Source organism: Neisseria sp. HMSC061B04 (assembly GCF_001836705.1).
Taxonomy (GTDB): domain Bacteria; phylum Pseudomonadota; class Gammaproteobacteria; order Burkholderiales; family Neisseriaceae; genus Neisseria.
Genome location: NZ_KV830205.1, coordinates 1 through 89,307 on the forward strand (window position 1 = coordinate 1; position 89,307 = coordinate 89,307).

At 50.2% G+C, this 89,307-nt stretch carries 74 protein-coding genes; 37 read left to right on the forward strand and 37 right to left on the reverse strand.

The features are described 5' to 3' along the window. Nucleotides 1–44: 44 nt before the first annotated feature. Both HMPREF2661_RS08140 and HMPREF2661_RS08145 read left to right on the forward strand, forming a co-directional pair. Nucleotides 45–1,331: a DUF4178 domain-containing protein gene (locus HMPREF2661_RS08140; RefSeq protein WP_283140442.1), complete on the forward strand. Its 1,287-nt coding sequence runs from the start codon at nucleotides 45–47 to the stop codon at nucleotides 1,329–1,331. Between the two features lie 67 nt (nucleotides 1,332–1,398). Next, nucleotides 1,399–3,003, forward strand: a complete 1,605-nt coding sequence (locus HMPREF2661_RS08145; protein WP_070823284.1) for an NAD(P)-binding protein — start codon at nucleotides 1,399–1,401, stop codon at nucleotides 3,001–3,003. A gap of 65 nt (nucleotides 3,004–3,068) precedes the next feature. Here the strand turns inward: HMPREF2661_RS08145 and HMPREF2661_RS08150 are convergent, their stop codons facing one another. Together HMPREF2661_RS08150 and edd are read right to left on the reverse strand one after the other, a co-directional pair. Continuing rightward, complete coding sequence (locus HMPREF2661_RS08150; RefSeq protein ID WP_003745733.1) at nucleotides 3,069–3,707, reverse strand: bifunctional 4-hydroxy-2-oxoglutarate aldolase/2-dehydro-3-deoxy-phosphogluconate aldolase; 639 nt, start codon at nucleotides 3,705–3,707, stop codon at nucleotides 3,069–3,071. 90 nt (nucleotides 3,708–3,797) lie between these two features. Next, nucleotides 3,798–5,633, reverse strand: a complete 1,836-nt coding sequence (gene edd, locus HMPREF2661_RS08155) for a phosphogluconate dehydratase (protein ID WP_070823286.1) — start codon at nucleotides 5,631–5,633, stop codon at nucleotides 3,798–3,800. A 481-nt stretch (nucleotides 5,634–6,114) separates the two neighbouring features. Between edd and zwf the strand changes: the two genes are divergently transcribed. From zwf to pgi, 5 genes are all read left to right on the forward strand, one after another. Beyond that, nucleotides 6,115–7,560 (forward strand): glucose-6-phosphate dehydrogenase, encoded by a 1,446-nt coding sequence (gene zwf / locus HMPREF2661_RS08160; protein WP_070823288.1) that lies wholly within the window; start codon nucleotides 6,115–6,117, stop codon nucleotides 7,558–7,560. A gap of 63 nt (nucleotides 7,561–7,623) precedes the next feature. Further along, the gene (gene pgl / locus HMPREF2661_RS08165) at nucleotides 7,624–8,319 is read left to right on the forward strand and encodes a 6-phosphogluconolactonase (protein WP_070823291.1); all 696 of its coding nucleotides are present in this window, start codon (nucleotides 7,624–7,626) and stop codon (nucleotides 8,317–8,319) included. Continuing rightward, entirely contained in the window at nucleotides 8,300–9,280 is a 981-nt protein-coding gene (locus HMPREF2661_RS08170; RefSeq protein ID WP_003745741.1) for a glucokinase, read from the forward strand. The genes pgl and HMPREF2661_RS08170 overlap by 20 nt, the downstream gene beginning before the upstream one ends. Before the next feature lie 76 nt (nucleotides 9,281–9,356). Further along, nucleotides 9,357–10,205 carry a DNA-binding transcriptional regulator HexR gene (gene hexR / locus HMPREF2661_RS08175; RefSeq protein ID WP_003745745.1) on the forward strand — a complete coding sequence of 283 codons (849 nt, stop codon included), beginning with the start codon at nucleotides 9,357–9,359 and terminating at the stop codon, nucleotides 10,203–10,205. A gap of 143 nt (nucleotides 10,206–10,348) precedes the next feature. Further along, complete coding sequence (gene pgi / locus HMPREF2661_RS08180; RefSeq protein WP_003745746.1) at nucleotides 10,349–11,992, forward strand: glucose-6-phosphate isomerase; 1,644 nt, start codon at nucleotides 10,349–10,351, stop codon at nucleotides 11,990–11,992. Between the two features lie 52 nt (nucleotides 11,993–12,044). Here the strand turns inward: pgi and HMPREF2661_RS08185 are convergent, their stop codons facing one another. The 7 genes from HMPREF2661_RS08185 to HMPREF2661_RS08215 form a co-directional block, all read right to left on the reverse strand. Continuing rightward, nucleotides 12,045–13,142, reverse strand: coding sequence for an NnrS family protein (locus tag HMPREF2661_RS08185; RefSeq protein WP_070823295.1), 1,098 nt, complete (start codon nucleotides 13,140–13,142; stop codon nucleotides 12,045–12,047). 188 nt (nucleotides 13,143–13,330) lie between these two features. After that, nucleotides 13,331–13,945: a CadD family cadmium resistance transporter gene (locus HMPREF2661_RS08190; protein ID WP_070823393.1), complete on the reverse strand. Its 615-nt coding sequence runs from the start codon at nucleotides 13,943–13,945 to the stop codon at nucleotides 13,331–13,333. Nucleotides 13,946–14,254: 309 nt separating this feature from the next. Next, complete coding sequence (locus HMPREF2661_RS08195) at nucleotides 14,255–14,947, reverse strand: ATP-binding cassette domain-containing protein (protein WP_199900472.1); 693 nt, start codon at nucleotides 14,945–14,947, stop codon at nucleotides 14,255–14,257. Continuing rightward, nucleotides 14,947–15,744 (reverse strand): ABC transporter permease, encoded by a 798-nt coding sequence (locus HMPREF2661_RS08200; protein ID WP_070823300.1) that lies wholly within the window; start codon nucleotides 15,742–15,744, stop codon nucleotides 14,947–14,949. Before HMPREF2661_RS08200 ends, HMPREF2661_RS08195 begins: the two co-directional genes overlap by 1 nt. Nucleotides 15,745–15,938: 194 nt before the next feature. After that, nucleotides 15,939–16,802 carry a hypothetical protein gene (locus tag HMPREF2661_RS11255; protein WP_083290059.1) on the reverse strand — a complete coding sequence of 288 codons (864 nt, stop codon included), beginning with the start codon at nucleotides 16,800–16,802 and terminating at the stop codon, nucleotides 15,939–15,941. Nucleotides 16,803–17,291: 489 nt separating this feature from the next. Then, on the reverse strand, nucleotides 17,292–18,269 hold the full coding sequence (locus tag HMPREF2661_RS08210) for an ABC transporter substrate-binding protein (protein ID WP_070823302.1): 978 nt from the start codon (nucleotides 18,267–18,269) through the stop codon (nucleotides 17,292–17,294). A 57-nt stretch (nucleotides 18,270–18,326) separates the two neighbouring features. Then, the gene (locus HMPREF2661_RS08215; RefSeq protein ID WP_070823305.1) at nucleotides 18,327–20,246 is read right to left on the reverse strand and encodes a TonB-dependent receptor; all 1,920 of its coding nucleotides are present in this window, start codon (nucleotides 20,244–20,246) and stop codon (nucleotides 18,327–18,329) included. 308 nt (nucleotides 20,247–20,554) lie between these two features. On the opposite strand from HMPREF2661_RS08215, the gene fumC reads away from it, so the two are divergent. Beyond that, entirely contained in the window at nucleotides 20,555–21,943 is a 1,389-nt protein-coding gene (gene fumC, locus HMPREF2661_RS08220; protein ID WP_070823307.1) for a class II fumarate hydratase, read from the forward strand. Nucleotides 21,944–21,993: 50 nt separating this feature from the next. On the opposite strand, the gene HMPREF2661_RS08225 is transcribed toward fumC, so the two are convergent. After that, nucleotides 21,994–22,518, reverse strand: a complete 525-nt coding sequence (locus HMPREF2661_RS08225; RefSeq protein ID WP_070823309.1) for a hypothetical protein — start codon at nucleotides 22,516–22,518, stop codon at nucleotides 21,994–21,996. Between the two features lie 168 nt (nucleotides 22,519–22,686). Next, nucleotides 22,687–24,066, reverse strand: a complete 1,380-nt coding sequence (gene argH / locus HMPREF2661_RS08230; protein WP_070823311.1) for an argininosuccinate lyase — start codon at nucleotides 24,064–24,066, stop codon at nucleotides 22,687–22,689. A gap of 93 nt (nucleotides 24,067–24,159) precedes the next feature. Here argH and HMPREF2661_RS08235 point away from each other — a divergent pair, with 93 nt between their 5' ends. Further along, nucleotides 24,160–25,197: a sensor histidine kinase gene (locus tag HMPREF2661_RS08235; RefSeq protein WP_070823313.1), complete on the forward strand. Its 1,038-nt coding sequence runs from the start codon at nucleotides 24,160–24,162 to the stop codon at nucleotides 25,195–25,197. Nucleotides 25,198–25,397: 200 nt separating this feature from the next. Continuing rightward, nucleotides 25,398–27,983 carry a bifunctional aconitate hydratase 2/2-methylisocitrate dehydratase gene (acnB, locus tag HMPREF2661_RS08240; RefSeq protein WP_070823315.1) on the forward strand — a complete coding sequence of 862 codons (2,586 nt, stop codon included), beginning with the start codon at nucleotides 25,398–25,400 and terminating at the stop codon, nucleotides 27,981–27,983. A gap of 182 nt (nucleotides 27,984–28,165) precedes the next feature. Here the strand turns inward: acnB and HMPREF2661_RS08245 are convergent, their stop codons facing one another. Continuing rightward, on the reverse strand, nucleotides 28,166–29,560 hold the full coding sequence (locus tag HMPREF2661_RS08245; RefSeq protein ID WP_141759995.1) for a DEAD/DEAH box helicase: 1,395 nt from the start codon (nucleotides 29,558–29,560) through the stop codon (nucleotides 28,166–28,168). A gap of 429 nt (nucleotides 29,561–29,989) precedes the next feature. Here HMPREF2661_RS08245 and HMPREF2661_RS08250 point away from each other — a divergent pair, with 429 nt between their 5' ends. Then, complete coding sequence (locus HMPREF2661_RS08250) at nucleotides 29,990–30,340, forward strand: hypothetical protein (RefSeq protein WP_049322112.1); 351 nt, start codon at nucleotides 29,990–29,992, stop codon at nucleotides 30,338–30,340. A gap of 190 nt (nucleotides 30,341–30,530) precedes the next feature. Here HMPREF2661_RS08250 and clpX read toward each other — a convergent pair whose 3' ends face one another. Beyond that, nucleotides 30,531–31,796, reverse strand: coding sequence for an ATP-dependent Clp protease ATP-binding subunit ClpX (gene clpX, locus HMPREF2661_RS08255; RefSeq protein WP_070823316.1), 1,266 nt, complete (start codon nucleotides 31,794–31,796; stop codon nucleotides 30,531–30,533). Between the two features lie 289 nt (nucleotides 31,797–32,085). On the opposite strand from clpX, the gene HMPREF2661_RS08260 reads away from it, so the two are divergent. Continuing rightward, entirely contained in the window at nucleotides 32,086–33,018 is a 933-nt protein-coding gene (locus tag HMPREF2661_RS08260; RefSeq protein ID WP_188211458.1) for a serine hydrolase, read from the forward strand. Between the two features lie 108 nt (nucleotides 33,019–33,126). Continuing rightward, on the forward strand, nucleotides 33,127–33,900 hold the full coding sequence (locus HMPREF2661_RS08265) for a M48 family metallopeptidase (protein WP_070823319.1): 774 nt from the start codon (nucleotides 33,127–33,129) through the stop codon (nucleotides 33,898–33,900). Between the two features lie 62 nt (nucleotides 33,901–33,962). Here HMPREF2661_RS08265 and HMPREF2661_RS08270 read toward each other — a convergent pair whose 3' ends face one another. Further along, nucleotides 33,963–34,463 carry a DMP19 family protein gene (locus HMPREF2661_RS08270; protein ID WP_084824323.1) on the reverse strand — a complete coding sequence of 167 codons (501 nt, stop codon included), beginning with the start codon at nucleotides 34,461–34,463 and terminating at the stop codon, nucleotides 33,963–33,965. Nucleotides 34,464–34,570: 107 nt separating this feature from the next. Between HMPREF2661_RS08270 and HMPREF2661_RS08275 the strand changes: the two genes are divergently transcribed. Further along, nucleotides 34,571–34,768, forward strand: a complete 198-nt coding sequence (locus tag HMPREF2661_RS08275; protein ID WP_070823321.1) for a zinc-finger domain-containing protein — start codon at nucleotides 34,571–34,573, stop codon at nucleotides 34,766–34,768. Between the two features lie 3 nt (nucleotides 34,769–34,771). Further along, nucleotides 34,772–35,128 (forward strand): hypothetical protein, encoded by a 357-nt coding sequence (locus HMPREF2661_RS08280; RefSeq protein ID WP_070823323.1) that lies wholly within the window; start codon nucleotides 34,772–34,774, stop codon nucleotides 35,126–35,128. A 6-nt stretch (nucleotides 35,129–35,134) separates the two neighbouring features. On the opposite strand, the gene mutY is transcribed toward HMPREF2661_RS08280, so the two are convergent. Continuing rightward, complete coding sequence (mutY, locus tag HMPREF2661_RS08285) at nucleotides 35,135–36,169, reverse strand: A/G-specific adenine glycosylase (protein WP_070823325.1); 1,035 nt, start codon at nucleotides 36,167–36,169, stop codon at nucleotides 35,135–35,137. A gap of 162 nt (nucleotides 36,170–36,331) precedes the next feature. On the opposite strand from mutY, the gene HMPREF2661_RS08290 reads away from it, so the two are divergent. Further along, the gene (locus HMPREF2661_RS08290) at nucleotides 36,332–37,372 is read left to right on the forward strand and encodes a zinc-dependent alcohol dehydrogenase family protein (RefSeq protein WP_070823327.1); all 1,041 of its coding nucleotides are present in this window, start codon (nucleotides 36,332–36,334) and stop codon (nucleotides 37,370–37,372) included. Nucleotides 37,373–37,441: 69 nt separating this feature from the next. Here the strand turns inward: HMPREF2661_RS08290 and trmA are convergent, their stop codons facing one another. The 7 genes from trmA to HMPREF2661_RS08325 all read right to left on the reverse strand — a co-directional run bounded on the left by trmA (nucleotide 37,442) and on the right by HMPREF2661_RS08325 (nucleotide 45,576). Further along, complete coding sequence (trmA, locus tag HMPREF2661_RS08295) at nucleotides 37,442–38,524, reverse strand: tRNA (uridine(54)-C5)-methyltransferase TrmA (RefSeq protein ID WP_070823329.1); 1,083 nt, start codon at nucleotides 38,522–38,524, stop codon at nucleotides 37,442–37,444. 117 nt (nucleotides 38,525–38,641) lie between these two features. After that, complete coding sequence (gene pta / locus HMPREF2661_RS08300) at nucleotides 38,642–40,144, reverse strand: phosphate acetyltransferase (RefSeq protein WP_070823331.1); 1,503 nt, start codon at nucleotides 40,142–40,144, stop codon at nucleotides 38,642–38,644. Nucleotides 40,145–40,293: 149 nt separating this feature from the next. Then, nucleotides 40,294–41,370: a peptide chain release factor 1 gene (gene prfA / locus HMPREF2661_RS08305; protein WP_009174477.1), complete on the reverse strand. Its 1,077-nt coding sequence runs from the start codon at nucleotides 41,368–41,370 to the stop codon at nucleotides 40,294–40,296. A gap of 156 nt (nucleotides 41,371–41,526) precedes the next feature. Beyond that, nucleotides 41,527–42,795 (reverse strand): Nramp family divalent metal transporter, encoded by a 1,269-nt coding sequence (locus HMPREF2661_RS08310; protein WP_070823333.1) that lies wholly within the window; start codon nucleotides 42,793–42,795, stop codon nucleotides 41,527–41,529. A gap of 287 nt (nucleotides 42,796–43,082) precedes the next feature. Beyond that, nucleotides 43,083–43,850 carry a TatD family hydrolase gene (locus tag HMPREF2661_RS08315; RefSeq protein ID WP_070823335.1) on the reverse strand — a complete coding sequence of 256 codons (768 nt, stop codon included), beginning with the start codon at nucleotides 43,848–43,850 and terminating at the stop codon, nucleotides 43,083–43,085. 13 nt (nucleotides 43,851–43,863) lie between these two features. Beyond that, nucleotides 43,864–44,847, reverse strand: coding sequence for an asparaginase (locus HMPREF2661_RS08320; RefSeq protein ID WP_070823337.1), 984 nt, complete (start codon nucleotides 44,845–44,847; stop codon nucleotides 43,864–43,866). Between the two features lie 66 nt (nucleotides 44,848–44,913). Next, a complete protein-coding gene (locus tag HMPREF2661_RS08325; protein WP_070823339.1) occupies nucleotides 44,914–45,576 on the reverse strand; it encodes a DedA family protein in 663 nt (220 codons plus the stop codon). Nucleotides 45,577–45,825: 249 nt separating this feature from the next. Between HMPREF2661_RS08325 and ubiD the strand changes: the two genes are divergently transcribed. Beyond that, a complete protein-coding gene (gene ubiD / locus HMPREF2661_RS08330) occupies nucleotides 45,826–47,304 on the forward strand; it encodes a 4-hydroxy-3-polyprenylbenzoate decarboxylase (protein WP_070823341.1) in 1,479 nt (492 codons plus the stop codon). A gap of 267 nt (nucleotides 47,305–47,571) precedes the next feature. Here ubiD and HMPREF2661_RS08340 read toward each other — a convergent pair whose 3' ends face one another. The 4 genes from HMPREF2661_RS08340 to nirK all read right to left on the reverse strand — a co-directional run bounded on the left by HMPREF2661_RS08340 (nucleotide 47,572) and on the right by nirK (nucleotide 52,419). Continuing rightward, nucleotides 47,572–49,665, reverse strand: coding sequence for an AsmA family protein (locus tag HMPREF2661_RS08340; protein WP_070823343.1), 2,094 nt, complete (start codon nucleotides 49,663–49,665; stop codon nucleotides 47,572–47,574). Nucleotides 49,666–49,841: 176 nt separating this feature from the next. Then, nucleotides 49,842–50,111, reverse strand: coding sequence for a 30S ribosomal protein S15 (rpsO, locus tag HMPREF2661_RS08345; protein WP_036491726.1), 270 nt, complete (start codon nucleotides 50,109–50,111; stop codon nucleotides 49,842–49,844). A 209-nt stretch (nucleotides 50,112–50,320) separates the two neighbouring features. After that, entirely contained in the window at nucleotides 50,321–51,076 is a 756-nt protein-coding gene (locus tag HMPREF2661_RS08350; protein WP_003745813.1) for a formylglycine-generating enzyme family protein, read from the reverse strand. A gap of 173 nt (nucleotides 51,077–51,249) precedes the next feature. Beyond that, nucleotides 51,250–52,419, reverse strand: coding sequence for a copper-containing nitrite reductase (gene nirK, locus HMPREF2661_RS08355; RefSeq protein ID WP_004519389.1), 1,170 nt, complete (start codon nucleotides 52,417–52,419; stop codon nucleotides 51,250–51,252). A 399-nt stretch (nucleotides 52,420–52,818) separates the two neighbouring features. Here nirK and HMPREF2661_RS08360 point away from each other — a divergent pair, with 399 nt between their 5' ends. The 3 genes from HMPREF2661_RS08360 to HMPREF2661_RS08370 all read left to right on the forward strand — a co-directional run bounded on the left by HMPREF2661_RS08360 (nucleotide 52,819) and on the right by HMPREF2661_RS08370 (nucleotide 57,032). Then, entirely contained in the window at nucleotides 52,819–55,074 is a 2,256-nt protein-coding gene (locus HMPREF2661_RS08360; RefSeq protein ID WP_070823345.1) for a nitric-oxide reductase large subunit, read from the forward strand. Between the two features lie 95 nt (nucleotides 55,075–55,169). Continuing rightward, a complete protein-coding gene (prmB, locus tag HMPREF2661_RS08365; protein ID WP_070823347.1) occupies nucleotides 55,170–56,069 on the forward strand; it encodes a 50S ribosomal protein L3 N(5)-glutamine methyltransferase in 900 nt (299 codons plus the stop codon). Nucleotides 56,070–56,294: 225 nt separating this feature from the next. Continuing rightward, nucleotides 56,295–57,032, forward strand: coding sequence for a toxin-antitoxin system YwqK family antitoxin (locus tag HMPREF2661_RS08370; RefSeq protein ID WP_049335445.1), 738 nt, complete (start codon nucleotides 56,295–56,297; stop codon nucleotides 57,030–57,032). Between the two features lie 49 nt (nucleotides 57,033–57,081). Here the strand turns inward: HMPREF2661_RS08370 and HMPREF2661_RS08375 are convergent, their stop codons facing one another. Then, entirely contained in the window at nucleotides 57,082–57,642 is a 561-nt protein-coding gene (locus HMPREF2661_RS08375; protein ID WP_003745823.1) for an adenine phosphoribosyltransferase, read from the reverse strand. A gap of 168 nt (nucleotides 57,643–57,810) precedes the next feature. On the opposite strand from HMPREF2661_RS08375, the gene gmk reads away from it, so the two are divergent. The 3 genes from gmk (at nucleotide 57,811) to HMPREF2661_RS08390 (ending at nucleotide 60,949) form a co-directional block, all read left to right on the forward strand. After that, nucleotides 57,811–58,428: a guanylate kinase gene (gmk, locus tag HMPREF2661_RS08380; protein WP_070823349.1), complete on the forward strand. Its 618-nt coding sequence runs from the start codon at nucleotides 57,811–57,813 to the stop codon at nucleotides 58,426–58,428. Between the two features lie 52 nt (nucleotides 58,429–58,480). Continuing rightward, a complete protein-coding gene (gene rpoZ / locus HMPREF2661_RS08385; RefSeq protein WP_003682294.1) occupies nucleotides 58,481–58,687 on the forward strand; it encodes a DNA-directed RNA polymerase subunit omega in 207 nt (68 codons plus the stop codon). A 105-nt stretch (nucleotides 58,688–58,792) separates the two neighbouring features. Then, nucleotides 58,793–60,949 carry a RelA/SpoT family protein gene (locus tag HMPREF2661_RS08390; protein ID WP_070823351.1) on the forward strand — a complete coding sequence of 719 codons (2,157 nt, stop codon included), beginning with the start codon at nucleotides 58,793–58,795 and terminating at the stop codon, nucleotides 60,947–60,949. Nucleotides 60,950–61,066: 117 nt separating this feature from the next. Here HMPREF2661_RS08390 and HMPREF2661_RS11620 read toward each other — a convergent pair whose 3' ends face one another. From HMPREF2661_RS11620 to HMPREF2661_RS08400, 3 genes are all read right to left on the reverse strand, one after another. Then, on the reverse strand, nucleotides 61,067–61,228 hold the full coding sequence (locus HMPREF2661_RS11620; RefSeq protein WP_003745829.1) for a hypothetical protein: 162 nt from the start codon (nucleotides 61,226–61,228) through the stop codon (nucleotides 61,067–61,069). A gap of 75 nt (nucleotides 61,229–61,303) precedes the next feature. Continuing rightward, entirely contained in the window at nucleotides 61,304–61,765 is a 462-nt protein-coding gene (gene recX / locus HMPREF2661_RS08395) for a recombination regulator RecX (protein WP_049322701.1), read from the reverse strand. A gap of 96 nt (nucleotides 61,766–61,861) precedes the next feature. Beyond that, entirely contained in the window at nucleotides 61,862–62,575 is a 714-nt protein-coding gene (locus tag HMPREF2661_RS08400) for a phosphoglycolate phosphatase (RefSeq protein ID WP_049322753.1), read from the reverse strand. A 421-nt stretch (nucleotides 62,576–62,996) separates the two neighbouring features. Between HMPREF2661_RS08400 and HMPREF2661_RS08405 the strand changes: the two genes are divergently transcribed. From HMPREF2661_RS08405 to HMPREF2661_RS08420, 4 genes are all read left to right on the forward strand, one after another. After that, complete coding sequence (locus tag HMPREF2661_RS08405) at nucleotides 62,997–64,262, forward strand: Glu/Leu/Phe/Val family dehydrogenase (protein ID WP_070823353.1); 1,266 nt, start codon at nucleotides 62,997–62,999, stop codon at nucleotides 64,260–64,262. 160 nt (nucleotides 64,263–64,422) lie between these two features. Further along, entirely contained in the window at nucleotides 64,423–65,238 is an 816-nt protein-coding gene (locus tag HMPREF2661_RS08410; protein ID WP_070607922.1) for an FKBP-type peptidyl-prolyl cis-trans isomerase, read from the forward strand. A gap of 97 nt (nucleotides 65,239–65,335) precedes the next feature. Further along, on the forward strand, nucleotides 65,336–65,962 hold the full coding sequence (gene purN, locus HMPREF2661_RS08415; protein WP_070823355.1) for a phosphoribosylglycinamide formyltransferase: 627 nt from the start codon (nucleotides 65,336–65,338) through the stop codon (nucleotides 65,960–65,962). A gap of 30 nt (nucleotides 65,963–65,992) precedes the next feature. Further along, complete coding sequence (locus tag HMPREF2661_RS08420; RefSeq protein ID WP_070823357.1) at nucleotides 65,993–66,661, forward strand: DUF3108 domain-containing protein; 669 nt, start codon at nucleotides 65,993–65,995, stop codon at nucleotides 66,659–66,661. A 57-nt stretch (nucleotides 66,662–66,718) separates the two neighbouring features. On the opposite strand, the gene HMPREF2661_RS08425 is transcribed toward HMPREF2661_RS08420, so the two are convergent. Continuing rightward, complete coding sequence (locus HMPREF2661_RS08425; protein WP_049322706.1) at nucleotides 66,719–68,212, reverse strand: Rne/Rng family ribonuclease; 1,494 nt, start codon at nucleotides 68,210–68,212, stop codon at nucleotides 66,719–66,721. A gap of 237 nt (nucleotides 68,213–68,449) precedes the next feature. Between HMPREF2661_RS08425 and grxC the strand changes: the two genes are divergently transcribed. The 3 genes from grxC (at nucleotide 68,450) to recG (ending at nucleotide 71,304) form a co-directional block, all read left to right on the forward strand. Then, on the forward strand, nucleotides 68,450–68,707 hold the full coding sequence (grxC, locus tag HMPREF2661_RS08430; RefSeq protein WP_003684090.1) for a glutaredoxin 3: 258 nt from the start codon (nucleotides 68,450–68,452) through the stop codon (nucleotides 68,705–68,707). A 21-nt stretch (nucleotides 68,708–68,728) separates the two neighbouring features. Further along, nucleotides 68,729–69,163: a protein-export chaperone SecB gene (gene secB / locus HMPREF2661_RS08435; protein WP_003745844.1), complete on the forward strand. Its 435-nt coding sequence runs from the start codon at nucleotides 68,729–68,731 to the stop codon at nucleotides 69,161–69,163. Between the two features lie 101 nt (nucleotides 69,164–69,264). Further along, nucleotides 69,265–71,304 carry an ATP-dependent DNA helicase RecG gene (gene recG, locus HMPREF2661_RS08440; protein WP_070823397.1) on the forward strand — a complete coding sequence of 680 codons (2,040 nt, stop codon included), beginning with the start codon at nucleotides 69,265–69,267 and terminating at the stop codon, nucleotides 71,302–71,304. Nucleotides 71,305–71,369: 65 nt separating this feature from the next. On the opposite strand, the gene gdhA is transcribed toward recG, so the two are convergent. Beyond that, entirely contained in the window at nucleotides 71,370–72,704 is a 1,335-nt protein-coding gene (gdhA, locus tag HMPREF2661_RS08445; RefSeq protein ID WP_049322707.1) for an NADP-specific glutamate dehydrogenase, read from the reverse strand. 413 nt (nucleotides 72,705–73,117) lie between these two features. On the opposite strand from gdhA, the gene HMPREF2661_RS08450 reads away from it, so the two are divergent. Next, entirely contained in the window at nucleotides 73,118–73,912 is a 795-nt protein-coding gene (locus HMPREF2661_RS08450; protein ID WP_036491762.1) for a thymidylate synthase, read from the forward strand. A gap of 134 nt (nucleotides 73,913–74,046) precedes the next feature. Continuing rightward, entirely contained in the window at nucleotides 74,047–77,532 is a 3,486-nt protein-coding gene (gene smc / locus HMPREF2661_RS08455; RefSeq protein WP_070823359.1) for a chromosome segregation protein SMC, read from the forward strand. Nucleotides 77,533–77,625: 93 nt separating this feature from the next. Here the strand turns inward: smc and HMPREF2661_RS08460 are convergent, their stop codons facing one another. The 3 genes from HMPREF2661_RS08460 to pmbA form a co-directional block, all read right to left on the reverse strand. Next, nucleotides 77,626–78,135 (reverse strand): cold-shock protein, encoded by a 510-nt coding sequence (locus tag HMPREF2661_RS08460; RefSeq protein ID WP_049322709.1) that lies wholly within the window; start codon nucleotides 78,133–78,135, stop codon nucleotides 77,626–77,628. 154 nt (nucleotides 78,136–78,289) lie between these two features. Beyond that, nucleotides 78,290–79,459, reverse strand: a complete 1,170-nt coding sequence (locus tag HMPREF2661_RS08465; protein ID WP_049322710.1) for a glycosyltransferase — start codon at nucleotides 79,457–79,459, stop codon at nucleotides 78,290–78,292. An 87-nt stretch (nucleotides 79,460–79,546) separates the two neighbouring features. Then, nucleotides 79,547–80,878 carry a metalloprotease PmbA gene (gene pmbA, locus HMPREF2661_RS08470; RefSeq protein WP_070823361.1) on the reverse strand — a complete coding sequence of 444 codons (1,332 nt, stop codon included), beginning with the start codon at nucleotides 80,876–80,878 and terminating at the stop codon, nucleotides 79,547–79,549. A gap of 124 nt (nucleotides 80,879–81,002) precedes the next feature. Here pmbA and yjgA point away from each other — a divergent pair, with 124 nt between their 5' ends. The 4 genes from yjgA to HMPREF2661_RS08490 all read left to right on the forward strand — a co-directional run bounded on the left by yjgA (nucleotide 81,003) and on the right by HMPREF2661_RS08490 (nucleotide 85,074). After that, entirely contained in the window at nucleotides 81,003–81,536 is a 534-nt protein-coding gene (yjgA, locus tag HMPREF2661_RS08475) for a ribosome biogenesis factor YjgA (protein WP_003745867.1), read from the forward strand. A gap of 71 nt (nucleotides 81,537–81,607) precedes the next feature. Further along, nucleotides 81,608–82,318, forward strand: a complete 711-nt coding sequence (locus HMPREF2661_RS08480; protein ID WP_070823363.1) for a hypothetical protein — start codon at nucleotides 81,608–81,610, stop codon at nucleotides 82,316–82,318. 102 nt (nucleotides 82,319–82,420) lie between these two features. Next, nucleotides 82,421–84,121, forward strand: a complete 1,701-nt coding sequence (gene recJ, locus HMPREF2661_RS08485) for a single-stranded-DNA-specific exonuclease RecJ (protein WP_070823365.1) — start codon at nucleotides 82,421–82,423, stop codon at nucleotides 84,119–84,121. A 17-nt stretch (nucleotides 84,122–84,138) separates the two neighbouring features. Beyond that, the gene (locus HMPREF2661_RS08490; RefSeq protein ID WP_049322715.1) at nucleotides 84,139–85,074 is read left to right on the forward strand and encodes a DMT family transporter; all 936 of its coding nucleotides are present in this window, start codon (nucleotides 84,139–84,141) and stop codon (nucleotides 85,072–85,074) included. A 94-nt stretch (nucleotides 85,075–85,168) separates the two neighbouring features. Here HMPREF2661_RS08490 and HMPREF2661_RS08495 read toward each other — a convergent pair whose 3' ends face one another. Next, the gene (locus HMPREF2661_RS08495; RefSeq protein ID WP_070823367.1) at nucleotides 85,169–86,650 is read right to left on the reverse strand and encodes an aldehyde dehydrogenase family protein; all 1,482 of its coding nucleotides are present in this window, start codon (nucleotides 86,648–86,650) and stop codon (nucleotides 85,169–85,171) included. A 340-nt stretch (nucleotides 86,651–86,990) separates the two neighbouring features. Between HMPREF2661_RS08495 and adhP the strand changes: the two genes are divergently transcribed. After that, nucleotides 86,991–88,034 (forward strand): alcohol dehydrogenase AdhP, encoded by a 1,044-nt coding sequence (gene adhP / locus HMPREF2661_RS08500; protein ID WP_084824324.1) that lies wholly within the window; start codon nucleotides 86,991–86,993, stop codon nucleotides 88,032–88,034. A gap of 70 nt (nucleotides 88,035–88,104) precedes the next feature. On the opposite strand, the gene HMPREF2661_RS08505 is transcribed toward adhP, so the two are convergent. Then, complete coding sequence (locus HMPREF2661_RS08505) at nucleotides 88,105–89,028, reverse strand: RluA family pseudouridine synthase (RefSeq protein WP_070823370.1); 924 nt, start codon at nucleotides 89,026–89,028, stop codon at nucleotides 88,105–88,107. Nucleotides 89,029–89,307: the final 279 nt, after the last annotated feature.

An 89,307-nucleotide genomic window follows, 5' to 3' on the forward strand; every position in this document is an offset into this window, starting at 1 on the left:
GTGGAATTTAGGGCTAATCTACGTCAGCCCCAAATTTTAAGTCGGTGAAAGCCGGATCCAGTTCGTTGATCTTTAATGGCCAAACCTTTATTGCGTCAGACGTCCGCACCATACATTACCGTAATACCGATGCGCAAGGCGAGTTGCCGTTTAACCTATCTGGGAATCAAGCGACAGGCGAGGTTTGCGACTGGCGACGCGGCAATTTGTTTTTGACCTTGGATTATTCGACTTTTCCAATGGACTCCTACTCCGGACGCATAGTCAGTTTGGACAGTTTGAGGCTGGAAAATAAGCGCAGTGATGATGAAATCCGTGAAAGTGCAGGCTGTCTGAAAGGAGAGATTCTTTCTGAAAACTGCCCGCATTGCGGCGCTCCTGTCCATTGGCCAAGTGGTGTTACTTCTTTCCTTTTGTGTCAGTCTTGCGGCAGCAGTTTGAACACGACAAAAGATACTGTTGTGTTGATGGAGGCAAATGCCCAAAGGAAAGAACAAGAAAACTTGTTTACACTTTCCATAGGTACGAAAGGCCGTCTGAACGATACAGAATATCTGATTATCGGGGCTGTAAGATTTGCCGAAATATCGTCCTATAACCAAAATCAGTCCGAATACTGGACGGAATATCTGCTTTATAACACTCAACAAGGGTTTGCCTGGCTGATTGAGTCTGGAAAACGCTGGCGGCTGTCAGAAACCTTACAAACATGGCCGGACTTTGATTCAAGTGGCAATCCTGCCGGTGAAATGTTGATTGATCATTACCGCGGGCAGGTCGAGGCAGCGGCTGGTGCTTTTTATTGGAAAGTCAAACAAGGCGATTTGCTTCATTACAAGGAATATAGCGGCAAGAAAAGTTATGGCCGGAATGTCATTCTGTGTTCCGAGCAGAGCAAGGATGAAATAGTCTGGAGTAAAAGCAGTCCTGTGTCTTACCGTCAAATGAGAAAGGCATTCGGCCTGTCTTTTGATACTAAGGAGATGCTCTCTTACTGGCTGAAGGGCGACAATAGAAATGTTGGGAGTAGAGATAATGTAGCCCGTATCATTGCTATGCTGATTCTTATCATCGTCAACCTTCCGGCCTGGCTGTCGCCGCATCTACGTAGTCCTGTCGGTATAGTGGTCAGTCTGTGTGCGTTGGTATGGATATGGGTTTCTGACAGATATAAAAACGATCGTGATTACGAAGAAGAACGGGTAGGGACGATTATTTTCTTTGCTTTCATCATTTTCCTTACCGTCTTGTTCAACTATGTCAAAGCTGAAGACAGCGACTCATCGCATTCCGGCAGCTCCTATCATGGTTATTCGGCAGGGCATAAATAACGTGAGATCTGTTTAACTTCGTTGTGCCGTTTTACTTTTATTTTTTCAGACGACCTTTTTATAAAACATGCTAACCCGCCGTCAATTTCTCAGCTATACCGCCGCGCTTGGCGCTGCTTCTGCTTTTTCTTGGCAGACTTACAAATACTTCAACCGCAAACCGTCGGTTTCTATTAACCGTGTCGGCTTGCCGCTGGGGCATTTGTTGCGCGATCGAAAATTGTTGCAAGCGCCGGCTCGTCGTTATGAGTGCAATACGTTGATACTCGGCGGCGGTGCGGCTGGGTTGGGGGCGTTGTGGTATTTGGCGAAGCATAATCACCGCGATGTATTGTTGGCAGAAGGGTTTGAACGCAATGGCAACAATGCCGCCTATACGTCTTCAGACGGCCTGAAAGCGCCGAGTGGTGCGCATTATTTGGCTTTGCCGTCGAAAGAAAGCGTGTATGTGCGCGAGATGCTGGCGGATTTCGGTATTTTGCAGTCAGACGGCAGCTTTAGGGAAACCGATTTGGTCTATGCGCCCGAATCGCGCCTCTTATATCAGGATAAATGGGTGGAACATTTATTGCCGAAAGAAGATGCGGATTCCAAACGGTTTTTTGATTTGATAGGCCGTCTGAAACAGGCTTACGGCAATGACGGTAAGAAAATTTTTGCCATTCCGATTGCGCTGTCATCGGTAGATGAGACATGGCGCAAACTTGATGATTTAACGTTCAAACAATGGCTTGAGCAAGAAGGTTACCACTCGCCCGAGCTTTTATGGTATCTCGATTATTGTTGCCGCGACGATTATGGACAAGGTATCGGGCAAGTGTCTGCCTTTGCCGGACTGCATTATTTTGCCGCCCGCAACAGCGCGGAAACCGTCCTTACCTGGCCCGAAGGTTTGGCACATCTTTCTGCAAACCTGCGCCGTCATGCCGGTTTGCAGGAAGGCTGGCAATGGCCGTCTGAAAACCGTATCCGTTTGGAGAAACCTGCTTCGGTTAATGCTTCTGCCGTCAAAGTCAAACCGCTTTCAGACGGCCGGATTGAAGTGTGGCTGCGTGATAATGCAAAAGAGGAAACCGTTGCCGTCACCGCGCAACACGTTATCTCCGCCATGCCGCTGATGGTTGCCGCCCGCATTATTGAATCTTCTGAACAATTTGGTCTGGACATCCCCGAATACGCGCCATGGCTGGTTTCTAATTTTGAACTGCACAGTTTTCCGAAAGAAAAAAACAACAGCGAACTTGCGTGGGACAACGTGGTTTACGGCAGCCAAGGGCTAGGCTATGTTGTTGCGACCAACCAGTTTATTCGGGTTGCCCGTCCTGAACGCACGATTTTTACCGCCTACGCCGCGCTCAACCACGATACGCCACAAGCCGTCCGCCGCCAGCTACTTGAAGCAAGTGACGAAGAGTTGCTCCAGCTTGCCGCCCAAGATCTGCTTACCGCTTACGGCGAAGGCTTTTGGCGGCACGTTTCCCATGTTGACATTACCGTTCGCGGGCATGGCATGAGCGTGCCGAAGCCCGGCTATTTAAGCGATGAGGCTTTATTAAAAATCAGAAACCGAAATGCTGGATTATTGTTTGCACACAGTGATTTAAGCAGCTATTCGGTATTTGAAGAGGCTTTGTATTGGGGTGTGGAAGCGGCACGGAAAGTGTTGGCTTAATTGATATAAAAAGGCCGTCTGAAATCATATTCAGACGGCCTTTTCTTTTTTAACCTATAACCTGATTAGGCTTTTGGTTTCAAAGCGGCAGCTTCGCGAGCCAGACGGGTGATGGTATCCCAGTCTTTGTTTTTGATGGCTTCTTTCGGAGTCAGCCATGAGCCGCCGACGCACAAGACATTAGGCAGTGCCAAGTATTCGGGAGCAGTTGCCAGGCTGATGCCGCCGGTCGGGCAGAAGCGCACGTCGGCGTAAGGGCCGTACAGGGCCTTGAGCATGGCTTTGCCACCGACGACTTCGGCAGGGAAGAGTTTGAGTGTATCGATGCCGTGTTCCAAAGCCAGTTGGACTTCGCCCGGAGTGGCAACGCCGGGAATCAGGGGGATGCCGCTGTTGTGGCTGGCTTTGGCGAGGGATTCGTGCAAACCCGGGCTGATAGCGAAAACCGCGCCTGCGTCTTCGACGGCTTTGAGCTGCTCGGGATTGGTTACCGTACCCGCGCCGACGATGGCGTTGGGCACTTCTTTGGCAATCAGACGGATGGCGTCGAGGCCGACAGGGGTGCGCAGGGTGATTTCGAGGGTGGGAATGCCACCTTCGACAAGGGCATGGGATAAATCGACGGCAGTACTCAAGTCGTCAATCGCCATTACCGGCACAACTGCGCCGGCAGTCAGAATTTCACGAGGGGTCAGTTTAGACATTTTAGGTCTCCGTTGGGGACTGTATCGTAATAGGGTCGTTAACATGGTTTCAGACGGCCTGTTTGTTTTAAGAGGCCGTCTGAAAAGGGTTTAGGCAAATTCGCCGCCGAAGCTCATGGCACCGGTTTCTGCGCTGCTGGTCATGCTGCGGAAGTTGGCGAAGAGTTCGCGGCCGCAGCCTTGTTGGTTGGCGCTCAAGTCGATGCGCTCGACTTCGCGGGCGTTCCATTCGGCTTCGTTAATCAGGACGTTGAGTTCGCCGCTAACGGAGTCAAAGCGGATCAGGTCGCCGGTACGGATTTTAGCGATGTTGCCACCCATCAGGGCTTCGGGGGTCATGTGGATGGAAGCTGGAACTTTGCCGGATGCGCCGGACATACGACCGTCGGTCAGCAGCGCCACTTTGAAGCCGCGGTCTTGCAGGATGCCCAAAGGTGGGGTCAGTTTGTGCAATTCGGGCATACCGTTGGCGCGCGGGCCTTGGTAGCGGACGACGCAGACGAAATCGCGTTCCAACTCGCCACGCTCGAACGCAGCCAAAACTTCGCGTTGGTCGTTGAACACGATGGCAGGCGCTTCGATAATACGGCAGCCTTCGCGCACGGCGGACACTTTAATCACGCCGCGTCCGATGTTGCCTTTCATCAGGCGCAGACCGCCGTCTGGGGAGAACGGGTTATCGGCTTTGCGCAGGATGTCTTCATTGCCGCTGGTTTCAGGGGCTTCGCGCCATTCGAGTTTGCCGTCGATGAGGAAAGGCTCTTTAGTGTAGTGGCGCATACCGTGTCCGACGACGGTATCGACATCGTCGTGCAATAAGCCTGCGTCCAGCAATTCGCGGATAACGAAAGGCAGGCCGCCTGCCGCGGTAAAGTGGTTCACGTCGGCTTTGCCGTTTGGATACACGCGGATTAGCAATGGGATGATGGAAGAAATTTCGTCGAAGTCGTCCCAGTTCAAAATCACGCCTGCGGCACGCGCCATGGCGACGAGGTGCATGGTGTGGTTAGTCGAGCCGCCGGTTGCCATCAGGCCGATCAGGGCGTTGATGAAGGATTTTTCGGTCAACATTTCGCCCAATGGTTTGATGGTGCCGTTTTTAATGCCGCGTGCGAGGTGTCCGGCAGCGTAGCGGGTCAGGGCTTCGCGCAGGTCGGTATATGGGTGGACAAAGGCGGCAGCAGGCAGGTGCACGCCCATCATTTCCATCATCATCTGGTTGGAGTTGGCGGTACCGTAGAAGGTACAAGTACCTGGGCTGTGGTAAGAGCCCATTTCGCTTTCAAGCAAGGCGTCGCGGCCGACTTTGCCTTCGGCAAAAAGTTGGCGGGTACGGGCTTTTTCTTTATTGCCGATACCGCTGGACATCGGGCCTGCAGGGACGAAGATGCCTGGGATATGGCCAAACGACAACGCACCAATCATCAAACCCGGTACGATTTTGTCACATACGCCCATAAACAGGCCGCCGTCAAACATTTGGTGCGACAGACCGATGGCGGTACTCATGGCAATCACGTCGCGGGAAAACAGCGACAATTCCATGCCTGCGTAGCCTTGCGTGATGCCGTCGCACATGGCGGGCGTGCCGCCGGCGACTTGGGCGGTCGCGCCGTTTTTTTGTGCTTCGTCTTTAATTTGGTCGGGGAAGTCTTTAAACGGCTGGTGTGCGGAAACCATGTCGTTATAGGCAGTGATGATGCCTAAGTTGGGGACGGTTTCCTGAAGCATTTCGATTTTGATGCTCTTAGGCATGGAGGCGTAGCCGTGTGCCAAGTTGCTGCAGCCGAGCTGGTTGCGCTCTAAGCGTCCCATCTGTTTGGCGCTGCGGATTTTCGCCAGATACTTTTCACGCGTCGGGCGGCTGCGCTCGATGATGCGCTCGGTAATTTCGGCGAGTTTCGGGTGAATAGGAGTGGGGTTCATGTGCGGTCTCCTGGCTAAACGATATGATAGGGATTTTGTTTGCGCGTTTCTGATTTTTGTATTGGGTATGTTTCAGACGGCCTTGAGCTGTGGGAATGAATAATAAGGGCCGTCTGAATATTTGAAGATTTCTCTTCGAAGCGTTCGCATATTATAGTACAAAATCTGTAATTTTGTTACAAAATAATTTGCTAAATGTAAGAAATTTGATTTAAATCGAGGTATGGTCAATTCGTAAAACGATGGGCTGTAAAAGTCATCAAACTTTTATGTTAAATCAAACAATTTGTAAAAATGAGAATAGACAAAATGTGTAGCCATGTGTAGTATTACTACTCATTAGCCCGCTTGTTTGAAATTTTGGTGCAGGCGATTGGTTTTTTACTGCTTATTGCTTAAAGGCTTTTGATTCTAATCGATTTTTATAGATGACGACAGTCCAAAAGTTTTGAAGCAAGCTTCCTCAACGAGAGATGAAACAATGAGTACACAGACAAATTTTGATTTGGTGTTGTTTGGCGCGACCGGCGATTTGGCAATGCGTAAACTTTTGCCTTGCCTGTATCAGGCGCATGTAGCCGGTTTGCTTCATCCCGAAGGTCGTATTTTGGGCGTAAGCCGCAGCGAATTGGATACCGCCGGCTTTTTGGCCAAAGTGGAAACGAACTCTAAAATCCATGTCAAACAAAACTTCTCAGAAGAAGCGTGGGCATCGTTTATCCAACGTCTCGAGTATTTGAAAGTCGATGTGACAAAGAAAGACGACTTTATTGCTTTGGGCGACTTGGTAAAAGCGCGCAAGAATACTGAAAATGTCGTGATCTACCTCTCAACTGCGCCGAAATTTTTTGCGCAAGCCTGTGAAAACCTTGCCGAAATCGGTTTGAATGCCGATAACGTGCGCGTGGTTTTGGAAAAACCGCTGGGTACAGACCTGGCCTCTTCCCAACAAATCAATACAGATGTGGCCCGTTATTTCAAAGAAGAACAAATCTACCGCATCGACCATTATTTGGGTAAAGAAAGCCTGCAAAACCTGCTGGCCCTGCGTTTTGCCAATGTGATGTTCGAGCCTTTGTGGAACAACAAATACATTGAAAGCGTACAGCTGACCATTGCCGAGCAGTTGGGCGTGGAAGAGCGCGGCGAGTTCTACGACATTACCGGCGCATTGCGCGATATGGTGCAAAACCACTTGATGCAAATGCTTTGTATGACCGCCATGGAAGCGCCCGCCAGCTTGGATGCCGATGCCGTGCGTGATGAAAAAGTGAAAGTCATCAAGGCTTTGAAACCGCTGACCATCGAATCCGTCAATGAAAATGTTATTCGCGGCCAATATGTTGCGTCAAACGGCATGAACGGCTATCTGGAAGAAGTCGATGTACCGAAAGACAGTTTCACTGAAACCTATGTCGCCATTAAAGCCGAAATCGAAAACGAACGTTGGAAAGGCGTACCTTTCTACCTGCGTACCGGCAAACGCATGGCAGGCAAAGTAGCGGAAATCGTGTTGAACTTCCGTCCGCTGCAAAACCATATTTTTGACAACAGCCAACCTGCGCCGAATCGTTTGGTTATTGAACTACAACCGACCGAATCCGTCCGCCTTTACACGCAAGTGAAAACCCCGGGTGCAGGCAATAAAGTGGAAGTAACGTCTTTGGGCGTGGATTTGGGCAAAGCCGTAGAAGGCCGCCGCGCTGAAGCTTATGAGCGTCTGTTGCTGGATGTGATTAACGGCAAACTCGCTTTGTTCAACCGCCGCGACGAACTCGAAGCCGCTTGGGAATATGTGATGCCGATTTTGGAAAACTGGGCGAACAATACAACGCCTCCGCATGCTTACGAAGCCCATTCTTGGGGTCCTGAAGCCGCGCGCGCGCTGTTGGCGCGCGACGGCAACAAGTGGCACGAAGAGCAATAATATTTCTTTCAGACGGCCTTGTTTTCTAACAAAAGGCCGTCTGAAACCATGAAAGGACGAAACATGTTTGTTTGGCACGAACAAGAAAACGCTGCAACTGCCGCGCAAGCTTTGGCCGATGCCGTTGCCACCGCACTGCAAACCACATTGAATGAGAAAGGCCATGCGGTTTTGGCCGTTTCCGGCGGTCGCTCGCCGATTGCGTTTTTCGAGGCTTTGTCGCAAAAAGATTTAAATTGGCAAAACATCGGCATTACTTTGGTGGACGAGCGTATTGTCCCGACCACGCATGCCGACAGCAATACGGGCCTGGTGCGCGAATATCTGCTCAAAAATAATGCGGCCGTTGCCACATGGATTCCGGTTGTTGAAGACGGAAAATCTGAAACTGAATTACAACCTGGAGTTGTCGTTGCTTACGCATTGAAACATTACAAACAACCTGACGTGCTGGTGTTGGGCATGGGTTCAGACGGGCATACGGCGTCGTTGTTCCCTCAAGCGCCTCAATTACAGGCTGCAATCAATGAAGCCGATGACCCGACATTGATTCATACTACGCCGGTTACCGCGCCGCATGAGCGCGTAAGCATGACTTTGGGTGCGATTGCCAAAACACCGAATGTGTTTTTGGCCATTCAAGGCGCAGAGAAAAAAGCAGTATTTGATAAAGCTGCCGCAAGAGCCGATACCGAATATCCGACCAGCCTAATTCTCAATCATCAAGGAATTAACTGCCATGTCTACTATGCACACTGAAGCTTATCCCCGCCTGGTCGCCGACATCGGCGGTACGAATGCCCGTTTTGCGCTTGAAACTGCCCCGCAAGTGATTGAGAAGGCTGAAGTTTTGCCATGCAAAGATTACGATACCGTCGTTGATGCCGCTAAAACTTATTTGGAACGCGCAGGCAGCCCGAAAGTTTTGCACGCCGCCTTTGCGATTGCCAATCCGATTTTGGGCGACTGGGTGCAAATGACCAACCACCACTGGGCGTTTTCCATCGAGACCACCCGTCAGGCTTTGGGTTTGGAAACCTTGATTCTGTTGAACGACTTTACCGCCCAAGCTTTGGCAGTGACCAAAACCGAAAAGAAAGACCTGGTACAAATCGGTGGGCAAAAGCCCATCGAATTTGCGCCTAAAGCCGTTATCGGCCCGGGTACAGGTTTGGGTGTCAGCGGTTTGGTGCACAGCGCCGCAGGCTGGGTGGCTTTGTCAGGCGAGGGGGGCCATACCAGTTTTCCGCCGTTTGACGATATGGAAGTATTGATTTGGCAATACGCTAAAAACAAATACGGTCATGTTTCCGCCGAGCGTTTCTTGAGCGGCGCAGGTTTGAGCCTGATTTACGAAGCATTGGCCAAACGCGACAACATCAAGCAATATCGTCTGAAGCCGTCTGAAATTACCGATAAGGCATTGAGCGGGACTTCTCCGCTTTGCCGTCAGACTTTGGATATTTTCTGCGCCATGCTGGGTACGGTTGCTTCCAATTTGGCTTTGTCATTGGGTGCGCGCGGCGGCGTGTATTTGTGCGGCGGCATTATCCCGCGCGTGTTGGATTACTTTAAAACGTCCCCGTTCCGCAGCCGCTTTGAAAATAAAGGCCGCTTTGAGGCTTATCTTGCCGCTATTCCCGTGTATGTCGTATTGAGCGAGTTTCCGGGCATCGTCGGCGCAGCGGCGGCATTAGACAATCATTTAAATAACGTTTAAACACACAAACGGCGGTGCAGGGCAGAGGTGGAGAAAACCCTTGTCCCGAACGTCAAAAAATCAAAGGGTAGAGTATATGTTAAGCAAAATCAGCGAATCATTGTCCAACCTCTCCGGCGCAGAACGCAAAGTTGCCGAATCTGCGCTGGCCGAGCCGAAATGGTTCGTTCATGCCGCTGTGGCGGAAATCGCCGAGCGTGCGTCCGTCAGTCAGCCGACAGTAATCCGTTTCTGCCGCAGCCTGGGTTACAAAGGCTTGCCTGAATTCAAACTTGCTTTGTCTGCCAGCATCGGCCACGAAGGCATGCCTTACGTTCATGAAGAATTAAACGCCGATGACAACATGGGCAGCGTGGTCGAAAAAGTATTGGGCAATGCCGCAGCCTCCCTCTTGGGCGAGCGCCGCTTTCTGAAAGAATCCGAGCTGGAAAATGCGATTGCCATTCTGATGCACGCGCGACGCGTTGAGTTTTATGGTGTCGGCAACTCCGGCATCGTAGCCCAAGACGCGCAACACAAATTTTTCCGCTTCGGCATGTCCACTGTTGCTTATGTCGATACGCATACCCAGTTGATGGCGGCTTCCGTATTGACCGAGCAGGATGTGCTGGTGGCGATTTCCAATACCGGCTCGTCTATCGAATTGCTGGACGCGGCCAGTATCGCCAAAGAAAACGGCGCATCCGTTATCGCGCTGACCCGCAATGATTCGCCGTTGGCCCAAATGGCCGACTGCGTATTGAGCATTGCCACTCAAGAAAATGCCGAGCTTTATACGCCTATGGTGTCCCGTCTTCTGCAATTGGCCGTTATCGACATTCTTGCCATCGGCTTGGCCTTACGCTTGGGCGATACCGCCAGCACGCAACTGCAAAAAAGTAAAAAAAGCATACACAACAAACACATCGAATACGATAAAGATTGATTCTTCACTGACATTTTCAGACGGCCTCGCCTCATATCCAGGCCGTCTGAAACCTCAAAAAACGGAAACCACCCCGTTCCCGTTTCAGACGACCTCACGGCCGTTTTCTCAACAAAACTGTCCATTATCCAGGAGAGCATCCGATGAAACACCTTCACGATTTACCGGCTTGGTCAAAATTATGGATACATTTTGACGAAACCAAAGAACAACATATGCGCGAAATGTTCGATCAAGATCCCGAACGTGCCGAGCGTTACTGGCTGCAAGTCGGCGGCCTGACTTTGGATTATTCCAAAAACCGCATCAACGACGAAACCATGGCACTGTTGTTCGAGCTGGCGCGTGAAGCAGGCGTACCGGAACGGATGCAACAAATGTTCCACGGTGAAAAAATCAATACGACGGAAAACCGCGCCGTACTCCACGTTGCCCTGCGTAACCGCACCAACGCCCCCATCGTCGTGGACGGCGAAGATGTGATGCCTAAAGTCAACCATGTCCTGCAACGCATGGGCGAATTTGCACACGAAGTCCGCAGCGGCAGCTGGTTGGGCTATACCAACCAAGTTATCACCGACGTTGTCAACATCGGTATCGGCGGCTCCGACCTCGGTCCGCTGATGATGTGTACCGCGCTCAAACAATTCGGCCATCCGCGTTTGAACATGCACTTCGTCTCCAATGTGGACGGCTCCCAACTGCGCGACGTATTGTCCAAGGTCCACCCCGAGACCACCCTCTTCATCATCGCCTCCAAAACCTTCACCACCCAAGAAACCCTGACCAACGCCCTGACCGCGCGTAAATGGTTCTTGGATCATGCAGGCGATGAAAGCGCGGTGGCCAAACACTTCGTTGCCGTATCGACCAACCAAAAAGCCGTTGCCGAATTCGGTATCGATACCGCCAATATGTTTGAATTTTGGGACTGGGTCGGCGGCCGTTACAGCCTCTGGTCAGCCATCGGCCTGCCGATTATGCTGTATCTCGGCGAAGAGAACTTCATCGAAATGCTCAACGGCGCGCACCTGATGGACCAACACTTCATCAACACGCCGCTAGAGCGCAACATGCCCGTCATCCTCGCCCTTATCGGCATCTGGTACATCAACTACTACGGCGGCGGCAGCCACGTTATCGCACCTTACGACCAACATCTCCACCGTCTGCCTAAATTCATCCAGCAGCTCGATATGGAGAGCAACGGCAAACAAGTTACCCTTGACGGTAAACCGGTCGGTTACGAAACTTCCCCGATTATTTGGGGCGAAACCGGTATCAACGGCCAGCACGCCTTCTTCCAACTGCTGCACCAAGGTACACACATCACGCCGATTGACCTGATTGCCTCGCTTGAAAAACGCAGCAATTTGCAAGGCCATCACGAAATCCTGTTGGCCAACGTTTTTGCCCAAGCCGAAGCCTTTATGCGCGGCAAAACCCCAGACGAAGTCCGCGCCGAACTTAAAGCCCAAGGTATGGAAGCAGAGCGCATCGAAGAGCTGGTTCCGCACAAAACCTTCTCAGGTAACCGCCCGACCAACCTCATCCTCATGGACAAAATCAACCCGCGCAATATGGGCAGCCTGATTGCCATGTACGAACACAAAACCTTCGTCCAAGGCATTATTTGGGGCATCAACAGCTTTGACCAATGGGGCGTAGAGCTCGGCAAACAATTGGCCAAAACCATTCTTGCCGAATTGAACGGCGAGACTGAAGTGCAAAAACACGACAGCTCGACTACACGTCTGATTAATCTTTATTTGAACGCCAACAAATAAAGCATTTAGTTAAATACCAAGGCCGTCTGAAACTTTCAGACGGCCTTTTGTTTTATTCCGGATCATCCGTAAACGCATTTTCCCGAAATATCGGTATAAATGTGAAAAGATACAGTACGAACACGACGATGGTCAGAATCGCAGGGACGGTGATGAAGAATATCGGGTTCACGTTCATCAAGAAAGCGCGCGAGACGGCGGCCATAAAGAGCAGGGGAACGGCAATGCGGCAGAGTTTGGGGTAGTCGAGTTTGGTAAAGCCGCTGTGCCACAGTCCGGCGGTCAGCCACACCATCATCACGCCGCCCATCATGCCGCCGATGGTAATCAGGTGCAGGGGAGCGGAGGAAGGCAGGTTTTGTAGTTTCGCCGCGCCCGCCCACAGATAGCCTGCGGCGGCAAAAAGCTGGAGCAGGTAATAGGTGCGGACGTAGTGTTTGCGCAGGAGTTCGTGATGGTGAAGCTCACGCAGTTTGGCAAGCAGGATGAAGCCGACGGCGAGCGCGGTAAAACCGGCGGTTTGCGCGGGCAGCCAAAGTTCGGCGGCGGCGTGCAGGAGTAGGAAGGTGATGGCGATATTTTTATAGACGACGTTGGGAATGAATACGGGGTCTTTCAGACGGCATTCTTTGAGGGCTTCCGCACCCAAGAGGACGCTGACGCGGACGGATACGAACATCACCGCCGCCATGTTCAGATGCACTTGCGCACGCAACAGGTTTAAATCGCCAGTTGCGGCATAGGCCGTCTGAAAAACGGTAAACGCGGCAAGCAGCATTAAGAGGGCAAAGTTGTCAGTGTTGCGGTCGAGCCAAATCAGCCAAGCGCAGAAAAGCAGCAACACCAGCCAATAGGCGGCGACGAAAAACGAAGCGGTTTGCGGCGCAAACGGCAGTATGGTGGATGCGGCGAGCAACAATGCCGCCATCAAAGTGGCGACAGGTTTCAGACGGCCTTGATAGCCCGTCCATTCGAGCATGGCGGCAGTCAGGAAGCCGCCGTATGCCGCAGGCAGCATGAGTTCTAAAAAGATTTGGCGGTGCAAAATGACGGCCCCGGGGCTGATGAAAAAGACCAACGCGCCGAGTATGGCAAGTACCGCCGCGCCGACGAAAAACGGCCGCATAGGGTGGGTGAAAAATTTATTCATGGCTTGGCTTGATTCTGCATGAAGATGCTTTCGGATATGGATTTATTGGGCGGACAGGGCTGTATCTTTTGCCAAAGAGGCAAGCCCGCGGCTTGCTTGCCCTCTCCCTAACCCTCTCCCCGTGGGAGAGGGTTAGGGAGAGGGCAACGAACCGCAAGGTTTGTCAGATACTCAAATGCCCGTATCATTCATATTATTGATATTATTGTTCGAATTGTATTATTTTCAATAATAATAAATAACCCTAAACCAATATAAATAACAGCCATTATCCAACGACTAAACTTCTCTATAATTTCACCAACACCTGAAATATTAGCCAATCTTTGTGCTGTATATACTAAAACAAAAATCAATATTAAAAATACAAGAAGAGTAACTAATAAGTCGACAAGATCTAAAGTCACAAAGTAAGGAACAAAAAGTCCAATATTATCTGCACCACAACTAGCAACTGTAACCAAAGCAACAATACCGACTAATTTTGACAACCCTTTTTCATCCAATTCTTTTTTAGCTCTTTTTTCGCCCTCACAATCGTCGTAAATAGCAACTTTAATACCTAAGTAAATCGGTATTAAACCTAATAAACCCAACACCCATTTTTCCGGAACATAATGCAAAACAAAAGCTAGAAATAAACTAACTAATATTAAAATTACAGAACCTAAATATTGTCCGATATAAATATCTCGATATTCTTTTCTAGTATTTGCTCTAGCAAAAAATATTAATAGTATTACCAACAAATCTACTGCTGTAGCAATATATAAAACAGCAGCAGTAATCACAGTCGAAAACATAAAGCACCTCATAATGAATCCCCTGCCCCCTTGGCACCACGGCTTTTTCAAAAACCGAATCGCGTTCGGATAACAGATTCGTATCTTTCGCTAAAGAGGCAAGCCTGCGGCTTGCTTACCCTCTCCCTAGCCATCTCCCACGGGGAGAGGGAATTGGGCTGTCGAGCCTGAACATTTTCAGGTTTACCTGACATCTGATTCCCAATTCTACGGCTCTCTGATTTTGAGAAACCTGATCCCCTTTCCCCGTGGGAGAGGGTTAGGGAGAGGGCAACGAACCGCAAGGTTTGTCAGAAATTTAAATTCCTATCACTCATAATAATGAATCCCCTGAAACTCTCTTGCCACCACGGTTTCTTCAAAAGCCGAATCGCGTTCGGACAACGGCGTGGGCAGGGTTATCACGTTTTGCACGTTCATGCCCTTAGTGGAAAGCAGCATGATTTCATGGCTCAGGCGCGCGGCTTCGAATCGGTCGTGCGTTACCAGCATACACGCCATGCCCTGCCGCTCGATTTTTTCCACCAGCATGGCAACCAAAATATCGCGTAAATCGCGGTCCAAACCTACAAACGGCTCGTCCAGCAAAGCAAGGTCGCAACCACACAGCAGCAGGCGCAAAAATGCTACCCGTTTCGCCATGCCGCCAGACAATTCGGTCGGATATTTGTTCAAATCGCCCGCAGTCAGCCCGACTTTCGCCGCCAGCGCGATGATTTCGCCTTCATCGGGTTTGTCCATAAAAATAGCGATATTCTGCATCGCGGTCAAGTTTTCCGGCAGGCGGTTTTCCTGAAACAGAAAACCCGTTTTGCGGAAAGTATTGCGTATCGTGCCCGATTTCGGCGTTTCCAAGCCCGCAATCAAACGCAAAACCGTCGTCTTGCCACAGCCGCTCGGCCCGAACAAAGCTTTCACTTCGCCATGTTGCAGGTTCAAACTGAAATCGCGCACGATGGGGTCGCGGAGAATTTCAAAACGCACGTTTTCAAGACAGAGCATCACCTTCTCCACGGCATAAACAAAATTTCCAAAGGCTTGGTAATCAGGTATTCAAACAGCGACACAAACACGATAACCAGCACCACATAAGCCATCACCGTCGAAGTCTCCAGCATCGCCCTCGCGTCTACAATCCGCGCGCCCACGCCTTCGCTCGCGCCCAAGAGTTCCGCCATAATCACCACCTTCACCCCCATCGCCACCGCCACGCCGATGCTGGAAATCACATAGCCCGTCAGATGCGGGATATACAGATAACGGATTTTTTTCAGACGGCCTAACTTATAAGCGTCAAACAATTCCTCATGCTGCCTGTTCACGCTCGCCATCCCGACCGCCGCACTCGCAAACGTCAGCGGCGCAACCAACACAATGATGGTAAACAACACGCTAGGATTGCCGAAACCGAACCAAAACAACGCCATCACCACCCAAATAATCGGCGGCATCGCCAACAAAATTGTAATCACAGGCTTGAGCAACGCCATCGCCGTCTTAAAACTGCCCGCCACCAGCCCCGCCGCCAATCCCGCCGCCAGTGCGACCGAAATGCCCACCACCGACCGCCACAGCGAAATCCCGATTTCGTTTTCCTGAAAATGTTTCAATAAATCCAAAGACTTTTGAAACACCTCCACCGGCGCAGGCAACATAAACTCACCGAACACGGCACTGCCCCACGCCCACAACGCCACCACCACCATCGCCACGCCCAGACCGGCAAAGCCGCTCCAAAGGTAGTCGATGATGTAAAACAGCGCAGGCTGAGGTTTACGGATTTTATCGGTTTTAATCATGGTATTAGTGTGGGTTGATGGGGATAGTTTGGGGACGATAGGTCGTCTGAAAAATGGTTGATTGGGTTAGATGGAACGCCGTAACCCAACGAAACAGCTTGATTGCCCAAAATAGTGTTTTCAGACGACCTTTGGTTGGGATTTCGGTGTTTTGATTGGGATACGGCGTTCCACCTAACCTACAGTTGCATATCCTATGGGATAATAATTTTCTTATCATAATTTTGATCTGCTAATTCCAATCCTTTTAGAATATCAGTCATTCCTTCATATTTAGACATATCAATTAAATATTTCAAACTAATCTCCCCAGAAAATATTTTGACTACTACATCAAAATAATTCAGTAATATTTTTTTTATTTCATTTGTAATATCATCATGCTGGATTAGAACCCCTGTAAAGTTAATATTTTTTAAAGCATTATCCAATTTCCACCAATCATTGTTTAAATCAAAATATAAAACAGGATAATGATATCTTTCTATAGAATTCAGTACATATTGGTAATTATGGCTAGTTTTTATTTGTAGTCCTGCTGGTTTTCCAAAGGAACTTTTTGATTTTACGCATAAAAGCTGACTATCAAGATTATCTTTTCGTACCCATATAATATCTCGCTGTGTATCCGAAGGGTTATACCAATTAGGATACAATTGCTGTGTTTTTTGAGCACCTGTCGCAACAGCAATAAAATTATCCATATCATTATTTAATCTTGACGCACCTTTAGCATACATACCCAATCGCCTATTAACTTCCTGATACTCATTGCAAAATTTAGTAACCAATATCTCAGCAATACTTCCCATAAGTCTTGTTGCATCACCATGAGAATTGCCTGTAAAAATTCTATTTAGAATTACCGACCCATCATTTTCACTTAATTTTATTGCAGATTCTTCTAATAAAATATCAATTAAACTATAACCAAATATTCTACATTTAATTTCATAATCATCAGAAAATGGCTTTGTGACATTTTTTTCATCAGTAACTATAACTTTTACAGTAGGTGGATATAGAAATTTCCCATAATTTAGCATTATAAAACTCATAAATTATTTCAAAAAGTTAATCTTTAATCATTAATTCTATTTCTTCCAAACACAACCCCAGCTACATACCCTACCAACCAATCCCTTTTTCCCAGCAAGCGTAGATTGTGTCATAACCCAACATTTCAGACAATTCAACGGTTTTGTCGGGTTTGGCAACTCAACCTACAGTTACCACTCGCCGTCATTCCCGCGCAGGCGGGAATCCAGAAGTTTGACGTTGCCGCAATTTTAAAACATTCCTGCAATATCAAAGACTGGATTCCCACCTGCGCGGGAATGACGGCTCTTTGTGTACTGTTCTAACTATTATCTGATAGGCCGTCTGAAAAGAGTAGATCGGATACTCGTATCCGACAGCCCCGTTTAGCCGAAATGTCGGATTCAAGAATCCGACCTGCGCTGCCGATAATGTCCTTATAGGCCGTCTGAAAATGACAAGTCAGATTTCATGGCTACTTCACTATTTTCAGACGACCTCTCCTCCTTTTAAGCCAAGAAGAACCCATTATCCGGCAGCTTGCCTCCCAAGAGTTTCGGGTTGAACTGCATCAGGATTTCGTAAAACTTCAAAATCTCGTTCTTCACTTCGCTGCCTTTGGTTACCGTCAGCCGTGCGCCGTCCAAGCCCATGACTAGTGCGGGTTCGGGGGCGGGAAGGTAGTTTTTGCCGATTTTCGCGGCGCTTTGGCGGTTGGCCAGTATCCAGTTGAGCGCGTTTTTCAAATCCTGATGGAAGAGGTCGAACTGCGCTTTGTGTGCGTGGAAATATTCTTCGTTGGCGATGATGCCTGCCATCGGAATCAGCGGTTTGGTGTCAAACGCCTGTCCCCATGCTTTCACCAAGTCAAATCCGCGCACGACGTTTACGCCCATGGTTTTGCCTTTGAGCATGCTGGCGGTTGCCATCGGTTCGGGCAGGATGGCAGCGTGGTAGTCTTTGCTTAAAAACAGCCCCACCGCTTCGGGCGGCGTGGCGGTGTAGGTGATGCCGACTTTGTGCGCGTCGATTTTCAGTTTTTTCAGCAAGGCTTGCAGCACGATGTCGGGCATGTCGTTTTTAAACGGCACGAGGATTTTTTTGCCGACCAAATCTTGCGGCGAGGCAATCGCACTGCCTTTACATATTAGCTGCGTGATGCCGTTAGTCAAAATATTGACCATGCCGACTTTCTGCCCTTGGTTGCGCAGGTTCACGCCGACATTGCTCGGACTCATCATTACTTTAAATTGTCCGCTTGCCACGCCTGCGCGCAGTTGGTCGGGCGAACGCCAGATTTTCAGCGACACGTCCGCCTGCTTCGCCAGCTTACCCTGCAACGCCGCTACAGCAATGGTAACGCTGGGCATTGCTGGTGCGCCGTACACGGTAAATTGTTCTTTACCGGCAGCCAACAATGAAGGCGAAACGCCTGCCGCTGCCAGAGCGGCGGTCATTTTTAAGAAATCGCGTCTTTTCATATCCATTTTTTATCTCCTAATTCTTAATAAGCCAGTGTAGGCATTCTTTCAGACGGCCTGATTTTAAAACGCCGCATGCAAACTCAACCAATATGTCCTGCCCGGTGCATACACTACGCTGGGCGACAGGGCGAGGACGTGGTCGCCGCTGATGTGTTCGGCGTATTTTTTGTTGAACACGTTGTTCACGCCCAAGCGTAAGCCGTATTTGTCTTTGATGTTTACGCCTGCGTACACGTCGGCAACGGTAAAGCCTTTGGCGGCTTCGCGTTTGTCTATACCCAAACCGCTTGCCGCGTCAAAATCGCCGCGCGTTTGTTTGGCGACAAAGCGTGTTGCGGCGCCGATGTTGTAGCTGCCGTGGGCAAAGTAGTTTTTATAGTCGGCTTGGACGGCGGCTTCAAACGGGCGGATTTGATAGAGCGGTCTGCCGTCGGTTTCATTGTGCCCGTAGTTGTAGGTAGCTTTGATGCCTGCCGCCCAATGCGGATTGAAGTTGTAACGTGCATAAGCCTGCGCGGTAAACAATCGTGCGTCCACGTTGCGTGTGATGATGCCGCCGCCTTTGGAAGCCGTGCCGCTTTGTCCGCGTGCGCGGTCAAAAATAATCAGGTCTTTGACTTTGTCCGCCACAAGTGTGCCGCCCACGTTCCAGCCTGCGCCTGCCAACGAGTTCATGTAGCCGTTGTAGTAGTCGTTGCGGCTGTCTGCGGTAAGCTTGATGCGGTTGTGTTTTTCGGTTTTCAGCAGGGGATTGCCTGCGATGGCGGCGGCTGGGTTTTGGTTCATCAGCGCGCCGTTCATGCGGTTTTGCACGATGGCGGCAAGTGAGTTGAAGCGTTCGGTGTTGTCGCCGATGCGTTCCAAATGTGCGAGGGAAACGCTGTATTTTTGCGTTTCAGACGGCGTGAAATCGTATTTGAGTTCGCCTGAGAAGGCATGGCGGCGCACTTTGCCGTTGAAGTCGTAGCCGTAATGGGTTTTCCAGATTTGTTGCGATGAGGCGAAGGCAAAGTTGCGGTTCATCGGATGGGCGGGTTGCGCCGTATTTTTGCGAACGTCCGCTTCGTTGATTTCGTAGCTTAAGCCCAAGCCCAGTTTGTGTCGGTCGTCAAACTTGTAAGACAAGGTATCGGCAATGCGCCAGCGGTCGAGGTGTACATCGGCGAAACGGTAGCCATTGAGGAAGTCGCGCATGGGAGTGTGGGCGTTGCGCTCGCCGTTTTGGCTGTCGTTGCGGTAGCTGACGGCGGCCGTGTTGTGGAATTTGCCGAAATCTGCGTCATGTTTGAGCGAGAAGTCGTACACTTTGCGGTCAAGCTCTACGAACACTTGCTGCGACGTGTTGTTTGGGCGCAGGGAGTAATTGTCGGCATGGCGTTTGAGTTTGATGACGCCTGCTTCCGCGCTGACCGTATTGCTCAAATCGGCATTGCCCCAACGCGCGTTGAGTTTGGCGATGTGGCGTTCGGTATCCAATGCGTCGTTGATGAACTGCGGCTGGCGGTCGTTGTTGATGTCGTCGTGTAGGTAGGTGAGGCGGTATTCCTGATTTTCAGACGGCACGAAACCGAGTACCAAAGCTTGATTAAAACGGCTGTATTTCCAATCGGTCTGGTTGCCATCGCCGTCTTTATAGCCGTTGGCCTTGGTGTGATTGAGGTTGGCTACGCCGTACACCTTTGCCCCGCGTGCTTGCGCGGTAACGGAGTTGTAAAAGCTTTTGCCGTAAAAGCCGCTGTTTGCCTTCAGCGGGCGGAAGGCTTGGTCTATGTTTTCGGTAACAAAGTAATAATCGCTGCGGTCGGTGCGGTCGAATTGGTTTTCGGGGAAATAGCCTTGTGCGGCGGTCGGTGCAATCGGTTTGGGAGGGGAGAAGGTTTTGACAGGCTGGATTTCATCAGGGTCTGCCAAGGTTTCGGCAAAACCGTTTGCAGCGGCAAAACTGCTCATTAACAGGTAAACCAAATGTTTTCGTTTCATCTCTATCTCCTGATAATCATTTTTATTCATTATGCTCTTGGAGAGAAACAAAGTAAAGAAACGATAAGGTATTTATTGTCGATAAACACCTAGCGCAAAATACAAATCGGTAAGGAGGAGAATTTTTAGAAGAGGGGAGCGGCGGTGCAGGTTGTATTTGCTCCGAAATCGGGTTTTGTCTACTATTAATATTTCAGGGTAATAAAGCAAAAGGCTGTCTGAAAACCCCTCTCTTTTCAGACGGCCTTTTGCTGGGTATAATAAATTTACGAATCATTATTATTTCTGTTTAAATGTAGGAGAAACGCATGAGTACCCGTACCGAACACGACACCATGGGCAATGTCGAAGTCCCGTCCGAAGCCTATTGGGGCGCGCAGACCCAGCGCAGCCGCAACAATTTCAAAATCGGCGGAGAAACCCTGCCGCAGCCGTTGATTTATGCTTTGGCGCTGGTAAAAAAAGCCGCAGCCGCCACCAATGTTTCCCTCGGCAGGATTAAGCCCGAACAGGCAGATTTGATTACGCAGGCGGCAGATGATGTGTTGAACGGCAAGCTTGACGGGCAGTTCCCATTGGTAGTGTGGCAGACCGGCTCCGGCACGCAGTCCAATATGAACATGAACGAAGTGCTGGCGAACCGCGCCAACGAAATCGCTGGTACGGGTTTGGCAGCGTACCAGCCCGTCCATCCCAACGACCATGTGAACCACGCGCAATCGACCAACGACGCGTTCCCGACCGCCATCCACGTTGCCGCCGCGATTGAAATCAACCGCCACCTTATTCCGGCGGTAAAAGCCCTGCGCGATACATTGGACAAAAAAGCCAAAGAATTCGCCCCCATCGTCAAAATCGGCCGCACCCATTTGCAGGATGCGACGCCGTTGACTTTGGGACAAGAATTTTCCGGCTACGTTTCCCAGCTCGATCACGGTTTAGGCCGTCTGAACGATGCACTTAAAGACTTGTATGAACTTGCCTTGGGCGGTACGGCGGTCGGTACGGGTTTGAACAGCCATCCCGAATATGCCGAAAAGGCCGCTGCCAAACTCGCCGAATTGTCCGGCTTGCCGTTTGTCAGCGCGCCGAACAAATTTGAAGCCTTGGGCGGACGCGATGCCGCCGTTGCCGCTTCGGGCGCATTGAAAACGCTGGCGGCAAGCCTGAACAAAATCGCCAACGATATCCGCTGGCTGGCAAGCGGTCCACGCTGCGGTCTGGGCGAAATCAAAATCCCCGAAAATGAGCCGGGTTCGTCCATCATGCCGGGTAAGGTCAACCCGACCCAATGCGAAGCGATGACTATGGTGTGCTGCCAAGTGTTCGGCAACGATGTCACCATCGGCATGGCAGGCGCGTCGGGCAATTTCGAGCTGAACGTCTATATGCCTGTCATCGCCTACAATCTCTTGCAATCCATCCGCCTGTTGGGCGATGCGTGCAACAGCTTCAATGAACACTGCGCTGTCGGCATCGAGCCCGTACCGGAAAAAATCGACTATTTCCTACACCATTCCCTGATGCTGGTTACTGCATTAAACCGTAAAATTGGTTACGAAAATGCCGCCAAAGTCGCCAAAACCGCCTACAAAAACGACAAATCGTTGCGCGAAACCGCCATCGAATTGGGCTTGTTGACAGGCGAGGAGTTTGACGAATTGGTCGTTCCTGCCGATATGGTTCATCCGCGTTAAGCTTTAATAATGAAACATGCCGTCTGAAAATGTTTTCAGACGGCATGTTTTTATGCTGCGCTTGTCTTTTCTTCAAATAGGGCAACAATCATTGGCAGTAAATTGATGCCCATTAGAAATATTATTGAGCTCAGAAATGTACGCCAGGCGTAATGCCACGCCTCCGTTTTGTCTGCTTGGGGGAGGAGCGATGCAGTATAGCGGTTGTGTAGGGTTTTTGCGGTGTCATTGTTTTCCAAATAGTCCAGCGAAAGTACCAATAATTTGCCCGTGTCCTTATGCTGTAAGAATTTGGCATGTTCAACCCAGATGCCTGGCTTGGCCTGTTCGCATAAAGATTCAATGCCGACGCAAGAGGCCAAGCTGTTTTGGTTGTTTTGCAAAATCGACAGCTCGTTTTTTTCAGCCTGCATGGCTATGGGGGAGGTTTGATGAAGGTATACGCTTATGCCGTTGTTCTCTATTGCTTGAAAATCATGGAGCTGGCTGAATCCACCATTTTCCCAGGCAACGAATACGGCATAGCATCCGCAGCATAGGCAGATCATGATCAATTTTAAGATAATGTTTTTCATCCTTGCTCCTTTTGTATGAAGACGGCGGCAAAGTCAGGAGGCGTGTTTTCTCGTTTGAAGGTAAGTTTAGGTTTTATCTGTTTTTATTTTGAGGTTGAGTGTAACACGGGTAATCAAAAGGCCGTCTGAAAATTTTCAGACGGCCTTTTATTATGTGTTTAGATGGGTTTAAGCCAACAATTCACGCCAGCGTTTGACTTGGAAACGGACTTGTTCAGGCGCAGTACCGCCCAAGTGGTTGCGCGCGTTTAAGCTGCCTTCGGGTGTCAACACGCTGTAAACGTCGTCGGCAATCAAATCGCTGAATCCTTGCAGGACTTCAAGCGGCAATTCGCTCAAATCAACGCCAGCTTCATCGGCATGGCGTACGGCTTGGGCAACAACTTCGTGGCTGTCGCGGAAAGGCATGCCTTTTTTCACCAAGTAATCCGCCAAGTCGGTAGCCGTTGCAAAACCCTGCATGACGGCGGCGCGCATATTGTCGGGTTTGACGGTCACGCCGCGCATCATGTCAGCGTAAATGCGCAGGGTGTCGATAAGCGTGTCGGCAGTGTCAAACAAAGGCTCTTTGTCTTCCTGATTGTCTTTGTTGTATGCCAAAGGTTGCGATTTCATCAGGGTAACCAGGCCGATCAGGTGGCCAATCACGCGACCGGATTTACCGCGCACGAGTTCGGGCACGTCGGGATTTTTCTTCTGCGGCATGATGGACGAGCCGGTGCAGAAACGGTCGGCAATATCGATAAAGCCGAAACGCGGACTCATCCACAAAATCAATTCTTCGGAAAGACGGCTCAGGTGAACCATAATCAGGGAAGCGGCGGCGGTGAACTCAATGGCAAAATCGCGGTCAGATACGGCATCGAGCGAGTTTTGGCAGATTTGTTCGAAACCCAACAGCTCGGCGGTGATTTCGCGCTGAATCGGGTAGGTGGTGCCGGCCAGTGCGGCGGCGCCGAGCGGCATACGGTTGACGCGTTTGCGGCAGTCGGCCATGCGCTCGAAATCGCGGCCGAGCATTTCGACGTAGGCGAGCATGTGATGCCCGAAGCTGACCGGCTGGGCAACTTGCAGGTGGGTAAAGCCGGGCATGACGGTTTCGGCATTTTGTTCCGCCAAATCGACTAAGGCCGTCTGAAGGTTTTGAATCAGGCTTTGGATAACGGTAATTTGATCGCGCAGCCACAGACGGATGTCGGTAGCGACTTGGTCGTTGCGGCTGCGGCCGGTGTGCAGGCGTTTGCCGGCGTCGCCGATTTTGTCGGTGAGGCGGCGTTCGATGTTCATGTGGACATCTTCCAAATCCAGCGACCAGGAAATCGTTCCTTCCTTGATTTCTGCTATAATCTCGGCCATACCCTGACGGATGGCGGAGAGGTCGTCTTCGCTCAAAACGCCCGACTGTGTCAGCATTTGCGCGTGTGCCAGCGAGCCTTGGATGTCCCATTCTGCCAGTCGTTTGTCAAAATCAATCGAGCCGGTATATTTTTTGACCAGCTCGGAAACAGGTTCGTTAAAACGGCCTGACCAGGTTTTGTCCTTGCTCATATCAGCATCCTTAAAATATAAATAAAAAAACAGGGTCTACGTCTTCAATATAGCAGACCCGTCTATACATTATGAAAGAAAACGGTTGAAATCATGTCTATTATACGTCAAATAAACCAGAATTTCGCAGTGCCGGATTTGCGCAATTCCGCAACTTTGGTGCGCCTGCTCATTGTTTTATTAATCAGTTTGTTTATCTTTCCGTTGATGACGGTATCGGGCGTACCTTATCCGGAACAGATTTTCCAACATTTTTCATGGGCTTGCCCCGTCATCCTTTTAATTTTACTTAAAGTCTATTTCTTACAGGCATTTGCGCCGTCCCTGCTTCGCTCGCAGTACAGTGTTGTGGTTTCCTACGTCTCCAATCTGCTGATTTTCTTGTTTGTCGATTTAGTGATTTTGAAGACAGATATTTGGCCGCTGATTCAACACTTCTTCTTGCTGACCTTTTTTTGTTTCAGTTTCATGTACATCGAAGCAGCCCGCCGCAACAGCCTTGCACCTTCCATTTCCGAAGCCAGATTGAGCGCGTTGACAGCGCGTATCCGTCCGCATTTCTTGTTTAACAGCCTGAATGCCGCCATCAGCTTAATCCGTCTGCGTCCGTATGATGCGGAAACTTTGCTGGAGAATTTGGCCAACTTGTTCCGCGCACAATTACGCGACGGTAGTCAAAACAGTACCTTAGGGCAGGAAATCGAGTGGGCGCAGGAATATATTGCCATCGAGCAAATCCGCATGGGACATATGCGCGTACAGGTTATGTGGCAACACCATGCGCCCGACGATGCGGAAATGCCGCATCTGCTGCTGCAGCCGCTTTTGGAAAATGCCGTCTTTCATGGTGTCGAATCCACCCACCGTCCAGGGATAATTACGGTATTAACAAAATTGGAAAAGTCATCTATTTTCATCAGTATCGAGAATCCGTGCGGAACGGAACCTAATGAAAATACCAAGCCGCATAAAGGCAATTCTATGGCCTTGCGCAATCTGAAAGAACGCCTGACTTTGATGTATGACACCGATGCAAAAATCAGAAGCATCCAATCAGACGGCCTGTTTCGCGTTGAAATCATCTTGCCGTACCGTAAAAAATCAGCCGAAGTTTCCCGTTTGTTTGGCTAAAACGCGTAGAAGAGAGCGGCTTGAGATAAATTGGACTATTAATACATTAAATAAAATAGTTTAAATTTATTACATTCAGTAACATAACTGTTCCCATTTTTTGAAAACTGGTCTATGATGCTTAAAAGGATTGTTTACAATCTTTAACTGCAAATCATTTGCAACTGCCCAGAAGAAAAAACAGAAAAAGGAACAAAGAGATGTTAGAAGCCTATCGTAAAGCCGCCGCCGAGCGTGCTGCCCTTGGTATTCCCGCCCTTCCTCTGACTGCTCAGCAAACTGCTGATTTGGTTGAGCTGCTGAAAAATCCACCTACCGGTGAAGGTGAATTCTTGGTTGAGCTGTTGGCTCACCGCGTACCACCCGGTGTGGATGATGCCGCCAAAGTTAAAGCCTCATTTTTGGCAGCCGTTGCCGAAGGCAGCGCATCCAGCCCGTTGATTTCCCCAGAGTACGCTACCGAACTGTTGGGTACCATGCTCGGCGGTTACAACATTCATGCACTCATCGAACTCTTAGACAACGACAAACTTGCGCCTATTGCTGCAAATGGTTTGAAACACACTCTGCTGATGTTCGACTCTTTCCACGATGTTCAAGAAAAAGCCGAAAAAGGCAACAAATACGCGCAAGAAGTTTTGCAATCTTGGGCGGATGCCGAATGGTTCACTTCTCGTGCCAAAGTTCCCGAAAAAATCACCGTTACCGTCTTTAAAGTCGACGGCGAAACCAATACAGACGACCTCTCTCCCGCGCCTGACGCGTGGAGCCGTCCCGACATTCCGCTGCACGCGCTGGCGATGCTGAAAAACCCGCGCGACGGCATCACGCCCGACAAACAGGGCGAAGTCGGTCCGATTAAATTGTTGGAAGAACTCAAAGCCAAAGGTCATCCCGTTGCCTATGTCGGCGACGTGGTCGGTACCGGTTCTTCACGCAAATCCGCGACCAACTCTGTGATTTGGCATACCGGCGAAGACATTCCGTTCGTACCGAACAAACGCTTCGGCGGCGTCTGCTTGGGCGGAAAAATCGCGCCGATTTTCTTCAATACCCAAGAAGACTCCGGCGCGCTGCCGATTGAAGTCGATGTTTCCGCACTGAAAATGGGCGATGTCGTCGATATTCTGCCTTATGAAGGCAAAATCGTGAAAAACGGCGAAACCGTTGCTGAGTTCAGCCTGAAATCCCAAGTATTGCTGGACGAAGTGCAAGCCGGTGGCCGTATCAACCTGATTATCGGTCGCGGTCTGACCGCCAAAGCGCGCGAAGCCCTGAAACTGCCTGCTTCCACCGAATTCCGCCTGCCGCAAGCGCCTGCCGAAAGCAAAGCCGGTTTCACGTTGGCACAAAAAATGGTCGGTCGCGCCTGCGGTCTGCCCGAAGGACAAGGCGTACGTCCGGGTACTTACTGCGAACCACGCATGACTACTGTCGGCTCGCAAGATACTACTGGCCCGATGACCCGCGATGAGCTGAAAGACTTGGCTTGTTTGGGCTTCTCCGCCGACATGGTAATGCAGTCTTTCTGTCACACCGCCGCTTATCCAAAACCTGTTGATGTGAGAACACATAAAGAATTGCCTGCTTTCATCTCTACCCGTGGTGGCGTATCCCTGCGTCCAGGCGATGGCGTGATTCACTCATGGCTCAACCGTCTGCTGCTGCCTGATACAGTGGGTACCGGCGGCGACAGCCACACCCGTTTCCCTATCGGTATTTCTTTCCCTGCCGGCTCCGGCTTGGTTGCTTTCGCAGCAGCTACCGGCGTAATGCCGCTCGATATGCCTGAGTCCGTATTGGTACGTTTCAGCGGCAAGCTGCAACCGGGCGTAACCCTGCGCGATTTGGTAAACGCCATTCCGTTGTACGCGATTAAACAAGGTCTGCTGACCGTTGCTAAAGCCGGTAAGAAAAACATCTTCTCCGGCCGCATCCTCGAAATCGAAGGCCTGCCTGATTTGAAAGTGGAACAAGCCTTTGAATTGACTGACGCATCTGCCGAACGCTCCGCAGCAGGCTGTACTGTGAAGCTCAATAAAGAGCCGATTATCGAGTACATGAAATCCAACATTGTGTTGATGAAAAACATGATTGCCGACGGCTATCAAGATCCGCGCACTTTGGAGCGCCGTATCAAAGCCATGGAAGCATGGTTGGCAAATCCTGAGCTGCTCGAAGCAGATAAAGATGCCGAATACGCTGCCGTGATTGAAATCAACATGGACGACATCAAAGAGCCGATTATCGCCTGCCCGAACGACCCGGACGACGTATGCTTCATGTCCGAACGTTCCGGCACCAAAATCGACGAAGTGTTCATTGGTTCTTGTATGACCAACATCGGCCACTTCCGCGCTGCCTCCAAACTTTTGGAAGGTAAGTCCGACATCCCCGTCCGCCTGTGGATGGCGCCGCCGACCAAAATGGACGCGAAAGAGTTGTCCGACGAAGGCCACTACGGCGTACTCGGCCGTGCAGGTGCGCGTATGGAAATGCCGGGCTGTTCGCTGTGTATGGGTAACCAAGCCCAAGTACACGAAGGCGCGACTGTCATGTCCACTTCCACCCGTAACTTCCCGAACCGCTTGGGTAAAAACACCTTCGTTTACCTCGGCTCGGCTGAGTTGGCAGCAATCTGCTCCAAACTGGGTAAAATCCCGACCGTTGAAGAATACCAAGCTAATATCGGTATCATCAACGAGCAGGGCGATCAAATCTACCGCTACATGAACTTCAACGAAATCGACAGCTACAACGAAGTAGCCGAGAAAGTAAATGTTTAATGTAACAAGGTAAACCGATTTTCAGACGGCCTTAAATAATAAAGGCCGTCTGAAACGGAAAAATAAAGGGCGTGTTCATCACGTCCTTTTTATTTTTAGTTTAATAAAAGGCCGTCTGAAAGATGAGTTTCAGACGGCCTTTGTTAGGATAAATAATCAGAAAACCGATTAATTAGCGTTGTTTATTTTACGCCAAAACCAGGTTGGAGTAGGGCGCAAGGCTGACGCTCGTGACGGCTGCGGCGTGTTCTGCCGGCAATTTTGCCGCAGGCAATACCCGGGTCATTTTTGTCTTCTGTTTTTTTCGAGTTTTTGTCCGAATTGCTCGCATATTCGCTGCGTTTGTTTCTGTCATCGCGGCGGGAGCGGCTGTCGTTGTGTTGACTCTGGTGTGTTTCAGCTTCATCTTGGTTGCCGTTGCCCCACCAATGCGGCTCAAAGCCTTCGATGCGTTCTACTTTCAAATCGCTGCCGGTCAGCTCTTTAATGGCTTCAAACATTTTTTGTTCGGTTTTATCCATCAAGGAAATGGCAACGCCGTCAGCACCTGCTCGGCCGGTACGTCCGATGCGGTGGACGTAGTCTTCGGGTTGGGTCGGCAACTCGTAGTTGATGACGAAAGGCAACTCAGCAATATCCAGGCCGCGTGCAGCAACATCGGTGGCAACCAAAACGCGTAATGTACCTTCTTTAAAGGCGTTGAGGGTTTCCAGTCGGCTTTGTTGGGATTTGTCGCCGTGGATGGATTGCGCGGCGATATTGCGGCGGACGAGGTCGCGGGTAACTTGATCGACGCTTTGTTTGGTTTTGCAGAATACAATGACTTGATTCATATGCAAATCAACAATCAGGCGTTCGAGCAGGTTGCGTTTTTTGAGTGCATCAACGGCAATGATGTGTTGCTCGACATTGGCGTTGGTGGTGTTTTGCGCGGCCACCTCGACCATTTCAGGCGTGTGCATAAAATCTTGTGCAAGCTTGCGGATAGGCGGTGAGAAAGTGGCGGAGAAAAGCAGGGTTTGTCGCTGTTTGGGCAACATCTGCATGATTTTGCGGATATCGTCGATGAAACCCATATCCAGCATACGGTCGGCTTCGTCGAGTACGACGATTTCAACTTTGTTTAAATTGATGTTTTTTTGTTTGACGTGGTCGAGCAGTCGGCCAACCGTAGCAACAACGATTTCGCAACCGGCGCGCAAGTCGGCAGTTTGTTTGTCCATATTGACGCCGCCGAAGAGGACGGTGTGGCGCAAAGGGAGGTTTTTAATGTATGCCTGTACGTTTTGGTCGATTTGATCAGCCAGTTCGCGGGTCGGGGTCAATACCAGCATGCGGACGGGGTGCATGGCCGGGGAAGTGCTGGATGTGGCGTAGCGTTTCAGGCGTTCGAGGCTGGGCAGCATAAAGGCGGCGGTTTTGCCTGTGCCGGTTTGTGCTGCGGCTAAAAGGTCGTGTCCGGCCAAAGCCTTAGGAATGGCTGCGGCCTGGATAGGCGTCGGGTTTTCATAACCCTGATCGGTCAGGGCAGAGACCAATTCGCTGCCTAAACCGAGTGAAGAGAAAGGATTCATGATAGCGGCTTTCTGTTCAGACGGCCTTTTGCATAATAAGGCCGTTTGAAAAAATCTGATTCTGAAATGGACAAACCGCAGTATGGTGTCGATTCTGCGGTTTGAAAAAAATAGGGTACCGAAAATCCGTCAAGTAGTCCATTATGCCATAAAACGAAGGACTCCCCAAATGATGGCGACAGCTTTGATTGGCCTGATTTTGATATTTTTACAGTCTAAGAGAAGAAAAATAAATTGATCGGCAAGGTTTTGAGTTTATTGAGGATTAAGCATTTGTCTTAACGTCAATAGGATTAATTTATCAAAAACTTACAGGCTAAAATGAAACTAAATTGGAATTGGGTACTCAATATTGAGGTGCAGGGCTGTTTGACAGCCTGTATCTCCCGTTTAACGGTAAACCATAAAATTAAAATTTAGGAATATACAATTATGAAAACTTTATTGATCGCTCTTGCAACCGGTAGCCTGATGTTGGCAGCTTGTTCTTCTTCCAAACCTGCTGAAGAAGCGGCAGCGCCACGCGTCACTGTTGAAGAAGCAATGACCCAATGCCAACAGGCATCTGGTGAAAATGCTGACCGCGCTGTGTTTGATGCCTGCATGAAAGACAAAGGCTATCAACGTACCGCTGAATCAGCTGCTTCCGAGCCTGCTGCCTCTGAACCAGTAGCAGCGCCTGAGGCTGTTGCTCCTGAAGCTGCCGCATCCGAGCCTGCTGCTAAAGCTGCTCCTGCTAAAGCCGCTCCTGCAAAAAAAGCTGCTAAAAAAGTGAAAAAATAAGCTTCATAAAATTCAAGGTAGTCTCGCTCATCAATACTCCGGATGAAAGCAGGCTGTAGAGCAACTTGAAGACAAAGGCCGTCTGAATATGTTTCAGACGGCCTTTGTTTCGTATATGGAATTGTTCGGCAATATGGTTTAATTCAAAAAAAGACGTATACGGTTACACGTCTTTTTCAAAGAATCAGTTTTACTGTTTGTATTCGCTGCCGTCTTTTCGGAAAAGTTTTGGCTGTTCGCCTTTTTCCACGACCTCTTTATTGATGACGACTTTGGCTACGTCTTTCAAATCAGGCAGGGCATACATGGTGTCCAAGAGGCAGCGTTCGACGATAGAGCGCAGGCCGCGCGCACCGGTTTTGCGTTCCATTGCCAGTTTGGCGATGCTGCGCAAAGCGTCTTCTTCAAACTCAAGGCCAACATCTTCCATTTCAAACAAGGTTTGATATTGTTTGACCAAGGCGTTTTTCGGTTCGGTCAAGATATTGACCAAAGCGTCTTCGTCCAATTCCGCCAATGTGGCAATCACGGGCAGACGGCCGATCAGCTCGGGAATCAAACCGAATTTAATCAAGTCTTCAGGCTCGACGGTTTCAAACAGGGCTGAAATATCGGCGTTTTCATCTTTGCTGTGTACCGCCGCACCAAAGCCGATGCCGCCTTTTTCAGTGCGTTGGCGGATGACTTTTTCCAAGCCGGCAAATGCGCCGCCGCAGATAAAGAGGATGTTGGTGGTATCAACATTGATGAATTCTTGGTTCGGATGTTTGCGGCCGCCTTGAGGAGGAACGCTGGCCACCGTACCTTCAATCAGTTTCAGCAAGGCTTGTTGCACACCTTCGCCGGATACGTCGCGCGTGATGGACGGATTGTCGCTTTTGCGTGAGATTTTATCGATTTCATCGATATAAACGATGCCGCGCTGGGCTTTCTCAACGTCAAAATCACATTTGCCCAAAAGTTTGGTGATGATTTGTTCGACGTCTTCACCGACATAACCGGCTTCGGTCAAAGTTGTGGCATCTGCCATAACAAAAGGGACATCCAGTTTGCGCGCCAAAGATTGCGCCAACAGGGTTTTACCTGAGCCTGTCGGACCGATAAGCAGGATGTTGGATTTGGACAATTCAACCTTGCCGTCTGCTTTTGGATGGCGCAGGCGTTTGTAGTGGTTGTAAACCGATACCGCCAACGCTTTTTTTGCGTGTTCCTGGCCGATAACGTGGTCGTTGAGGTTGGCAACGATTTCGGCAGGGGTAGGCAGTTTTTTCTCGGCGTTTTCTTCTTTTACTTTGGCAAATTCGTTTTCAATCTCGCCGGATTCGTTGTCTTGCAGCATCAGGCCGCAAGTTTCTACGCATTCGTTGCAGATGAAGGCGTGTTCGCCTTCAATCAGATTTTTAACGTCGTTTTCAGACTTTCCGCAGAATGAACAGGTGCGTTTTTCTTCAGACATAATAATTTCTTCGTATGGTTGTATGGAGGCTGTGTTGTAAAGGGGAAACAGATATTTCGGGCGTATTGCCGGATTGAGGGAATGCCTCTGACAAAGGTGCCTAAGTATAATGACTATCTTGTGTTTTTTCAAATCAGAGCAGGCATTGTGCCGTATCGTCTGAGAAACAGATGAGGGCGTGGGATTTGAATATCTCGCAAACAAACGCAAAGTTTTCTCAACTCGCTTTACAATTGCCGAAAAATTTAACAGAATGTTGAATTAAATGTATTTTTTTGAATTGGCAGATATGAAATTCTATAAAACTTTAGGAATGGTATGGACAGGTGTGGCATTGGCCTTTGCTTCTGCGCCTGCCGTTGCCGATGATATGGATGTATTGGGACAATTTTTGGAGCAAAATTTCCCAGTTCAAAATGACCCGATGGAAGCTTTTGCGTTGAGCCATGCCGACCAAGTCGAAGCTCAGGCCGCTTTGGCCGGTCCTCTGCTTTCTTCGCAATCTGCTTTGATTTTCAATAATAAAACCGGTGAAGTGCTGTATCAGAAAAATCCAGACCGCGTCATGCCGATTGCCTCTATTTCCAAATTGATGAGCGCAATGGTGGTTTTGGATGCACATCTCGATATGAACGAGCCTATCACGATTACCGAGGCTGAAATCGACCGTTTGAAAGGTACGGGCAGCCGCTTGAGTATCGGCACGACGCTGACGCGCGGCGAGTTGTTGCATTTGAGCCTGATGAGCAGTGAAAACCGTGCTACCCATGCGTTGGGTCGTACCTATCCGGGCGGTATGAGCGCGTTTGTTGCGGCCATGAATGCCAAAGCGCAAAGCCTGGGTATGACCAGCAGCCGTTTCTATGAGCCTACCGGTCTGAATTTCCAAAATGTTTCCACTGCACGCGATTTGAACCGTATGGTTGCAGCAGCCAGCAAATATCCGCTGATCCGTAAAAATTCGACTTCAAATTATGGCTCGGTGTTGACGGCAAACGGCCGCCAAAACTACAAAAACTCCAACGCCTTGGTGCGTGAGGGCAGCTGGAATATCGAATTGCAGAAAACCGGCTATATCCGTGAAGCTGGACGTTCTATGGTGGTTAAGGCCAATGTACAGAATCAGCCGATTACCATCGTATTGCTCAACTCTCCGTCTTCCACAACCCGCGTAAATGATGCGCGTAAGATTGAGTCTTGGATGTTGCAGCGCCGTTCTTAAATATTACGCTTAAAGGCCGTCTGAAACCGTTCAGACGGCCTTTTGTGTCAAATGTATTAAATTTGGTTACAATGTCGTTACATTAATTTTAAAACACAGAGAGAAAACATGTTGAAAAAATGGAATAAAAAATATTGGGCTGGCATGGGCGTGATTTTGGCGTTGACCGGCTGTACTTCCGTAGCGGATATGGTTGGCTACGATACCGCGACTTTAAATGAAGACGCGGCTAAAAGTTACTCACAAGTCATTCAAAAAGCGCGTGGTCAAAAAGCCTTGGATGTTTCATCGCCAACTGCCCAACGCGTTCAACGCGTGTTTGCGCGCCTGCGTCCTCATGCTGAGCGTGCCAACAAAACCGGTGTGCCTTTCAATTGGCAGATGAACGTTATCCGCAGCAATGAAATGAACGCTTGGGCGATGCCGGGCGGTAAAATGGCTGTGTACACCGGTATCGTAGAAAAATTGAAGCTGACAGATGATGAAATTGCCGCCGTTGTCGGCCATGAAATGACCCATGCTTTGTTAGAACACAGCAAAAAAGCTTTAGGCGGACAAGTATTGACCGGCTTGGGCGGTTCGATTTTGGCCAGCTCAACCGGTGTGGATGGCGATTTGGTTGGCTTGGGTGCAGATTTGTTGGCAACCAAACCGTTCTCACGCCATCAGGAAAGCGAAGCGGATGCCGGCGGTGTGCGTTTGATGGCTGAAGCAGGCTACAACCCTGAGGCTGCGGTAAGCGTGTGGGAAAAAATGAACAAAGTACAGGGCGGCAGCTCATTGTCTATTTTGTCGACCCACCCGACCAATCAGGCGCGTATCAATGCAATCCGCAAAATGTTGCCTGAAGTAATGCCGATTTATCAGAAAAACAAACGTTAATTTGGCGTATTAATGATTTTGCCGGTTTGAACAGATGATTCAAACCGGCAAAGTTTTAGGTTTCAGTCTGACAGTTTGGCAAATTTATCCCAATTTGCCTGAACATACGCTGCCGCAGTTTCCAAGTCTTCGTCGGCAACGTCATAATAATCGCCGTCAAGCTCTTCAAAATCGGGAAAAGCTTTGCGGATTTCATCGAAATCCCTTTGCTCGTCTGCCATTTTTTCAATGGCTTCGCCGTGTTTTTCATACAGGGCTTTGGCTTTGTCTAAGATTTTCGGTATCGGTTTGATGCGCCAGCGGCGCAGGCTGTCGGCAACCGGGTTGCAGAAGATGTATTCTCCGTATCCTGACGCGATAAGCTGGACAAAGCCGCCTTCTTGAACTTGGCTGTCGAGATAGCAGAGCGCGGTCAATGTATGCTGTTCGTCGTTGAGACCGGACATTTCCTCGTCGCCTGCCTGTTCGGTGTGGTCCAAATAGGCTGCGCTGAGTGTATAAAGAAATGAAGCGGAATCGGAAGTATCGAAATCTTGAATGCTAAGCAGGGTGGTCATAATCATCAAAGGCCGTCTGAAAAAAGTGATTATATAATGTTTTCAGTCTGAACCTAGCGGCCGTTTTGCTTTACAATATCGGAAGATAAGAAAACATAGTGAGGAACCAAACCATGAGTACACAATCTGAAAAAAACGTTGTAGTCATCAAGCCGCAGGATTTGCCGCTGCATTGCTCCGGCCCTAATCATGAAACATGGAACGGCCATCCGCGCGTGTTCTTGCCGATTCGGTCCAACAGCGAGATTGAATGCCCATATTGCGGCACTTATTACCGTCTTGATGGCGAGATTCCGCATCACCATTACTAATCTATGCCTATGTTGAACAAAATCATCTGCGCTTTGTGCCTGAGTTTGTGCGCTGCGTGTGGCTCGTATAAGGCCGTGCGCCCTGATGCGCCGTTACCGGTCATTGCACAGGCGCAGACGTATTCTGTCCGCTATCAATCCGCACAAGGTCGGACGATTACTGCAATTTATATCAACAGCCACAGCCCGATGATGGTTGAGCTGCATGAAGGCAATACGGTTGAGAAACTGGTACAAGTCCGCTTGCGCAGTCAGGGCGTCGAGTACGCCAATCCAAGCTCGCGTTGGCAGATTGGCGATGGGTTTGCAGTGCTGATTCGCGGCGGGAAAGAAGTTGTATTTAAAGAGATTGTGGAATAGGGCGGTTTAGCCTTTAGCCAAATATTTGATTAAAGGTTTGGGCAAACCATAATCCGCCAAATGTTCCGATGATACCCAAAGGCCGTCTGAAAGATGTTCAGACGGCCTTTGTTGCGTCTGAAAAGGGGTAATCATCAATAAGCGGTGGGTCAGGCGGTGGGTAAACGTGGTTTGTTCTTCGAGGCCGTCTGAAACAATGCCGAAGCGTTCGGCGTAAGCATACAAATCGTCTAATTTTTCAAAACAGGGTACGCAATACAGACCGCCCCAAATGCCTTTGGCAGGGCGTTTTTCAAGCAATAATGCGCCGTCAGTGTTATGAATAATCAGCCAGTAAAGCGGTAGGGTTTGCACTTCGGGAGCAGTTTTTTTACGGGGCAGCTCGTCAATGCGGTTTTGTTTTCTTGCTTCGCAAATGTCTGCCATAGGGCATTGATGACATAAAGGTTTTGTCCGTTTGCAGACGGTTGCGCCCAAGTCCATCAAGCCTTGCGTGTAGGCAGGCATATCGGCGTTTTCAGACGGCAGCAGGCTTTCGGCGAGCGACCAGAGCGAGTTTTCAAATTTTTTGTCCTGCGGATTGCCGTCGCGGGCGAACACGCGGCAGAGAACGCGTTTGACGTTTCCGTCCAAGATGGTTTCTCGTCGGTTGAAGGCGAAGGCAGAAATGGCAGCGGCTGTACTTCTGCCTACGCCGCAGAGCGTTTCCAAGTCCTTGCGCTCGGATGGAAAGATACCGCCGAATTGTCCGACGACTTGTTGCGATGCTTTGTGCAGGTTGCGCGCGCGGCTGTAATAGCCCAAGCCTGCCCACAAGGATAAAACCTCGTCTTGCGGCGCAGCGGCAAGCGATTGCACGGTTGGGAATTTGGCTAAGAAACGCGGATAGTAGTCCAATACGGTAGCAACCTGCGTTTGTTGGAGCATGATTTCTGAAAGCCAGACGGAATAAGGGTCTTTGACCTGCCAAGGCAAGTCGTGACGGCCATGCTGCCGTTGCCAATCGATGAGTCGTTGTGCAAAGGATGTGTGTGTGTTCATTAATATTTACTTTTTAATTATTTATTTTTAAAACAGTATGTTACACTATAACATACGAAATAATAATCAGAATTGACTTATCTGGTAGAGGGGTATATAAATATAGTTAACGTGGATTTACGCCGTATTGTTAAAGTTTATTAACTGCTCAAGGAGATTCACATGAAAGCAATGGTTTATCATGGCGCAAACGACATCCGTTTTGAAGAAAAACCTCGCCCTCAAATTATCGATCCGACCGATGCAGTCGTCAAAATCGTTAAAACCACGATTTGCGGTACTGACTTGGGTATTTGGAAGGGTAAAAACCCTGAAGTTGCCGACGGTCGTATTCTCGGCCATGAGGGTATCGGTATTGTAGAAGAAGTCGGCGATGCTGTAAAAAACATCAAAGTCGGTGATAAAGTCATTATTTCATGTGTCAGCAAATGTTGTACTTGTGACAACTGTAAAATCCAACTTTATTCACACTGCCGCAATGGCGGTTGGATCTTGGGTTATATGATTGACGGTACTCAGGCCGAATACGTCCGTACGCCTTATGCCGACAACAGCTTGGTTCCGCTGCCTGACAACGTCAACGAAGAAGTTGCCCTGCTGTTGAGCGATGCCCTGCCGACCGCCCACGAAATCGGCGTGCAATATGGTGATGTGAAACCTGGCGATACCGTATTCATCGCCGGTGCCGGCCCTGTCGGTATGTCTGCCTTGTTGACCGCGCAACTATATAGTCCTGCCGCCATCATCGTTTGCGATATGGACGAAAACCGCTTGAAACTGGCGAAAGAATTGGGCGCAACCCATACCATCAACCCTGCCTCCGGCGATGTGAGCAAACAAGTTGCCGCTATCGTCGGCGAAGACGGCGTAGATTGCGCCATCGAAGCGGTCGGTATCCCTGCAACTTGGAATATGTGCCAAGATATCGTGAAACCCGGCGGCCATATCGCTGTGGTTGGTGTGCATGGTCAATCCGTTGATTTCAAACTGGAAAAACTGTGGATTAAAAACCTTGCCATCACAACGGGCCTGGTTAACGCGAATACCACCGAAATGCTGATGAAAGCCATTTCCAGCAGCTCAGTGGATTACACCAAAATGATGACCCACCGTTTCAAATTCAGCGAATTGGAAAAAGCTTACGATGTATTCAAACACGCCGCCGAAAACCAAGCCATGAAAGTGGTTTTGGAAGCGGATTGATTTGAAAATCGCTTAATATGCCGTCAATTAAAGGCCGTCTGAACATTCAGACGGCCTTTTTGTATGGTTTTATTTCTTCTTCAACCAAACGCCGCTTTCGATATGGTGGGTAAATGGGAATTGGTCGAACAGGGCGGCGCGTTCTATGGTATGGGTTTGACAGAGCGTGTCGAGGTTGGCACGCAGGGTCTCAGGGTTGCAGGAAATATAGAGAACGTTGTCGAATCGGGCAACCAATTTGAGTGTCTCATCATCGACACCGGCGCGTGGAGGATCAACGAAAATAGTTGAAAAATCATAGTTTTTCAAGTCGATGCTTTGTTCTTGCAGGCGGCGGAATTCACGGTTTTGCGTGTAGGCCTCGGTAAACTCTTCCGCTGATAGGCGGGCGATTTTGAGGTTGGTAATTTGGTTGGCTTCAATATTCCATTGGGCGGCGTTGACGGAAGTTTTGGAAACTTCGGTCGCCAACACTTGATTGAAATGTTGCGAAAGCGGTAGGGTGAAATTGCCGTTGCCGCAGTACAGCTCAAGCAGGTCTTTGCCTAGGTTTTGTGCGGCATCACACGCCCAAGTCAGCATTTTTTGGCACACTTGGGCATTAGGTTGGGTAAAGCTGCCTTCGATTTGACGGTAGCGGAAGGTTTTACCGTTGACTGTTAATGCTTCGGTTACGAAATCTTGGCTCAATACGATTTTTTGTCCGCGGCTGCGGCCGATGATGTGGATACCCAAATTGTGCGCCAGCTCTTGCGCGGCTTGTTGCCATGCTTCGTTCAGCTTCTTGTGGTAAATCATGGTCACCAGCATTTCGCCGCTTAAAGTGGATAAAAATTCGACGGCGTACCAGCGGTTTTTCAGCTCGGGATGATTGGATGCAGCTTCAATCAATTTCGGCATCAAGGCATTGATGGATTCGGACGCGGCAGGAAATTGGTCACAACGGATCAGGCTTGCCCCGCTTGCCTTTTGCCCGCGCTCAAACATGGCGTAAAACATTTCGCCGCCTTCATGCCAGATGCGGAACTCGGCACGCATTCTGTAATGCTGTTCCGGGGATTCAAAGACTTCGATTTCTGGAAAATCCAGTCCTTGGAAAAGTTGCTGAAGATATTGCTTTTTGTCGGCTAGTTGTTGCTGGTAGGCAGTCATTGGGGCAGTCTTTCAGAAAATAATGGCGAATTATAATATAGTTGGCGCAAAGATACGAAAGGCCGTCTGAAACATCGGTTTCAGACGGCCTTTGATTTCAAAGCATCAGCTTGTCAATCAGCCTTGCATTTGTTTGGCTTGAACGGCAGTCAGGGCGATGGTGAAGACGATGTCTTCAATCAATGCGCCGCGGGACAAGTCGTTAACCGGTTTACGCAAGCCTTGCAGCAACGGGCCTACGCTCAGGACGTTGGCGCTGCGTTGTACGGCTTTGTAAGTACAGTTGCCGGTATTGAGGTCTGGGAAAACCAAAACGGTTGCTTGACCAGCAACAGCGCTGCCCGGAGCTTTGGATTTGCCGATAGATGGAACGGTAGCTGCATCGTATTGCAACGGACCTTCGATAGCCAAATCAGGGCGTTTCTCTTTCGCCAGTTTGGTGGCTTCGATCACAGCATCGACATCAGGGCCGCTGCCTGAGTTGATGGTGGAGTAGGAAATCATGGCTACTTTTGGATCGATACCGAAGGCTTTGGCGCTGTCGGCAGATTGGATGGCGATGTCGGCCAGTTGTTCCGGTGTTGGGTTCGGATTAACCGCGCAGTCGGCAAATGCCAATACTTGGTTAGGCAGCAACATGAAGAATACGCTGGATACGAGGCTTGCACCCGGAGCGGTTTTAATCAGTTGCAGGGCAGGACGGATGGTGTTGGCAGTAGTGTGGACTGCGCCGGAAACCAAACCGTCTACGTCGTTTTGAGCCATCATCATAGTGCCGAGTACGACGGTGTCTTGCAGCTGTTTGCGTGCATCTTCAGGAGTCAGGCCTTTGGATTTGCGCAATTCGCACATTGGCTCGACGTATTGCTCAACCAAAGAAGCAGGATCGATGATTTCCAAAGAATCAGGCAGGGAAATGCCGCGCTCTTTCGCTACGGCTTCAACTTCTTCGCGGGTAGCCAACAGTACGCAACGGGCAATGCCTTTTTCGTGACAGATAGCGGCGGCGGCGACGGTGCGCGGTTCGGCGCCTTCAGGCAGAACGATGCGCATATCGGCTTTGCGTGCGAAATCGATCAGGTTGTAACGGAATTGAGCTGGAGACAGGCGTTTGGCTTCGCGTTTGGCCAAAGCGGATACGTCTTGCAGTTTGTCGCTGGAGCCGAAGAAAGTCAGGCCGGTTTGCTCGGCAACTTGTGCGCCTAAAGCAGCGGCTGCACCGTCAATGATAAAGCCTTCCAATAAGCCCGGGGAGTTGGTGTAGAGCTGTTTGGTGAGGTTTAATTGTTGGGCGAGGGCAGCTGCGTCGGTATTGTCGGATTTCAGCGCCAATACAACGCCTGCGTCCAAAGACAACGCCAATTCGACGTTTTTGCCTGCCAAGAACAATTTGTCCGCATCAGGAGTGATGCCTTCGATAACAAGGTTATCTGCGTTCAATGCTGCAACTTTACCGACAAGCGCGTCAAACCAGTCGTCGCTCTTGCCTTGAGCCAACAGGGCTTCTGTAGTGGAGTCAACGGCTTGGAAAACTTGTGCATTCAATGCCGCTGCGAATGCTTTTGCCGCTGCATCGGCGCTCAGGCCGGTAGATACCGGTGCGATCAGGATTTTTGCCATTTTGTGTCCTCTCATTCGGTGATTGTAGAAGGGTGTTGCTGTGGCGCAGCTGGTGCTGCATTTTATCACTTTGGGATAACATATACACGGTCATGTTGACATATGTCATCAGGCCGTCTGAAAAGTATAAACGTAACGGACTAAATCCATCAATCCCCCATTGCCGCCAAAAGCTCGGCTTGATGCTCGGCAATCAGGGCGTTGGTGATTTCTTCCAAATCACCGTCCATCACAAAATCCAGCTTGTGCAGGGTAAGGTTGATGCGGTGGTCGGTCACGCGGCCTTGGGGATAGTTGTAGGTGCGGATGCGCTCGCTGCGGTCGCCGCTGCCGATGAGGGATTTGCGTTCGGCGGCTTCTTTGGCTTGGGCTTCGCGTTTTTGCGCGTCGTTTAAGCGGGCGGCGAGGACTTTCATCGCCTGCGCTTTGTTGGCGTGTTGGCTGCGGCCGTCTTGGCATTCGACCACCATGCCGGTGGGCAGGTGGGTGATGCGGACGGCGGAGTCGGTTTTGTTGATGTGCTGACCACCCGCGCCGGATGCGCGGAAGGTGTCGATGCGCAGGTCGGCGGGGTTCAGTTCGATGTCTTCGAGTTCGTCCGCTTCGGGCATGACGGCAACGGTACAGGCGGAAGTATGGATACGACCTTGGCTTTCGGTGGCGGGGACGCGTTGCACGCGGTGGCCGCCCGATTCGAATTTCAGACGACTGTACGCGCCCAAGCCGACAATGCGGGCGATGACTTCTTTATAGCCGCCCAACTCGCTTTCGTTGGCGGAAACGATTTCGACCTGCCAGCGGTTGCGCTCGGCGTAGCGGCTGTACATGCGCAGCAAGTCGCCTGCAAACAGCGCGGCTTCGTCGCCGCCCGTTCCGGCGCGCACTTCGATGAAGATGTTTTTGTCGTCGTCGGCATCTTTGGGCAGCAGCAGTTTTTGCAATTCGGTATCGAGCGTGTCGATTTTGGCTTTTGCCGCTTCGATTTCTTCGGCGGCAAAGTCTTTCATTTCGGGGTCGGACAGCATTTCTTCGGCATCCGCCAAGTCGCTTTGCGCCAGCTGATAGTTTTGGAACACTTCGACCACGGGCGTCAATTCGGCGTGTTCGCGTGTGAGTTTGCGGTAGTTGTCCATGTCGGACGTGGCTTCAGGCTGACCGAGCAGGTGCGTGACTTCTTCCAGTCGGTCGCTGAGTTGTTGTAGTTTTTCTAAAATAGACGGCTTCATAAATTTTCCAAAATACGGATGCCGTCGAGTGGTCTGCAACGGCAAAATAAGGCGTTATTATAATGGGTTTGAATGAAAATTCAAAAAGATATGATTGATTGGAAAGGCCGTCTGAAACCTGTTTTGAAGTTTCAGACGGCCTTTTTTCATATGTGCTTATTTAGGCGCAGCCAAGATGCCTGTTTGGTTCAGCAGGAATAAAACGGTAAAGCCAGTCAAATAAATCAAACCGATAATGGCGAGGAAGTTCATGCCCATGGTTAGTTTGTGGCGTTTGTCGCCTTTGACGAGACGGTAGTTCAACCAAGCGAACACTGGGGCGGCAACGAAAGCGGTAATCATGGCGAATTTGAGCAGCTCGGCCATTGCGCTGTTGAACCAGAAAATTACGGCCAAGCCTGAGCCTGCGACCCAGACGTTCCAAGCAAACAATTCGGCATTGCCAGTTTTTTCTTTGCCGCGCAGCAGGCGTACCGGTTCGGCAATCGCGCGGGCGTAGCCGTCCACTACGGTAATGGTGGTGCCGTACATGCAGGCGAAAGCAATAAATGCCACTAATGGACGAGACCAGTCGCCGATGGTAACGGCGTACATATTAATCAGTTGGCCAACATATTTGCCGCCCGCCATTTGCACTTCCTCGCCGTTGCCGTATTGTACATATGCACCCAAGGCGAGAAAAACGACCGCCAAAATCGCGCTGGTAATGTAGCCGACGTTGAAGTCGAAAATACCGTCGCGGTAGCTGGAAGGGTTGATGCGTTGTTTTTCGGTAACCCACAAAGAGTTGATGGCGGAAATTTCAATCGGTGCAGGCATCCAGCCCATCAGCGCGATGAGGAAGCCCAAGCCTGCCAGTGTCCACGGGGTAGGCTCGATAAAGTCGGGTTTCATCTGCATGCCGCGAGACATGGCCACGGCTGCTGCGGCGACGGTGGCGATGGTCAGGCTGACGATGATGATTTTGGAAACGTTGTCCAATGCTTTATAGCGGCCGCTTGCCAAAATTAGCAGGCAGGAAACCATAATCATGACGGACACCATGCCGGCATCGAAAGTCAGCGATGGGATCGCCATTTTGACGATGGCGGCGGTAACGATGGCGACTGCACCGGCATTAATCGTTGCCGATGCAATACATAAAATCAAAAATACCCACAAATAAACGCGGCTTTTTTCGGCATAGCCCTCAATCAGGCTTTTGCCCGTATCCAGCGTGTAATGTGCGCTGAAGCGGAAAAACGGGTATTTGAACAGGTTGGTCAGAATAATGATCAGCGCAAGCTGCCAGCCGTAAAGCGCACCTGCCTGCGTGGAGGCAATCAGGTGCGAGCCGCCGACTGCCGCCGAAGCCATCATGATACCCGGGCCGAGAGCATTGATTTTGCTCTTCCAGGTGGAAGCGTGTGTATGTTGTTCAGCCATAATTAGTTTCCGTCTTTTTCAGACGGCCTTATTATCAAAAAAAAGCATATTTTAACGTAAATAAAAAGTTTGCCCAATAATATGCGTAATACTTTTTATCAATCAAAGGGAAAATACGGTGTTAAAAAGCCGAGATGACGGAATGAACGATATTTTGTGCCAAAAACATTTTTTCAGACGGCCTTGTATCGCTTTTTATTCATGAATATGGGGTAGGGAGGGATGAGTGTGTCGGTTTGGAAACGAAATGGCAGGGCGAGGCTTTTTGATGCCTTGAGGTCGGCATATTAAGGGAAAGTATGGAGCAGGGAATCCACGTTTTGCTCGGTGATTTCAGCCAGTTGCGACAGCGAGATGCCACGCAGTTCGGCTGCAATTTCGGCGATACGGCGGATGTTGGCCGGGGTATTGGTTTCATGGCCGAGCATGAAAGGGCTGTCGGTTTCGAGAACGAAATCCGTGTCGTTTAAAGCTTGTAAGGCAGCGCGGACTTTTTTGGCATTCGGGTTGAGCAACAGCGAGCCTATGCCGATTTTGAAGCCGAGTTTCACCAAAATCCGTGCTTCTTCTACGCTGCCGGAGAAGGCGTGAACGATACCGCCTCGTGTGAAACCGGCGGTTTTGACGGCGGCGGCAATGGCGGCGGTGGCTTTCAGATTATGGATGATGACGCGGCGGTTGAGGTTTTGAGCGAGGATGAGTTGGCGGATAAAGATGTCGATTTGCGTGTCGCGTTGCGCTTGGGTTTGCTCTTTGCCATAAAAATCCAAACCGATTTCGCCAACCCATGCTTGCGGATGCTGGATTAATTCGGACTCTAACTCTTGGAATGCTGCCTCGTTAAGGCCGTCTGAAAACCACGGATGAATGCCCAAAGCAATATGGATGTTTTCAGACGGCCTTTCCAACTGCGCAACAGAGTGCCAATCCTTGGGAGACGTAGCCGGTACGATGAAACGCGCCACGCCGGCGGCTTGCGCTTCGGCAAGCACGGCAGGCAGCGTGTCGGCAAGTTTGGGATCGGCAAGATGGCAGTGGGTATCGGTGAAAGTCATATTAAATGGCGGTTTACAGCAGATTTAATTGTCGCAATTCTTGTTGCACCTTATCCGCATTCCAGTCATGAGATACGGCGAGGGTCATCAGCGCAGTGGCGGTTTCGAGATTGCATTTGCCGCCGTTGATGATACCTGCCTGACGCAAAGCATCGCCTTGGGCATAGACGGCGGCGGCGCAACCTTGTGGCACTTGGCTGATGTTGAGCAGCAACTTGTCTTGTTGCGTAAAGGCTTGGACAGATCGGACAAATGCGTCGTTGCTCGGTGCATTGCCGTGGCCGTAGCTTTGCAGAATCAGGGCTTGGGCGGAAAGATGGGGCAGATCGTCTGAAAGTTCTTGCGCGGCATAACCGGGAATCAGCGTGCGGACGGAAACTTTGGCTTCGGGATTGGGAAGACGCGGTTTGAGGCCGTCTGAATGTTGGGTCGGGGCAATATGGATATTGTACCAACCTTTGTTCTCCTCCCATTCGGCGAGTGCGCCAAAATGCAGGTTGTCAAAACCTGCGGCGGTCTCGGTGCTGACCTTGCTGCTGCCGACGGCGGGGAAGAGTTTGCCGTCAAAGGCAATCGCCACTTGTTTGAGTTTGAGCGAGAAGGCGAAAACGGCGGTAGCAAGGTTGCGCGGCGCATCGCTGTTGGCGGCATCGTAAGGCCATTGCGAGCCGGTCAGGATAACGGGTTTGTCCAAGCCTTGCAGCGAAAGGGCGAAGAGGTTGGCGGTGTATGCCATGGTATCCGTACCGTGTAGCACCAAAATGCCGTCATAGTCAGGCAGTTTGGCGATAATAAGATCCAACCAGTCGCGTTGGTTTTGCAATGTTACTGCGGAAGAATCGATGAGCGGCTGGCAAACGTGCCATTCGAAATCAAGGCCGTCTGAAAAGGGGGCGAGGGCTTTATCGACGAGAGCGGTATCGGGACGCAGGCCGGCGCTGCTTTGGGTCATTCCGATGGTGCCGCCGGTGTAGAGGACGAAGATTTTTTGTTTCATGGTGTTTCTGATGAATGATTGAGGCCGTCTGAAAGCGGAGAAGTGTTTCAGACGGCCTGGAATGGTTTATTGATTGGTTTGTTTTTTGGCTTTTGCCGCGCGTTTTTCGTGCAGTTTCTCGCGGAAGAAGGTATGGCGGCGGTGTTTTTTCCACCAAATCCAACCGACAATGACTGCGCCGATGCCCAGTACGATAAAGATACCTGATTGCAGGCTGTGCATTTTTTTCATCAGCCAGTCGGTATTGCGTGCGCCGTATTCGCCCAAATAAATCCAAACCGGAACGGAAATCAGTGCGGCCAAACCGTCCATCAGGATAAAGCGCAGGTAGGAAACCTTGCGGCTGATGCCTGCGGTCACGAAAACGGCGGTACGCAGGCCGGGCAGGAAACGGGCGACGAATAAAACCCAGTTGCCGTATTTGTCGAATTTTTCCTGTACTTGGGCATAGCGTTTGGGCGTCATCACGCGCGCAATCGGTTTGAATTTAAGGATTTTTTGTCCCCAAATCCGGCCGGCCGCAAACATAAAGCCGTCACCGGCCAATACGCCGAGCATGCCGACGGCAAACATAATATGCGAGTTGGTATAACCCAGGCCGGAAATCACACCGCCGGTTACCAGTGTCAAATCTTCAGGAATCGGCACACCGAAGCCGCAAATAACCAAAACGAAAAACACGGCCGCATAGCCGTATTCAACGAAAAAAGATTCTAAAAATGCAAACATGGCCGCCGTCCCACGATAGATATTGATTGATGACTGGATTAAGTTGGAATTCTACCAAAGATAAGGCCGTCTGAAAGCAATCACAAGCAGATATTGTTTAAATTTGACGGTAGTTTGCAAAAAATATGGAAATTCGGATGCGGAAAGTTGGGATATGGACGGATTTGGCAGGTACAATAGCCGCTGGTTTATCTTTCAAACCCGAAATGGCGGTCTGTTTTAAGACGGCCTGTTCAGGAAAATGAAATCATGAAATACAGAGATTTGCGAGAATTTATCGCCGGATTGGAAGCCGATGGCAAACTCAAGCGCATTCAGCATCCGGTGTCGCCGCATTTGGAAATGACCGAAATCGCCGACCGCGTGCTGCGTGCCGAAGGGCCGGCGCTGTTGTTTGAACACCCGATTAAGCCCGACGGTACGCGCTACGATTATCCCGTGTTGGCGAATCTGTTTGGCACGCCCGAACGCGTGGCGCTGGGCATGGGCGCGGACAGTGTGTCCAAGCTGCGCGAAATCGGGCAGACGCTGGCGTATCTGAAAGAACCCGAACCGCCCAAAGGCATTAAAGACGCGTTTTCCAAACTGCCGCTGTTGAAAGATATTTGGAGCATGGCGCCGAACGTAGTGAAAAACGCGCCGTGTCAGGAAATTGTGTGGGAAGGCGAAGACGTTGATTTGTATAAACTTCCGATTCAGCATTGCTGGCCGGAAGACGTTGCGCCACTGGTAACATGGGGCTTGACCGTCACGCGCGGTCCGCACAAAAAACGCCAAAATTTAGGCATTTACCGCCAACAACTAATCGGCAAAAACAAGCTGATTATGCGTTGGCTGTCGCATCGCGGCGGCGCGCTGGATTATCAGGAGTTTCGCAAACTCAATCCCGAGACGCCGTATCCCGTCGCCGTCGTACTCGGTTGCGACCCTGCCACCATTTTGGGCGCGGTAACGCCTGTTCCCGATACCTTGAGCGAATACCAGTTTGCCGGACTGCTGCGCGGTTCGCGGACGGAACTGGTGAAATGTATCGGCAACGATTTGCAAGTGCCCGCCCGTGCCGAAATCGTGTTGGAAGGCGTGATTCATCCGAACGAAACCGCGTTGGAAGGCCCATACGGCGACCACACGGGCTATTACAACGAGCAGGATCATTTCCCCGTGTTTACGGTCGAACGCATCACCATGCGTGAAAACCCGATTTACCATTCCACCTACACGGGCAAACCGCCCGATGAACCCGCTGTTTTGGGCGTGGCGTTGAACGAAGTGTTCGTACCGCTCTTACAAAAGCAGTTTCCCGAAATCACCGATTTCTACCTGCCGCCCGAAGGCTGTTCCTACCGCATGGCGGTGGTCAGCATGAAAAAACAGTACGCCGGACACGCCAAGCGCGTGATGATGGGCTGCTGGTCGTTCCTGCGCCAGTTTATGTACACCAAATTCATCATTGTGGTTGATGACGATGTGAACGTGCGCGACTGGAAAGAAGTCATCTGGGTAGTCACCACGCGCATGGATCCCGTACGCGACACTGTTTTGATGGAAAACACGCCCATCGACTACCTCGACTTCGCCAGCCCCGTCAGCGGACTTGGCGGCAAAATGGGTTTGGATGCGACCAACAAGTGGCCGGGCGAAACCGACCGCGAATGGGGACGGGTGATCAAAAAAGACCCTGCCGTTACGGCCAAAATCGATGAGATTTGGGAGAGTTTAGGCTTGTAGATGTCATTTCTATTGGAATTTATACTTCAAATCGTTATGGAAATGATTGGGGCAGTGTTTGAAGGTACGGTAGAAATATTGAGGCTCGATTGGAGAAAAAGAAAACTCTCCAAAGAAGGCTTGATAATGTTGACCGTATGGTCTGCCGTCATTGTTGCACTGATTGTGTATATGGTCATTCCTAAGTAAACATCTTATTCTGACAATACATCTGTTAAAAGGCCGTCTGAAACTTTTTGGGTTTCAGACGGCCTTTAATTTGAAAACCTAGCGCGGTTTGAGCCACTTCCATTGTTCTTGTATGGTTTCTTGCAGGGCTTTTTGTTTTTCTGCCGGTGTGTTCATGCCATTGGTCAAGCGGCTGTAGTCAAGGGTAATGGAAGGGTTTTGTACGGTTCCGCCGATTTTGAGGGGAATCGGTTTGTTTTTGGGTTGCAGTACGTTGCTGATAAGCAGGTTTTCGGACAGCTTTTGGGTATTCAAATCGGTATAGCCGCTGCTGACAACGTGCAGGCTGTCGGAAAACAGTTCGGTGTTGATATGATGGCTGATGCCTTTCTCGATTTCGCTATTGAGGATGAAATGATGGAAAGGGGTTTTGAGGTTGCTGTTGTCGATTTTTTCCGAAGAGATGCCGTTTTTCAGAATGCTGTCCATATCGATACCGTGCCATGCGCCGTTGGTAATATCGAGGAGCAGGCTGCCGTTTAGGGCTTGTATCATTTGGGCGCGGTCGTTGCCGGAAGTTTGAATGTCGATAACGGCGTCGCCGCTGCCGCTGAAGCTGTGGAAGCCAAACAAGTCTTGCAGCAGAGGCTGAATTTGTATGCCTTTTGCGTTTTGTTGGAGGTGGTAAGAAGCGGGTTGGGTGGCTGCAATACTCAGTCCGCCCTCTGTTTTGCCGCCATAAAGCCCGGCTTTGAAACGGTGTAGGGCGATATGTTCTTTATCTGCGGTAAGCAGGGATTCGACGTTTTCAAGTTGCAGGCCGGCAGTTTGAATGCTGCCGATTTGAAGGTTGGCCTCAATGTCGGGCAGCCAGGATTTGGCCAGCAGGGAAGGAAGACTGAGTGACGGCTGGGTTTTCAGGTCTTCCAAGTAAGGGGTCAGATTGAGTTTTTGTAAGGCGATACCGGCATCAAGGTGCGGGCGCGGTTGGGCATCGCGTTGGTATTTAAAGGCCAAGGCAAGGGCTTGTCTGTCAAATGCGCCTTTCAGACGGCCTTCCCATGTATTGAAGCTGAAATTGGCCTGTCCTTCAAGGGTGCTGATGAAGCGTGGACGGGGAAGGCGGTTGATGGTGTCTTGCAGGGTACTGAGGTGCAGTTTGGGCGCATCAATGCCTTTGCCTTTTTGCCAAACCAACGGGCTGGAAAAGGTAAAGTTGGTTTGGAGGCGGTCGTTTTTATGGCTGCCTTTGAGTTCAAAATTAGCGGCGGTTAAAACGGTTGCGTAGAGGTTGGCTTTGTCCAGTTTGAATGAGCCGTCCCATTGGTTGTTTTCGCTGCCGGCAGTCAATGCGCCGTTGAGTGTATTGAGGTGTAAATAGCCGTTTTTGAATTGCAATAGGGGCGAACGTGCGTTGATATGCAAGTTTTGAAAGCCGCTTTCGGCTTGCAGATTGAAGTCGCGGAGTAGGGCGGTTTGGTTTTGCCAATTAAGGCTGCCTGCGATTTGGGCATCCAGCTTGTTTTTGAGTAATACGGTTTGCAGGTTCAGCTTAAGGGCGGGAACACTCCAACCGGCATTGTTGGGTACCAGATAGCCTGCACCCTGCCAACTGATGGGGTTGCCGATGTTTTGCAGTGTGCCGCTGATGTCGAAGGGACGGCCGTCTGAGTCGGCTTGCTGCAGGGAAAATTGCAGGTTGTTTAAGGCAATATTTTGCTCTTTAGTGTGATAACGGATGCTGCCGTTATTGATGATGATGCGGTTGAGCTGAAAACTTTCTTTTGACGATGGGTCTTGTTGCAGGCAGGCGGGCAGATGGTGTTTTGAGTCCAGTGTCAGTGTCGGGTTTAAAAGAATCCATTTTTCAAGAATGGGGGCATCCGACCATAGGCTGCTCCAGCCAAAGCCCATTTTTGACTCGGCGATGTTCAACGTCGGCGTGTCAGGTTCGGAAGAGGAAAGGCTGAGGTCTTTTAAAATCAGCGTGGGGCGCGGCAGCCATTTTCTGCCGATAGTGGCGTTGTATTTGATTTGGCAGCCATGGGCGGAAAAGTTTTTTTGTATGAATGCGTCGATGTTTTCTGTGTTGAATATGCGGAACATTAAGGCACTCAATACCGCCGCGAGGCATAAAAGCGCGGTAATGCTGAAAACCAGAGTTTTCAACCAAAATTTTCCTGAGTGCAACATGGAATGAACAGACAATTCAGATTCTCGCTTTGATGGGAGCTTTAAGGAGTGATTGGGAGTTTAAGCCTTGCTGCTTAAGCGTGTGGAAGTATAACACAGAGTGGGCCTATGTTTCAGACGGCATGGGCATGTGAATAAAAACACCGCCCAAAGGCGGTGTTGATTTTAAGCATAAATTATTTACGCAGACCCAGGCGGGTAATCAGTGAACGGTAAGTATCAGGCTGAGTACGGCGCAGGTAAGACAGCAGGCGACGACGTTGGCTAACCATTTTCAACAGGCCGCGACGGCTGTGGTGGTCTTTAGGGTTGGCTTTGAAGTGAGGGGTCAGGTCGTTGATGCGGAAAGTCAACAGAGCGACTTGTACTTCAGAAGAACCGGTATCGCCTTCTTTGCGTTGGAAATCTTTAACAATTTGTGCTTTTTGTTCTACGGTCAATGCCATGATGGATAACTCCGAAAATAAAAGAACCTTTTCAGGTTCGGACAAGTTTGCCAAGCCGAATGACCTAAGCAAACTCCTAAGTGTCTTTTTATAAAGACGGGCGGATTATGCCACAATTTGTCTTTGTGTGCCACATCTTTTCAGACGGCCAAAAAAAGCGGCGATACCTTCCAGTACCGCCAAAGCTGCTTTGGTGATAAAACTAAACTTTATTTGCTTGCGCAGCGGAAGCCTAAGTTATTTAAAACATATTTGGATTGCAGGCTGGTACGGATGCCGTAGCGCAAGAAAGCAGCATAGTTGGATGGGTCGCTTGAGCCTACGGATGCGCCGCTACAGAACATTTGTGTGTTGGATGAGCCGGCTGAGAGTTGGCTGCTATTAAAGTCTTCAGTCCATTCCCAAATCAGGCCGTGCATATCGTATACGCCCCAGTAGTTGGGTTTGTTTTTACCAATGTCGTGCAGGCCGTTGCGGCCGCCGTCTGCATACCAATCCAAGATGGTACGGTTGTAGCCGGGTTCGGCAGAGCCGTCTTTTTGAGTGGCAGAGGCCAAGCCTGCAAATTCCCACTCGTCAATAGTCGGCAGGCGTTTGCCTTTGGAAACGCAGTAGGCATTGGCGGCAAACCATGAAACATTGGTTACCGGATGTTTGAGTTCGCTGGCTTTAGGCGCATAACTGTTGCTGCCGTTTTTTACCCAATGTTTCAGGTAAGCTTTTTCAGCTTGTTTGGAGCTGATTTTGTCTTTTTGCCATTGTGGATGTGTTTTCAAAAATTCGGCAAATTCGGCATTGGTTACAGGATATTTGTCAAGTTGGAAGGGCTTGACTTTAATAAGGGAAGTCTCTTTTTTGAGATAGAGAGGGCGATAGCTGCCTCCTTCGATTTTTACCATTTCGGCTGCAAATGTATTGCCGCAGATTAAGGCACTGCCTAAGAGGAGGAGTCGTATGAGTTTCATGGTACGCCCTTATTATCGTTTGAAAACAGAAAATTTATTTTTAAGATAGCCTAATCATAACAAGGCCGTCTGAAAAATTAATCTGTCTGATTGAATAGGAAGATTAATTGTGATGGAAGCCACTGCGACTCTAAGAGAAGAGTAGCAGTGGCTTGGCGTATTAAACCGAGGGATTATTTAGCGGCTTCAGAAGCAGCAGGTGCGGCAGACGCAGCGGCTGGGGCAGAAGCGGCAGCACCGGCAGGTTGGTAAACGGTGTCGCTCAGTTTTTTGGTCATGATTTCAGGGTTTTCGTTACCCTCAACTTTCAATTGACCCAAAGCACCTTTGTTGAACGCACGGAAGATAGAGTGGTCAACTATAGTGTAGCTGCCTGGAATATCGACTTTGAATTCGATCATGGCGGCGCCACCGGCAGGAATCACAGTGCTTTGTACGTTTTCGTTAATCAGTTTACCACCTTCAACATATACTTTGTCGAAGATTTCGCCGATAACGTGGAAAGAAGATACCAAGTTAGGACCACCGTTACCAACGTACATACGAACAGTTTCACCAGCTTTGGCTTTCAGGGCGTTGTCACCGGCGATAGAGCCTACGTGACCGTTGAATACAACGTATTCAGGTTGTTCAGCAATCGCTTTATCCATATCGAAAGGTTGCAGGCCTTGAGCGCCTTTTTTACCTTTAGTATAGAAGTCGCCTTGTACGATGTAGAACTCTTTATCTACTTTAGGCAGGCCTTCTTTAGGTTCAACCAAGATCAAACCGTACATACCGTTGGCGATGTGCATACCTACAGGAGCAACGGCACAGTGGTAAATGTACAAACCGGCTTGCAGAGCTTTAAAGCTGAAAGTAGAAGTGTGGCCTGGGGCAGTGAAAGAAGCTTCTGCACCACCGCCTTGACCGGTAGCAGCGTGGAAGTCAACGTTGTGAGGAACAGTAGAAGAAGGATTGTTAGAGAATTCTACTTCTACGGTATCGCCTTCGCGTACACGAATCATTTGGCCCGGAACGTCGCCGTTGAATGTCCAGTAGTGGTATTCAACACCGTCTTCCATAGTCATGGTTTTTTCGACGGTTTCCATTTTAACGCGTACTTTAGCCGGATGATCGCGATCGATTGCAGGTGGAACTTCCGGAGCGTGAGTCATGATGGCATCGACTACAGGCAATTCTGAAGAAGGAGTCTCGGCAGCAGCTTGTGAGTCAGAAGCAGCAGCAGGAGCTTCGGCAGAAGCGGTGGCAGCCGGAGTTTCAGCTGGTTTAGCAGCTTGTTCGCCGCATGCGGCCAGTGCAAATACAGAAGCGATAAGTGCAGCTAAGGTTTGGCGTTTCATGTTTAAAGTTTCCTTATTGTAAGAAAAGTTAAGTATCCTGATAGGATGGTTTGAAATTTTGTATGATTATGTAGGCGCTTGTTTGGGTGTATTTTGACATAAATCAAATTGTTCAATGAATATGAATCTTTTAATCCTTAAATACTCCTTTAGTAGTATAAAAAACTAAACCGAAAAGTTTATTTTTGTGTGAAAATGTTAGTGTGGGCTTAACACAAAATATAACAAAGGAGGAGTTATACAAGATAATAGGAATCAATATCATGTAAGTTAATGGTTTTAAAGGAATATTATTGACAAAATATTTCTTTACTTTTAAAACCGTGATACAATCTTTAACATTCATATTTGATGAATTAATACCCAACCACTTTTTACCAAAATCAAGGAGTACTCAAAATGGGACAGTACAAGAAGCTTTGGTACTTGCTGTTTGCCGTACTGGCAGTATGCTTTACCATTCTTGGTTATATGGGTAGCGAGGTCTATAAAAAGGCTCCGCCATACCCTGAACAAGTCGTTTCTGCATCCGGCAAAGTCCTGATGACCAAAGACGATATTTTGGCAGGTCAATCTGCATGGCAAACTACCGGCGGTATGGAAGTTGGCTCTGTATTGGGTCACGGTGCATACCAAGCTCCGGACTGGACTGCCGACTGGCTGCACCGCGAGCTGGTTGCATGGTTGGATCTGACTGCGCAAGAAACTTACGGCAAAAAATTTGACGAAGTTTCTCCTGAGGAACAAGCTGTTCTGAAAACCCGTTTGGCTGACGAATACCGCAACCAAAGCCGTATTAAGGAAGACGGTTCTGTCGTTATCAGCGATACCCGCGTGAAAGCGATCGAAAGCATTCTGCCTTACTACCACGGTGTGTACAGCGACGATCCTAAGTTCCAAACCACTCGCGAACACTTTGCAATGAAAAACAACACATTGCCAAGCCAAGAAGCGCGTGAAAAACTGTTCAACTTCTTCTTCTGGACTTCTTGGTCTGCTTCGACCAACCGTCCTGACGAGAACTTCACTTACACCAACAACTGGCCGCACGAGCCTTTGATCAACAACGTACCGACTACTGAAAACTACATGTGGTCCTTCACCAGCGTGGTATTGTTGCTGATGGGTATCGGCTTGCTGATGTGGGGTTACTCTTTCTTGACCAAACACGAAGAGGTTGAAGTACCTACTGAGGATCCTATTTCCAAAGTACAACTGACTCCTTCTCAAAAAGCGTTGGGCAAATATGTATTCCTGACTGTTGCGCTGTTTGTCGTACAAGTACTGTTGGGTGGTTTGACCGCTCACTATACTGTCGAAGGTCAAGGTTTCTACGGTATCGATACCGCCTTGGGCTTTGAAATGGCCGACTGGTTCCCATACGCACTGACCCGTACTTGGCACATCCAATCCGCTATTTTCTGGATTGCAACCGGCTTCCTGACAGCAGGTCTGTTCTTGGCTCCGATTGTGAACGGCGGTAAAGATCCTAAATTCCAACGTGCCGGTGTGAACTTCCTGTACATCGCCCTGTTCATCGTAGTCGGCGGTTCTTATGCAGGTAACTTCTTTGCTTTGACCCACATCATTCCGCCTGAGCTGAACTTCTGGTTCGGTCACCAAGGTTACGAATACTTGGATTTGGGTCGCTTCTGGCAATTGTTGCTGATGGTCGGCTTGCTGTTGTGGCTGTTCCTGATGCTGCGTTGTACTGTCTCTGCCTTTAAAGAAAAAGGTACAGACAAAAACCTGTTGGCTATCTTCGTAGCTTCTATGGTCGGTGTGGGTGTGTTCTATGCTCCTGGCCTGTTCTACGGTGAAAAATCTCCAATCGCTGTGATGGAATACTGGCGTTGGTGGGTGGTTCACTTGTGGGTAGAAGGTTTCTTCGAAGTGTTCGCTACTGCCGCTTTCGCATTCATCTTCTATAACATGGGCTTTGTCCGCCGTAGTACTGCCACTGCTTCTACTTTGGCTGCTGCTGCCATCTTCATGTTGGGCGGTATTCCAGGTACATTGCACCACTTGTACTTCTCCGGCTCTACCTCTGCCTCTATGGCAATCGGTGCATGTTTCTCCGCTTTGGAAGTTGTACCTTTGATTCTGCTGGGTCGTGAAGCTTACGAACACTGGTCTTACCAACACCTGTCCGACTGGGCGAAACGTCTGCGTTGGCCTCTGATGTGCTTCGTAGCAGTTGCCTTCTGGAACATGATCGGTGCCGGCGTATTCGGCTTCCTGATTAACCCGCCGATTTCCCTGTTCTACATCCAAGGTCTGAACACTACTGCAGTTCACGCTCACGCGGCTCTGTTCGGTGTGTACGGTTTCTTGGCTCTGGGCTTCGTATTGCTGGTTGCACGTTACCTGAAACCTAATGCTCAATTTGACGACAAACTGATGACTTGGGGCTTCTGGCTGTTGAACGGCGGCCTGGTGGGTATGATTGCCATCAGCCTGTTGCCGGTCGGTGTGATTCAAGCTTATGCTTCTATCACTCACGGTCTGTGGTATGCACGTAGCGAAGAATTCCTGCAAATGGAAATTCTGGATACCCTGCGTTGGGTTCGTACCGCTGCTGACTTGATCTTCATCGGTGGTGCTGTCTGCGTTGCTATCCAAGCTACCAAAATCGTATTCAGCCGCGATAAATAATCTTAAGCTGAATTAAATCGAAGGCCGTCTGAAAAGTTTTCAGACGGCCTTTCTGTTATAATTTCAATATTCTTAAATCGACAAGACAAAACATTATGTTTAAGCAAGCTGCTCAAGAGCTGACCACTGTTCGCGATTTATTGCGTTTCGCCGTCAGCCGTTTTAACGATGCCGGACTGTTTTTCGGACACGGAAGCGATAATGCCCATGACGAGGCGGCCTATCTGATTTTGCACACTTTGAACCTGCCTTTGGATACGTTGGAACCCTATTTGGATGCCAAATTGTTGCAAAGTGAGAAGGAAGAAGTGTTGTCCATTATCGAACGTCGCGCAGTTGAGCATATTCCTGCCGCATATCTGACGCATCAGGCATGGCAGGGCGAGTTTGATTTTTATGTCGATGAGCGCGTCATCGTGCCTCGTTCTTTTATTTATGAATTGCTTGGCGACGGTATCCGTCCTTGGATTGAACATGATGAGTTGGTGCATCGAGCTTTGGATTTGTGCACCGGTAGCGGTTGTTTGGCCATTCAAATGGCGCATCACTATCCTGATGCACAAATCGATGCCGTTGATTTGAGCTTGGATGCGCTGGAAGTGGCCGCGATCAATATTGAAGATTATGGCTTGGAAGACCGCATTAGCTTGGTGCATACCGATTTGTTTGAAGGTTTGGATGAAACCTACGACTTAATTGTTTCCAATCCGCCTTATGTTGATGCGGAATCTGTGGAAGCATTGCCCGATGAGTACCTGCATGAGCCGGAATTGGCTTTGGGTAGCGGAGAAGATGGTTTGGATGCTACACGCCAAATCATTTTGCAGGCTGCGAAATATTTGAATCCGAAAGGTGTGTTGCTGGTTGAAATCGGCCACAACCGCGAAGTATTGGAGGCGGCTTATCCGGAATTGCCGTTTACTTGGTTGGAAACCAGCGGTGGCGACGGGTTCGTATTCTTGTTGACCCGTGAGCAATTGTTGGGTGAAGAATAAATTGTTTTAATGTAATTGAAATAGAGGCTGTCTGAAAAAAATTCAGACGGCCTCTATTTTGTAATGTCTTTGATGTTTTAAGAAAATACAAACGCCTATGATATGTCGATTGTGAAATCCAAGCAGGGTTTGAAACTATGGCTTATAATATTTGTCATAGATTCAAATGCCGGTAGATTTTTATTACTGACTTTTTGTAGAACATATACTGCCAAACCCAATATTATGAATAATTGTTTAAAATCAGGCCTGTTGGCTGCTGTTTTATTCAGTACGCCCGTTGTCGCTTTTGCCCAGCAATATACCGTTTATTTCAATCAAAACGGTAAACTGACGGCAACCATGCCTTCGGTTGCTTATGTCCGCCAATACAAAATTGCGGCAGGCAAGGCGCAGGTTCAGGATTTTTACTATCCATCAATGAAAAAATATTCTGATCCGTACGAGATACCTGCGGGTCAGATTAAGGTTTTTGTGCCGGCTCTGGACAATGGCACGCTGACCCTGTGGCATTTTAATGGGCAGAAAAAGATGGTTGGCAGCTATCGCAACGGCAAGCCGCACGGCGAGTGGATTAACTGGTATCCAAACGGCAAAAAATCTGCGGTCATGCCTTATCAAAACGGCTTGAGCGAGGGCGTAGGCTCTCGTTATTACCGCAACGGTGTCAAAGAAAGCGAAATCCAATTCAAGCACGATAAGGCCAATGGTCATTGGAAACAATGGTATTCAGACGGCAGCCCGAAAACCGAAATGATGATGAGCAATGATAAACCGACGGAGATTATCAGTTGGGATGAAAATGGCCGCATTGTGTCTGAATTGAGTATTCGCAACGGCAAACGCAGCGGCATTATTTTGGATTGGTATGATGATGGTGCGAAGAAATCCGAGTTGGTGTATAAAGACGACCAGTTGGTGAAAAAAACCTTTTGGGATACAGACGGATACGTTCTCGAATAAGTTTGATAATAAAAAACCGCAGGCTGATCGGCTTGCGGTTTTTTGTGTGTTACATACAGCCTTTGTTTTGGCACAGGGTAAATAACGGCGCGCCGCTTTCGCGGATTTTTTTGCCGCCGTCCAAGTCGGTAAACTCCAAAATAGCAGCCGTTTCGATTACTTCGCCGCCCAGTTTGCGGATCAGCTCGACGCCCGCCAGCATTGTGCCGCCGGTCGCCACTAAATCATCTACCAACAAAACGCGTGCGCCCGGCTTGATGGCATCGGTATGGATTTCTACCGTTGCTTCGCCATATTCCAAAGCGTAACTTTGAGAAACCGTATCAAACGGCAGTTTGCCTTTTTTACGAATGGGAACGAAGCCGACATTCAGCTGATAGGCCAAAGCCGCACCGATGATGAAACCGCGCGCGTCCAAGCCTGCCACAACGTCAACTTTTTGCCCCATATAGCGGTAAACCAGCAAATCAACCAGCAGGCGGAAATATTCTGCGCTTTGCAAAACGGGAGTAATGTCATGAAACAAAATCCCTTTTTGCGGCCAGTTTTCAATTTTACGGATTTTGTCCGCCAAAGCTTCTACGCCCATTACTTCAGGATGAATCAACATTTCGACATTCCGAAATCAAAAAGTTTTTAACACGACATTGTAGCGGTCATATGCAAACTTGCCAAATTAATCGATACAATAGCCAAATTTTGCAACAGGCCGTCTGAAATTCCGAGAAACATTGTGTTGTGTTATAATTTACAGATACATACCATCGGCTGAATTACCATGCAAAATCACAAAAAAGGCAATATTTTCATCATTTCCGCCGCTTCGGGCACAGGCAAAACGACTTTGGTGTCGCGCCTGTTGAAAAATCATGACGATATCCGTGTTTCCATTTCTCACACCACGCGCCAGCCGCGCGAAGGAGAGGTGCATGGCGTGCATTACCACTTTGTCCCTAAAGACGAATTTGAATCACTGATTGAGCAAAGGGCCTTTTTGGAACACGCCAATGTGTTCGGCAATTATTACGGCACCAGCATCGCCGGCGTAAATTCGTTGAGCGAAGAGGGCTATGATGTGATTTTGGAAATCGATGTGCAAGGTGCGGCGCAAGTGCGTAAATCGTTGCCTGAAGCCAACAGCATTTTCATTCTGCCGCCTTCCTTTGAGGTATTGGCGCAACGTTTGATCGGCCGTGGTACGGATAGCGAAGAAGTCATTCAAACACGCCTGTCCAAAGCCCGTCATGAGATTGAACAATCTGTTTTGTTCGATTACGTCGTCGTGAATGACGATTTGGATCGTGCCGAAGCCGATTTGTTCCACATTATTAAAGCAGGCCGTCTGAAAAAATCCGCCCAGCAGGGATTTATCTCAAACCTGTTGGAAAATTCGTAAAAAACAGCGAAAATAACCGTTTATTTGAAACATAGAAAGAAAGCAAGCAAACATGGCACGTATTACTACTGAAGACTGCACAGGTAAAATCCCTAACCACTTCGACCTCACACTCGTCGCCGCCCGTCGCGCACGCCAACTGGAAAACGGCAATACGCCTTTGGTTGACGACATCCGCAACAACAAACCAACCGTAACCGCCCTGCGCGAAATCGCAGCCGGACAAATCGGAACCGAGCTTCTGACCCGCAACAAATAAACCAACCGGCAAACCGATAAAACCGCCGTGCGGACTGTATCGGTGCAATATAACAACCGATACAGTCTGACGGCTTAAAAAAATAGCCATAAAAGGCCGTCTGAAATGCCAGCCCCACTGCCTACCGCTCCTTATGACCCGTTGACAGCAGAAGCGCGCGATCTTCTGTTTCGCACCGCATCCTATCTCAATGAGAATGAACAGGCCGAGCTTGAAAAAGCCATTGCCTACGCTTTTCATGCCCATGACGGACAAACCCGTAAGAGCGGCGAACCCTACATCACCCATCCCCTTGCCGTTGCCACGCAGCTTGCGATTTGGCACATGGATGTTCAGGGCCTTTGCGCAGGCGTTATGCACGATGTATTGGAAGACACGGGCGTAACCAAAGTCGAAATGGCGGCGGAATTCGGCGATACCATTGCCGAAATGGTAGACGGCCTCTCCAAACTGGAAAAACTCAAATTTGAAGATCATGCCGAGCATCAGGCGGAAAGTTTCCGCAAACTGATCCTCGCCATGACTAAAGACGTGCGCGTCATCGTCGTCAAACTGGCCGACCGATTGCACAATATGCGCACCCTTGGCTCTATGCGTCCGGACAAGCGCCGCCGCATCGCCAAAGAAACCCTTGAAATTTATGCTCAAATCGCCAACCGCATCGGTCTGAACAACGCGTATCAAGAGCTTCAAGACTTATCGTTCCAAAACCTTCACCCAAGCCGCTACGAAACCCTGAAAAAAGCCATGGACAACAGCCGCAAAAACCGTCGCGATGTTGTCGGCAAAGTGCTGCGTGCATTCAGTCAGCGTTTGGTGGGTGCAAATATTGAAGCCAAAATCAAAGGCCGCGAGAAAAACCTATACAGCATTCATCAAAAAATGCTGGCTAAAAAACTGCATTTTGCCGAAGTAATGGATATTTACGGCTTTCGGGTCATCGTCAACAGCATTCCTGCCTGTTATGCCGCATTAGGTGCATTGCATAATTTATACCAACCCAAGCCCGGCCGTTTCAAAGACTATATTGCCATTCCGAAAAGCAACGGCTATCAAAGCCTGCACACGACCTTGGTCGGTCCTTACGGTTTGCCGATCGAAGTGCAAATCCGTACACGTGAAATGGATGCCGTAGCCGAGGGCGGTATTGCCGGCCATTGGATTTACAAATCCGGTGAAAACACTCCGGATCAGGCCGTCCTCCATATGAACCGATGGTTGAAAAATATTCTTGACCTGCAAGCCAGCAGCTCAAATGCCATCGAGTTTCTGGAACATGTCAAAGTCGATTTGTTCCCCAACGAAGTCTATATCGTTACTCCGAAAGGTGATATTTTGACCTTGCCTAAGGGTGCAACGCCGATTGACTTTGCCTATGCCGTGCACACCAATATCGGTCATAAAACCGTTGCCGCGCGCATTAACAATGTCATGATGCCGTTGCGCACCAAGCTGAAAACCGGCGATACGGTCGAAATCATTACTTCCGAACATGCCAAGCCCAATGTGGCATGGTTGAATTTTGCCGTTTCCAGCCGTGCGCGCAGCGCCATCCGCCAATACGTTAAAAATCTGAATCGTCACGATGCCGTTGTTTTGGGTGAAAACCTGCTGCAAAAAGCTTTATCCAGCCTGCTGCCTAAAGATATTTTGCTTTCAGACGACCTCAAAGAAAAATACCTTGCCGATTTGAATACCAAACAAACTTCGTTTGAAGAAGTTCTCTACAAAGTCGGTATGGGGCATACTTTGCCGATTCACGTTGCCATGCATATTGCCGAGTTGGCTGGCCAACATTTCGGCAGTGAGGTCAAACTCAGCCCGATTAAAGTCAACGATCAAGAGACCGGCCGGATTCATTTTGCCGAGTGTTGCCATCCGATTCCCGGCGATCCGATTCGCGCCTTATTGGTCAAAGACAAGGGCATGATTATTCACCGTGATACCTGCCAAACTTTGGTTAAAGCCGATCCGGAAGAGCAGTTGGATGCCAGTTGGGACAGTATGCGTAATCAAACGTATCGCACCATCCTCAACGTCAAATCCGAGGATGCCCATGGCTTGCTGGCTTCAATGGCGCAAGCGATTTCCAACTCGGGTGCGGACATCGAATCTGTCGATACGCCGACCAAAGCGCAAGCGGGAACGGAAGGCTTTGTGGAATTTAAATTCACAATTAAAGTCAAGGACTTGGATCAGGTTAATCAGATTGTTCATGAGATGCATGCCAATCCGAATATCCGCAAAGTAATCCGAGAATAATCTGTAATAAGTGTGCTAAGAAAAGGCCGTCTGAAAGTATGTTCAGACGGCCTTTTGAGTATGTACAAACAAACTCTGTCAGTTTGTTTTGAAGAAAAATAATGCTTCAGGCTGGATTTAACTTAACCAAAAACGGAAAACCAAGAAGAAAACCAAGACCAAAACGCCAGCCCAAACCAGCAACATGAATCCGGCTACTGCCTGACCCAAGCGGTAAACAGGGTTTTTGCGTTCGTCTTCGAGTAGGGGATTGGATGTATCGTGTGGTTTGTCGGACATGATGAAGCTCTGATTGGATTATTGAATGAATGCGTAAGGGTACGCCGATAGTCGTAAAGATTCAAGTAGGAATGATTATTGATAGAAGTCTTCTTCTTCATTCCATGCGGTTTTTAAGGCCGTTTGAATAGTGTCTGCACCAAAGCCGCGATACGCAAGGAAACGCGCTTGTTTTTGTTTTTCTTTCAAATCTTCAGCTTCTTGCTTGAATTTTTTACGCAAAACAGAAATGGCGGTTTGCAGCTCGTCCTCCCTGTCGGGCAGTAATTCCCGACAGTTATCCGCATCAATACCTTGTTGCGCCAAGGCTTGTTTGAGGCGGAGCGTGCCGTAACGGTTGCTCTTGCTGTGAATATAGGCTTCAGCGTAACGGTGGTCGGATTGCCAATTTCGTTCGGCGAATTCGTCCAAAACCTTTTCCAATTCTTCTTCGCTTTCAGCGTGCGGAGCCAGTTTGCGTTTCAAACCGACGCGGCTGACTTCTTGACGGGAAAGAATATCCAAGGCGCGGGCACGTAAGGTTTTAGGGGGTCTCATGGGATATGGCGGAGGTGAGGTAACTACATTGAATTACATTTTCAGACGGCCTGATTGGGAAAATAGCCGAAAAGGCCGTCTGAAAATAAAGCCGAATTATTCTTCGTCTTTATTTTTTTGCGGTTGCAGATTTTCGTAGATTTCAGGCAGGGCTCGAATCAACAAATCAGGTTTGGTCGCTTTGTCTTGAGAGAGCAAGGTCATGTCGCCGTAGCCGAATGTTACGCCGACGCTGAAGCAACCGGCCGCTTTAGCGGCAATAATGTCATTTTTAGAATCGCCCACCATCAGCATATTGGCAACGTCGATGCCCAGAACTTCGGCCGCATGTTGAAGCGGCAATGGGCTGGGTTTTTTCTCAGTCAGGCTGTCTCCGCCGAGAACCAAGCTGAAATAGTCGTCGAGATTGAGCTGTTTCAGCAGCTCGGCTGCCAGCACTTCATTTTTGTTAGTAATGACAACTAACGGGATGCCCAAGGATTTGAGCAGGCCGAGGCCGGCTTCGGTTTCAGGGTAGGGGCGGGTAAAGTCGCTCAAGTGCTCGCGATAATATTTCATAAAGAACACAAAGCCTTTTTCCCAGATTTCAGGATCGGCTTCTTTTTCACGATCATGGGTGATGACACGATGAACCAATTTGCCGATGCCGTCGCCGACATAACTTTCAACCGTTTGAGTGGGTAAAACAGGCAAACCCAGGTATTCGCACATGGCTTGGGCGGCGGCGGTCAAATCCGGAATGGAATCGCATAAAGTGCCGTCCAAATCAAAAGCAACGGCTTGAACGTGTTCTAAAGTAGCAGCGGTCATCAAATAGCTTTCTGTCATATCATTTAAGGCGTTATTTTAGCATTATTTCCCCGATTTGCCGATGTTTTGCCGATTTTTCAATGGCTGCTTGTTTAAATTGTTAACAATTTTTACAGGCGTAGGGTTGGTTGTCTGTCGGGAAGGGCGGAAGTGATTTTGTCAACAAAAAGGGAGCTTGGGTAGGTATTGAAAAACAAAGAGTTTGTATCGTTTTTGGAAAGGGTTTGAGAAATATTGGGGCCGGGCTGTCTGAAAATTTTGAGTCAAGGCGTCTATATTTTCAGACGGCCTCAAACTAAATTCATATATAAATGAATGGATTTGCTTTTTATTGACTACATGCTATTACATTTTCTCCCGTTTTTGTATATAGTAACAAGTATGGCTCTCGTCTAATCATGTGTATGAAAAGGAAAAATACATGTCCGCATCTGCTGTTAAAGAAACACTGAATCCGTTTGAAATTGCGCAAAAACAAGTGAAAACTGCCTGCGATCGTTTGAATGCCGACCCAGCAGTATTTGAAATCTTGAAAAAGCCGCAACGTGTTTTGGAAGTCAACTTCCCTGTCAAACTCGACAACGGTACAGTAGAAAACTTCACCGGCTACCGTTCACAACACAATAATGCCGTCGGCCCTTACAAAGGCGGCGTGCGTTTCCACCCTCATGTGAATATGGACGAGGTTAAAGCCCTGTCTATCTGGATGACCATCAAATGCTGCGTGGCCGGTATTCCTTACGGCGGCGGTAAAGGCGGTATTACTTTGGATCCGCGTAACTATTCCGAAGCGGAATTGGAACGCATTGCCCGCGCTTATTCCGAAGCTATTTCTCCGCTGATCGGCGAGAAAATCGATATTCCTGCCCCTGATGTGAACACCAACGGCAAAATCATGTCTTGGATGGTTGATGCCTATGAAAACGTGGTAAAACATTCCGCACCGGGCGTATTTACCGGCAAACCGGTTGAGTTCGGCGGCTCTTTGGCGCGTACCGAAGCCACCGGTTACGGTGTAAACTTCGCCGCCGTCCAAGCTTTGGAAAAACTGGGTAAAGACGTGAAGGGTGCCACTTACGCCATTCAAGGTTTCGGTAATGTGGGCTACCACACCGGTTATTATGCACACAAAGCCGGTGCGAAAATCGTTGCCGTATCTACTGTTGACGTTGCCATCTACAACGAAAACGGCTTAGATATGGAAGCAATCATTAAAGAATTCCAAGAAAAAGGCTTTATCACCAACGAAGCCGGCTACGGCAAAGAAATCAGCAATGCCGAACTTTTGGCTTTGGAAGTGGACGTACTCGCCCCTTGCGCGCTGGAAAACCAACTGACTTCTGAAAATGCCGGTAAAGTCCGTGCGAAAATCGTGGTTGAAGGTGCAAACGGTCCGACTACTCCTGAAGCAGACGTTATCCTGCGTCAAAATGGCGTATTGGTTGTTCCTGATATTTTGGCAAACTGCGGTGGCGTGGTGGTATCCTATTTTGAATGGGTACAAAACCTGCAAGGCTACTACTGGGAGTTTGACGAAGTTCAAGAGAAAGAAACCGTTGTCCTGCGCCGTGCGTTCCGCGATATTTGGAACTTGGCTCAAGAATACGATGTCGACCTGCGTACCGCTTCTTACATGATGAGTATCCGTCGTGTTGAAAAAGCAATGAAGCTGCGCGGCTGGTATTAATCGTTTGACTGATAGCTAAAAGTAGGCCGTCTGAAACCTGTTTTCAGACGGCCTTAATGTTTTTGATAAGAGCCTTTACAAATTTTAATCCACCTTGATTCCATTTCAATCAAACTCAGCTATAATCCCCTTTTTTGACCTTTCCGGAAAAGACATAATCATGAACAAAACTTTCAAATTCAGCGCATTGGCTTTGTCTGCTTTGTTGGCACTGACTGCTTGCAACCAAAAAGATACTGCCGCTAAAGACGCTCCTGCTGCTTCCGCAGCTTCAAATGCGACTGCAGATGCTTCTGCCATCGGTTCTACTGCCCAACAAGCCAGCTACGCAATGGGTGTGGACATCGGCCGTTCATTGAAACAAATGAAAGACCAAGGCACAGAAATCGATTTGAAAGTCTTCACCGAAGCCATGGAAGCCATGTTTGAAGGCAAAGAAGTCAAAATGACTGAAGCCCAAGCTCAGGAAGTGATGATGAAATTCCTGCAAGAGCAACAAGAAAAAGCTACTGCCAAACGTGCTGAAGATGCCAAAGTAAACTTGGAAAAAGGCGAAGCGTTCTTGAAAGAAAACGCGACTAAAGAAGGCGTGAAAACTAGCGCTTCCGGTCTGCAATACAAAATTACCAAAGAAGGCGAAGGTAAAAAACCGACTAAAGACGATATGGTTACCGTTGAATATGAAGGCCGTCTGATTGATGGTACCGTATTTGACAGCAGCAAAGCCAACGGTGGCCCAGTAAGCTTCCCTGTAAGCCAAGTGATTCCAGGTTGGACTGAAGGTATCCAACTCTTGAAAGAAGGCGGCGAAGCAACATTCTACATCCCGGCCAAACTGGCTTACCGCGAAGTTGGCGCCGGCGATAAAATCGGCCCGAACGCTACTTTGGTATTCGACGTGAAACTGGTTAAAGTCGGCGCGCCTGATGCTGCCGCACAACAACCAGTACAAGTTGACGTACAAAAAGTTCAATAATCCGAATCAAGGCTTACGCCCTTAAACAACGGATAAAAGGCCGTCTGAAAAAATTCCGTTTCAGACGGCCTTTGTTCCAAACCAACAAGGAATTATGATGAAAAATATCGTCATCCTTATTTCCGGACGCGGCAGCAATATGCAGGCGATTGTGAATGCCGATATTCCCAATGCCAACATTGCAGCCGTATTGAGTAACAACGAGACCGCAGTCGGATTAGAATGGGCGGCAGAGCGCGGTATTGCCACCGACAGTTTGAACCATAAAAACTTCGATTCGCGTCCGGCATTTGATCAGGCCATGATGGAGAAAATCGATGCCTATCAGCCTGATTTGGTCGTATTAGCGGGCTTCATGCGCATTTTGACTCCGGAGTTCTGCGCACATTATGAAAACCGCCTGATCAATATCCATCCGTCCATCCTGCCTTCTTTCACCGGTCTGCACACCCACGAACGCGCATTGGAAGCAGGTTGCCGAGTAGCTGGCTGCACCATCCATTTCGTGACGCCCGAGCTGGATTGCGGTCCGATTATTTCGCAAGGCATTGTTCCTATTTTGGACGGCGATACCGCCGACGACGTTGCCGCACGCGTGCTGACGGTTGAACACCAGCTTTTCCCACAAGCCGTTGCAGACTTTGTTGCAGGCCGTCTGAAAATCGAAGGCAACCGCGTTTTGAATGCACAACGCAATGCCGCCGGTCAAAGCCTGTTGGCTTAATTAAAACACCATACACACAAGGAAAACATCATGAACCCGATTAAAACAACCCTGCTGACACTTTCCCTGCTCACTGCCTCCATCGGCGCACAAGCCGCTGAATTGCCGCAATCTGCCGTTTTGCAATACTCAGGCAGCTACGGTATTCCTGCAACCATGACCTTCACACGCAGCGGCAACCAATACAAAATCGTCTCTACCATCAAAGTACCGCTTTACAATATCCGTTTTGAATCCGGCGGCAGCATCAACGGCACGACCCTGCATCCGTCTTATTACAAAGATGTACGCGGCGGTAAATTGTATGCCGAGGCCAAATTCTCCGGCGGCAACATCACTTACGGCAAAGCAGGTGATTTGAAAACCGAAAAATCCGGCCCGGCCATGGACTTGTTCACTTTGGCATGGCAACTGGCCGCCAATGACGTGCGCCTGCCGTCAGGTTTGAAAATTACCAACGGTAAAAAACTGTACACTGTCGGCAGCATGAACAAAATCGGCAACGAAAGCTATAAACTGAACGGCGGTACAACGCCTGTGAGCAAATATCGCGTCCGCCGCGGCGACGATACCGTTACTTACTCGTTTGCTTCCGATATCGACAATATCCCTGCGCAAATCAGCTATACCGATGACGGTAAAACCTACAACCTGAAACTGACTTCCGTCAAAATCAACGGTAAAGTAGTGAAACCGTAATCTTTATTTACTCAAACAAGAAGGCCGTCTGAAAAGTTTTCAGACGGCCTTTTATCTTTACAGCAACACAATATCGTATTGTTCCTGCGTGTAGGCGGTTTCGACTGCCAGTGAAATCGGTTTGCCGATAAAGTCTATCAACATTGCCAGCGATTGCGATTCTTCGTCTAAGAACAAGTCGATGACATTCGGAGCGGCCAAGATGCGGAAGGCTTGGACATCGTAGCGGCGCGCTTCGCGGACGATTTCGCGCTGAATTTCGTAGCACACGGTTTGCGGCGTTTTCAGACGGCCCCGGCCTTGGCAGGAAGGGCAGGGTTCGCAGAGGATTTGGCTTAAGTTTTCACGCGAACGTTTGCGCGTCAGCTCGACCAAACCCAAACTGGTGAAACCGTTGAGGGTAACGCGGGTACGGTCGAAGGCGAGGGCTTTGGCAAGCTCTTGCAGGACGGCTTCGCGGTGGGCTTCCTGCGCCATATCGATGAAGTCGATGATGATGATGCCGCCGAGATTGCGCAGGCGAAGTTCGCGGGCGATGGTGTGGCAGGCTTCGAGGTTGGTGCGGAAGATGGTTTCATCAAAATTGCGTGCGCCGACAAAGCCGCCGGTGTTTACGTCAATGGTGGTCATGGCTTCGGTGGACTCGATGATGAGGTAGCTGCCGAAGTTGAGGTTGACGCGCGGTTGCAGGGCGCGGGCGATTTCCTGCTCGATGTTGTGGGTTTCAAATAGGGGGCGTTCGCCTTTGAACAGCTCGATTCTGCCCAATGCGCCTTGAACGTATTGTTCGGCAAACTGGGTCATGCGGCGGTGATTTTCAGTCGAGTCGACCAGGATTTTGTGCGTATCAAGGCTGAACATATCGCGCAATACGCGCAGGCTTAATGGCAAATCTTGATACAGCAGGGTTTCAGGCGGTTGGATTTTCGCCTGTTTTTGAATGTGTTCCCACACTTTGGTCAGATAGTTGATGTCTGATTGCAGCTGGGCATCGGAAGCGTTTTCGGCGTTGGTGCGGATGATGTAGCCGTGGCAGGCGTTTTCTGGCAGCAGGTTGTTGAGGCGCTCCCTCAGGATGCTGCGTTCGGCATCGTCCTCAATGCGTTGGGAAATGCCGATGTGGTCTTCTTGCGGAAGATGGACGAGGAAACGGCCGGCCAGTGAGATTTGGGTGGAAAGCCGCGCGCCTTTGGTATTGATGGGGTCTTTGATGACCTGAACCAAGACGGACTGGCCTTCAAAGAGCATGTGTTCGATGCGTTGGGTTTCGTCCGGATTGCGGCGTTGTTCGAGGACGTCGACGATGTGCAGAAACGCGGCGCGTTCCAAGCCGATATCGATGAACGCGCTTTGCATGCCAGGGAGGACGCGTTTGACGACGCCCAAATAAATATTGCCGACCAAGCTATGGCCGCTGTTGCGCTCGATGTGCAGCTCGCAGATATTGTTCTCTTCCAAAACAGCCACACGCGTTTCTTGCGGCGTGATGTTGACGAGGACGGTTTCGGGCGGACGCACGGCGTCCTTGGGGATGGGGATTCCTGAAAGCATGGGGATACCTGATTTTGAATAGAAAAACTTTTGCGATGTGTTCTTCTCCAAAAAACAAATGGCAAAAGTCATTCTGCGAAAGCGCTTATCATACTTTAATTATGGTTTTTCCGCATCTGCACAAATGTTTATGGCCAAGAGGCCGTCTGAATGTTTTTTACAACCGTACGGCGGGAATACTTGTAAAATAACGCTTATGCCCATATAGTCATGAACATTGGTATTTTGGAAGAAATCATGCAAACCGTTACTGTTTATACCGGTCCGTATTGTCCGTACTGCACCATGGCGAAAAGGCTGTTGCAAGCGGTGGGTGTGAAAGAAATCAACGAAATCCGCATCGACGGCAATCCGGAAGTTTTTGCCGAAATGCAGCAGCTTTCCGGCCAGCGCAGCGTGCCGCAGATTTTTATCGGCGACACCCATGTCGGTGGCTTTACCGATTTGTACCGCTTGCAGCAGGAAGGCAAGTTGGACGAATTACTGAATCCTTAACCCTTAACTTAGGAAAATAAAATGAGCGAAGAATTGCAACCTGTATTCAGCGTTGAGCGTCTGTATGTAAAAGACTTGTCTTTGGAAGTGCCTCACGCGCCACAAATCTTCTTGGAACAAGGCGAGCCTGAAGTGGATATGCGCGTTTCTACCGGTAACACCAAACTGGAAGATGGTTTCTACAGCGTTGACGTTACCGTTACCGTGACTGCCAAACTGAACGAAGAGCGTACCATGTTCTTGAACGAAGTTACCCAAAGCGGCATCTTCCGTTTGGAAAACATTCCTGAAGAAGACGTACAACTGCTGTTGGGCGTTGCTTGTCCGAACATCCTGTTCCCTTACGCACGTGAAGCCATTTCCAACAGCGTAACCCGCGCCGGCTTCCCACCTGTACTGCTTGCTCCGATCAATTTTGAAGCAATCTACCAACAACAACAGGAAGCTAACGCTTAATTGCGTTATACCTAAATTAAGGCCGTCTGAAACATTGCGTTCAGACGGCCTTTTTGTTTTCGGATAAAATACAGCAAACTTTCAATCAGCTGCCTTTTAAGATGACGCCCGAAACCCAAAAACAGCTCAAAATTACCGATGTTTCCGCCAAGAAGCTAGAGAAACTCAACCTCCATACCGCGTGGGATTTGGTGTTGCACCTGCCGTTGCGTTATGAGGACGAGACGCACATCATGCCGATTAAGGATGCGCCGATCGGCGTGCCGTGTCAGGTCGAGGGCGAGGTCATCCATCAGGAAGTAACTTTTAAGCCACGCAAACAGCTGATTGTCCAAATTGCCGACGGTTCCGGCAGTGTCCTTTTTTTGCGTTTCATCCACTTTTACGCCAGCAACCAGAAACAGATGGCGGTCGGCAAACGCATCCGCGCCGTGGGCGAAATCAAACACGGGTTTCACGGCGACGAGATGATTCATCCCAAAATCCGCGATGCCGAGAGCAGCGGTTTGGCGGAAAGCCTCACGCCGATTTATCCGACCGTAAATGGTTTGAACCAGCCTACTTTGCGTCGCATTATTCAGACGGCCTTGGACGTTACGCCGCTGCACGACACGCTGCCCGATGCCTTATTGGGTCGTCTGAAACTGCCGCACCTCGTCGAAAGCCTGCGCCTTTTGCACTCTCCGCCGCCGAGTTTTACCATCCACCAGCTTTCCGACGGCGCGCTGCCCGCATGGCAGCGGCTCAAATTTGACGAACTTTTGGCGCAACAGCTTTCCATGCGCTTGGCGCGGCAGAAGCGTGTCAGCGGTACGGCGGCGGCATTGGGCGGCGACGGCACGCTGACCCAAGCCCTGCGCCACGCCTTGCCGTTTGCTCTGACCGGTGCACAAGAAAGAGTCGTGTCCGAAATCCGCCGCGACATGGCGCAAACCCATCCTATGCACCGCCTGCTTCAAGGCGATGTCGGCAGCGGCAAAACCATCGTCGCCGCCTTGTCCGCGCTGACTGCCATCGAATCCGGCGCGCAGGCGGCTGTGATGGCGCCGACTGAAATCCTTGCCGAACAGCATTTCATCAAGTTCAAACAATGGCTTGAGCCGTTGAACCTTGAAGTCGTCTGGCTTTCCGGCAGCCAGCGCAAAAAAGCCAAAGACGAAGTCAAAGCCAAACTCGCCGACGGCACCGTCAAAATCGCCGTCGGCACGCACGCCCTGTTTTCAGACGACGTCGAGTTTCAAAATCTTGGTTTGGTGATTGTGGACGAACAACACCGCTTCGGCGTCGCCCAACGCCTTGCCCTCAAAAACAAAGGGCGCGACGTCCACCAGCTGATGATGTCCGCCACGCCCATCCCGCGCACGCTTGCCATGAGTTTTTTCGCCGACTTGGACGTGTCCGTCATCGACGAATTGCCGCCCGGTCGTACCCCGATTAAAACCCGCCTCGTCAACAACGTCCGCCGCGCCGAAGTCGAAGGCTTCGTTCTCAACATCTGCCGCAAAGGGCAGCAGGCATACTGGGTCTGCCCGCTGATTGAAGAAAGCGAAACCCTGCAACTGCAAACCGCCACCGAAACCCTAGCCCAGCTTCAGGCAGCTTTGCCCGAACTCAGCATCGGCTTGGTACACGGGCGCATGAAGGCCGCTGAAAAAGCCGAAGTCATGGCGGATTTTGCCGCAGGCCGTCTGAACGTCTTGGTTGCCACCACCGTCATCGAAGTCGGCGTAGATGTGCCCAACGCCGCCCTGATGGTGATCGAACACGCCGAACGCATGGGCTTGGCGCAGCTGCACCAATTACGCGGGCGGGTAGGGCGCGGCGCGGCAGAAAGCGTGTGCGTCCTCCTGTTTGCCGAACCCTTGAGCGAACTCGCCAAAGCGCGGCTGAAAGTTATCTACGAACACACCGACGGCTTCGAAATCGCCCGCCAAGACCTCAACATCCGCGGTCCCGGCGAATTTCTCGGCGCGCGCCAAAGCGGCGTCCCCATGCTGCGCTTCGCCAACCTTGAAGAAGACCTGCACCTCTTGGAACAAGCGCGCGAAATCGCGCCCATGTTAATCGAACAAAACCCCGAAATCGTCGAAGCGCATTTGGCAAGGTGGCTTTCCAGCAGGGAAGGTTATTTGGGCGTATAAAATTTGCATGAAAAGAAAAAAGGCCGTCTGAAAACAGACGGCCTTTGGTTTGGCTGGATAGGGGTTTAGAAACCTTGTGCCAACATGGCATCGGCTACTTTGACGAAACCAGCAATGTTCGCACCATTGACATAGTTCACTTTGTCTCCGACTTTGCCGTATTTCAGGCAGGATTCGTGGATGTTGTGCATGATGTCGAACAGGCGTTGGTCGACTTCTTCACGGGTCCAAGACAGGCGGATGGCGTTTTGACTCATTTCCAAACCTGAAGTTGCTACGCCACCGGCGTTGGAGGCTTTGCCCGGAGCGTAGAGGATGCCGGCTTTGATAAATTGTTCGACCGCGCCCAAAGTTGACGGCATGTTCGCACCTTCGGCAACCACATAGCAACCGTTTGCCAGCAGGATTTTGGCGGCATCTGCGTCCAATTCGTTTTGGGTGGCGCAAGGCAGGGCGACTTCGGCTGCGATGTTCCACGGTTTTTGGTTTTCAAAGTATTGCAGGCCTTGTTCTTTGGCGTAAGTGGCCACGCGTTCGCGGCGTACTTCTTTCAGCTCGATCAAAGCGGCAAGTTGCGCTTCGGTCATACCGCTGTCAGGGAAGAGGACAAAGCCGTTGGAGTCGGAAACGGTCAATACTTTTGCACCCAGTTGGATGGCTTTTTCGGCTGCATATTGTGCCACGTTGCCGGAGCCGGAAATCAACACGCGTTTGCCTTCGATGCTGTCGTTGCGGGTTTCCAACATGGCTTGGGCAAAATACACGCAGCCGTAGCCGGTGGCTTCAGGGCGAATCAGGCTGCCGCCCCATTCGAGGCCTTTGCCGGTCAGGACGGAAGCAAATTCGTTGCGGATTTTTTTGTATTGGCCGAACAGATAGCCGATTTCGCGGCCGCCTACGCCGATATCGCCGGCAGGAACGTCGGTGTCGGCGCCGATGTGGCGGTAGAGTTCAGTCATAAAGGCTTGGCAGAAGCGCATTACTTCGGCATCGGATTTGCCTTTAGGATCGAAGTCGGAACCGCCTTTGCCGCCGCCCATAGGCAGGGTGGTCAGCGCGTTTTTGAAGACTTGTTCAAAAGCGAGGAATTTCAACACGCCCAAGTCGACGGTAGGGTGAAAGCGCAAACCGCCTTTGTAAGGGCCGATGGCGGAGCTCATTTGAATGCGGTAGCCGCGGTTGACTTGAACTTGGCCTTTGTCGTCCATCCAAGTGACGCGGAACATAATCACGCGTTCCGGTTCAACAATACGCTCAAGCAGGCTTTGTTGGGTGTATTTCGGGTTTTTCGCCAAAAACGGATCCAAACTCATGAGTACTTCTTCAACGGCTTGGTGGAAGGGTTCTTGGTTGGGATTGCGTTGTTTAAGATTGTTAAACAGGGTGTTCAGGTCAGTCATTTTTCTACTCCTATTGAGTGAGATGTTTCAATATTTATGTTTCGAAATATAACTGTAAAAAATTTACTTGCCAAGAAAAATTTTAGCAGGATTGTTGACATTATTTTTTTACCAATTTGTAAAATTAGAATTATATTTTTAGAATTATTGAAAATTATTGATTATATTTCATATATTAAAAATAATAAGCCATAAAGTTCTAAGTAATTAAACTAGAAAATTTCAAAATTTTTTTGTAAAAATTTTATTTGGCTCAAAATTTCTTGTAAATAAATGCTAAATTGTCAACATTATTAACGGATATACACTAAGCCTAGAGGAAGGGTTGGTCCATTGCAGACAGAGAGGCAGGCCGTCTGAAAATTCGGTACAATACGCATCAAATTCCCACAACACATACATTAAGGAAACCCATGAAAGCCTATCACGACCTTATGCGCCATGTTCTCGACAATGGCATCGACAAATCCGACCGTACCGGCACCGGTACGCGTTCTGTATTCGGTTACCAAATGCGTTTTGATTTGAGTGAAGGCTTTCCGCTGTTGACTACCAAAAAATTGCATCTTCGCTCGATTATTCATGAGCTGCTTTGGTTTCTCAAAGGCGATACCAACATCAAATATCTGAAAGACAACAACGTTTCCATTTGGGACGAATGGGCGGACGAAAACGGCGATTTAGGCCCGGTTTACGGCTACCAATGGCGCAGCTGGCCCGCACCCGACGGCCGCCATATCGACCAAATTGCCAATGTGGTGGAACAAATCAAGAAAAATCCCGACTCGCGCCGCCTGATTGTGTCCGCATGGAATCCCGCTTTGGTCGACGAAATGGCCTTGCCGCCTTGCCACGCGCTGTTTCAGTTTTACGTTGCCAACGGCAAACTGTCCTGCCAGCTTTACCAACGCAGCGCCGATATTTTCCTTGGCGTACCGTTCAACATCGCCAGCTACGCATTGTTGACCATGATGATGGCGCAAGTATGCGGACTGGAAGCCGGTGAGTTTATCCATACGTTTGGCGATGCCCATTTGTACAGCAACCATATCGAGCAGGCCCGACTGCAATTAAGCCGCGATTTCCGAAGCCTGCCGACCATGAAAATCAACCCTGAAGTCAAAGACTTGTTTGCCTTCAAATTTGAAGACTTCGAGTTGGAAGGCTATGATCCGCATCCGCACATCAAAGCAGCAGTATCGGTGTAATCCAAGTTAAAAAACAAAAGGCCGTCTGAAAGTTCAGACGGCCTTTTTATTTGATTTGAATCGTCAGATTTTCTCTCAACGAATCAGCGTATTTCCGTTAAAATACGCCTTCTTTTCCGATTCGAAACATTGCCATGCGCCTGACCCACATCAAACTCTCCGGCTTCAAATCTTTTACCGACCCGACCACGATTCATGTGCCGGGGCAGCTTGTTGCGGTTATCGGGCCGAACGGCTGCGGCAAGTCGAATGTGATTGACGCGGTGCGCTGGGTGTTGGGCGAGGCTTCGGCGAAGCAGCTTCGCGGCGAGAGTATGCAGGACGTGATTTTTAACGGTGCGGCAACGCGCCGTCCTGCGCCGAGGGCTTCGGTGGAGCTGGTGTTTGACAACAGCGACCACAGTTTGCAGGGCGCGTGGGGGCAGTATGCCGAGGTGAGCATCAAGCGGCAGCTGACGCGTCAGGGCGAATCGACTTATTTCATCAACAATCAGACCGTGCGCCGCCGCGACATTACCGATTTGTTTCTGGGTACGGGCGTGGGCGCGCGCGGTTATGCCGTTATCGAGCAGGGGATGATTTCGCGCATCATCGAAGCGCGGCCGGAGGAGTTGCGCGCCTATATCGAGGAAGCGGCGGGCGTGTCCAAATATAAGGAACGCCGCAAGGAGACGGAAGGCCGTCTGAAAGACACGCGCGAGCATTTGCAGCGTTTGGGCGATTTGCAGAACGAGTTGGCGCGTCAGGTGGAAAAGCTGGAAAAACAAGCCGAAACCGCCGAACGCTACAAATCCCTGACCGCGCAGTTGAACCGCCAGCAGGATTTGCTCGATTACGCCCAATGGCAGCAATCGCTTGCCGCCGCCGACAAAGCGACCGTGCAGCATCAGTCTTTGCAGGCGCAGCAGGACGAAACCGCCGCGCAGGTTCAGGCGTTAAATGACGAAGTACACGCCTTGCAGACCGCCGAACAGTCGCAGCAGCAGGCGGTGCACGAATTGAGCAACAAGTGTGGCGTGTTGCGCGAGCAGATTGCCCGTTTGGAAGAACAAATCCGCCATCAGCAAAACTTGCACCAACGCATCGAACGCGACAAGCAGGCGGCGCAGGCGCAGTTGCAACGTATCCATCAGGAGCAGCAGCAAATCCGCGTGCAGCTTGAAGAAAACGAGTTGCAGGCCGAAGAAAAGCAAACCGAATTGGCGGAATGGGCGATGCAGGTTGCCGAACACGAAGAGCGTCTGCCTGAATTGGAAGAAGCCCAAGCCACGCTCAACGCCGCCTTCCAAACCCAGCAGGACGAGGCAAACCGCATCCGCCGCGAACTGGCGTTGAAGCAGCAGCAGCTTGCCCATGCCGAACAAACCGTTGCCAAGCACGAAGAGCGCAAAGGTCGTCTGAAACAGGAAAACCAAGCCCTGAACCTGCCCGACGAAGCCGAAACCGCCGCTGTGCAGGAAGCCGCCGCCTTGTTGCAAAGCCAGCAAGAGCATTACGAAGAACAAATTATTGCCGCCGAAGAAGCCTTACACGCCGCCCGCGAGACGTTTCAGACGGCCTCAAGCCGCTTCCAAAACCTGAAGCAGCGACACATCACCTTGCAGGCTCAGCAGCAGGCGTTGTCGCAAATCCTGTCGCAACAGCAGGAAGCCACCGACTTCTGGCAGGCAACCGACCACGCCGCCGCGCCGCAGCTATGGCAACACATCACCGCGCCCGCCGAGTGGCAGCACGCCTTGTCCGTCATCCTTGCCGAACGCCTGCACGCCCGCGCCGTGCCGCACGGCTTCGTGCCGCCCGCGCCGTTGCCGCAGGGGCAGGCGGCATGGCTTTCAGACGACCTCTCCGGCGGCATCAAAAAATCCCTGCCCGTACAGGCATTACTGAACCAAATCCAAGCGCAGCCGCCGTTTCAGACGGCATTGCACCACTGGCTCGACGGCGTATTGTGCGCGCCCGATTTGAGCTACGCCCTCGCGCATCAAAACGATTTGGGCGCACACCAAATCTGGCTCACGCCCGAAGGCCATCAGGTCGACAAAGTTAGCGTCCTGCTCTATGCCAAACCCGCGCAGGAAAGCCTGATTGCCCAAAAAGCGCGTCTTGACGGCATCGCGTCCGAACTGGAAAACCTCGCCCCCAAACTTTCCGCCGCCGAAGCCGCGTTCAAACAGGCGGAGGCCGCCGTGCGCTCATCCGAAGTGCAACATAAAAATCTGATGCAGCAGCAACAGCAGCACACGCGCCAGTACAGCCAGGCGCAGCAACGCGCCGCCGAACTTCTGGCGCGCACCAACCAAGGGCAAATCCGCCGCGAACACATCGAGCGCGAACTGGCGCAGTTGGCGGAAGAGCAGACCGTGTTGCAACACATGTCGGACGGCCTCGCAGACGACATCGCTACTTTGCAGGAAGCTGCCGCCGAACTCGAACACCAGCAGCAAACCGCCGCGCACAGCCGCCAAGAGCAACAAGGCCGTCTGAAACAGGCGCAGCTTGCCCTGTTGGAAGCCAACCGCCAATACGGGCTGGCTGAAGTTGCCGTCCATAAGCTCAACCAGCAAAAACAAAACTACCAGCAGCAAATCGCCCGGCTCGAACAGCAAACCCTGGACTGGCAGGAACGCCAGCAAGAACTTGCCCTCGCCTATGAAACCGAGTTCCAAAACGACGAGCAGCACATCAAGCTCGACGAGCTGACCGAAGCCGTGCACACGCTGGACGAAGAATACATCGCAGCGCAGGAAAAACTCGCGCAGATTCAGGAGCAGGGCAGGGAGCAATACGCCCGCGTACAAAGCCTGCAAACCAAGCTGCCGCAGCTTCAGGCAGCCACCCAAACCGCCTTGTTGCAGCAGCAGGAAGCCCTGATTAACGCTAAACGCTACCATCAAAACCTGACCGAACGCGCCGCCGATTTGGACGCGCTCGAAGCGTTGGCGAAAGAATCGCCGAAAGTGTTGAACAGCAGCATCGGCAGCCTCACCCAGCAAATCGAAGCCCTCGGCGCCGTCAACCTCGCCGCCCTGCAAGAACTCGAAGAAGCTCGCGAACGCGACGGCTACTACCGTAGCCAAAGCGAAGACGTGCAGGCCGCCATCTCCCTTTTGGAAGAAGCCATCGCCCAAATCGACGACAAGACCAAAGAGCGTTTCAAAGAAACCTTCGACGCCGTCAACGGCAAAGTCCAAACCTTCTTCCCCACCCTGTTCGGTGGCGGCGAAGCCACCCTCAAAATGATAGGCGACGACCTCCTGACCGCCGGCGTGTCTATCATGGCGCGCCCGCCCGGCAAGAAAAACAGCACCATCCACCTCCTCTCCGGCGGCGAAAAAGCCCTCACCGCCATGAGCCTCGTGTTCGCCCTGTTCAGCCTCAACCCCGCCCCCTTCTGCCTTCTGGACGAAGTCGATGCCCCGCTGGACGACGCCAACACCTCGCGTTTCTGCAACCTGGTCAAAGAAATGTCGGCGCAAACCCAGTTTCTCTACATCTCCCACAACCGCCTGACCATGGAAATGGCAGAGCAGCTCGTCGGCGTAACCATGCAGGAAAAAGGCGTATCACGCGTCGTCGCCGTGGACATTAAACAGGCGTTAGAAATGGCTGAGCCGAATTGAGGTAAGAATAAAGGCTGTCTGAAAGAATGAGGAAGAAATCTATCATTTCATCTTCCCATTTTTTCAGACGGCCTTTTTGTATTGGATAAAGCGTTATTGTTTTGACGTATTATCTTTGGCGCGTTGAGGCTGCCCCGAGCGTTGGTTGCTGCCATTGACGGCATCGCGCCATGCTTTGCGTTCGGCTTCGATTTTGGCGGCGACTTCGTGAACCATGGTTTCTTGTTTTTTGACGGCAGGTTCTTTTGGTGTGTTGTCGGAAAAGTGGAGGCCATACCACAAGGCGGCGAAAATGCTGCAGACGAAGATCACGGCAATCAGGCCGACGATGGCTTGTTTGCCGGCGAGGGGTTTTTCGGGGGGAGGGACGAGGACATCGAAGCAGTCGGCGCAATCGAGGGCGAAGCAGACGTTTTCGGCTTCTTTGCGGCCGCGCCGGCCTTCTGTGATGTTGAAGGAGATGTGTTGCCCTTCAGCCGGTAGGCGGGTAAGGGTGGTAAAGGCGGCAAGGGCAAGAAAGATTTCTTGGCCTGTGTCTTCTATGGTAGCGGCGCCGAAGCCGCGCTTGCTGTTCCAGCGAGTAATCGTTCCGTAATAGCGCATAATGTATGTGGGGATATTATTATAGGTAACAGTTTTTCTTTTGACTGATTTTAAATCAAAAAGTTTAGTTATTGTCTTAATTTTACACTAGATTTGTCTTGTTGGAAGAAGGTGGGCCGTCTGAAGGATTTCAGACGGCCTGCATGGTTTATGCCTATTTGTTAAGCACTTTTTGGAAGGTGTCGATCAGGTGTTGCGCAATGGCTCGGCTGCCGAATTGTTGCAGGCAATCTTGGCGCAAGCGGACGGGATCGTAGTGTGCATGGTTTTCGTATAGGGTGAGCAATGCTTTGGTCAGTTCTGGTATGTTTTCGATTGGCACCAGCAGGCCGTTGTCGGAAGTGACGATGGATTCGGGGCCGCCGCAGCGTGTGGCGATAACGGGCAAACCTTGCGACAGTGCTTCGATATAGACGACGCCGAAGGTCTCGGTACGGCTGGCGAGGACGAATGCGTTGCTGTGGCGCATGAGGTCTAGGGTTTGGTCGGTGGTCAATGCGCCGGTAAAGGTAACGGCGTGGTTGATGTCCAAGTCGCTTGCCAGTTGTTTCAGACGGCCTTCTTCTGCACCGCCGCCGCCGATTTTGAGTTTGAGCTGCGGATAGGTTTTGAGTGCTTCGGCAAAGGCAGGCAGGAGCAGGTCGTGGCCTTTGAGGTGGCGCAGGTGGGAGACGCTGCAGAAGGTGAAGTCTTGATGGTTTTTTTCGGGGAACTCGAAATCCTGTTCAAAATTGCCGCCTAGCATATTGGGCAGGTATTGCCAGTCTGTACCGGCGTAGGTTTTTTCGAGAATGCGGCAGAAATCACGGCTGACGGCGAACCGTGCCGCACTGTGGCGCACGGCTTCATGCATGGACGGCCATTGGTTTTTGCGGACAAGGCCGCGTGAAATGGCGCTGCTGTGTTCGGTAATGACGTAGGGAATGCCGTATTTTTTGAAGATGGCGCAGGCCAAAATGGCGGCGTAGTTGACGCAATGGGCGTGAATTACGTCGGGTTTGCCGTTGTCGGCGATGTAGGCTTCAAAAGCTTTCATGCCTGCGTTGACCCAGCGGATGCGGTCGATATCGACAACCGGGCAGCGCGGGAAGAAATACATGCTGTCGTAGGCGTAAGTGTTGAGTCCGCCTTGCTGATGGCGGCGCAGGCCGTAGAAGCGCGAGAAAATGGTTTTCGGCTGGCTTCTCAAGTAGCGGAACATGGGAACGACCATGCCGATTTTCATGCCTTCGCGTTGCAGGGCTTGGGCTTGGAGGCGGAAAAAGATTCCGTCCACGTCGGTTTCGGAAGAGGGGTACCAAGAGGGGATGACGACAATATGCATGATGTGTTTTTTATGGAAGTAGATAACGGCGAGGCCGTCTGAAAAGAAAAGATATCTTTCAGACGGCCTTTTGTATATTTAGTTCAATCAGTTGCCGGCAACCGTCATTTTGGAAACCAAGACGGAGCCGATTTGGTTGGACGAACGGCGTAATGCGTCGTCTGCCACGCCGATGATGTCGCGGTACATATCCTGCAAACGTCCTGCAATGGTGATTTCCTGAACCGGATAGGCAATGACGCCGTTTTCCACCCAAAATCCGGCCGCGCCGCGCGAGTAGTCGCCGGTAATGGTGTTGACGCCTTGTCCCATCAATTCGGTAACCAGCAAACCTGTCCCCATTTCTTTCAACAGGTCGGCCTGCGTGGCGTGGGTGTGGTTCAGATACAGATTGTGCGCGCCGCCGGCGTTGCCCGTTGTCTGCATACCGAGTTTTTTCGCGCTGTAACTGCTGAGGAAATAGCCTTCGACTATGCCGTCTTTCACCACAAAACGCGGCTGCGTGGCGACGCCTTCGGCATCGAAATAAGTGCTGCGGAACGAGCGCAGGATATGCGGCTCTTCACGAAGGCTGAGAAATTCGGGCAGCACCTGTTTGCCGATGCTGTCAATCAGGAAGCTGCTTTGGCGGTAGAGCGCGCCGCCGCTGAGTGCGCCGATAAGGTGGCCGATTAAGCCGACGGCGACAGTGGTGTCGAACAGTACGGGATAGCTGCCGGTCGGAACGCTGCGGCTGTTCAGACGGCGTAAAGTCCGTTCGGCTGCGGTTTGGCCGATGAGTTCGGGCGCGTCCATGTCTTCGTGACGGCAGGAAGAATCGTACCAATAGTCGCGCTGCATGCCGTGTTCGTCGCTGGCGACCACGCTGCAAGAAATGCTGTGGTGCGTGCTTTGCTGGTGTGCGGCAAAGCCGTGGGTGTTGCCGTAAACGTATTGGTAATGGCCGGTATGAACCGATGCGCCTTCCGAATTTTCAATGCGTTTGTCCGTTGACAGCGCGGCCTGTTCGCATTGCTTGGCCAAATCGATGGCGGATTCGGTACTCAAATCCCATTCGTGGTAGCGGTCGAGGTCGCCGATATGGGTTGCCATCAAGGCAGCGTCGGCAAGGCCGGCGCAATCGTCTTCGGCGGTATAGCGCGCAATATCAATGGCGGCTTTGACCGTATCTTGCAGGGCGCGTTCGGAGAAGTCGGCAGTGCTGGCGCGGCCTTTGCGTTGGCCGACATAGACCGTAATGTCTAAAGATTTGTCTTGTTGGAACTCGATTTGTTCGATTTCGCCCAAGCGCACGCTGACGCTTTGGCCGAGCGACTCGCTGAAATCGGCTTCGGCCGAGGTGGCGCCGGATTGTTTGGCCAAATCCAGCGTGTGTCCGCACAAGCGCAACAGCTCGTCCGGTGTGTGGTTAAACAGCATAAAAAGGTTTCCTGACAGGGTTTTGCGGCATTTTAACCGTTTCAGACGGCCACTGCAAAAATCGCACGGAAAGGCCGTCTGAAAACTGATAAAATAGGCAGATTCAGAAAATCAGGTAAACACAATGTTTGAACAAGAAGACGAATGGGTCAGCAAAACCCAAATGAAAAAGCAAATGAACGATTTGCAGGCTTTGGGTATGGAATTGACCAAGCTCTCCAGCGATACGCTGAAAAAAATCGGCTTGGACGAAGATTTGTTTGAAGCCATCGCCACCTATAAAAAAATCACGTCCAACAGCGCGCTCAAACGCCAAGCCCAATTTATCGGCCGCCTGATGCGCGATACCGACCCCGCGCCCATCGAAGCCTATTTGGCCAAACTGCGCGGCGACAATGCGGCACACAATGCCTTTTTACAACGTGTCGAGCAGGCGCGTACCCGACTGTTGGCAGACGATGGCGCGATTACCCAATTTATGGCCGATTTTCCGCAGGCCGACGCCGGTAAATTGCGCACCTTGATCCGCAACACCAAAAAAGAGCAGGAACAAAACAAACCGCCGAAAAACTTCCGCGCGCTGTTCCAAGAAATTAAAGCAGTGATGGAGGCCGGTCAATCCGATGCTTCAGAAGAAGGGCAGGATTGGGAGGAATAAATCTTAAGGCCGTCTGAAAACGGATTGCGGTTTTCAGACGGCCTGTATCGTAATACCGAAGGAGGATGACCATGAAATTTCGCCACTTTGTACCTGCTTTGTTAATCAGTGCACTAACCCTGAATGGTTGTACTGCTTTTCTTTGGGGAGGGAATAACCCGTTCCATAAAACCACAACCGAAAAAACCGTTGCCAAAGACAAGATTCACGCATTTGGCGTGGTTGCCAAAGACAATACGCAATTGGAAACAGGCAGCTTGGTCATGATGGGCAAAAAATATTGGTTTGTCGTTAATCCTAAAGATTCGGCCAAGTTGAAGGCGGTCTTGGATGTTAAATTGGACAAACAGTTTCAAATGGTTCAGCAAAACCCAAGATATGCGTATGAGGCTTTGCCGGTCGAATTGAAATCCCCTGAAGCGCAAACTTTCCGTTCAAAATTCTGCCTGCGTTACGATACTCAAAAAGCCGCCGAGATTGCCAAGTTGAAACAGCTGGCGTTCAAGCCGGTCGAACTCGATGACGAAACTGTCTACACACGGTGTATTTCTACCGAAGGTCATTATTACGCAACGCCGAAAAATGTTGCCGAAGACCGCCGTTTTGATACTGCCGTCCCGGTCAGAATTTATTATACGGAAACCAAAAAAAGCACCGACGTTCAGAAGTTGACGGAGAATATCCTGCAAACACCATTCACATTGGCTTTGGACGCAGTCGGCGCAGTGATAGCAGTCCCCTATGTCGTAGTCAGTGAAATTATCGATGCTTCACGCAAATAATATCCAAGGCCGTCTGAAAACGGATTGCAGGTTTCAGATGGCTTCCTCCTTAAAATACACGCTTCAAAAATATTAATTTTCTCTCTTTAAAACCCACACACCATGTCCGTAAAAATCCAAACACGTTCCATTAATCCGACTGTTTTTAACGACTTACTTACTGCCGGTACCGATCCTTTGATTGCACGGCTGTGTGCTGCGCGTGATGTGCAAAGTCCGGCCGAGTTGGACGACAAGCTTGCGGCTCTTTTGCCGTATCAAACGCTGACAAACTGCGAAGCCGCCGCCGGCCGTTTGGCGGATGCGATTGAGCGTCAGGAAAAAATCCTGATTGTCGCCGACTATGATGCAGACGGCGCGACGGCGTGTTCCGTCGGTATGAGCGGTTTGGCGGCGATGGGGGCGAAAGTGGATTTTCTCGTGCCCAACCGCTTTGAACACGGCTACGGCTTAACGCCCGAGCTGGCTGAAATCGCTGCCGAGCAAGGCATGGATTTATTGGTGACGGTGGATAACGGGATCGCCAGCTTTGCAGGCGTGGCGCGTGCGCAGGAGTTGGGTTTGGACGTGATTGTGACCGACCACCATCTGCCTGCCGAGACCGTGCCCGACTGCATCATCGTCAATCCGAACCAAAAAGGCTGCGGCTTTCCCAGCAAAAGTTTGGCGGGCGTGGGCGTGATTTTCTATGTATTAATGGCTTTGCGTGCCGAACTGCGCCGCCGCAATTATTTTTCAGACGGCCTAAAAGAGCCGAATCTGGGCGACCTTTTGGATTTGGTCGCACTCGGTACCGTCGCCGACGTCGTCTCCCTCGACCACAACAACCGCATCCTCGTGTCGCAAGGTTTGAAACGGATGCGTTCGGGCAAAATGCGCCCCGGTATCCGCGCTTTATTTGAAGTGGCGCGGCGCGACTGGCGCAAGGCGCAGCCGTTTGATATGGGCTTTGCGTTGGGGCCGCGCATTAACGCCGCCGGACGGCTGGACGATATGTCGGTCGGCATTGCCTGCCTGTTGGCGCGAGATGATGACGAAGCGCAGGAACTGGCGGCCCAGTTAAATAACCTCAATATCGAACGCCGCGAAATCGAGCAGTCTATGCTGCAAGACGCGCTGAATGATTTTCCTGAAACCTTGCCTCCAGGGCAGACGACTTTGGTGGCGTATCGCGACGACTTTCATCAAGGCGTGGTCGGCATTGTTGCCAGCCGCCTCAAAGACCGTTTTTATCGTCCAACCATCGTGTTTGCGCCTGCCGACAATGGCGAAGTGCGCGGTTCGGGACGCTCCATTCCCAATCTGCACTTGCGTGATGCTTTGGACTTGGTATCCAAGCGCCATCCCGATTTGATTTTGAAATTTGGCGGACACGCAATGGCGGCGGGTTTGAGCATACTTGAACACAATATTCCCGCGTTTCAGACGGCCTTTGAAGAAGCCGTGTGCGAGATGGTGTGCGAAGACGATTTGTCGCAAACCTTCATCACCGACGGCAGCCTGCCTGCCCGCGATATTACGCTGGAACAGGCGCAGAACCTTGCCCGGCACGTTTGGGGGCAGGGCTTTGCGCCGCCGAGTTTTACCGACGAATTTCACGTCATCCGCCAGCAGCCTTTGGGCGCGGAGGGCAAACACAAAAAAGTCTGGCTGCAAAAAGACGGCTACGAATTTGAAGCCATGTTCTGGCGTTGCAGCGAAGACATTCCCGAATACATCCGCACGGTGTACCGCCCCGTTGCCAACGAATGGCGGAATAATCTCGAATTGCAGCTTTATATCGACTACTGGGAAGCCGCGTAAATAAAGGCCGTCTGAAGATGAAGAAACAAAAAACTTGGCTTGGCTTTTCTTTGGCGCTGCTTGCCACCATGACTTGGGGATCGCTGCCGGTAGCGGCGCAACAGGCCTTAAAAGCCGTCGATGCGCCCACGCTGGTGTGGATACGCTTTTTAGTGGCTTCGCTGGTGTTGTTTGCGTTGTTGGGACTGACCGGCAAACTGCCGAGGCCGTCTGAATTTTCCAAGCAAACCTTATTTTTATTGGTGCTGGGCATTGTCGGCATTTCCGCCAACTTTGTGCTTGTTGCCATGGGTTTGCACTATATTTCGCCGACAACCACGCAGGTGTTGTGGCAGCTCTCGCCCTTTACCATGATTTTGGTCGGCGTTGGCGTGTTTAAAGAAGCCTTTACGCGCTGGCAAAAAATCGGCTTGATGCTTTTGCTGACGGGTTTGGTCATGTTTTTCAACGACAAATTCGGCGAACTTTTCAATTTGGGCAGCTACGCGGTCGGGGTAATCATGGCGGCTTCGGGCAGCATGATTTGGGTGTGCTACGGCGTGGCGCAAAAACTTTTGTCCAAACATTTCAATTCGCAACAAATCCTGCTCATGATTTATTTTTGCAGCAGCTTTGTTTTCCTGCCGTTTGCCGAACCGTCGCAAATCGCCCATATCGGCAATCCGTTTTTATGGGGCTGCTTTATTTATTGTTGCTTGAACACGCTGATCGGCTACGGTTCATTCGGCGAAGCGCTCAACCATTGGGACGCTTCAAAAGTCAGTATTGTTACCACGCTGATACCCGTATTTACCATGATATTTTCCACCATCGGCCATTATCTCGCCCCTGATTATTTTGCCGCTTCGGATATGAATATCGTCAGCTATGTGGGTGCCATGGTGGTTGTGGCAGGAGCCTTGCTGGCTGTGGCCGGAGAGAAAGTGATGGGGCTTTTTTTGAGAAAGATATGAAGCATTTATTGCGAAACGGAATAAACAAGGCCGTCTGAAACAGGTTTCAGACGGCCTTTATATTTTCTAAATCAGATTAATGTGAATTGCCGAATCAATAGAAGCCTTCGCGCTCTTCACGGGTGCTGATGTAGATGTTTTTCACTTGGGTGTAGGCGGCGAGCATCATTTTGTGGGTTTCGCGGCCGATACCTGAAGTTTTGTAGCCGCCAAACGGTGCGCCGGCAGGCAGGCGGTTGTAGCAGTTTACCCAAACGCGGCCGGTTTCCAATGCGTTGGAAACGCGCAGGCAGCGGTTGATGTCGGTACTCCACACTGCGCCGCCCAATCCGTATTCGCTGTCGTTGGCCATTTTGATGACTTCTTCTTCGGTTTTGAATTTAATCACGGTGGCAACCGGGCCGAAGATTTCTTCTTGGGCAACGCGGGCTTCGTTGCTGCTGGCCTCAATCAAAGTAGGCTCGACAAATTCGCCTTTGCCCAAGTCGCCTTCGATTTTTTTACCGCCGGTAATGATACGGCAGCCTTCCTGTTCGCCGATTTTGACGTATTTCAAAATGGTCTCGAGTTGACCGGCATTGACTTGCGAACCCATTTGGGTGTCGTCTTCCCAAGGCAGGCCGACTTTGATTTTTTTGAATTCTTCAGCCAAAGCATTGACGAATTTGTCGTAAATGCCTTCTTGTACAAAAATGCGCGAACCGGCGCAGCACACTTGGCCTTGGTTGAACAAGATACCTTTTTGCGCGCCTTCGAGGGCTTTGTCGAAAGGCATATCATCGAAGAAGATGTTGGCGGATTTGCCGCCCAATTCCAAAGTGGACGGAATCAGCAATTCGGCGGCGGCGATGCCGACGCGGCGGCCGACTTCGGTTGAGCCGGTAAAGGCCAGTTTGTTGAAGCCTTTGTGGTGCAGCATGTATTCGCCGGATTTGGAACCGCGGCCGGTAATCACGTTCAACACGCCTTTAGGCAGCAAGTGGTTGATTTTTTGAGCGAAGGACAACAGGCTCAATGAAGTGCTGGAAGAAGGGTGGATGACGATGGTACAACCTGCGGCCAATGCCGGAGCGATTTTCCATGCGGCCATCAAGAATGGGAAGTTCCAAGGAATGATTTGGCCGACAACGCCGATCGGTTCGCGCAAAACGATGGACAGGTCTTCGGCATCAAGTTGGGTTGCCGTGCCTTCTTCGCCGCGGATAACGCTGGCGAAATAGCGGAAATGATCGGAAGCCAAAGGCACGTCGGCGGCGCGGGTTTCGCGGATGGGTTTGCCGTTGTCCAAGGTTTCTTGCAGGGCGAACAATTCGGCGTTTTCGTCAATCACATCGGCGATTTTGTTTAAAATGGCCGCGCGTTCGGCAGTCGTGGTTTTACGCCATGTTTTGAACGCTTCTTGGGCAGCGGCCACGGCAGCATCGACATCGGCGTCGGTTGCGTCTGTGAACTTGGCCAATTCATCGCCATTGGCAGGGTTGTAAGAGGATAAAAGTTTGCCTTCGCTACCTTTCGTCCATTCGCCGTTGATTAAAAGGCCGTATTCTTTATCAAACACATTTAAATCTTTTGCCATAATGCTGTCTCCTTAATGAATGGGAAGGCGTGTTTCTGCGCCATAAAAACAGCTTATGCTTTTTTCTTTTTAGGTTCAAGTACTAAAAATAAGAATGTTCTCAAAATTTACGTTTGCAATGTTGTTTCATGTAGCAGGCCGTCTGAAAAATAAAGGATTTGATTGAAATGAAAGTATATTTGTTAATATATTTAAAGATTCAGACGGCCTGAATAGGATTTGTTATGGTATAACATCATAACTCATTGTTTTGAAAAAGATTATGGGTTGACGGTTTCGAATATGGGGAGTATTCTCATTTATAGCTAAACAGTTTTTTCGACACTCTAGGAGACGCTCCATGAAAATGCATGCTGTGGTAGTAAACAAAGATGTAGCAGGTGATGTAGAAGTTGTTGAACGCGAACTGCGTCCGCTGGAATACGGCGAGGCGTTGGTGGAAGTCGAGTATTGCGGCGTGTGCCACACCGACTTGCATGTTGCGGCAGGCGATTACGGCGACAAACCGGGTCGCGTGTTGGGACACGAAGGCATCGGTTTGGTTAAAGAAGTTGCCGACGGTGTGAAAAATCTGAAAGTCGGCGACCGTGTCAGCATTGCATGGCTGTTCCAAAGCTGCGGTTCTTGCGAATACTGTAATACCGGCCGCGAAACCTTGTGCCGCTCTGTATTGAACGCAGGCTATACTGCCGACGGCGGTATGGCAACCCACTGTATCGTGAGTGCCGATTACGCGGTCAAAGTCCCTGAAGGTTTGGATCCTGCTCAAGCTTCCAGCATTACTTGTGCCGGTGTAACCACTTATAAAGCCATTAAAGTTTCCGGCGTCCGTCCGGGCCAATGGATTGCGATTTACGGCGCAGGCGGTTTGGGCAATTTAGCGGTTCAATACGCGAAAAAAGTATTTGGCGCGCACGTTGTTGCCGTTGACGTTAACGACGACAAACTGGCTTTTGCCAAAGAAATCGGTGCGGATTTGGTAATCAATGCCGCTAAAGAAGATGCGGCTCAAGTCATCCAAGAGAAAACCGGCGGCGCACATGCAGCCGTTGTGACAGCCGTATCCGCTGCTGCCTTCAATTCAGGCGTTAACTGCGTCCGCGCAGGCGGCCGTGTTGTTGCAGTCGGCTTGCCACCTGAGTCTATGGACTTGTCTATCCCACGCTTGGTATTGGACGGCATCGAAGTGGTCGGCTCTTTGGTCGGTACCCGCAAAGATTTGGAAGAAGCATTCCAATTCGGCGCAGAAGGCTTGGTTGTGCCTAAAGTCGAATTGCGTGCTTTGGATGAAGCGCCTGCCATCTTCCAAGAAATGCGCGAAGGTAAAATTACCGGCCGTATGGTAATTGATATGAACAAAGAGTGCAGCTGCATTCATCACTAATCAAATGATTCCGTAATAAAAAGGCCGTCTGAAAAATTTCAGACGGCCTTTTTTTATTGGATTGGATAACTTAAAGCGCAAAACCGCTTTCAAATACGCGGATTTCTCCGCTGACAGGATCGGTGAACTCTATTCTTTTAGCCAGAAGTTTTAAAGGTTTGTCGTAGTCTTCATCACCGGCCGCCAATGGAGTAGGGTAAAGCGCATCGTTCATCAGCGGCATATTCAAACTCATCATATGCACGCGCAGCTGGTGTTTCTTCCCGGTATGCGGCGTGAGGCGGTAGAGGCTGAATGCGCCGCGGTTTTCGATAAGCTCGATGGTCGTATGGGCGTTGGGTTCGCCTTCCGTTTCACGCGTGAGGAAGAATTTTTCGCTGCGTTCCATTCGTGATGAAATATGCAGAGGATAGTCCAAATCCGTCCGCGTCGGCGCTACCGCTTCATAAGTTTTTTGGACGGTTTTTTCTTGGAACATGGTCTGATAATCGCGACGCGTGGCAGGGTTGAGCGAAAGCAGCATAACGCCTGCCGTATCTTTGTCCAAGCGATGAATCGGCGTAATGTCTTCAACATTCAAATGCTGCAATTCAGGCCGCAAACGCAGGCGCGTGAGCAGCGTTTCCCGCAAAAATCTGCCGCTGGGAATGACAGGCAGAAAATGCGGTTTGTCCACCACAAGCAAATGCTCGTCAATATGCAAAATTTTTTCATCAAACGGAATACGCGGCTCGCTCTCACGGCTGGTTTCACGGTAATAAAACATCGTCTTGCCGGGTTCGAACAAAGTATTTTCATCAAACGGCACGCCATCCGAACCCACCACAAAACCGCTGTTCAGCCGTCGCCGCCAGTTTTCTTCGCCGACAAAGGGAAAATGAACGCATAAAAAATGCAGCAGCGGCAAGCCGTAAAACTGCTTTTCGTGAGGCAAGACCAAGTAGCTGGGTTTGACACCGTCTAAAAGGGGGAGGGGATTGGTACGTTTTTTCATGCGGCGGATTGTACTCGGTTTTTAGGATTTTTTCAGATGGTGTTCCGGATGAAGAAGATGCGCAGGTTGTCATTTATGTCTGATGTTTATATGGTTTATCGAACATAAGCGCTTGTACAGCGTGGAAAGTTGCCGTTTGTATGTCTGTAAGTCTGCCTATACATCACTTCCGCTATAATTAAGGCCGTCTGAAATCTGTTTTTTAGATGGCCTTTTACCGTCCCAAGAAGGGTAACCCGATGAAGCCGATGACCGCATTAATGACCGCCGCCGTATTTT

Coding starts and splice junctions, on each gene's coding strand:
- HMPREF2661_RS08145 (WP_070823284.1), top strand. CDS start 1,399: ATGCTAACCCGCCGTCAATTTCTCAGCTATACCGCCGCGCTTGGCGCT.
- HMPREF2661_RS08150 (WP_003745733.1), bottom strand. CDS start 3,707: ATGTCTAAACTGACCCCTCGTGAAATTCTGACTGCCGGCGCAGTTGTG.
- edd (WP_070823286.1), bottom strand. CDS start 5,633: ATGAACCCCACTCCTATTCACCCGAAACTCGCCGAAATTACCGAGCGC.
- zwf (WP_070823288.1), top strand. CDS start 6,115: ATGAGTACACAGACAAATTTTGATTTGGTGTTGTTTGGCGCGACCGGC.
- pgl (WP_070823291.1), top strand. CDS start 7,624: ATGTTTGTTTGGCACGAACAAGAAAACGCTGCAACTGCCGCGCAAGCT.
- HMPREF2661_RS08170 (WP_003745741.1), top strand. CDS start 8,300: ATGTCTACTATGCACACTGAAGCTTATCCCCGCCTGGTCGCCGACATC.
- hexR (WP_003745745.1), top strand. CDS start 9,357: ATGTTAAGCAAAATCAGCGAATCATTGTCCAACCTCTCCGGCGCAGAA.
- pgi (WP_003745746.1), top strand. CDS start 10,349: ATGAAACACCTTCACGATTTACCGGCTTGGTCAAAATTATGGATACAT.
- HMPREF2661_RS08185 (WP_070823295.1), bottom strand. CDS start 13,142: ATGAATAAATTTTTCACCCACCCTATGCGGCCGTTTTTCGTCGGCGCG.
- HMPREF2661_RS08190 (WP_070823393.1), bottom strand. CDS start 13,945: ATGTTTTCGACTGTGATTACTGCTGCTGTTTTATATATTGCTACAGCA.
- HMPREF2661_RS08195 (WP_199900472.1), bottom strand. CDS start 14,947: ATGCTCTGTCTTGAAAACGTGCGTTTTGAAATTCTCCGCGACCCCATC.
- HMPREF2661_RS08200 (WP_070823300.1), bottom strand. CDS start 15,744: ATGATTAAAACCGATAAAATCCGTAAACCTCAGCCTGCGCTGTTTTAC.
- HMPREF2661_RS11255 (WP_083290059.1), bottom strand. CDS start 16,802: ATGAGTTTTATAATGCTAAATTATGGGAAATTTCTATATCCACCTACT.
- HMPREF2661_RS08210 (WP_070823302.1), bottom strand. CDS start 18,269: ATGGATATGAAAAGACGCGATTTCTTAAAAATGACCGCCGCTCTGGCA.
- HMPREF2661_RS08215 (WP_070823305.1), bottom strand. CDS start 20,246: ATGAAACGAAAACATTTGGTTTACCTGTTAATGAGCAGTTTTGCCGCT.
- fumC (WP_070823307.1), top strand. CDS start 20,555: ATGAGTACCCGTACCGAACACGACACCATGGGCAATGTCGAAGTCCCG.
- HMPREF2661_RS08225 (WP_070823309.1), bottom strand. CDS start 22,518: ATGAAAAACATTATCTTAAAATTGATCATGATCTGCCTATGCTGCGGA.
- argH (WP_070823311.1), bottom strand. CDS start 24,066: ATGAGCAAGGACAAAACCTGGTCAGGCCGTTTTAACGAACCTGTTTCC.
- HMPREF2661_RS08235 (WP_070823313.1), top strand. CDS start 24,160: ATGTCTATTATACGTCAAATAAACCAGAATTTCGCAGTGCCGGATTTG.
- acnB (WP_070823315.1), top strand. CDS start 25,398: ATGTTAGAAGCCTATCGTAAAGCCGCCGCCGAGCGTGCTGCCCTTGGT.
- HMPREF2661_RS08250 (WP_049322112.1), top strand. CDS start 29,990: ATGAAAACTTTATTGATCGCTCTTGCAACCGGTAGCCTGATGTTGGCA.
- clpX (WP_070823316.1), bottom strand. CDS start 31,796: ATGTCTGAAGAAAAACGCACCTGTTCATTCTGCGGAAAGTCTGAAAAC.
- HMPREF2661_RS08260 (WP_188211458.1), top strand. CDS start 32,086: ATGAAATTCTATAAAACTTTAGGAATGGTATGGACAGGTGTGGCATTG.
- HMPREF2661_RS08265 (WP_070823319.1), top strand. CDS start 33,127: ATGTTGAAAAAATGGAATAAAAAATATTGGGCTGGCATGGGCGTGATT.
- HMPREF2661_RS08270 (WP_084824323.1), bottom strand. CDS start 34,463: ATGATTATGACCACCCTGCTTAGCATTCAAGATTTCGATACTTCCGAT.
- HMPREF2661_RS08275 (WP_070823321.1), top strand. CDS start 34,571: ATGAGTACACAATCTGAAAAAAACGTTGTAGTCATCAAGCCGCAGGAT.
- HMPREF2661_RS08280 (WP_070823323.1), top strand. CDS start 34,772: ATGCCTATGTTGAACAAAATCATCTGCGCTTTGTGCCTGAGTTTGTGC.
- mutY (WP_070823325.1), bottom strand. CDS start 36,169: ATGAACACACACACATCCTTTGCACAACGACTCATCGATTGGCAACGG.
- HMPREF2661_RS08290 (WP_070823327.1), top strand. CDS start 36,332: ATGAAAGCAATGGTTTATCATGGCGCAAACGACATCCGTTTTGAAGAA.
- trmA (WP_070823329.1), bottom strand. CDS start 38,524: ATGACTGCCTACCAGCAACAACTAGCCGACAAAAAGCAATATCTTCAG.
- pta (WP_070823331.1), bottom strand. CDS start 40,144: ATGGCAAAAATCCTGATCGCACCGGTATCTACCGGCCTGAGCGCCGAT.
- prfA (WP_009174477.1), bottom strand. CDS start 41,370: ATGAAGCCGTCTATTTTAGAAAAACTACAACAACTCAGCGACCGACTG.
- HMPREF2661_RS08310 (WP_070823333.1), bottom strand. CDS start 42,795: ATGGCTGAACAACATACACACGCTTCCACCTGGAAGAGCAAAATCAAT.
- HMPREF2661_RS08315 (WP_070823335.1), bottom strand. CDS start 43,850: ATGACTTTCACCGATACCCACTGCCATCTTGCCGATCCCAAACTTGCC.
- HMPREF2661_RS08320 (WP_070823337.1), bottom strand. CDS start 44,847: ATGAAACAAAAAATCTTCGTCCTCTACACCGGCGGCACCATCGGAATG.
- HMPREF2661_RS08325 (WP_070823339.1), bottom strand. CDS start 45,576: ATGTTTGCATTTTTAGAATCTTTTTTCGTTGAATACGGCTATGCGGCC.
- ubiD (WP_070823341.1), top strand. CDS start 45,826: ATGAAATACAGAGATTTGCGAGAATTTATCGCCGGATTGGAAGCCGAT.
- HMPREF2661_RS08340 (WP_070823343.1), bottom strand. CDS start 49,665: ATGTTGCACTCAGGAAAATTTTGGTTGAAAACTCTGGTTTTCAGCATT.
- rpsO (WP_036491726.1), bottom strand. CDS start 50,111: ATGGCATTGACCGTAGAACAAAAAGCACAAATTGTTAAAGATTTCCAA.
- HMPREF2661_RS08350 (WP_003745813.1), bottom strand. CDS start 51,076: ATGAAACTCATACGACTCCTCCTCTTAGGCAGTGCCTTAATCTGCGGC.
- nirK (WP_004519389.1), bottom strand. CDS start 52,419: ATGAAACGCCAAACCTTAGCTGCACTTATCGCTTCTGTATTTGCACTG.
- HMPREF2661_RS08360 (WP_070823345.1), top strand. CDS start 52,819: ATGGGACAGTACAAGAAGCTTTGGTACTTGCTGTTTGCCGTACTGGCA.
- prmB (WP_070823347.1), top strand. CDS start 55,170: ATGTTTAAGCAAGCTGCTCAAGAGCTGACCACTGTTCGCGATTTATTG.
- HMPREF2661_RS08370 (WP_049335445.1), top strand. CDS start 56,295: ATGAATAATTGTTTAAAATCAGGCCTGTTGGCTGCTGTTTTATTCAGT.
- HMPREF2661_RS08375 (WP_003745823.1), bottom strand. CDS start 57,642: ATGTTGATTCATCCTGAAGTAATGGGCGTAGAAGCTTTGGCGGACAAA.
- gmk (WP_070823349.1), top strand. CDS start 57,811: ATGCAAAATCACAAAAAAGGCAATATTTTCATCATTTCCGCCGCTTCG.
- rpoZ (WP_003682294.1), top strand. CDS start 58,481: ATGGCACGTATTACTACTGAAGACTGCACAGGTAAAATCCCTAACCAC.
- HMPREF2661_RS08390 (WP_070823351.1), top strand. CDS start 58,793: ATGCCAGCCCCACTGCCTACCGCTCCTTATGACCCGTTGACAGCAGAA.
- HMPREF2661_RS11620 (WP_003745829.1), bottom strand. CDS start 61,228: ATGTCCGACAAACCACACGATACATCCAATCCCCTACTCGAAGACGAA.
- recX (WP_049322701.1), bottom strand. CDS start 61,765: ATGAGACCCCCTAAAACCTTACGTGCCCGCGCCTTGGATATTCTTTCC.
- HMPREF2661_RS08400 (WP_049322753.1), bottom strand. CDS start 62,575: ATGACCGCTGCTACTTTAGAACACGTTCAAGCCGTTGCTTTTGATTTG.
- HMPREF2661_RS08405 (WP_070823353.1), top strand. CDS start 62,997: ATGTCCGCATCTGCTGTTAAAGAAACACTGAATCCGTTTGAAATTGCG.
- HMPREF2661_RS08410 (WP_070607922.1), top strand. CDS start 64,423: ATGAACAAAACTTTCAAATTCAGCGCATTGGCTTTGTCTGCTTTGTTG.
- purN (WP_070823355.1), top strand. CDS start 65,336: ATGAAAAATATCGTCATCCTTATTTCCGGACGCGGCAGCAATATGCAG.
- HMPREF2661_RS08420 (WP_070823357.1), top strand. CDS start 65,993: ATGAACCCGATTAAAACAACCCTGCTGACACTTTCCCTGCTCACTGCC.
- HMPREF2661_RS08425 (WP_049322706.1), bottom strand. CDS start 68,212: ATGCTTTCAGGAATCCCCATCCCCAAGGACGCCGTGCGTCCGCCCGAA.
- grxC (WP_003684090.1), top strand. CDS start 68,450: ATGCAAACCGTTACTGTTTATACCGGTCCGTATTGTCCGTACTGCACC.
- secB (WP_003745844.1), top strand. CDS start 68,729: ATGAGCGAAGAATTGCAACCTGTATTCAGCGTTGAGCGTCTGTATGTA.
- recG (WP_070823397.1), top strand. CDS start 69,265: ATGACGCCCGAAACCCAAAAACAGCTCAAAATTACCGATGTTTCCGCC.
- gdhA (WP_049322707.1), bottom strand. CDS start 72,704: ATGACTGACCTGAACACCCTGTTTAACAATCTTAAACAACGCAATCCC.
- HMPREF2661_RS08450 (WP_036491762.1), top strand. CDS start 73,118: ATGAAAGCCTATCACGACCTTATGCGCCATGTTCTCGACAATGGCATC.
- smc (WP_070823359.1), top strand. CDS start 74,047: ATGCGCCTGACCCACATCAAACTCTCCGGCTTCAAATCTTTTACCGAC.
- HMPREF2661_RS08460 (WP_049322709.1), bottom strand. CDS start 78,135: ATGCGCTATTACGGAACGATTACTCGCTGGAACAGCAAGCGCGGCTTC.
- HMPREF2661_RS08465 (WP_049322710.1), bottom strand. CDS start 79,459: ATGCATATTGTCGTCATCCCCTCTTGGTACCCCTCTTCCGAAACCGAC.
- pmbA (WP_070823361.1), bottom strand. CDS start 80,878: ATGCTGTTTAACCACACACCGGACGAGCTGTTGCGCTTGTGCGGACAC.
- yjgA (WP_003745867.1), top strand. CDS start 81,003: ATGTTTGAACAAGAAGACGAATGGGTCAGCAAAACCCAAATGAAAAAG.
- HMPREF2661_RS08480 (WP_070823363.1), top strand. CDS start 81,608: ATGAAATTTCGCCACTTTGTACCTGCTTTGTTAATCAGTGCACTAACC.
- recJ (WP_070823365.1), top strand. CDS start 82,421: ATGTCCGTAAAAATCCAAACACGTTCCATTAATCCGACTGTTTTTAAC.
- HMPREF2661_RS08490 (WP_049322715.1), top strand. CDS start 84,139: ATGAAGAAACAAAAAACTTGGCTTGGCTTTTCTTTGGCGCTGCTTGCC.
- HMPREF2661_RS08495 (WP_070823367.1), bottom strand. CDS start 86,650: ATGGCAAAAGATTTAAATGTGTTTGATAAAGAATACGGCCTTTTAATC.
- adhP (WP_084824324.1), top strand. CDS start 86,991: ATGAAAATGCATGCTGTGGTAGTAAACAAAGATGTAGCAGGTGATGTA.
- HMPREF2661_RS08505 (WP_070823370.1), bottom strand. CDS start 89,028: ATGAAAAAACGTACCAATCCCCTCCCCCTTTTAGACGGTGTCAAACCC.